Raw genomic sequence first — 99969 nt, 5'->3', positions numbered from 1 at the left:
AAGCTGCGATAAGCTACGGGGAGCTGCACACGAGCGTTATATCCGTAGATTTCCGAATGGGACAACCTGCTGTATTGAAGATGCAGCACCCGCAAGGGAGCCAACCCCGAGAACTGAAACATCTAAGTACCGGGAGGAAAAGAAAATAAGAATGATTCCCTGAGTAGTGGCGAGCGAAAAGGGAAGAGCCCAAACCGGGTCGGCGTGCCGATCCGGGGTTATAGGACCACATTTAGAAGTCGATATCAAACTGAATCATCTGGAAAGATGAGCCATAGCAGGTGATAGCCCTGTAAGTGCAAATTATCGAGGACGCGTGGTATCCTGAGTAATGCGGGACCGGAGGAATCCTGCATGAATTTGCCAGCACCATCTGGTAAGGCTAAATACTCCTCAGACACCGATAGTGAACCAGTACCGTAAGGGAAAGGTGAAAAGCACCCCGAACAGGGGAGTGAAATAGTACCTGAAACCGTGCGCCTACAAGCGGTCGGAGCTCTGCAATATGAGTGACGGCGTGCCTTTTGCATAATGAGCCTACGAGTTGCTCCTCACTGGCGAGGTTAAGTTCATATTTAACGGAGCCGCAGCGAAAGCGAGTCCAAACAGGGCGACTAGTCAGTGGGGGCAGACGCGAAACTTTGTGATCTATCCATGGGCAGGTTGAAGGTGTGGTAACACACACTGGAGGACCGAACCCGTTGACGTTGAAAAGTCTTGGGATGACCTGTGGATAGGGGTGAAAGGCCAATCAAACTGAGAGATAGCTCGTTCTCCCCGAAATGTTTTTAGGAACAGCGTTGCATTTAGAAGTTTATTAGAGGTAGAGCTACTGATTGGGCTAGGGGGCTTCACCGCCTACCAAACCCTGACAAACTCCGAATGCTAATAAATATCTGCAGCAGTGAGGCTTTGGGCGCTAAGGTCCAGGGCCGAGAGGGAAATAACCCAGATTAGCAACTAAGGTCCCTAATACGTAGTTAAGTTGATCAAACGAGGTGGGATTTCTATAACAGCCAGGATGTTGGCTTGGAAGCAGCCATTCATTTAAAGAGTGCGTAACAGCTCACTGGTCGAGAGATCCTGCACGGAAAATAATCGGGCATCAAACTACGAACCGAAGTTCTAAATTTCAGCTTGTCTGAAGTGGTAGGGGAGCATTCAAATCTGCACAGAAGGTGTATGGCGACGTATGCTGGAGCGATTTGAAAAGAAAATGTAGGCATAAGTAACGATAATTAAAGTGAAAAACTTTAACGCGAAAAGTCTAAGGTTTCCTGATCAACGTTAATCGGATCAGGGTTAGTCTGGTCCTTAGGAAAACCCGAAAGGGGCATCTGATGGAAAGAAGGTTAATATTCCTTCACCTGCTATGCATTAAAAGTGACGCAGGGACGTGGTTGTTGCGTACGGACGGAAGTGTACGCTGAGTGGAGTCTTCGGACGAAGCGAAACAATAAAATCCCTGCCAAGAAAAGCGAGCATAGCAGCCAGTACCGCAAACCGACACAGGTAGACGGGATGAGTATTCTAACGCGCTCGGGTGAGCCGTGGAGAAGGAACTAGGCAAATTGACGCTGTAACTTCGGGATAAAGCGTACCACAGCGATGTGGTCACAGTAAAATGGTTCAACCAACTGTTTAACAAAAACACAGGGCCCTGCAAAATCGTAAGATGACGTATAGAGCCTGAAACCTGCCCGGTGCTGGAAGGTTAAGGAAGGGTGTTCGGCGCAAGCCAAAGCTCCTGACTGAAGCCCCAGTAAACGGCGGCCGTAACTATAACGGTCCTAAGGTAGCGAAATTCCTTGTCGGGTAAGTTCCGACCTGCACGAATGGTCTAATGAGTTGAACACTGTCTCCTCCACGAGCCCGGTGAAATTGTAGTATCGGTGAAGATGCCGGTTACCCGCCACGGGACGGAAAGACCCCGTGAACCTTCACTACAACTTTGCATTGATTTTGAGCCACAAATGTGTAGGATAGTTGGGAGACTATGAAGCAGTGTCGCCAGGCATTGTGGAGTCAACGTTGAAATACCAACCTTTTGTTGCTTAGAACCTAACCCATAACTGGGGACATTGCATGGTGGGTAGTTTGACTGGGGTGGTCGCCTCCTAAAAAGTAACGGAGGCTCGCAAAGGTACCCTCAGTACGGTTGGTAATCGTACGCAGAGCGCATTAGTAAAAGGGTGCTTGACTGTGAGACAAACACGTCGAGCAGGAGCGAAAGCTGGCTAAAGTGATCCGGTGGTTCTGTATGGAAGGGCCATCGCTCAAAGGATAAAAGGTACTCCGGGGATAACAGGCTGATCTTACCCAAGAGCTCATATCGACGGTAAGGTTTGGCACCTCGATGTCGGTTCGTCACATCCTGGGGCTGGAGAAGGTCCCAAGGGTTCGGCTGTTCGCCGATTAAAGTGGCACGTGAACTGGGTTCAGAACGTCGCAAGACAGTTCGGTCCCTATCTGTGGTGGGCGCTAGTAAATTGAGTGGACATGACCTTAGTACGAGAGGACCGGGTCGTACGTACCGCTGGTGTATCTGTTGTGCCGCCAGGTGCAATGCAGAGTAGCTATGTACGGACAGGATAAACGCTGAAAGCATCTAAGCGTGAAACCTTCCACAAGATGAGTTTACTTTTAAGGGTCGTCGAAGACTACGACGTTGATAGGCTACAGGTGTAAAGTTGGTAACAGCAAAGCCGAGTAGTACTAATTGCCCGTAAGCTTTATTTTTTTTCTTGTAATGGTCGAAATTAGCTTCCCAATATGTAACTTATTACGCTGACAGTATGATAAGAGTTGTATGTGTCAGTAAAGTTCTTATGGTGGTTTTGCCGAGGGTGTTCACCTCTTCCCTTTCCGAACAGAGAAGTTAAGCCCCTCATGGCCGATGGTACTTGCATTTTGCTGGGAGAGTAGGTAGCTGCCATATTCATTGAGCCCGTTCAGTTTTACTGACCGGGCTTTTTTTATGCCCCCAACTCACAGCTCCTCATCCCCATCATCCACACCACCACTTCCCCCTCACCATGACCCCCAGGCATACCCCTCACCCCAACCTCACTCTCCCTCAAACACACACACATAAAAAAAGTCCGGCCTTTACAGCCAGACTTCCCAATATCAGAAAAACTTTATTCATTTTCCATCGTCATAATATCCCGGTCAAAAAGGTAAAGCCCACTCTTGTCGTCACCGATCAGTTCCAGTTTGTCATTGCATTCTCTTGCAAGCCTTTCTTCCTCCATCTGTTCCATCACATACCATTGCAGAAAGTTATGGGTGGCATAATCTTTCTCCGCAAGCGCAATTTCTACGAGGTTATTAATGCTTTCACTTACTTTCAGTTCATGTTCGTACAATTTTTCGAATGCCTGCTTCAGCGATACAAATGTAAGTACCGGTTGCTCCAGTGCTGGGATCACAGCAAAACCGCCTCGTTCATTGATAAAATGGATCAGTTTCAGCATATGACTCCGCTCTTCTTCACTATGCTTAAAGAAAAACTGCGTAACTCCTTTCAACCCAGGCTGAATTTCAGCCCAGCTGCCCATGGCCAGGTAAGCCTGGGACGATTGCGCTTCCATCAAGACTTGTCCGTTTAACGCTTCTTTCATTGTTTTTGACAGCATACTCATTCATTTTTTGATGTACTTATCGTAAAATAAGAAATATTACGCATTATGAAAGTTTATGCATTCATTTTTATTCCCATTGTAACGGATATAACGGCCGGCTGTACAATCGATTACGTAGCTTTGCGCAAATCCCCTTCATGTCTTTTGAGCATCAAGATATAACTGACTGTAATCGTTGCGCGAAAAGGTTCACTAATATCTTCTGCAATCCCGCGAATGATTCCATGCGGGAAATTGATGCTGAAAAGACCTGCACTTCCTATAAAAAAGGCGAATATATCTTCAAAGAAGGTGCACGCCCATTCGGCATCTATTGCGTTAACCACGGTAAAATAAAATTATCCAAGCAGGGCGACGACGGTAAAGAACAGATCATCAGACTGGTGAAACCAGGCGACCCGCTCGGATACCGCTCTCTGCTTAGCGGCGATCGGTATAATGCGTCTGCCATTGCACTTGAAAACAGTGGCGTCTGCTTTATTCCCAAGGACCTTTTCATGGGTATCCTGCAGAAAGACAGCTCTCTTACCCTGGAAATGCTCAAATTGCTTTCTGATGACCTGAAAAAAGCAGAACAGCAGATCACTCATCTCGCGCAGAAACCTGTCCGCGAAAGGGTGGCAGAGGCACTTTTATTCATCAAAGAAACGTATGGTTTTGAAGAAGATGGCCAAACCATCGCAGCTGCATTCAGCCGGGAAGACATTGCCAATATTGTAGGCACCGCTACCGAAACCACCATCAGACTGCTTTCCGAACTCAACCGGGAAGGATTGATCCAGCTCAACGGCAAGAAAATAGTGATCCTCGACCTTAAAAAGCTTGTCCGCGTAGCTGATATTTCAGATTGATCCTGTTACATGATAAAAATCATCTTTACTCCAATTACCTGTCATTTTTAATCCTGCGTTCCTGTGCCACATTTGCCAAAATACTGAATGGCAATGTCTGGACAAATTGAAACGGATCAGCTCAGGGAAATGCCGGCGATGCAGTTCACCGAAACAGTAATCAGCCGGGTTTATCCCGTTCTGTTCGGGCAGGTGAGCGGGATTGGAGAATATATGCAGCAGCTTTTCCCCGGCAATGATGAACGGATTTATCAGTCTTTGCTCAATAAAATCTATAGTGAACTCGACGATCAGTACCGTAAGGAAAAGCTGGTATTATTCCCTTTTATCCTGCAATTACAGGCCGAAAATAAGCTGGCCGAGAGCTGCAAACCTTTCAAGAGTGTAAAAACCCATTATACCAGCATGCTGGTACTGCTTACTGAAATCAGGGAAAATCTCCGGGCCGGTGATGTGATCCCAGTCACGGGTAGTATCCAGGAACTTGTGAATTTATTGCAGGTTTTTGAAAAAAACCTGGTAGCAGTGCACGTTACCAAAGACAAGTACCTGTTTGCGCCGTTCAGAAGTTGTAAGGGCTGTAAATCGTTATAAGATGAAATCATTTATAAGTGAAGCGGATAGCAAAACAACATATTGTGCGCATTGCGGTGATGTATGCGGAAGCGATAGCAGACAGGCCTATAACTTACAATTCTGCTGTGCAGGTTGTGAAACAGTATACTCGATCCTGAATCAGCATAACCTTACCCAGTATTATTGCCTGAACGATGCACCCGGTAATAAACTGAAAGACATACCCGATTCGGCTTTCAGTTATCTCGATGATGAAAAGACCATGCTGGCATTGCTTGCGTATAAAGACGAACAGAGAGCCCGCGTGGTATTACACCTTCCGCAGATCCACTGCAGTTCCTGCTTATGGTTACTGGAAAAACTCGACAGGCTGCATCCCGGTATACTTGCCTCACAGGTAAATTTCCTCGCAAAAGAGATCGCCGTCTCCTTCGATCATAAGCAGTTATCATTGCGTCAGGTAGCGGAATTACTGACGTCCATCGGTTATGAACCGCATATTTCCCTTTCCGATGCCGAGGCCGGCAAACGGAAAAAATACAACCGCAAAGTTGCCATGCAATTGGGTCTTACCGGTTTCTGCTTTGCGAATATCATGCTGATCAGCTTTCCCGAATACCTCGGATTATCTTATGAAACTGAACCTCATATCGCCGTATTTTTCAGGTATATCAACTTATTACTTTCTTTACCGGTTTTCTTCATCGGGGCACAATCCTTTTTCGTGAATGCCTGGCAGGGACTTAAACAGAAATTCCTGAATATCGATGCACCAATCGCACTGGCCATACTTGTTACTTTTACCAGGAGCCTTTACGAGATCATCGGGAATACCGGCGCCGGTTACCTGGACAGTATGAGTGGTATCGTTTTTTTCATGCTGATCGGCAGAACCCTTCAGCAAAGAACAGAATCTTCATTGCGTTTCAACAGGGATCACACCGCTTATTTCCCGATCTCGGTTACCGTACTGGATAATGGCGAACGCAAACCAAAAATGCTGAGCGCCCTGCGCAAAGACGATATTGTTCAGCTGCACCACAACGAGATCATCCCGGTGGATAGTATATTGAGCAAAGGAAAAACGGAGATCGACTACAGCTTTGTAACGGGTGAATCCACACCTGTTCCGGTTACGCCCGGCGGAATTGTTTATGCAGGCGGACGCATCAAAGGCAGCAATGCGGAAGTGATTGCACTGAAACCTTTTTCGCAAAGCAATTTTACACAGTTGTGGAATGATCCTGCATTTTCTTCAGACCATAAACAAACCACATCTTTTATAACACTGATCAGCCGTTATTTCTCACTGGTATTACTGATCATGGCATTTACTGCCGGTACTTACTGGTACCTGATCGATCCTGCAAAAGGCTGGCATGCGTTTACTTCTGTGCTCATCGTTGCCTGTCCCTGCTCCTTATTGCTGGCAGCTTCGTTTACTTACGGTTATACCATGGAACTCTTTTCCCGGAAAGGCCTCTTTGTAAAAAATACAAACACAATCGAGAACCTTGCACTTACCGATCATGTGGTGTTCGATAAAACGGGAACACTTACTGATGCTGATAATGTAACCATTGAATACCAGGGCCTGAATTTCAACAGGGAAGATCTGCAGGTATTTATTTCGCTGATGTCGCTTTCCGTACACCCTTTGTGCAAGGCACTGGTGAAGCAATATGAAGATGTGGAACTGATCCCCGTTGAACATTTCAAGGAAACAGAAGGTAAGGGTATGGAAGGCTGGATTAACGAAAAATATTATAAAGCCGGAAGTGCTTCATTCCTGAAAATATCACCGGTGAACCTTGAACCGGCCAGTGAAATTTTTATGTCGATCGACGGAATGATCCAGGGCAAGTTTGTGATCCGCAATAAAGTAAGATCTGATATACCTGCATTATTGAAATCGATGAACGGGTTCGGTATCAGCCTGCTGAGCGGCGATAATGAAAGTGCAAGGATGCAGATGCGCAAACTGTTCCCGCAGCATGCAGCCTTGTTGTTCCGTCAATCGCCGCAGGATAAACTGGATTACATACGTCGTCTGCAGCTGGAACAAAAAGCGAAAGTATTAATGATAGGCGACGGACTGAATGATTCCGGTGCATTAAAACAGGCGGATACGGGGATCACCGTTGCAGAAGATATATTTTCTTTCTCACCGGCCTGCGATGCAATTATGGACGTAAAAAAACTGGGCGGCCTGCATCATTTTATCCAGGTGGCAAAAGCTGCGAGGTGGATCGTAATAGGGCTTTTTATTTATTCGCTTTGTTATAACGCCGTAGGACTTTCTTTTGCCGTGAGTGCAAAATTGCAACCGGTCATCGCAGCTATTCTCATGCCGGCATCATCCATCAGCATTATCCTGATCGCTTACCTGGCAACACGCAGGGCAGGCATAAAATACTTCGGAACTGAGCGTATCGCGAAACATGATCAAAATCATATTTCTTCCTAATCGATCACATTTTTCACGCGGCCGGACAGAAATAATTTTGCCTTATTAAATCGATCGAAAGTGAAAGTGATCATACTCCTTCTCGGAATCAGTTTACTGGTAGCCGTTTTTTTTCTGGCGGCTTATCTCTGGAGCGTGCGGAGCGGACAATTTGAAGACGATTATTCACCGGCACACCGGATCTTTTTTGACGACGATAACCATCAATCTAAACCATAGCTTTTATGCAGGCAGAGAAGTTCTACTATGATAACAGGATCGTAAAACAGTTTGGTATCGCAACCCTGTTCTGGGGCATTGTCGGAATGCTGGTCGGGGTGATCATTGCATTCCAGCTCGCGTTTCCCGCGCTCAATTTCGGAATCCCGTACACTACGTTTGGCAGGCTCAGACCTGTTCATACCAATGCAGTCATTTTTGCTTTTGTAGGTAACGCTGTATTTGCAGGTGCTTATTATATCCTGCAAAGGGTATTGAAAACCCGTCTGTTCAATGATACGCTGAGCAAGATCCATTTGTGGGGCTGGCAGCTGATCATTGTGCTCGGTGCCGTATCGCTGCTTGCCGGTTACACTACCGGTAAGGAATACGCTGAACTGGAATGGCCGATCGATATCCTTATCACCCTCATCTGGGTTGTATTTGGAGTGAACATGTTCGGTACCATCCTGAAAAGAAGAGAGCGCCATCTGTATGTGGCCATCTGGTTCTTTATCGGTACCTGGGTAGCAGTAGCCTTACTTCACATTGTCAACTCTTTTGAACTGCCGGTAACACTCTTCAAAAGCTACAGTATCTATGCCGGTGTGCAGGATGCCCTTGTGCAATGGTGGTACGGACATAATGCAGTTGCCTTCTTTCTTACCACACCATTTCTCGGCCTTATGTATTACTTCGTGCCGAAAGCTGCAGATCGCCCCATCTATTCTTACCGCTGGAGTATCATCCACTTCTGGGCGCTGATCTTTATCTATATCTGGGCAGGACCTCACCACCTTTTATATACCGCTTTGCCCGAATGGGCACAGGCATTAGGTACCGTATTCAGTATCATGCTGATCCTGCCAAGCTGGGGCGGTATGCTGAATGGTCTGTTCACACTGCGTGGCGCATGGGATAAAGTACGCGAGGATCCTATTCTTAAAATGTTTGTGGTTGCACTCACCTGTTATGGTATGGCCACTTTTGAAGGACCGATGTTGTCGCTGAAATCAGTGAACGCGATTAGTCACTATACAGACTGGACCGTTGCCCACGTACACATTGGAGCGTTAGGATTCAACGGGTTCATGGTCTTCGGTATGTTGTATTACATGGTGCCACGAATGTGGAATACAACCTTGTATTCACGTAAAATGGCGAACATGCATTTCGTGATCGGTACCATTGGTATCCTGATCTATGCAATTCCATTGTACTGGGCAGGATTTGCGCAAAGTATCATGTGGAAGAAATTCACTGAAAGCGGTCAGCTGCAGTACCAGTTCCTGGAAACAGTAACACATGTGATCCCGATGTATGTGGCGCGCGGAATAGGCGGAACCCTTTACCTGGTTGGTGCAGTGCTTGCTGTGTATAATATTTCAAAAACCATGAAGCAGGGAGCATTCATCAACAATGAAGCTGCTGAAGCATTACCGCTTTCTGCACAGCCGATGCCTGTTGTGAAAATGCACTGGCATAGTGTGATCGAAAGAAGGCCTGTACGAATGCTGGTGATGAGCCTGATTGTAGTGGCTATCGGTGGTGCTGTGGAGATTATTCCCACTTTCCTTATCGAAAATAACGTACCTACGATCGAAGCCGTAAAACCATATACACCGCTCGAATTGCAGGGCCGCGATATTTATGTGCGCGAAGGTTGTTATACCTGCCACTCACAGATGATCAGACCTTTCCGGGATGAAGAAGCACGCTATGGCGAATATTCAAAGGCTGGCGAATTCGTTTATGATCACCCGTTCCAGTGGGGTAGTAAACGTACCGGACCGGATCTGCAGCGCGTAGGTGGTAAGTATCCGGACAGCTGGCATTACCGCCACATGAACGATCCGGAAGAGATCAGCCAGGGTAGTATCATGCCGGCGTATCCATGGTTGCTCACTGCAGATCTGAACACAAAAACAACTCCGGCTAAAATAAGAGCGATGCAACAGCTCGGCGTTCCTTATCCGAAAGGCTATGACAAAGTTGCCAATGAGGAATTACGCAAACAGGCTGAAGGGATCGCAGCAAATCTTGCAAAAGATAAAATCAAAGTAAGCAGCGAAAAAGAGATCATTGCAGTGATCGCTTACCTGCAGCGCCTCGGGGTTGATATTAAGCATTCACCTAAACCAAGCAGCAATGAAGTTCACTAATTACCTCAAACAGATTCAGGACGTAAGCATCTATCCGCTTATATCGCTCGTTCTTTTCATGACCGTATTTGTAATAGCCGTTGCCTACGTATTCAGTGCCGATAAGAAAAAAATGGAAGACAAGGCTGGTATCCCATTAAAATAAAAAAACAACCTATGTTGCTCAGACTGGTAAAAGATAAACGGAGATCATTTATGCTGGCAGGTTTGCTGCTTGCCTGCTCCGGTGCTATGGCACAAACCGCCGCACCCGCCACAGCCGTACCTGCTGCAGGTAACGGATATGAAGTAGCTCGTTATGTGATCGTGATCATCGCTTTTGTAATGGCCTGCGTCATCGCGGTGCTGGGAAGCGTTCTGAAAGTTGCAGCTGCCATGCACCTGGAACGTGTTAAAGAAGAAGAAAAGAAAAAAGCGGATCTGCTCAAACCTGCTGCCAGCATATTCGCATTACTGCTGACCTTAAAGCTTTCTGCGCAGGATGTGGCCGCAACAGCAGCGCCCGCAAAAGCATCTTACCTGCCATGGGACATTACTTTGTTTCTCTGGGTGCTTGGTATTGAGCTTGCTGTAATCCTGTTCCTCGTAAGATCATTACTGCAGTTCCTCCCTGCAAAAAAAGCAAAGACTGCCGAAGAGATCGAAGCACGCAAAAAGCTTCCCAGCTTTTTCCAGAAGATCAACAAGACCGTTCCGCTGGAACAGGAACATACACTGGACCTTCAGCACAACTACGACGGCATCAGGGAACTGGATAATAATATCCCCGGCTGGTGGAAGATCGCTTTTTACGGTACCATCGTTTTTGCCTTCGTGTACCTCTACCGCATGTTTGTGGCTGAATCCATGCCCACACAATTGCAGGAACTGGCCAGGTCTAACGAAGCTGCAGCTATTGAAATGCAGGCTTATCTCGCAAATGCTGCAAACAACGTGGATGAAAAAACAGTCACCATGCTCGATGCAGCAGGCATCGGCACCGGTCATGAAATATTTATCAAGAACTGCGCAGCCTGCCATGGCGATAAAGGCCAGGGTGGCGTAGGACCTAATCTTACAGATGAATACTGGCTGCATAAAGGAAGCCTGAAAGACGTATTCTACTCCATCAAATACGGCTGGCCGGAAAAAGGAATGAAGAGCTGGAAAGAAGACCTGTCGCCGGTACAGATAGCGCAGGTAGCGAGTTATATCAAATCGATCAAAGGTTCCAATCCGCCGGCAGCCAAAGAAAAACAAGGTGAACTTTTTGAAGAGCTGGCAGCAGATTCAGTGGTAGCAAAACAATAAAATGCAGAAAGAAGCAGGTTATAGTACCCCGGGTGACTTCAGGAACAAGATCACAACCGTAGACAAAAAAGGCAAACGGAGCTGGTTATATGTGTTGAAACCGGAAGGGCGTTTTTATAAAGTACGGACATGGGTATCGGTGATCTACCTGCTCCTTTTCTTTTCCCTCCCTTTTGTAAAAGTACATGGCTCCCCGTTCTTTCTTTTCAATATCACGGAAGCACGCTTTGTCTTTTTCGGCAAGGCTTTCCTCCCGCAGGACTTTATCCTCTTGGGAACAGGTATGCTGGTATTTCTCCTGTTCGTGATCGTTTTCACACTGGCATTCGGCCGTGTTTTCTGCGGCTGGGCCTGCCCGCAGACCATCTTCATGGAAATGGTATTCCGTAAGATCGAATACTGGATAGAAGGCAGTGCGACCAGGCAGCGTGTGGCTGATAAAAACAAATGGACCTCACGATTGATTGCAAGAAAAGCGCTCAAGCATGCTATTTTCTTTATCCTGTCTTTCATTATCGCCAACACGTTCCTGTCGTACATTATCGGTATGGATGAACTTCGCCGGATCATTACGGAACCTGTATCCGAACACCTCGTTGGGTTCATTGCGCTTTTGTTCTTTACCATTGTGTTTTACATCGTTTACGCATTTGTACGTGAGATCGTTTGTACGGTGATTTGTCCTTACGGAAGATTACAGGGCGTACTGACCGATAAAAATTCCATTGCGGTCAGTTACGACAGGGTAAGGGGCGAACCGCGCTCTAAACGCCGTTCCGAGGAAAATGCAGGTGATTGTATCGATTGCAGCCTTTGTGTTCACGTATGCCCTACAGGTATAGATATCCGCAACGGCGTACAGCTGGAATGTATCAACTGTACTGCCTGTATCGATGCGTGCGATAGTATGATGAAAAAGGTAGGGAAACCTACAGGTCTTGTCCGATATGCAAGTGAGAATAATATCATCGAAGGAAAGAAAATCGGGTTTACTTACCGTATGAAAGCTTATACGGCAGTGCTGGTTGTACTGATCGGTATACTTGTTACCCTTCTGGTAACCCGCTCAATGTTCGATGCTACTGTGCTGCGGGTGCCCGGACAGGTGCTGCAGGAACATCCGGACGGAACGGTGAGCAACCTGTACAGGATCCGCGTCGTAAACAAAAGCAATATGCCACAGCCATACCATATCAGGCTGAAACAAAACGGCGCCAGCATTCAATATGTAGGCAAAGCGCTCGACAGCCTGAAACCACTGCTCGAATCGGAGGAGACATTTTTTATCAGCATGCCCAAAAGCATGATCACTGCAAGAAAGCAAAAAATAGATATCGAACTGATGTCCGGTGAAGAACTGGTACAGACCAAACAGGTATCTTTTATAGGAGAATATTAATATGATCAGGAAACTTACACACGGAGGCAATGTTGTTTTGGCCGGTTTTGCGGCAATGATCCTTTTTATGGCCACGTTGGTATATATGTGTACCAGGCAGCGTATTGACATGTCTACCGACCGTTATTACGAACAGGAGCTTGCATTCCAGTCGCAGATCAATGCCGCGGCCAATACACAGCAATATGCTGCCCAGTTCAGCGTGCGTACAGAGCCGGGAGTGGTTATATTACAACTGCCAGCCAGCCTGAGTGGTGAAATTGAAAATGCAAATGCTGTTTTTTATTGTAAATCAGACAGTCGTTTGGATCAACAGGTATCTTTGCAGCCGAACGCGGGCGGTGAATACCGGATCAGTACGGAAAAATGGAGCGGCAAAGGCAAAGCGTTCGTAGCAAAAATAAAATTCAACAGCGGCGGTAAGTCTTTTTACCAGGAATTACCAGTCACTATTCAATGATGATCAAAACAGCAGGGTTAATGAAAACAGATATCAGGAACAGGAAAGATATTATGCTGCTGGTGAATTCGTTTTATGATAAGGTACGCATGGACGTAACCATCGGCAGGTTTTTCAATGAAGTGGTAAAGATCAACTGGGAAGAACATCTTCCTAAAATGTACAGTTTCTGGGAATCGGTATTATTCGGCACCGGTGGTTATAAGGGGAATGCGATCAGGAAACACCTGGAAGTGAACAGGCAATCCCCGCTCGAACTGAAACACTTTGAACAATGGCTGGTTCTTTTCAAGGCTACCGTAGATGAACATTTCGAAGGTGAGAAAGCCGCAGAGGTGAAACAAAGGGCCATAGCCATGTCGCAGCTCATGTTATTCAAGATCGGACAAAGTGCCGAGCCTACATTTATTGCATAATTATGTCAGCATTCTGGTTATCAGCATTTATCCTGGGTATTGCGGGGAGCCTGCATTGCATGGGAATGTGCGGCCCGCTGGTGATGGCCATGCCGTTCAAACAGGCTGGAAAATCCTCACTGCCGGTTTACCTGCTGTTTAAAACAATCGCTTACGGATGCCTGGGAATATTTGCAGGACTTTTCGGGCGCGGTTTTGCATTGCTTAACTGGCAGCAGGTGCTCTCCGTATTGGCTGGCATTTGTATCCTGATCATAGGCCTTCTTCCCGGTATCATGCGCCGCGTTCCTGTTTCTTCCGTTCTGCAGCAGCAATATGCCAAATGGTTTCTCCGCATGCAGCAGACCCGTAAACGCAGGTATTTTGCGGTTGCCGGCTTTTTGAACGGCTTGCTTCCCTGCGGACTCGTGTATGCTGCATTTGCAGGTGCATCCGTAACAACTTCAGCACTCGGCGGTTTTACTTATATGTTCCTGTTTGGCGCCGGTACCATTCCTGCACTACTGGCTGTGATATGGTTAAAAAAAGGCGTTTCATATAACGTCCGTAAACGAATCAGCCGTTTGTCTGTTGTTGTATCCGTTTGTATTGGTGTACTACTCATTATCCGCGGGCTGGATCTCGGTATACCTTATCTCAGCCCTTCTGCCAGTCACAATGAGATCAGTTGTCATTAATAAAACACATTCGTTATTTACTGGCCCGTGTTTTGAATGTTTCGTACATTTAAAAAGCATTGTCTGGCTGCTATGGATACACTCACACATATTGCCCTGGGAGCTTGCATAGGAGAAGCTTTCCTTGGAAAAAAGATCGGCCGTAAAGCGATGCTTTGGGGAGCATTGGCGCAGAGCGCTCCGGATATCGATTTTGTTGGTGCTTTCTGGCTGAACACAACCGAGAACCTGCTCGGTCACCGGGGCTTTACTCATTCCATTTTATTTGCTGCTGCGGCTGCTGTTTTACTGGCACTGATTGCCGATCGCGTACACAGGCCGCATGATATCCGTACCCGTACCTGGTTTCTTTTCTTTGGTGTGGAGGTATTTGGACATATTTTCATTGATGCTTTCAATAATTACGGCGTTGGCTGGTTCGAGCCATTCAGCCATCATCGTTTTTCGTTCAATGCGATCTATGTGGCTGACCCGTTCTTTTCCATCTGGCCGGGTATTGCCTGCATAGCACTGATCTTTCTGAGGCGAACCAGCCGTGCAAGAAATGCCTGGTGGAAGTTCGGGATCGGTCTTTGTTCTTTTTACCTGCTCTATTGTCTCTTCAACAAAATAAAGATCACACGGGAAGTGGATGAGATCGTTGCGAGGCAAGGTATTCCCCACCAGCGTTATTTTACAACTCCCGCACCTTTGCAGAATTGGTTATGGTATGTGGTAAGCGGGAACGACAGCGGCTATTATGTAGGCTACAGGTCTGTATTCGACAGTCGTAAACAAATGGATTTTCATTTCTTCCCCGCTAACCGCTACCTGCTCGAAACAGATAGTCTGCGTCATGATCCCGACCTGCAGAGACTGAAACGTTTTGCCCAGGAATTCTATACGGTGGAAAAATGGAGCGACACACTCGTATTCAACGACCTGCGTTTCGGACAGGAAGTAGGCTGGTTCGATCCCGCAGGTAAATTCGCATTTCATTATTACCTGAGCCTGCCCGGCGATAATACGCTTGTGGTACAACGTGGCCGCTTCGCAGGCTGGAACCGTGCTGCATTCAAAAGCATGGGGCAACGGATTACAGGCAACTGATTATTTATGATCAAAAGTAACAAGTCTGAACATCAGCCTTACAAGCTGGTAAGAGAGCCATAATACAAACTGACGCAGCGGGCTTCTTGCCTTTTCTACCTGTTCCCGTGTAATATGTTCACAATCTGCCTTAATGATCTCATCGATCATTCCTGACGCCCGTTTCGCAAGCATTTTATCCCTGATGTCAAGATTCAGTTCTATACTGCCGTAAGCGCTGAGGTCATTGATATTGTAAGATCCGACCGTAAGCCACTCCTTATCACAGATCGCCAGCTTGCCATGAAGGATATTCCGTGTGTATTCGTAAATGTCTACGTTATTGCGCAATAACCAGTCATACATGAACCGTTCTGCATTCTTGGATAACTTTACATCAGACATGCCGGCCATGATCACACGGACTTTTACCCCACGTTTTACCGCGCGTTCAATATATTTTTTCATTTTGGCACCCGGAATGAAATAACTGCAGAGGATGGTTATTTCATTTGAAGAAGTAGTGAAGATCTCGCCGTAAGTTTTGGATACCTGGTTTCTGTGCCGCAACCAGTCGTTACGGCTGATGCGTACGGCACTGTGACCAAATGAAGGATCATAAGCCGGAGGCGGAGACACCGGCCTGAAATTGCCGGGAAGCGGAGCGATGCCTTTCCATGTTCTGAGACAGATGCTGAACAGTTCCTGTGCTGCAGGTCCTTCCACATGCACGGCAAAATCGAGCCAGGCAGGTTTGCCGTTGATGTCATTGTATTTATTGCTCACATTCACACCGCCCACCAATGCACAGCTGTTGTCGATGGCAACCACCTTATGATGCAGGCGCCGGCCGAAATAAAATTCACGGCTTTTAAAGAAAGGCTGAAAGAACCTGAAATGTATACCTGCATCTTCCAGTTCCTGCAGGAAATCCTTTGGCAATGATTGTGATGCATAACCATCTACGAGCAGGAATACACATACTTTCCTGGCAGCGGCTTCTTTAAGTGCATCGGCAATGGCCCGGCCGGTTTCATCTGCGTCGAAAATATAAGTCTGGAAATGGATCGTATGTGATGCGCCGCTGATCATCCTGCGGAGCAGATCAAAATAATCCGCACCGCCGCGTATAAGTTTTGTTTTATTAGCTATGCTGAACTGCCGCGTTTTTTTTCGGCGGCTTCCCATGGTTCGGCGCATCTTCTGTAAAGGCATTAGTGATACGGATTTTTATAAAAAACCATACCACTAATGTAACTTTTTAAAAGATACGATCCTGCAATCAGCGTTTACTGTTCTTCACAAGTCTGCTCACACGGTACACAAAAAATGCACAGACAACAACAACAGCTGATACCACAAAGCCCAGTGTGTCGTAATGCTCCAGCGGACTTGATTTGGTCGGCTGGTATACGATCAGGCCAGCGCATACAGCTGCAATGCCTCCCGCCATCGACTGCAGTGATGAGTTGATGCTCATGAATGCGCCCCGATCCTGGAGTTCAGGGATACTGGTGGTAAGGGTAGTAGCCGGGATCATACGGCTCATAATACCCATGAACATGACCATATTGATCACAATGATCTCCCACAGCGGCACGGGTGTGAGATGGGTATAAAAGATGATCATCACAATGGCGATCACTGAACCGCCAGCGAACAACGCGAACTTGTCGATACGGTCACTTAGTTTTCCGATAACCGGCATGATCACGATCGAACTAAGTCCTGTAAGCATAAAGATCAGCGGCAGCTGATCCTGGTGGATCCGGATATTGTTGATGAGGAACGCACTGCCGAAAGGCATGAGCATAAAACCTCCCACACTCATTAATGCTGTGGCTGCAAAACCTGTCTGGTATCTTTTTTTAGATAGAGTATGCCATAAATGCAGCAGTGGGTTTTTATCCGATTGCAATGCCAGGTGTTGGGTTACGGGTTTCAGTTTTACCAGGATCGCAAGACCGATCAATGCCGCCAGTACTACGATCATCAGGAAGGAGCTATGCCAGCCCCAGCGGTTGGCAAAATAAAGCCCGATGGGAATACCAAGCACCTGGCTGGCCGCAAACGACATCTGTACAAAACCCATTACCCGACCGCGCTGGTGCACGCTGAACAGATCTGCAATGATCGCCAGCGAGATCGCACCGATCACACCGCCGAACAGCCCGGTTACGATACGTGCAAGCAGGAGCATGTGATAGTTCGCTGCCATGGCGCAGAAAAAAGTGCCTAAGATGAAGCCTGCATAGAAGAACAACAGCAGTTTTTTCCTGTCGAACTTGTCTGCAAAACCAGCCGCCAGTATCCCTGAAGCACCTGCACTGAACGCATAGCTGGATACCACAAGGCCGAAATTGGATGTACTCATATTGAGTGATTTCATCAGGATATCACCCAATGGCGATAATACCATGAAATCGAGGATAATGGTGAATTGTAATAAAGCAAGGACAGCTACCACAAATTTCTGGTAACCGGTAAACGGGGGTGGGGTTGTAGTTTGTTGTTCCATAAAAGGATTATAAAAGCTCAGCACACTGGAATCCGGCGCTGTTTACGAGATGAATAATATTGTCTGTACAAAGACTGTAAGAGATCACACGCAACACGCGGTCGATGTCTTTCATGTCAACTGTCCAGGATTCGATACCTTCCACTTCATGCAGGGTCCGGTGCAGCAGGATCCGGTCGAGTTCCGTCTGCACGTTCGTTTTGAAAATAAAGATATGTTCGGGATTAATGCTCATAGGTTAAGTTTTGGTATGCAGGTATGTTATTGTTTTTTCAAGGCACGTAATACCAGGTCGAAAGTCTGCCAAAGCATTTCTTCCGTCATGGCAAATTTCTTCCCGCCCACACTTTGTCCTTCATGATGAAAACGCAGCAGGGTATACAGCGGCCCGAATGCAACACACCAGTATACTTCCAGCGGCAGTTCATCGATCTCACCATTCTCGATGGCATTGGAAAGGAACTGGCTCATAACCGGACGAAGCTGGTCTGCAATATGCCGGAAGATCTTCTCCTGGAAATATTCCGTCGATTTCAACTGTTCCAGAAAATGGGCGCTGAGCGGATATTGGGTGATAAAACCGCTGCGATTCTTCCATTGCTGCCTTAATCCGGTTGCGAAATCCGATGCAGGATCAAAGCCCTCCAGCATCGTGGTGCACATGTGCTGCGCTTCTTCAAGCGCAATACTCAGGATCAGGTCGTCCTTGTCGCGATAGTAGATATAAAGTGTGGCAACTGAAACATTACAGGCTTTGGCCAGCTTGTTCATGCTGAAGCCATCAATGCCATACTGCACCAGGTGCTCCATGGCTTTCTGCTTTACCAGCTGCTCTTTTTCTGTATTGCGGGTTCGCATAGGCAAATATAAGTGAACGATCGCTTATTTATTGTTCAGGCTGGAATAAATTTTTCTCAAGGATAAAAAAGATCTATATGGAGATATATAAAACTGATCCGGGACCTAAGCAGGATGAAACCGCAGCCCCTGAAACGATCGACCGGCCCGAAAAAGAAGAAGGGGAGCGTCATGGTGAGCTCGATAGTGATATTGCTGAACATGAATTGCTGCCGGATACAGACCGCATCGAGGAGAAATGAACTGCTCAGAACAAACTGGTCTGGCTGTAAACCGGAACGGGAGCGGGTATCGGTTCATTGCTGTTGCGGACTTCAAATACCGCAGTTTCTTCAAAGCGTGAGGCAACGATCACTTCCGTATTTCCACGGTGTGCACGGAAAAGGTCGGCAACAATTTCCGGTGTATTATTGTTTTTGGAAAGGTGCGCCAGCAGCAGATGGCTCATATAGGCAGGCCTGTGCTGAAGGAACAGCTGTAATGCCTCATCATTGGAAAGATGCCCGTTTCCACCGCTGATCCTTTTTTTCAGGTGATATGGATAACCGCCGTTGAAGAGCATGTCCCTGTCGTAGTTGGCTTCCAGGAAAGCCGCATGGCAATTTTTGAAATAGCGGGTCACCTGCTCGCAGCAACGGCCTATATCCGTGAAAATACCGATGTTCACCGCATTGCCCGATACCATAAAACTATGCGGATCGCCGGCATCGTGGTATTTGGTAAACGCATGAATGGTCAGTGTGCCGATGGTGACCGGTTCTGCGGCCCGGAAGGAAACCGTTGTTTCGAGTTCCAGTCCGGAGTACTGTAATGTATGATCTGTAATATAAACCGGCAGTTTGAACTTTTTGGAGAGAACCCTTACACCTGCAATATGATCGCTGTGCTCATGCGAAATGAAGATGGCTTTCACGCGCGACATGGGCAATCCGAGCCGTTTCATTCTCTTCTCCGTTTCCCTGCAGGATATCCCGGCGTCGATCAGTACGGCTTCACTGTTATTACCGATATAATAACAATTGCCGTTGCTCCCGGAATTCAATGAGGCGATGAATAATGACATAAGCTGAACGGCAAAAATAACAGTTAGGACCCGCTTCACATATATTCTTCAGAATAGAATATATAAGGCTGTGTATTTCCGGGAATTTATCAATTAAGGCATCTGGTTCAGGCCATGGTTCATGGCATAGACGATCAGACCGGATTTACTTTTTACATTCAGTTTGCGGGCCAGTTTTTTACGGTAATCGTCTACGGTTCTCGGACTCAGGTACATTTTGGCTGCGATCTCCTGGTAGGAGAGTTCCTGGCATAACAACGCAAGGAAGAGTCTTTCCTTGTCGGTAAGGTTAACGGCTTTTTCTTCATGCGAAAGAATATTCTTTTTGATACCGCTGAAGATCTTGGCAGATAAGGCTTCCGGCAGGTAAACACCTTTGTCGATGATAGCATCGATCGCTTCCTTCATCTTTTCCGGGTCTACATTTTTGGTAATATAGCCATGTGCGCCTGCCTGGATCATTTTAAGAATGGTCGTTTCATCGCTGTACATGGACAATGCCATGATCTTGATCTGCGGAAAATGCGCACTGACCCATTGGGCCGTTTCAAGTCCGTTTTTGCCAGACATATTCACATCCAGTATCAGTACATCGGGGATCTTGTGATCTTTCAGGTGGCTGATCACTTCATTTCCATTATCCACATCAAACAGGGCTTCAAACCTGTCGTAGGTCAATAGTAATTTTAACAACCCTTTCCTTAACAAAATATGATCATCTGCTATGCCAATTGATATTTTCTTCTTCATCATAGATGTCTTAGTTGTCGTTTACGTCTCCGGTATAAATATACTTATCGTAGTCCCTATCTGCAAAACACTTTTAATACTGACCCTGCCGTTGAAGAGACTTGCTCTCGATTGTAAACTTCTGAGTCCGATCCCGTTAAATGCGGGCTGATGGGAGTTTTCAGTGTCAAAATTAAATCCTTTTCCGTTGTCGGAAATTTCAATATGGATACCATCGTCCATTTTAACAATACGTAATTCTACGTTCTTTGCCGAAGCATGTTTAATGATGTTGCTCATGATCTCCTGGAACATCCTGAACAGCAGCAGGTGTGTATTGGCAGACAGGATACCGGCATCGGCATATTCCAGGTTGTTTTCCACGGTGATGCTGAATATTTTTTTCTGCGCAAAAAGCTCCAGTTCATACTGCATGGCTGCAAAAGCTCCCATTTCCGTAATCCTTTCCGAATGCAATCCGCGGGAAAGCTGTGAAATATCTTCTATTGCCTTCTTTACCAGGTCTTTTGTGTCTTTCAGCAGATCCGCAGCAGGTGCTTCCATCGGCATATTCTGCAGCAGGGAAATATTTACATTGGCCAGCAGCATGATCTGGCCGATATTATCGTGGATCTCCTGGGAAATATTTTTAAGGATGTCTTCCTGTATTTCCAGTTGAGTGCGGAGCATTTCCTTTTCAAAACTGCTTTTCAGGTTCTGGATCTCTTTTTCCTGCAGCAGTTTTCTTTTCTGGTATAATAATAAAATGGTGATAATAAAGCCGATCAGTGAGATGGCAATAATAATATTGGCTAGGAACTGGGTGTAGATTTCCGGATACTGATTCGGCATATAAACGCAATAATGAACAAAATATATAACATTGAGTTCAGGAAACGCAACATGTGCAAAGAATTATTGATCACGGCGCGTGATAACACAGACATATAATTAATGATGCCAAGGATGGAAACGGAAGACGTGAAAAAGAAAATGATACCCGTGCTGATCCAGAATGATGGCTCCCGCAGGAGGTTCAGCCGCGCCGAACTTTTAAAAATGGAATAAAAGTACATGATACCGAGTGCCATCATCAGCAGGCTGCATAAGGTATAAGTGTAAGTATGAAAAACATTGTAACCCTGTATGAAAAAAATGTTCACAAGACATACTGCAGGGATGATGTACAATAATTTTCCCGTGATCCTGCGGCTGAACTGGCCCGGTGTGGCTGCATAAAAGAAATAGGTAAAAAAGACGAACTGTACGATGGAAAAAGCATTGAACAACGCTGCATTGTTCCCCTGCTGACGGGCCATCATCACACCCGCATATTCCGTAATAAAACCCAGCAGCAACATATAGGGAAGCAGTTTCAGGTAAGCGGGGTGCCTGTACCTGAACGTAGCAAGGAATCCAATGATAATGGCGGATACCAGGATCTGCCGGTCGATCGTCATTTCCATAAAAAACTCCCGCTACAATTTATAGCGGGAGTAAATATACATGTTCAGCTGATGGGATCAGAATACAATCATATTTTCTTTATTGTCGATCAGTGAAATGCCGATTGAACCCATTTCACCATCATCGCCGATGGTGCCGCAATAAGGCGGGCAAAGACTTCCGTAATTAAAGGCCAGGATCTCAGATCCTGTTTCGCCCTGGATATAAATGTCTTTGTTCGCAGGAATACCAGCCGCGGAGGTTTTTTGTTTTGTTGCAACCAGTACCACCGTCTGCCTGCCCTGGAAAACCGGATCACCCGCGAAATCTGCTGCGTAAACACCGTAGTACATTTTAATGCCGTCAGCACCATGTTCCCTGGCTTCCGCAATAAAGGCTTCCAGTTCTTCCAGTCCGTACCAGGTACTCAAAGCATCTTCTTTACCCAGTTTGTTGCTGTTGTGGATCCATCTTTCTTTTTTGTAATTCCTGATGAGTTCGTCTACGTGTTTTGTGTTAACTTTTTTACCGTGATTGATAACAGTTGTGGTTGTCATAAAGATAGCTTTTATGGGATGATTTAATCAGCCCAAGCTACTTGCGTGATCAGGAATAAAAACTTCGTAATAAATTGATTTATATGAAATTATGTTAAAAGAAAATACGTAATATAATATGGATCAAATCTATTGTTGTGAATATGATAGTAAAATACCGTTTTATTGCGCAATTAATACCGTTTTATTTACGCTAAACCCGTGGTGATTACGGATATGTTTTCCCGGTGTATAACGGTAGTTTTCTTCGTATATCCGTAAGATCTGCAATAATCTTACCTGAATCGATTGTCAGAAACTATAATTATTTAATAAATCCTACCAGTCTTTGCAGAGACGCCTCTTTGGGTTCGGTGCCAGGCGGAGCCCAGGCAATCAAAAATGATGCGCAGCACATTTTGATAGAAGCCAAAGAAGCGTTGGCGCAAAGACGAGGCCCAGCGGCCTGAGCGACCAGAAGTACTGAAGTGAGTGAAGTTCGAACACTCATGTGGCTGCTTAAAACTATCCGATAACCACATGTAATTATAGGATCAACTGCCATTGCAACAACCAGGATAACCCACTAAGCAGCAACCATACGAACCACCACCGGAGAGGCAGCCGGAGCGAGACAACTGTTTTATAGTGCAGCCCGGCAGTCACAATAACCGATAATCCGATAGCAACAATGAGCTGATGCAGACCGCTCACATGAACAGGCAGGAACGGTATGAGGTAATAACTCAGCAATAACACCGACGCCCAGAGTGAGGTTATGGACAGCTTACGAAGAAACGCAGGCCGCAGTTGTTGTGGCAGGAGCCTGGATGAAAACACCGCGGCAGCCCATTTCCCCAGTGCAATAATCCCGGAAAGCCACATCGCCTTGATATGATCATAAAGCCAGAAACGCCCGAGGATAAAAAACACAGTAATGGCAGCTGAGATGATAAAACAACAGCAGCTGAATAGTGTAGATTTATTTGCGTTCATTATCGGACCGGAATTTGAATTGGTCAAATATAGCCGGTGCCGCATCCGGCCATATACCCGGTTCTGGGTATGTTGTGCATGGATTGCCGATGCGGTTGAATATTTGGTTAAACCTGTTAATGGACCTCTCCGGGAATCAATAACGGGCTTCTGTGGATAAATACAGGAAAATCGCGCTTCCTTCAGCGATAGTTCTTAAGTTTACGCAAAATAGACCTGCATGAAAAAGCTGAACATATTATTGTTGATCCTGTTTTTATCCGGAAGCCTGAAACTGGTTGCACAGGATAAACCTGATTTCTGGGACGATGTCCAGGTGATCAAACAATACGATAAAATGTTCAGCCAGCCGAAGGGCGCAATCCTGTTTACCGGGAGTTCTTCCATCAGGCTCTGGTCCGACCTTGGTTCTATGTTCAGGAATTACACGGTGATCAACCGTGGTGTGGGCGGCGCTGTTACCAATGATATCGATCGTTATGTGGAAGATATCATCGTTCCTTACAAACCCCGCCAGATCGTGCTGTATATCGGCGAGAACGATGTACTCAAAGCGCCGAACGGAGATACCATTTTTCTTCGCTTCAAAAAATTATTCGAACATATCCGTTCCCGTCTGCCGGATGTACCGGTGGTATATATCGCTATCAAACCCAGTCCGTCACGTGTGCAGTACCTGCCCGTTGCCATCCGTGCCAATGAGCTTATCAGCGCTTACCTGAAGGAGCAGACACATACGGCTTTTGTGGATGTGTTCAAACCCATGCTGGATGCCAAAGGACAACCCCGGCCTGAGCTGTTCAAGTCTGATATGTTGCATATGAATACCGAAGGTTATAAGATCTGGCAGAAGCTTATACAACCTTTACTGATCAAAGAGAAATAAGATCAGTTCTTTAAACCCGCGATAATATTAATGGTAAGCGCCACCACGAAAGTATTGAGCAGGAAGGATAACAGCCCGTGTAGCAATACAACCCGCCTTACCAGTTTTGTCTGCACTTCCACATCAGATACCTGGAAAGTCATGCCGATCACAAAAGCGAAATAAGCAAAGTCAAGATAGTCAGGCTTGTCCTCTTCGGGGAAATTCAACGCCGGCGCCTGTTTTTTTTCAGCCGCATCCGGTTTGTTATAATACAGGTACCCGTAATGAATAGTGAAAATGGTGTGCACCATTGCCCACGAAAGCAGCATGCCGCCCACGGCTGAAAGAATGGTCAGTGTTTGTGATGTATTGCCCTGGTCGGAAACAATCAGCTCCAGTACCGTGAACAGGCTTCCGAAAGAGCCGAGCAATACCAGCGCAAACACAATCATGCGGCTGCCATCTTCTTCTTTGGCATGGGCCCTGATCATGGCCGGTGTGCGTGTAAAGATCACAATCCAGGTAGTAACGAGATACGAAAAAGCAAAAGCGCTCCAGGAAAAGATCAGCACAAGTCCCGCCTGGAAATCTCCCTTCCTGGTGAGCCAGCCTGCTATTCCCGCCAGGATCACAGAGATCAGGATGCGCTGAAGCGGATGCATCCTCAGAAAAATATTGCCCGGTTCCCGTTTACCTCCTCGCTGCATAACTGTAATTAGAACCAGAAATTACGCTTTTTTGAATAGCCGGGATTAAAATCCTGTTAGTCAGGCACAAATTATTTGGCGATCTGGATAAAGCTGGGTAATATTGGTCACCCAATAATTGGTTAACCAATTATTGGGTGACCAATTGCTAATTTATTGCCATATGGAAATTGTAAACGACGTTTTTGAGAACATTAAGGCTATTCAGATTGAAAGTCCTTCAGACAAGATCATCCGTCAGCTCAAACAACTGATCACTTCAGGCCAGCTGAAACCTGGCGACCGGCTTCCTTCCGAACGCCTGCTTTCCGAACGATTCGGCGTGGGCCGCAGTTATGTCCGCGAAGCGATCATGAAACTGGAATTCTACGGTCTGCTGAAAACATCTCCCCAGAGTGGTACTTACGTGGCAGGGTACGGTATCAAGATCCTCGACAGTATCATCAGCGATATCATCAAGATCAACAAAGACGATTTCGGTTCCCTGATCGAAGCGCGGTATTATATGGAAATGACTTCGGCCAGGCTCGCAGCGGAAAGAAGAAGTGAAGACGATATCCGCGAACTGAAAGCGGCTGTAAACGATTACAACGAAAAGATCGCGCAGGGTCAGGAAGGTGCGGAAGAGGACATGCTGTTCCATATCAAAATAGCGAAAGCTACAAAGAACACCGCGATAGAATCGATGGTGCTGATCCTTTCGCCGGACATCATCCGTTATAAGATCGAAACGGATGTCTGCAAGCGCGACCTTGAAACAATGGCGATGAAACAGCATGAAGATATCCTTGATGCCATCATCCGGCAGGATGTCAAAGCTGCGGAACTGGCCATGGCCACACACCTCGACAAAATACTCCGCGCCAGTAAACAACAATTCATGAACAATAAAGATGTGCTTGAGTTTTAATGCAGGCCATTAAAGATTGCTATAACGACTAATTCACCATAACTAAAGATTGCCCTTATGAAAATTGCCTTAACCCCCGGGAGAAGTCTCTTTCTTCTGCCCCTGCTGCTGTTTTCCTGTCTCGCAGGAATAGCCCAGCAGCCTAAACTGACTGTAGCCGGTAAAGTAATATCGGCAGAAACAAGCCTGCCATTATCAGGCGCCAGCATTACCATTAAAGAAACCGGCAAAGGCGGAACAACTGATTCGGCCGGTAATTTTTCCATCAAAGTGGATAAAGGTCAGTCGCTCGTGATCGGCTATATCGGCTTTGAGAGCAAAGAATACAAGATCAACGCAGACCAGCGCCTGTCGGTATCGCTTGTTACTGTAGCAGCCACTTCTGAAGACGTAGTTGTGGTGGGTTATGGTACGCAGCGTAAATCGCATCTGACCGGTGCGATCTCGAAGTACAAGAACGACAGGCTGGATGAAACACCTGTATCGCGGCTCGACCAGGCATTACAGGGTAAGATTGCCGGTGTGCAGGTGCAGAACACTTCTTCGGAAGCAGGCTCTGCGCCAAAGATCCGCGTTCGTGGTCTGAGTTCTATCAATGCAGGCGCAGATCCGCTGGTAGTGGTAGACGGACAACCTGTTCCCGACGGTCTTGCCTATGTGAACATGGCCGATGTGGAATCGGTGGAAGTGCTTAAAGACGCCGCATCTTCAGCGATCTATGGTTCACGTGGTGCGAGTGGTGTGATACTGGTAACAACAAAGAGCGGTAAAGCGGAAAAAACAAAATACAATTTTAAATTCTCATCGGGCGCCAAATCTGCGTATGAAAGATACCCGATGATGAGTGTTACGGAATATACCAAGATGCTGTTCGACGAAGCTGCGCTGAAAGCAACGGATCCAAGTATTACCGCTCCAACTGGTAACGCCATTGCAACAGCCGCCGAAAGAGCTGCTTACGTGATAGAGAATACACTGATGGGTGGTAAGCCGACCGACTGGCAATCGCAGGCTTTACGTACCGGCAAGGTGCAAAACATTCAGCTGAATGCATCTGGTGGTAAAAAAGAGATCCAGTACTTCATCTCCGGTGCTTACCAGAAAGATGAAGGAATGATGTATCACAGCGATTATGGCAAATACAGCATCCGTACAAGGGTCGATGCACAGTTAAGCAAACGTGTGAAACTTTCCATTAACCTGAACCCTTCTTATGCAAAAAGAGAAAGGCCTTCTGTGAACTATATCGATTTTGTGCGCTTTATGTCTTACCTGCCGGTATACCATACCGATGCAACAGCTGCATTTGCAAACCAGGTAACGCAATGGGCAAATATAAAGCCTGGTGATTTTGCACAGGCGCGTCACTTCAACGGGCGTGTATACAGCGGCCTGATGCCTGATGGCAGCAACTGGGTGAATACTGCTGCGTCCGATCCTTTTGCTACGGCGAACAATACACCTAAGTCCATCATGGAAACACGTACCATCACTTCCAATGAATACAGAGTGCAGGGTTCTGCTGATCTTACCGTGAATATCCTGCCGGGTCTCGATTTCAAATCAATGGCAAGTTCTTATGTGAATTATACCACCGGTCTTGATTTCGCCAAAAAGAACTCCAGCAACGATGGTGTGGTAAGTAAAGGCATATACAACAACCGCATGTACATAGATCTGCTCAGTGAAAATACGTTCACGTATAACAAGAAGATCAAAGAACATTCATTCAATGTGCTGGCTGGTTTTACAGCACAGAAGACCATGATCCGCGATGAGCAGATCACCGGTCTCGATTACCCCAGCGACAATATCACTACCCTGAATACTGCACTGCAGATCGATAAAGCCAATTCTTACAATACAAAGAACCAGATCGGGTTGTTGTCTTACCTGGGCCGTATCAGCTATAGTTATGCCAATAAATACCTGGTGTCTGCCAGCTACCGTTCAGACGGAAGCTCCTATTTTGCGCCGGGTAAGAAATGGGGCTCATTCCCTTCATTGTCGCTTGGCTGGGTTGCCTCCGAAGAAAAATTCCTGCAGGATGTTGAATGGATCAGCAGGCTGAAACTCCGCGGCAGCTACGGTGCTACAGGTAATAACAGGATTACGGATTTTGCATTCGTTGACCTGCTGTATGCTGCCAATTATCCTTTCGGTACCGGTACGGGAACTGTAACTTCCGGTCAGGCTCCTTCTACCACCATACTTTCCAATCCTGATGTTACCTGGGAAAGAACATTCCAGTACAACTTCGGTCTCGACCTTGCCCTTTTCCGTAACCGCATCAGTCTTTCAGTGGATATGTACCAGTCTAAAACTGACCGCCTGCTGCTGCAGCAATCCGCCATGGCTTTCACAGGTGTGCCGCTCAGCTGGAACAACATAGGAAGCCTGCAGAACAAGGGGCTTGAGATTGAAGTGACATCGAACAATATCACTACCAAAAATTTCAAATGGACCACCACAGCCAATATCGCATTCAATAAGAACAAAGTACTTGAACTGGGCAGCGAAGCTTACCTGCTGAACCAGGGCGAGCGTACCGAGCTTTATATGAACCGCGTAGGTGATCCGCTGATCCAGTATTATGGTTACAAAACAGACGGCGTATGGCTTTCACAGGCGCAGATCAATGACGCCAAGGCAAAAGGGCTGACCAGCAACCTCAGCAACTTGTTTGTGCCGGGCGGCCTGAAGCTGGTTGATCTGAACGGTGATAATGTGATCGATGATAAGGACCGCACCACATTAGGTTCGCCTTATCCTGACTTTACTTATGGTATCACCAACAATCTTAACTACAAATCTTTCGACCTGAGCTTTACCATTCAGGGCGTACAGGGCGGCAAGCTGGTGAACGGCGATCCGAACTATAATGAAACCAAGCGCTACAACAGGAATTATAACACCAACCGATGGCTGAGTCCTTTGTATCCGGGAGATGGCAAAACGCCTTATTCAACTGTTGGGTTCAACTGGATGCTAACCGATTATGTGATTGAAGATGCGTCTTATTATGCATTGCGTGAAGTGATCATTGGTTATACATTGCCGAAATCTGTTGCGAAAGCAGCTCATCTCAGCTCGCTCCGTGTTTATTTCTCGGCGCAGAACCTGTTCTTCCAGTCGGCGAAGAATTACAGGGGTATCAATCCTGAAGCAAGGTTCAATACCGGTCCTTATGCGACACCACTTGTAGACGGCTACCAGCGCGGAAGCTTCCCGATGCCGAGAACAGTGCTGTTCGGACTTGATATCAACTTCTAATCCTCAAATGAAAAGACAATGAAACGTTATCATCAATATATCATCCTTCTTTTTTGCATAGCGATGACCGCATGCAATAAAGTGATAGATCTTTATCCGCAGTCGAACCTCAACACCGGAACCTACTATTCCAACCTGGAAGAAGTGCGTGCTGCACTTACCGGTTGTTATAACGGACTGCAGAAACCGATGGCTTCCGAATGGCAGTTTACCGAACTGCGCAGCGATAATACCAAGCAGGGAGTGCCCGGCAGTACGGCTTCAACCAACCGGGATCTGAGTGATCTTGACATGTTTGTACCCAGCACGTCGCATGCGGCTATTTATACTTACTGGCTGGCTACATACAACAATATCCATAATGTGAATCTGGTACTGCAGAAGTTAGGTGTGAGCTATGATGCGGCGGCAGGAACGATCAACTTCAATGCGATCAATATACCGATCGCAGATGGCGACAGGAAAAAACTTGCGGCAGAAGCGTTGTTCATCCGCGGATATCATTACTTCAATCTGGTTCGCTTGTTCGGCGGAGTGTTCCTGGTAACAGACCCGATCTCTCCGGCCGAAGCAAAGACAATGAACCGTGCATCTGTAGCGGATATATATAAGCTGATAGAAGCGGATATGAAAGCCGCAGCAGCCAATGGTATCAATACCAAATTTACTTTGATGGCGGCAGGCGATATCGGCAAGGCCAACAGCTGGGCTGCAAAAGGGTTGCTTGCAAAAGTTTATCTGACGATGAACCGTAAGTCAGATGCCATTCCATTGCTGCAGGATGTGATGACCAACAGTGGTTATTCACTGCAGGGAACTTATGCCAATGTATTTTCGGTTTCCAATGAAATGAACTCAGAGATCATCTTTGCAGTGCGTTATAAGGCTGGCGGTATAGGGCTGGGCTCACCATTTGCCAATGCATTTGCACCGCTGAGCAGTGGTTCGGCTGTAGTGAACGGAGATGGAAAAGGCCTGAATTATCCGACTGCTGAAATCGATACTGCATTTATCAGCACGGATGCACGCAGGGCTGTCAGCATCGGAGTATATGGCAGTGGCACAGCAGCAAAACTATATGTGAAGAAATATGTATCAACTGTTGCGGTGGCTGACGATGCGGAGAACGACTGGCCGGTATTGCGTTTTGCCGATATCCTGCTGATGCTTGCAGAAGCACAGGGTTTTGTGCCGAACAGTATATCGCTGATCAACCAGGTGCGGGCAAGATCATTACCCGTGGTTAATCCGGGGCCTGGTAACATTGCAGATTTTGAACAATTATTAGCGAACGAACGCAGACTGGAATTTGCATTCGAAAACCAGCGCTGGTTTGATCTTGTCCGTTTCAACACCACGCTTACCACCATCAAAGCGGAGCAGCGGATGAAAGATCACTTCGCGAACGAATACAATGCCCATTACAAGCTTTACACAGCACCTGCGCTTACACTTGCCGAGCTGCAGGGAGCCGTGGTGGCGAATAAGCTGATCCTGCCGATCCCGCAAAGAGAGATCGACAACAATACACAATTGAAAATTGCACAAAACCCTGGCTACTGATCTTTTGAATAAATGATTATGCGTAAACTGATTTTACATATTTGTTTGTTCCTGGTAATCTCGGCCGAAGCGCAGCCTGTCCGTAATCAGGCTGAGCTCGACAATGCGATCAGGAAAGCAACACCTGGGAGCAGGATCGTAATGGCCAAAGGTGAATGGAACAATACAGTGATTCTGTTTGAAGCAAAAGGTACCCCCGGATCCCCGATTGTGATAGAGGCCGAAGAGGCCGGTGCCGTAAAGCTCACCGGCAACTCTTCGCTTCGTTTTGCAGGAGATCACCTGGAAGTTCGCGGACTGCGTTTCACGAACGGTTTTACGCAGGCCGGTCCTGTTGTGGAATTCAGGAAAAACGATCAGTTGCTGGCAAATGATTGCAGGATCACGAATTGCGTGATTGAGGATTTCAGCAAGCCGGACCGGTTTACGAGCGACAGCTGGATCGTATTCTGGGGCAAGCGAAACCGGATGGATCACTGTACGATCGGCGACAAACTGAACATCGGCACCACACTCATTGTAGAGCTGAACGATGAGCGAAGCCAGCGTAATTTTCACCGGATCGACAGTAATCATTTTTACCGCAGATCAGTGCTTGGCTCGAATGGCGGTGAAGAGATCAGGGTAGGGGTATCGCGCTATTCGCTGACTCCCTCGAATACGATCATCGAACATAATTATTTCGAGAAAGTGAATGGCGAGGTAGAGATCATCTCGATCAAAAGCTGCTATAACACGGTATCCATGAACACGTTCTTCGAATGTGAAGGCGGACTGGTACTCAGGCATGGCGATCATAACGTGGTAACCGGCAACCTGTTCCTGGGTAACGGAAAACCTTTTACAGGTGGTATCCGTGTGATCAATCCGGATCAGACCGTGACCCATAACCTGGTGCTGAATGCCGCCGGTGTCAGGTTCCGATCTGCATTGGGGGTACTGAACGGCGTGCCCAATTCACAGATCAACCGTTATTTCCAGGTGAAAAACTCAACGATCAGCCGTAACAGTTTTATTGATTGTGCAGCGATCGTATTCGGCGCCGGTAAGGATAATGAAAGAACTGCTGCGCCGGAAAACGTGCTGTTCAGCGGTAATTATATCTCCGTGAAGAAAGGACCACTGTATGAAGATCTGAATAATGACGGCGGGATGATCATTAAAAATAACGGCACCGATGCTGTTACAGCCCCGAAAGGATTCGCAAAGATAAAAACCCGGCAGGTTGAATGGAATGGTATGCAATTGACATATCCTGCCGATACCAGCGTGGGGGCCGACCTGGCAAAAGTGGGTTATGTGGATAAAAGAAAAGTGGGCGCTGCTTATTTCAGAACGGAAGCAGCGGCTGAACCTGCGGGCAAAACGATCACAGTGAAACCAGAACAAAGCAAGCAATTGCCGGCTATTGTTGCCGGAGCAGGCGTTAATGATGTGATCCTGCTTACCGGTGGCGGCCGTTATGAAATGGATGCATCGCTCAAAGTAGATAAGAAGATCACGATCAGGGCTGATACGCGGACCGAGCTCGTACATGTAGGAGAAAAGTCACTCCCCGCGTTTATTATTATTGAGAATGGTGGCAGTCTTACGGTTTCCGGCATCTCATTCAACAGCGCCTGGCAGAGCTTTGGCGATGCACAGTCTGCGATTGTGCCTGCTGCTAAGAATATGAACAGACATTACCAGCTGGTAGTGAAGGATTGTGAATTCTATAATTTCAACGAAAGCAGTTACGCGAGTTTTAAAGCCGCAAAGGGGACATTCGCCGACAGCCTTGTTTTCGAAAATTGCCTGTTCCGCAATATGAGCGGTGCGGCAATTGATCTTTCTGCCGAAAGGGACGATAAGGGAATCTATAATGCAGAGAACGTAATTATACGTAATTGTATTTTTACGGATATGCTTGCCGGTGCTATCAATATTTACAGGGGCGGGAATGATGAAAGCACTACCGGCCCGTTTGTAACGATAGATCACTGTATTTTTAATAACGTTGAAAACCGTGAGCAGGGCTGCGTGGTCAAACTTCTGGGTGTGCAATATGCAAGGATCACCAACAGCATATTCAACCATAGCGGACAGGGTGGCCGGAGTATCTGGTTTGAAGAGATGGGCTGGGATGATATCAAAGTTGACCATTGCAATTTTTATGAAGCCGGCAGGGTACAAAGCTTCTATGGCCGCCTGATGGGGAAGAATAACAGTAAGCTCAATCCTATGTTCGTGAAGAATGATGAAAAGTTACAACTCCCTGCAGGCTCACAATTAAAGAATAAAGCTTCCGATGGCGGTGCGGTCGGTATTAAATAAATAAGATGAAAAAGATCGTTTTTTTAATCATGGGCGGGCTTTGTTCCGTAATCGCATTCGCGCAGCATCCATCGCTGATGCTGACCAGGAAAGGCGTATCGGAGATCCGTGCAGGGATTGATAAATACCCGTTGCTCGCTTCCTCATTCCGTGAAGTGAAAGCGGATGCGGATAAGGCGCTGTTAAACCCTATAGTGGTTCCTGTTCCGGCCGATGGCGGCGGTGGTGTTACACACGAGCAGCATAAGAAGAATTACCAGTATGTGCTGGCATGCGGAACTGCATACCAGATCACGGGTGAAAAAAAGTATGCAGATTATGTAAAAGACATGCTGCTTAAATATGCAGCAGAATATAAGCGTTGGCCGCGCCACCCTAAACGCAGGCAGGAGCCGGGCGGCAAGATCTTCTGGCAGAACCTGAACGATGCTGTCTGGGGCGTATATATGATCCAGGGTTATGATTGTGTGTACGATGCGCTGAGTGCAGCAGACCGTAACAAAATAGAAACCGATCTTTTTGCAGAGATGGTCAATGAGATGAGCGTAGTAAACTCGAAAGTGTTTAACCTTATCCATAATCACGCTACCTGGAATGTTGCTGCGGTAGGCATGGCGGGCTATGTCTGCGGCCGCAAAGAATGGGTGGATCTCGCATTGCGCGGAACTGCCAAAGATGGCAAGACAGGCTTTCTCGCTCAATTGGATCAGCTGTTCTCCCCTGATGGTTATTATACGGAAGGGCCTTATTACCAGCGTTATGCTATTCTCCCCTTCATGGTATTCGCAAAAGCGATCCGCCAGTACCAGCCTGAACTCAATATCTATGATTACAGGAACGGCGTGTTGAAAAAAGCGGTCAATACAAGTTTGCAATGTACTTATACCAATAAGGCATTCTTTCCTTTGAACGATGCAATGAAGGATAAAACCTATGAAAGTGAAGAGCTGGTCTATGCAGTTGATATTGCTTACAGTGATTTCGGATCAGGAAATGAATTGCTGGATATAGCCCGTCAACAGAACAGGGTGATCGTTAGTGATGCGGGATTGAAGGTGGCCAAAGCTGTTGCTGCTGATCTTGCTACTCCTTTTGTGTACACACCGATGTGGATCAGCGACGGCAGCAATGGTAAGGAAGGTGGTATCGGCATCCTGCGCAGCGGTTCCAATAAAGACCAGACCTGTGTTGTAATGAAAGCTGCATCACAGGGAATGGGCCACGGTCATTTCGATCGGTTGAACGTTCTCTTCTATGATAATAATACAGAAGTGCTGAATGATTACGGTGCTGTCCGCTTCCTCAATGTGGAAACAAAAAACGGTGGCGGTTATACAAAAGAGAATGATGCCTGGGGGAAAGCTACAGTGGCGCATAATACACTGGTAGTGGACAGGCAAAACCAGTTTGGCGGTAAAATGGACGAAGCCTCTAAATTCAGCCCGCAGCTCGTTTATTTCAATGCCGGTAAAACCCTGCAGGTGGTAAGCGCTGTTGAAGAGCATGCCTATAAAGGCGTAAAATTGCTGCGCACTGCCGTTCTTTTTAAACCAGATGGTGCTGCGGGAGCGCTGCTGCTGGATATATTCAAGGCAACATCCTCAGACAAACACCGCTATGATCTGCCTTTCTGGTATACCGGACATATCACCAATATCAATTTCGCATACAGGGCAAATGCCACGCAGTTATTACCACTTGGTGATAAAGATGGTTACCAGCATATCTGGCTCAACGCGGAAGGAAAGCCGGGCATTGCAAACGGGGCAGTCACTTTCCTGAATAACAACAAATTCTATACAACCACGTTTTTGTCGGACACTTCACTGAAAGTTAATTTCATTACCTGTGGCGCGAATGACCCTGAATTCAACCTCCGTAGCGAAAAAGCATATATGCTTTCTGCGGAAGCAACCGATCGCAGTTTTGTAAGTATCACAGAGCCGCATGGTAAAACCAATCCTGTGGCAGAATTTACAACAGGATTTATGCCGGCGGCCAGGAATATCCGCATGTTGACTGATACGCCGGACAGCACTGTTTTTTCTTTCGAATACAATAAGCGTCTTTACACTGTAACGATCCGCTATAACAGTAAGGATGAATTTATCACGATCAAATAAATCAATATGATACGCAGTAATGAATTCCTGTTTGAAAATGAAATGCCATGGGAGGACCTGGGTAACGGCATCCACCGCCAGGTATTCGGTTATGATGAAACACTGATGCTGGTAAAGGCAAAGTTTGATGCAGGCGCTGTAGGTGTATTACACCAGCATATGCACAGCCAGGTGACTTATGTTGACAGTGGCGTTTTTGAAATGACTATCGGTGATGAAAAAAAGATTATCCGTAAAGGGGATGGTTATTATGTTCCCCCGCATGTAATGCATGGCTGCGTTTGCCTGGAAGCGGGTATGCTGATCGATGCATTCAGTCCGCACAGGGAAGATTTCTTAAAATGATCAAACAGACCTTATGAAACAGATAACAACAATCTTATTACTTCTCGCCTGCATCAGCCTGTCGGCCCAGCAGGATACAGTGATCAAAAAAGTGGAATATCCCGCAGGCTATGAAGCCCGAATCGATGTGATTTATTCGCGGGTAAATGGCTGGGAAGGACGTGAGGATATTTACTTCAATCCCAAAGCGTCCAAACCTACGCCTGTTGTATTCAATATACATGGTGGAGGCTGGAACCATGGCACCAAAGAATCTCAAACCGGTTTTGCATCTTTTTTCAAACAGGGTTATGCCGTTGTGAACGTAGAGTACCGCCTTGTTCAGGTTGCTCCCGCACCGGCTGCGGTAGAAGATGTGCGTGCTGCATTGCTGTATGTGGTGAAACATGCAAAGGAACTGAATATCGATCCGCATAAGATTGTGATGATGGGCGGCAGTGCCGGTGGCCATCTCGCTTTAATGGGCGGCCTTTTGCAGAAAGATCATCGCTTCGATGGCGAGTACAAAAATGTGAACGATTTCACGATCGCTGCGATCGTGGATAAATACGGGCTTGCGGATTTTGCTTTTCCGGGAATCGAAAAATATAAATCCGAAATGAACTGGCTCGGTGATTATACCAAAGATCCGGCTAAAGTACAGTCTGTTTCGCCTGTGTATTATGTGAAGAAGAGCAGTCCGCCCACTATTATCATACATGGTGATGCTGATCCGAGAATTCCTTATGAACAATCTGTAGCGCTTCATAAAAAATACCTGGAAGCAGGTGCGCCGGTTAAATTCATTACGGTAGAAGGAGGGCTGCACGGTAATTTCCCGCAGGAGAAAAATCGTGAAGTGAATAATGCGATCATGGCTTTTCTTAAAAGTTATGGATTGTGATCCTGGATATTAATTGTTGCAGCTACAAAAGAAAACGTCCGGCTTATGAAAGTAAAAGGGTTACGATGGTGGGTACTTGGGCTTGTGGTGCTGATCACCATTATCAATTATCTCGACAGGGGCACGCTGAACTACATGTGGGTGGCCAATCTCAAGGTTAAGTATGCGTTGGTGCAGGAACAGGAACCGATGCCCGCATTGCCTTATGCTTACTATGATGCATTTACGGCGCGCTATACATTGCATCATGCCGACAGCAGCATTCAGCAGGTGTCTGAAAAATCAGTTATGGTTCTGCCGGATGGCGATATACAGTATGTGAAGAAAGGTGGTATTGCTTACGGTCTGGGACTTGTAAATGAAAATGATCCGCAGGAAGTAACAGATGATAAACTGAAAAAACTGTATTCGTACATCTACATGTTTTTCATGGTAGCGTATGGTATCAGTCAGCTGGTATCCGGTAAGATCTATGACCAGATCGGAACGCGCAAGGGATTTATCATGTCGGCCCTGGTATGGGGTACGGCGGATATGCTTACTTCACTGGCAAGAGGTGTGGCATCGCTTAGTTTTTTCAGGGTACTGCTTGGTTTGGGAGAAGCGGGGCCATGGCCAGGCACTGTAAAGTCGAATGCAGAATGGTTCCCGGTAAAAGAACGGGCATTTGCGCAGGGTTTATTCGGTGCAGGCGGGTCTGTAGGTAATATTCTTGCACCGGTGATCATTTCCATGCTGTTCATCGCGTTCGGATGGCAGAAAACATTTGTGATCGTAGGTTCACTCGGTATTATCTGGATCATTCCATGGCTGATCATTAACAAAAGTAAACCGGCAGATCACCCGTGGATCACTGAAGAAGAAAAAGAGTATATTCTTTCCGGGCAGCCGGATACCGTGGCGGTACACGATAAAGCCCGGAGCTGGGGTGCACTGCTCCGCGACCGGAAAAGTTACGGCGTGATACTTGGTCGATTTTTCCTTGACCCGATCTGGTGGATGTTTGTGGCGTGGCTGCCTATTTATCTGAGCAGCCGTTTCAAGCTCGATATCAAGCAGGTTGCCTTCTCCGCGTGGGTACCCTATGTGGGTGCAGCGATCGGGGCTATTGCTGGTGGCTGGTTTTCCGGGTATCTGATCCGTAAAGGAAAGCCGGTGCATACAGCAAGGCGTACAGCGATTCTTACCGGGGCAGCTATTACACTGCCTGCCATGATCGCGGCTGCTTTTGCCGGAACGGCATTGGTGGCAGTTGTGATCATGTCGTTTATCCTGGGAGGTTTCCAGTTTGCGATCGTGAATATCCAGACGCTGCCAAGCGATTACCATTCAGGTAAAACGATCGGCTCACTGGCCGGTCTGGGTGGCGCTGCTGCAGTACTCGGAACGATACTGACTATGTTCCTGGTGCCCTATATTACCAGCAATAATAACTGGATTTTATTTTTTGTGATGGGGGCATTGCTGGTGCCGTTATCTATCGCATCTGTATTTATCTTTCGCGAAAGAAAACAAAACTGATAATCATTCTTAAATACATACACATGAAACTAAACGGAAAAGTAGCAGTGGTAACCGGCGGCTCAAGGGATATCGGAAGAGCAGTATCGGTTAAGCTGGCTGCAGAGGGCGCAAAAGTAGTGATCAACTATCTGAACAATGAAGCGCAGGCTAACGAAACACTGGCAGAGATCAGGCAGGCCGGTGGAGAGGCTGTTATTGTAAAAGCTGATGTTACGAAAACAACAGAAGTGGCAGTACTGATAGCGGAAGCGCAGAAGGCTTTCGGACAGGATATTCATATCCTCGTAAATGTAACGGGCGGCCTGGTAGCCAGGAAACTGCTCGCAGATATGGATGCAGATTTCTGGGATCATGTGATGGCGCTGAATGTGCGTTCTGCATTTCTTGCAACACAACAGGTAGCGCCTTATATGCCGGCGGGTGGTGCAATTATTAATTTTTCTTCACAGGCTGGCCGCGATGGCGGTGGTTTCGGTGCTTCTGCTTATGCAACGTCGAAAGCCGCTGTTGCCACTTTTACAAAAGCGATGGCAAAAGAACTCGGCCCTAAAGGTATCCGTGTGAATGCTGTGGATCCGGGTATGATTGCCACTTCATTCCACGATACATTTACCAAACCTGAGATCCGCGTGAACGTGGCCAATGCAACACCATTGCGCAGGGAAGGCAAGGCGTCGGAAGTGGCAGACCTGGTTGCTTACCTCGCTTCAGATGAGAGCAGTTTTATTACCGGTACCAATATCGATATCAACGGCGGTACCTGGTTCTCATAAATATAAGGCCGGTTAAAAGACAGATATTCATGAAACGGTATATGCTCATATGTTTCATCCTGTTCTCTGCATGGATATATGCTGGTGCACAGGATAGCAGCGTAAAGAAAACAGTTTTTTTGCCTGCAGATTATACTGCCAGTCTTGATGTAGTATATAAAAAAGCGGACAACTGGGATGGCCGCATGGATATCTATCTTCCGCCGGCTTCCGGCAAAACAGCACCATTGCTGATCAATATTCACGGCGGCGCATGGCGTAAAGGGCGTAAAGAAGACCAGTCAGGATTTGATACCTATTTTAAACTGGGGTTCGCCGTGGCCAATATCAGTTACAGACTAAGCCCGGAAGCAAAAGCTCCCGCTGCTGTGGAAGATGCCCGCTGCGCGCTGATGTATATGGTAAAACACGCTGCAGCGATGAATATAGATGTGAACAGGATCGTATTTGCAGGTAGTTCTGCAGGTGCCCATCTTGCTTTACTGGCGGGACTTACGGCTGATAATCACATTTTTGATAAAGGTTGTGAAGTGGCAGGCCCATTCAGGATCGCAGCGGTAATTGCGCAGTCAACGCCCGCTATTCTTTATGATTCATTGCCTGATGGCCGGCTGAAAGTTCTTCCGGATGATGCTATTTATGAATGGCTGGGAGAGAACAGAAATAACGCAGCATTCGCGAAAATGCTTTCGCCTGTAACGTATGTGGCAAAAAATAACCCGCCTGTTTTCCTTACACATGGCGATGCAGACCCGCGTGTTCCTTACGGACAATCGGTATTGCTGGATAAATTGTTTACAGGTGCCGGTGTTCCTCATACTTTTATTACCGTTCCCGGCGGATTGCACGGTGGCTATCCGAAAGAGAAACAGCAGGAGATTAAGGCTGCTATTACGGATTTTCTGCAAAAGCAGGTGCTGAAATAGATCGGCCGAGTTGCTATGTCCCTGCCCGTTGTATACGCAGGTTTGAAAAGTATCCATCTGAATTGTCGCCTACCCATAATCCTATTTTTCCGGATCTGCGGTTACTGAATTGTTTTACCTGCAGGCTGGGTGTACTGCTGCCGTTCACAAATACTTTTACATCCGGATAACGGATTTCTATTCTTACATGAAACCAACCTGATGCTTCCGGTGGCGGGATAACAGCTTTTTCAAATTGTCCGTTAAGTGAGTCGCGGAGTAGCTTCCAGGTATATATAGGGTGCGAGATATATTGTACGGCATGGATCCTTCTGATGCTGTCCGCTGCACGGAAATTGAAAGGCCTGAAATAAACAGCATCATAATGCTGGTCATCCTTTCCGTGAAAAGCAATACCGGTGAAACTTCGCTGCAGCATGTCTCTTCCTTTGATATCTACTTCGATAATGCCATCGGAAAAGGATTCCCCGGTGAGCCAGGCAATCCCGTCAAGCGGCGCTTCTGAGAAACGGATGCCTGTTTGCCCGCCTTCACTGAAAGAACTCACCGTTCTGTTGAATACTTCCAGTTTTTGCTGCCCCGCCAGTGCTGCCAGATCATAGGTTCTGAACTGCTGACCTTTTACAGTTAAAGTGAACAATGCCGGCAAGAGGAATACAAAGAATGTTCGCATTTCTTTTTCAGGAAAGTTACTGTTCTCGCAGTCTGATATCAAAGTAACTATATCACCGGTGCCTGGAAAGGAACAGCTGTATTCTGTGCGGATGAAGGGTAATCAGTTGCCCGATACTATCCGCTTCCATGCATCATATTGGTCCAGTACTCTCTGAGGCTCGTAAGTATACCAGCCATAACCATCCCTTCTTTCCCTGTCTACTTCGGCAAGGGAATAGACCAGTTTACTGTCGCGGTTGCAGAAAACCGGTCTGTGTGTTTTCAGTTCATAATAGCGTGTCCAGATCAGCGGAGCACCCGGACTGTTCACTACAATGCGATCATGTCTTGATACTGTAAAAGGTGTTACAAGTTCTGGCGCATCGATTGTTTTTATCCTGGTGTCTTTGATGGCAGATGCCCTGAACCAGGTTACGGCATTCTCAATAGCGGTTTTTACTGCAAACGAAGGTCTCCTGATCTTCATCAGCAGCAGTACAATGCCTGCGCTTTCATTGTTGCAGATGGCTGGCGGTTCAAATTTCCTTGCCCATTCAGGTTGCAGGGTAATTTCATTATGCTGCTGGCACCAGCCGGTTGGCTGGCCAGCGTCGTTGATCTGTGTTTTCAGGATACAACTGACCCCTTTGTTGAAGGCTGTAACCAGCTCCTTTCTTTTGACCGGGTCAATGAATGCATACTGCGGGGCATCGTCTGTAATATCTTTCAGCACTTCCATAATCCCAATGTACGCATCATCGTTAAACGTAATAAAACGGCTGTAATTCTGTTCAAGCGGATAATATTGTGGCCAGCCGCCGTTCTTGTATTGTGCGGTAAGGATATAGTCTAGCCCTTTCAGTGCTGCAATTTTGTATATTTCCTTATGTGTAAGGGTGTATGCCTGCGCGAGGTAAGCGATCTGTGTGTACGTGCTGCCGTTATCGAAAGTAGTATGCAGTTCGTTCCGTGCTTTTATAACACTGTCTTGCTGCGCTGCGGAAAGTATAGCCTGCATATCATAGTTCTTGGGCCAGCCGCCATTGCTTTTCTGGAAAAGGACAATATTGTCTGCAATTGCGTTGATATTGTCTGCACGATAAACCGGCCTGCCTGGCAGCGGATTGATCATATTCGATTTATCGCGGATATCATACCAGTGATGTGCCGCATCCCTGAATCCGCTTGTGTCTATCGGTGCATGCTGCTGGGCATAACCTGTAAGGCCCCAACAAAAGCCAGGCAAAAAAACGGTCAATGAACGAAAAATCATATATTGGAAGCAGTGCTGCATGTTGAAGATTTGATGTATTAAATATACAAATCAGAGCCATCCGCAGATTGGATTCGCCAGACAGCACCGGGTTTAATTGTATTTATATTATCAGTTGTAATTTTATGGCCATGGATATAAGGCAATGGCTGCTGCAAAAAACAGGGTGGGTGATTTGCTTGATGGCCATTGTTTCATGTGGCCACTCCGGGTCACGCAGTTCTGAAGCAAGTCCTTTTTTTCAGTCAGCAGTCGCTCATGCCGATTCACTGGCACTGGATAATAAAACCGGTCAGGCACTTCGTTATATCGATTCATTTTATCATTCCAATGACAGAAAAGCAGCCATAGCCGATCATTATCTGAAATATGTTACCCGGATCCGCTGGTTCAAGGATAAAAATGATTTCGTAAGTGCCGGAATAAATGCCGATAGCGCTCTGAAGCTGCTGCTGCCTTATGCAGATGACGATGCATACAATCTTCTTTGCGCAGAAGCATATCTTGTAAAAGGGGATATGTTGTATTACCAGGGATTGTTCAGCAATGCATATCCTTATTATTTCCAGGGCAGCCGTATTGCAAAAAGCAGGACTGATTCCTGCTATTATAATCATTATATGGCCCGCTTTGATCTCCGGTTGGCCATGATCAGTTACCGGATGGAAGATTATACCACGGCTATCTCTTATTACAACCAGGCAAGGACACATCTCTCAGTCTGCACAACCGGGTTCGATTACCTGTATGAATACCAGGGTGCACTCAGTAATACAGGACTCAGTTACAAACGCGCAGGAGATCCGGACAGTGCGCTTCTTTATTATAAACGTTGTATAGATTTCCTGCGCGATAATCTACCCGCATATCCGGCCCACAAGACTTTTATTGAAAAGGCTACGGGTGTTGTCTATGGCAATATGGGTGATGTATATATGCAGCTTGGTCAACTTCAGCTGGCAGACAGCATGTATCGAACGAGTATTGAAATCAACTCACGGCCGGGCAATTATAACCAGGATGCACTGATGACAAGAGTGAAACTTGCAAGGCTTTATCTGTTGCAGCAGAAGAATACAAAGGCTGGCGAATTGCTGCAGCTGATCGGAAATGAAAATCAGCTGGCTGGTAACGAGAGCAAACTGTTGTTCCTGCAAACCGTTGCGGATTATCGTACTGCTATCGGCGACGGACAATACATCGCACAGAACTGGAAATATTTCAACACGATCAGGGATTCTATTGAACAGGAAAAGAAACGCTTCCTAAATGCCAATGTGAACAATGTTTTCAGACTGCTGCAGCAGGAATATGAAATAGGAGCACTCCGTAAGCAGGATAAGCTGAAAAGTATTTTGCTTGCGGCAGCCATTGTAACGCTGGCACTTGCAGCCGCGCTGATCATCCTGGTGATCAGGAACAGTCGTGCCGCCATCAGGCATGCAAGGGAAGTGGAACAATACAATAAAGAGCAACGATTTGCCTTACTGGCGCTGGAACAAAGCAATCGCGAAAATGCAAGACTTGCCAAAGTGCTGGCCCATGACCTGAAAAACCCGATCCATGCCATTTCCTCCATTTCAACGCTTATGCTGCGCGACAGTAACAGATCGAAAGAAGATATTACTCTTTTCGGACTGATCAGAACTTCCGTGAACAATCTCCTCGCCGTGATCGATGATATACTCATTGCCAGGAATCAGAATGGCAGTATCGTTTTGCAGAAAGAACCCGCTGATCTTACAGAACTGCTGCAGCAAAGCGTGAAGCTGCTGCAATTCAAGGCGCGGGAAAAGCACCAGCAGGTGATGCTTGAAACACATGGGCCGTTGTTCGTAAGTATAGATAGTGATAAGATCTGGCGGGTGCTGAATAATCTGCTGGTCAATGCAATTAAATTCAGTCCGGAGCGGACTTCGATACATATAACGATGTTACAGGATCAGGAAAATGTAGTGATCAGCGTAAAAGACCAGGGTATCGGTATCCCCGAAGCATATGCCGGTAAATTATTTGAACTGAATCCCGATACGCAGCGGAAGGGCACGGCGGGCGAGGAGACTTTCGGTCTTGGGCTTTATATATCTAAAATGATCATGGAGGCGCATGAGGGAAAAATCTGGTTTACACCTAATCCTGAAGGTGGCTCCATATTCCATATCGCATTTCCTCTTGCTGCCGGAATTAACGACGCGTCAGATTGAAAACTGTAGTATTTAATTTCCCCTTTTTGTCTTTTTCTTCCAGTGTGATATCAAGTTTATCTGTAGCTGAACGAACATAGCTTAATCTGAGTGAACCATCCGCAGCGGCAAACACAGCTTTGTTCTGCACAAGCTGTACCAGCGGGAAAGATTGCGGGTGCTCCTTGTCCTCCCAGCCAATACTTCCGGGGTTGAAATGCCGCAGTTTCATTACCGGTATTTTTCCTGTCTGCTCTATGATCATGAATTCATAAAAAACAGCTTTGCCGTCTTTCACGCATCTGAATGTGGAAGTCATGCAATCGCCCATCGGCGCACTCCAGTACTCTTCCATGTCGCCCCATTCGTGTTTCTGGAACCAGTTGCCGGTCATGAAAGAAAGGTCTTTCAGTGAAGCTGTCAGTTCCTGTGCATTGCTTTTTAATGCAGATACGAGCACTACAAGAAGAATGGTTTTGAATTTCATATTGGTAAATATACTGGTTTGTTCAACGGAATTAAAGACTCAGTGTTGATCGTACGATCTGAACAACATTCGCATAACTGTTTGCAAGACATTTTTCCAGTCCGGTTCTTTCTATCCAGCGGATCTCAGTGATGTCTTCTTCAAGCTGCGGAACAAGCTGCTGTTGACCGGGTGCATGCATTTTATACCAGAAAGTTTCCTTGGTCACATCCTGTTGCAGGTAAGTATCAAAATAATCATGGTAAGTTGTTCCTGCTGCAGATTCTATGTGAACTTCCTGCAGGCCTGTTTCTTCCATTACTTCTCTTACTGCACAGGCTTCGATTGTTTCACCTGTATCGAGCTTACCTTTCGGGAGATCCCATTTCCCCCGGCGGAAGATCATCAGCAGTGCGCCGTCATCGTTCAGTACCAGCCCGCCAGCTGCGGTGATTTTTGTTGTTTGCATCTGTCAAAGATAGCGAATGCGAAGGGTGATAATGCTGCTGATATGCAAGCAGATATATAAACGCCTGGCTATTTCTGCTCACTGACGGAAATAGCCAGGCGTTCGAATGCGTACAAGTATATGGTTGCGCTTATGTGTTAGCTCCCATACATAGTATCATCATTAAAGCCGGCGGGGTTGAACAAGGTCTCAAGTTTTATATCCATCATATTAAACTCTGGTTTGATCCAGGCTTCTTTAACAATTTCCGGCTCGTTGTTTACAAGAATTTCCATAAAGGGTTATTTTGAATACAAAATACGAATATGCGGGCTGATAATAAATCAATGAAGCTTTTTTTTTAAAAAAAAACAAGGGCATTCCCTGGCAACGCATCATATTCATATAAAGATTTCAATATAATATACTTATCACCATTTGCGAGAAAAAATGCGATATAGTATTTGAAGATGCACACCAATACGGTTCTTTTAAAGTTGGCATGGCTTTACTTTCTGCTGCTATTTTTTCATGAAATCCAGCAATCTGTCAGCAGGAGAATCCCAGTTCACGCAAATGAGCCAGCGTGCGTACAGCCTGCACGCTGTGTATGGTCATTAAGCTTGGGATTTTGTTGGTTGCTCCCGGTCCGTAAGGCCGTAATTGCTGTAGTGCTGAGATCAGTCCTTGCCTGGAGAAAAAACGATCGAATATAAAATCGTATTTTGAATTACTGAGTTCCGTAACCATATCCGCAGAATGACTAAGCGCCCGCCGGACAGCATCAGGACCGTAGGGTAATTTGTTTTTACGCCAGCGGATCTCAGGAGGTACAAAATCTTCTATCACTGCACGGACCAATCCCCGTCTTTGTCCGCCAATGGTATAAAGATGTACAGGTGCATCTGACAGGAATTCGAGCAGATCCTTATCGTACAATGGATCGCAGGACGAAATCCCATGCATGGAATTCCTGTTGGTAAACATAGTGATTATCCGCCCCACTTTACCGTTATTAATGAGCCCGGCATTGTTCATATCTGTTTGCTTTTGTCTGCGGACCGCATCTATACGGGACAGGTATGGTTCCAGGAATGCAGGTTGTAAATGGTTGCCGGCAGCTGGTTGCCGTTTGGGGCGTAAGCGTTGCCAGGCGGTTGTGTGACTCAGATAGTCATGCCTGAGCACACTGAGAACGCTTGAATTGTCATAGGCAGCCAGGGATTTTGCTATGCGGAAAGCGCTGGCAAATGCGCCTCTGTTTACCAGCAAGTAAATGCCGGATGCGTGCGTTGTAACGCCACCGTCGCCCCCAATACCCGTGAACAATGTGCGGACGTCGTTTTCCTTTGCGGCATTGAGAATAGCCTGTTCCATATAAAAATACCCGTTGGGGATATTTTCCTCTGCTGCGAATGCTTTCTCTACCGGATCGAAGGGTCCTGTATTGTCTGCATTCACATATGTTTGTATGATGTTTGGGAACATCCTGTTCAGGGAATCGATATAATAACGTTCGTCCCGTTCGATGCCTTGGTAATTGACCGGTAAAGCCGATGAAAAAGCATATAAAGGTTTATTCTTTTTCGCAAGAACAGTGGCCATAATGCCTGCAACCGTTCCCGAATCCAGTCCTCCGCTCAGACTAATGCCCGTGTTGCCAAATACATTGATCCTTTTTTCCACAGACCTTATCAGCAGTTCGCGGAATTGCTCAAGCCACTGAGCATCATTTTTAAACTGGTACTTTCCACCTGCAGCAAGCTGCCAGTAAGTATGTACCGAATAAATTCCGTCCCGGAATTGCAGTGTTTTGCCACCGCAAAGCGCTCTGATCCCTTTTACATAAGTATGCTCCTGGTTGCCAAGGCGGAACAGGTGGTTGAACAGGTGTTCTTCATCAAAATCCCGTTGCCCGTTCATGGCAGCCACAATTCCTTTGATCTGGCTGCAGAACAGGAAACGGCCTGGTTCAGTGGTATAGAAAAAAGGCCGGAATCCGACCGGGTCGGTGGCTGCGAAAAGCTCGCGGCTTTCTTTGTTGAGAATAGCAAATGCGAATTCGCCGTCGAGATGATGAACACATGCCGTGCCCCATCTAAGATAAGCCCTGAGGATCAGTTCAGGATCGGAATGCTGTGATGTCCGGTCCGTTTCAGGACAGAGTTGTTTTACCAGTGTATCCCTGTTGTCGAGACGGCAATCGGCTACGATCACAAGATCGCCGGATTCAAAAGGCTGCTTTTCATTTTCCTGTTGCGCGTACAGGGCCATTTTACAGAAGCCAAGACTGCCAGGCGAGCCGTGCCAGTAACCTTCGCCATCCATTACGCAGTGTGCAAGGCTGGCGCGCATTTTTTTGATTGCTTCGGTTTCAGACTGATCAGCCTGTTCATGTAAAATGCCATAAATCGCGCTCATGGAACAATATTAATCTGCTTTGCCGAATATCCGGGGCTGCCGATGAATAATATTTGTCAGTAACCTGTTCATGCGCAGAAGCTATTTACCATATACATCCAGCAATTGCTTCAGGTCGGCCAGCGTATTGATCTCGCCCGGCGTTTTATCTTTCCGCCACCTGCTGATCCGCGGAAACCGCAGTGCAACGCCGCTCTTGTGCCGGTTCGATGCTGCTATCCCTTCAAATGCGATCTCGAAGACCAGCTCTGGTTTTACTGTTCGGACAGGCCCGAATTTCTCCAGCGAGTTTCTTTTTACGAATGCATCTACCTGTGCAAATTCTTTATCTGTTAAACCTGAATAAGCTTTTGTAAACGTAACAAGCTTATCGCCATCCTGCACTGCAAAAGTGTAGTCGGTGTATAAATTACTTCGCCTGCCATGTCCTTTTTGTGCATAGACCATAACGGCATCAATCGTGAGGGCATCCATCTTCCATTTCCACCAGTCGCCGATCTTTCTTCCCACCTGGTAGGCAGATTGGATACGTTTCAGCATGAGACCTTCTGCGCCCAATTCGCGGGAACGTTCACGTATAGCAGCCAGTGCTTCCCAGGTTTTGAATGAGATGACGGGAGAAATAAAAACAGGAATAGCTCTACCCGATGCCGACAAATCGTTCACGATCTGTTCCAGCAGTTTTCTCCTGGTTTCCAGCGGCTGATCGCGGATGTCAACGCCATCGTATTCGAGCAGGTCGTAGGCGTAAAAAACAACCGGTGCTTCCTGTAATTGTTTTTTTGAAACATTTTTCCGGCCTATCCTGGTTTGTAAAACGGAGAAAGGTAAAGGCGTATCGCCGCGGCCCGGCAGGATCTCGCCATCCAGTACTGTTCCGTCGGGGAGCAGGTTTTCAAGCACCTGGTATTCCGGGAATTTATCCGTCATCAGTTCTTCACCCCGGCTCCACACAAACAACTGCCGGTTTCGTTTGATGATCTGTCCGCGTATGCCATCCCATTTCCATTCTGCCTGCCATTCCTGAGGATCGCCGAGTGCTGCGGGTTCTTTGTCAAGGGCATAAGCCAGGTAAAAAGGGTATGGCTTTGAATGATCCGCAGCAGCGCCTTCATTATTCAGCAACTCGGAAAATTTTGTTGTTCCCGGATCCCAGTTGCCGCTGATGCGGTGAGCGATCACCGGTGCATCCATCTGAACGGTTTTGGATAGTGCATTCACCATTACTTTCTGCGATACACCAATACGGAAACCGCCTGTAATGAGTTTGTTGAATACAAAGCGTTCCTCCCGGTTCAGGTGCCGCCATGTATCGGTAATGAACTGTTTCTTTTCCGGCTCCTCTGCCTTGCTTAACCGGATCAGCGCATCAATATACCAGGAAAGACTTTTTTGCTGTCCCTGTATATCCGGCTCAGGCAGCAGCAAGGCAATGGTCTCGCCCAGATCGCCAACGGTATGGTAACATTCCTCAAACAGCCATACCGGAAGTCCGGTGATCTCCGCGCACCAGTTTTGCAGCAGGGTGGAATTCACTACTCTTTTCGGTCGTCTTCCGCTGAAAATAGCGATCACCCATACTTTGTCTTCATCAGCAGCATGCGTAAAGTAATAAGATAACGCATCCGTTTTCTCATTGGTGCCGGTAGACGTGCCCAGTACCTGTACCAGGCTGGCAAAACCGGTAAAGCCGTTTGTTGTAAGCGATATTTCAGTGCTGCTGCTCATGTTGTTTCAGGTGCTTGTTCGGAAATAATACCGTTCTCTTCTTTCAGCTCGGTTATTTCTTCATCATTACCATATTCTGTCTTTACTTCGGCCGCTTCAAGTCCCTGCTCGTTCAGGTAACGGCTGAGTGCCGATTGGAAACCATGTGTTACAAATACCTTTTGTGCGCCTGTGGCATTGATGGCCTGCAACAATCCCGGCCAGTCGGCATGATCACTTAATGCAAAGCCTGCATCAACATTACTTCTCCTGGCATGACCGCGAACCTGCATCCACCCGCTGCATACGCCAACTGCATAAGGCGTGAACTTTTTCATCCACGGGCTTTCCGCCGCGCCCGGCGGAGCGATCACAACACTGCCTTTCAGCTGTTCCCTGGGTGTTTCGGGTGTTACACGCCTGATATCCGGTAACGGGATCCCGGCCTGTTGTAAAGTTTCGTGTACATTATATACGGCACCATGCGCATAAATATTTCCTGTTACAGCACTCACCGCTTCCAGTATGCGCTGGGCTTTGCCTAGACTGTAGGCAATCAGTACACTTGTTTTCTGATGTGATTGATTGTTCCGGATCCAGTTGCTGATGTCATCATAAATGACCTGCTGTGGCTTCCAGGTATAGATGGGCAGACCAAATGTTGATTCGGTAATGAATGTATGGCAGCGTACAGGTTCAAATGCGCCGCTCAGTCCATCGTGCTCTGTTTTATAATCGCCGCTGAAAACCCATACCTCACCATTGTGTTCTAGTCTTACCTGCGAGGAGCCGATAATATGCCCGGCGGGGTGCAGGGAAAGGCGTACACCGTTGATGAAAACAGGTTCGTTCCAGCCAACGGACTGATAGTGATTATTGCCCAGTCTTAACTGCAGCAAAGGCAGGGTCAGGTGGTGGCACAGGTAACTGGCAGAACCTGCGCGGGCATGATCACTATGCGCATGTGTGATTACCGCCCGTTCAACGGGTTGCCAGGGATCGATGTAAAAGTTACCTGCGGGGCAATAAAGTCCTTTGTCTGTAAAACGGATCAAATCGGTATTTTAATTGAAATGACCAGCAAAAAGAGCGCCAGCCCTGTTATGCCATTATTGAACAAACGTTATACCGTCCATGTTCGTGCAGGAAGGGGAATCATGTCAATGACCGGAAGAGTCGGGCCCGCTGCCGATAATCAGCAATAAATGCTGGTTGTACATTTCTTCCATACAGGCCATTGTTTCCGTTTCGCACTGTTCAGGGGTTACATCAAATCTTTCCAGCAGTCCGGAGATAATTTCTTCAGCTTTTACCGGCGATCCGAGCATGTCCCATATACAGGCGGCTACATAGTTAAGGCCAATATAATTGCCGGTATCCGTATCCATCATGGCCATATCTTTCCCGATACGGCTGGTCAAATACTTATTGTTCCTGGTGATGATTGTATTTTTGGTGATTGCAGCCGGCATTGTTTTTTATATTAGCACCGTTCAAATATAGATAACAACGAGGCAATGCATGAATATCTGAGTATATTTTTCATGCTGAATGACAAATAATTTTTTTGTGAAGACCCATCATCGGAAAATGCCTGCAGATTATATCCGCTTTGGAGAAGCATGGTTTTTGCTGCTCGTGGCGAGGTGTATGCTGGTGGTTCTTCCTTTCCGCAGGCTGGCACCTTTGCTGGGCAGGGATATTACCGCAGAAAGTATCCCGCTTATGCAAAACGGCCGGCAGGCGATGGCTGCGGAGATCAGCACCGCTATCAGGCGCGGGTGCAGGCATGCGCCTTTCCGCACCATGTGTTTCGAAAAAGCCATTGCGGCCAAACTGATGCTTCGTTTACGCCGTATGCCGTCCGTATTATTCCTGGGTGTAAGTTTTGAAAAAGGCGGTGTGAAAACGATGAAGGCACATGCCTGGCTGCAATATGGAGACAGCATTGTTACGGGAGGGGATGAAATGCAGCAGTATCACCCGGTTGGTATATTTTATAGTTAAATCAAATTTCAGGCAAGATGAGCAGCGCGTCATATCAGTGTTTTTTAAGGATGTTGGTTCTGGTATGTTTTTTTTAGTTGCGCTGTTATAATCTTAATCATATGACACCAAGAGATGGCGCCTGCGTGAGTCTTTGGCAGGACAGTGTTACGCCTTTCCGGCCCGTTAATCAGCCGGATCGTAACCTGATATACGATGTGGCTATCGCAGGCGGCGGGATCACAGGACTTACTACAGCCTTGCTGTTGCAGCAGTCCGGCAAATCCTGCATCCTGCTCGAAGCCGAAACATTGGGATTCGGAACCTCTGGTGGCACTACTGCACATATCAATACCTTCCTGGATACTCCTTATTCCACTATTCATAAAAACTTTGGAGAAGATAATGCGCAGCTTGTTGCAAATGCAGCCAAAGAAGCGATTGAGCTGATCAGCAGGAATATCCGGGATCATCATATTGAATGCGGGTTTGAGTATAAACCTGCTTATGTATTTGCTGAGACGGAGGAAGAAGAGAAAGAACTTCGGAAAATACACGAGGCTACGATCGGCGCAGGAGTAGACATGGAAGCCGTTACGGAAATCCCCGTCCCGTTCGGTTTCAAAAGCGCTTTCCGCATAAACGGACAGGCCCAGTTCCATCCACTGGATTATCTGCTTGCATTGGCAAAAGCCTTCGAAGACGCCGGTGGCATTATCATACAGCATTGCAGGGTACTCGATGTACAGAATGATACGCCCCTTGATATAGAGACAGATGCCGGGAATTACAAGGCGGTTGCCATTGTTTTTGCAACACATATTCCCGTAGGAATAAACCTGTTGCACCTTCGTTGTATACCTTACCGGAGTTATGCCATGGCTGTAACCCTGGAGAATGACGCTGCCTATCCTGAAGCATTGGTATATGACTCTCAGGATCCCTATCATTATTACCGGACGCAACTGGTAGATGGAAAAAAGTATATGATCGCAGGGGGCTATGACCATCGGACTGCCGAAGAAGAAAATACTGAAAACCGTTTTCGTCAGCTCGAAGCCTATCTCCGGACGCATTTTGCAGTTGAAGAAGTTCATTACCGCTGGTCCTCCCAGTATTTCGAACCGGCAGACGGGTTGCCTTATATCGGCCACCTGCCCGGTCACCCGGGAAATATTTACGTGGCCACCGGTTTCGGCGGTAACGGAATGACATACAGTGCTGTTGCTGCCCTGTTATTGAAAAGTATGATCCTGGGCGAAACAAGTCCTTATCAATCGCTTTTCAATCCCAACCGGATCAAACCTGTTGCGGGCTTCCTCAATTTCATCAAACATAACGCAGATGTTGCCGTACACCTGGCAGGTTCATTATGGTCGGCTACCAGGATCGCTACATTGTCAGAACTGGCTCCGGGCGAAGGAAAAGTAGTAAAATATGACGATCATAAGATTGCGTTGTATAAAGATGAAGCCGGCGTACTGCATGCCGTTCATGCAGCCTGTACGCATATGAAATGCAGCGTTACCTGGAATACTGCGGAGCGATCCTGGGATTGTCCCTGTCATGGTGCACGTTTTTCCGCGGCTGGAAAAGTGCTGACAGGTCCTGCCAATATACCGCTTGAGCCTATTCAATTGAACCCTTAAATATGCTATTATGAGTTTTGACCAGTATCATGAACCACCGGAAGAACTTTCAGCCGAAGTGCGGACTTTTGCACGCATGATCACTTCACTTACAGAAGAAGCGGAAGCGATCGGCTGGTATGAGCAACGCATTTCTGTTGAGAAAGACAAAGAGGCGAAAAAGATCATGGAGCAGACCCAGCAGGAAGAATTCATTCACTTTGCAATGGATCTTGAATTTCTCCTCCGGAAAAAAGACAAATGGAGAACGATCATGAAAAATGTATTGTTCAAGCCAGGTGATATTGTTGAGAACGGAGAGAAAGCGGAACAGGCAGTAGAGGAATAGGGATTGAGGATTTTATTCCACTTCAAACACTTATTCAGCCGGATGAACAATATCATCTCTGAGGTATAAACTGCCGGTGGTATAATTATTTACTTTTTACGGATATGGGACTAACTCAATACCGAAAAAAGCGTTCATTCAGCAAAACTCCTGAGCCAACAGGTGGTAAAAGCACCAAGAATTCCCTGCTATTCGTTATCCAGAAGCACGCAGCAACCCGGTTGCATTATGATTTCCGTCTGGAGATGGACGGTGTACTGAAAAGCTGGGCTGTTCCGAAAGGTCCTTCACTGAACCCGCGGGATAAACGCCTGGCCATGATGGTAGAAGATCATCCTTACGACTATCGTGATTTTGAGGGTATTATTCCCAAAGGACAATATGGCGGCGGAACCGTGATCGTTTGGGACACAGGAACATTTGAACCCCTTGATCCATCCGGTGATAAGCAGAAAGATGAAAAGAATCTGCTTAAACAGTTAAAAGCAGGCTCATTGAAATTCAGATTGAACGGTTCAAAAGTAAAAGGTGAGTTTGCCCTCGTTAAACTGAAGAATGCAGATGAAGATAACGCCTGGCTGCTGATCAAGCATAACGACCGGTATGCGAGGCAAACAGATATTACGTTGAAGGACAAATCCGTCATCAGTAAGAAAACGCTTGAACAGATCGCTGCAAATCCGCCACGGGTATATGGCCGTAAAACCATTGAGCCGGGAACCACGGAGAAAGATCAGCCTGTTTCAACGAAAAGAGTAGGAGCGAAACCGGCGGCAAAGAAAACGGTTGCAAAAAAAACGCTGCCTGATCCTGCGCAAAACCCTTTACTGAAGGAACTGAAAAAAATGCCATTCCCTAAAACGGTTTCCCCCATGCTTGCATCTCTCGCAGGCAAAGCATTCGATGCTGAAGGCTGGTTATACGAGATAAAATGGGATGGATACCGTGCGCTTGCTTTACTTAATAAAGGCAATGTTCAACTTGTCTCAAGGAATAATAAATCCTTCAACGAAAAGTTTTATCCGGTATATGATGCTGTCAGTAGCTGGAATATCAATGCTGTTGTGGACGGCGAGATCTGTGTTTTGAATAACAAGGGAATTGCGCATTTCGGCTCTTTGCAGAACTGGCGGAGCGAAGCTGACGGCGAACTGGTCTATTATGTTTTCGATATCTTATGGTTGTCGGGCAAGAGTACCATGGAACTGCCGCTGGAGCAGCGCAAGCAGATACTGAAGGATCTGATTCCTGATAATTCAGTAATACGATACAGCGAAAGCTTCGACACATCTGCTGCCGAATTTTTAAATGCCGCATCAAAAATGGGCATGGAAGGGATCATGGCCAAACGGAAAGAAAGTATTTATATGCCCGGCGAGCGAACCAGGGATTGGCTGAAGATCAAGGCTAATAAACGCCATGAAGTTGTAATAGGAGGATTTACCAATAATGAAGATTCGCCCAAGCCCTTCAGTTCTTTACTGGTGGGTGTTTACGCGAAAGGGAAGCTGGTTTATACCGGTAAGATCGGTACGGGCTTCAACCAGCAGACACAAAAAGATATGCTGAAACAGTTCAGGCCGCTTGTAACAAAGACCTGCCCCTTCACAGAAATCCCTGATGTGAACAAACCCTCCCGTTTCAGGCATAACCCGCCGCATGCCACTGCTACCTGGCTGAAGCCGCAACTGGTATGTGAGGTCAGTTATACGGAAATTACTGATGATGGCGTAATGCGTCATCCTTCTTTCGAGGGTATGCGGACTGATAAAGCCGCAAAATCCGTGAAGGCGGAAGTAGCGGTTGAAGTGGAAACCACACTCACTGCAAAAGAGAAAAAGGCAACCCGGAGATTGATCAGGCCTGTAACCAAAGAAAGAAAAACCTTATTGAATCCCACCGAAAAAACACAGGTTAAAACAGTGAAAGGTCATGAATTGACTTTTACCAACCTCAACAAAATATACTGGCCGGATGTAAAGGTTACCAAACGCGAGATGCTGAATTATTATTACCAGGTAGCACCTTATATTATGCCCTATCTTATCAACCGTCCGCAATCACTCAATCGTTATCCGAATGGGATCAGCGGACACAGTTTTTATCAGAAAGACATAACGGGTAAAGCGCCTGAATGGGTAAAGCAGATGCCTTACCGTACCAGTACAGGTGAAGACAAGAATTTCCTGGTACCACAGGACGAATCGGATCTGCTGTATATGGCAAATCTGGGTGCTATCGAAATGAATCCGTGGAACAGCACGGTTGATAATCCCGATAACCCCGACTGGTGTATGATCGACCTTGATCCGGATAAAGGAAACAGTTTTGAACAGGTGATCACTACTGCGCAGACTGTAAAAGAAGTATTGGATGAGCTTGGTGTAACAGCTTACCCGAAAACATCAGGCTCTACAGGTATTCACATTTACATCCCTTTAGGCGCAAAATATGATTACGATCAGAGCCAGCTTTTCGGAAGGATCATTGCAACGAATGTTCACCGGCGGTTGCCCGGGTTTACCAGTATCGAACGGCTTACAGCCAACAGGAAGGGAAAGGTCTATGTGGATTTTCTCCAGAACCGCCCCAAAGCCACGCTTGCTGCGCCTTATTCGCTCCGGCCTAAGCCCGGTGCCACTGTGTCTATGCCATTGCATTGGGAGGAAGTAAGGAAAGGATTGAAGATGAAAGATTTTACAATTAAAAATGCAGTTGACCGGATCAGGAGTGAAGGTGATCTGTTCAGGCCCGTGCTTGGCAAAGGTGTGAACCTGCAAAAACTGGTGAACCAACTGAGTGAAATGGAGGCGTGATAAAATATTCTATTAATTCTAAATATAACATTATGTCAGACAACAAGCAAAATACAGGCAAACAGGATGATATCCGCGTGGATCTGAACGATCCGTCTGAAGTGGAATACCTGCACCGGCAGTATCCCCACAAAACACATGAGCAGATCAGACAGGCAGTTAAAGAATTCGGCCCGCTGAGAAAAGATATTGAAAAAGCTTTAAAAGCGGGCTGAACGGGGAATGAAATACTTTCCGCAGAAAAGTGGTTTTAAATAAGGAATTGCTGAAAAAGGATCGGTTAAAAAGTTTTCCGGGTTGTTTAATTATTAGTATGTTTGTCTGCACCTGACGAACGGCATATCTATATTCTTAACTCTGAGGGTATATTCACATCCAACTAGCGCATTCCTTATTTTTTTAAACCATCGTTCATGAAAACCGATATCAGCAAACTACTGCAAAAAAATCACAAACAGATACTTGAAGACTGGATGACCAATCAATTGGCGGATGCATCCCTGCGCGAAGACCTGATGAGCAATGAAGAACTTGGCGAGCAGTCGCAGGAATTGCTTTCGGCGCTGCTGAAAAGTATAAATGACAAGAACCTCAATGATGTTCAGTCTGAAGAATTTGAAAATGTGTACGAGATCTTATCCGGAATTTCGATGTCAAGGGCGAGGCAGGGGTATACGCCCAGGGAAACGGGCATGTTTGTGCTCAGCCTGAAGCAGGCTATTATCGGGACACTTACCAAAATGCTTAAAAACGATCCCCAGGCACTGGTAGATGCCAGTTTCAAAATGAATAACCTGCTGGATAGTCTGAGCATTATGACTTTCGAGACCTTTATTAAAAGCAGGGAAGAAGTGATCCTGCGCCAGACGGATGAGATATCTGAGATTTCAACACCGGTTATACGTGTGTGGGATGGAATAGTTGCTCTCCCCATTATCGGAACATTGGACAGCTCGCGTACACAGGTAGTGATGGAAGCGCTTTTACAGGAGATCGTTGAAAGTGGCAGCACCATCGCGATCCTCGATATTTCCGGTGTTCCTGCAGTTGATTCGCTGGTTGCGCAGCACCTGATTAAAACGGTGGCGGCAACGCGTTTGATGGGCGCGGAATGTATTATCAGTGGCATACGCCCGGAAATTGCACAGACCGTGGTGCACCTGGGAATCGATCTTTCCAACATCGTTACCAAGGCATCTCTTGCCAGTGCATTGCGTCATGCATTCGGTATTCTGCAGCTTGAAGTACAAAAAAAACAAAAAGATAAAACCGTGAGGTAAATATGGACAGGATCCCAATTTTACGGATGGGTCAATACCTGCTTGTAACCATCCAGATAGATCTTTACGACAGGCTGGCCACCAATCTGGAAAGCGACCTGGTACAGGCTGTTAGCAAAACGGGCGCCCGCGGTGTGTTGATCGATATTTCCGCATTGTCTATCGTAGACTCGTTCATGGGCCGTATTCTCAATAATATCGGTAGTATGTCTAAGATCATGGACGCCGAAACAGTAGTGGTAGGTATGCAGCCGGCCGTAGCTATCACGCTCATAGAACTGGGACTTGAGCTGAAAGGTGTGCATACTGCGCTGAATGTAGAGAAGGGAATGGAGTTGCTTGCAGCAAAAATTAATTCAGCGTACGAAGACCCTGACGAAGATGAAGCTGGTACTGAATAAAGATAAAATGCAGATCATCAGGGAGCAGGACGTAGTTCCGTTCCGGAACCGCGTTAAGGAATATGCGACCAAGATCGGTATGGGTATCGTTAATCAGACCAAGCTCATTACAGCCGCCAGTGAACTGGTGCGTAATATGCTCAAATACGGAGGCGGCGGCGAAGCGCTGATAGAAGTGATCAGTCAGGGGCGCGACAACGGCATCCGGCTTACTTTTACAGATAAAGGTCCTGGTATTACAGATATACCTCTTGCCATGAAAGACGGTTACACCACGGGTAAAAGCCTCGGGGTTGGATTGCCCGGCGCCCGCAGGCTGGTGAATGAATTTGATATCAAAAGCACTCCCGGATCGGGTACTACAGTGTGCATCATTAAATGGAAAAATGGTTAGCCGTATTCATACCCAGTACCGGGCCAGCGACCGCAGCTATCTCGCACTGCTGAAAAAAGAAATTCATGCCCTGGCAACATCTGCCGGTTTTTCTGCAGCGAAAACAGGACGCATAGATATTGTAGTGGCGGAAATGGTCAGCAATCTTGTTAAACATGCACAGGACGGGCATATACTGGTAAGGCTGGTAGAATTTGCAGGCATGCAGGGCATTGAATTGATCACTATTGACAGAGGTCCGGGAATGTCTGATGTTAGCCGTATGATGACCGACGGGATGTCTACAAAAAATACACTCGGGCACGGGTTTGGCGCCATGAAACGCATGGCTGATGTATTCCAGGTGTATTCCCAGCGGGGCTGGGGTACGATCGTACTTACGCGATTATTTGAAGCAGATTTCCCTTCGTTGAAAAAACTGCCGGATACAGAGATCCAGAACATGGTTCTTCCAAAACCGGGAGAAACAGCCTGTGGCGATGGCGCATTTACACTGGAATCCGCACAGTTTCTCAAAGTATTCCTGGGCGACGGACTGGGGCATGGCCCGGAGGCCGAGCTGGCAGTTCTAGCTGCAGGCAAAGCTTTCCGTGAGACCAGGGAGAACGACCCGGTATCGATCATTCGTGAGATGAATACAGCTGTAAAAAAAACAAGAGGCCTTGTAGGAGCGGTGGCCGTGCTGAATAAAAAAGAACGGAAATGGCGTATCTGCGGAGTGGGCAATATATCTGTAAAAATACTGGGCGAGTCGTTCAACAAAACATACACCTCTTATAACGGAATTATTGGTCTCAACCTTCCGAATACACTCAATGCACAGGAAGCGCTGGCGGAAAGAGGCCAGCAGCTGATCCTTTGCAGCGATGGACTTAAAAGCCGTTGGGAACTCGTGAAACATCCCGGTATCGGCCGGTTCGATCCGGTGATCACCGCTGCCGCACTGATGATGGATTATTCACGTAATACGGACGATCTTTCGGTATTGATTTGTAAATTAAACAGGTAAACCCGGGCTTATGCAGGAACTGACGCAGATATCGCTTGAAAATGAAATGGACCTGATCCTTGCCCACCGTCGTTCTATGCGGCTGGCGGAACTCGTAGGCCTGAGTGTGCCCGCTCAAACCACTTTTGCTACAGCGGTTTCCGAATTGTCGAGAGGGGTGATAGAAGACAATGCAAAAGGGATGATCGTTTTAGGTGTTACATCAGACAAGCAGGGCCATTATGCCGTTGTGCGGCTTCACCACCGCCCGTCCGGTAAGCAATTTCGTAACAACGGTCTCGATCAGGCCCGGAAACTGGTGAGCAATGTTGTTGTAAGTACAAAAGATGCAGAAGCCGTCATAGAACTGTTCTATTATTTCCAGCCTGTCAGCCGCATCGATGTCCGCCGCATCGATGAGTGGCGCGGGCTGTTTCGCAATGAACCTCCCATGTCGGCTTACGAGGAACTCAAGGGTAATCATGAAAAGCTGCGTGACCTGTCGGAACGTCTGCAACGGAGCGAATCACAATACCAAACGCTGGCAGGAACCTTACCGATGATTATTTTCTCGCTTGACTCAGGCGGGAAATTCAGTTATGCCAACCAGTGGCTTGAGACTTTGACTGGCATGACTACAGAGCAATTGAATAATAATGGCTGGGCTTCGGTTGTACACGAGGAAGACCTCGCCGATTTCAGAAACCTTATTTCAGGCGGAGCGGGTACTGTTACAGATAGGAAGATCCAGGTACGCCTGGGCAAATATAAAAGCAACGACTATTTCTGGCACCAGGTATCGCTGACCCCGGTTTATAATGAACGGCAGGAACTGCAGCACTGGATCGGCTACATGGTAGATATTCACAACCAGAAAGTATACGAGGAAACACTGCGCAAGAATATCGAACTGCGCGAATCCCATGAGGCGATGGAGCGTACACAGCAGATCATGGAAGAATATATCGACCGGCTGAGTATTTCCAACCAGGAGCTGCAGCAGTTTGCTTATGTGGCATCCCATGATCTGCAGGAGCCCACCCGGAAAATATTATTTTATACAGACAAAGTCCTTTCCAGGCATGCGCATACCCTTAATGCCGAAGTTGCATCTTATGTGGGAAATATCCAGTCAGCTTCCTATCGTATGCGTGACCTGATCCACGACCTGCTGCTGTATGCACAACTGAACAGCACACCATCTGCATTCGAGGAACTTGCACTTACGGATATAATGCATGAAGCCGTTGGCGACCTGGAAGCTGCGATCCAGACATCCGGCGCCCGTATCTCGGTGAGTGCTTTGCCTGTTATCCGGGGCGACAAAAACATGTTGCGGCGGTTGCTTATTAATATTATTTCCAATGCAATCAAATACGCCAAGCCCGAGGTTGCACCGCAGATAGATATTACTGCGTTTACAGGCAATGGAATGGTTTCGCTTTCTTTTAAAGACAATGGTATCGGTTTTGAGCAGCAATATGCGGACAAGATATTCCTGTTGTTCCAGCGCCTGCACTCCAGAGACCTTTATTCCGGTACCGGTGTAGGTCTGGCTATCTGTAAACGGATCGCCGAAGCGCACGGAGGAACGATATCGGCAGTGTCGGAACCAGATCTGGGTAGTGTGTTTACCGTTACATTTGCTCAAACCATTGCGGCGGATGAATGAAAATTATACCATACTGATTGTAGACGATGATGCTGAGGATCGTGGGTTTATGCTGGAGGCTATGAAAGAACTGGGCGCCGCCGATCTGATCGGTTTTGCAGAAGATGGTGAAAAAGCATTGACAATACTACAGCGGCGGGCTAAACAGGGCAATCTGCCAAAGCTTGTTGTAATGGATTTGAATATGCCTAAACTTAATGGCACGCAAACGATAGAACTGCTGAAACAGGATGTTGAACTTGCGCAAATACCGGTTATGATCCTGTCCACTTCCATCAACCGTTTCGAGCAGGAAAAAGCGTTGTCCCTCGGCGTACACAGTTACCTGATCAAGCCGTTTACTTTCCTGGAAGCTATTGAGACCGCACGGGGATTCATCGGGTTTGTTTCATAACAGCATTGCTTTACGCCCGGTAGCTATCGGTATTTAAAAAAGTATTCAGTAAGAATTACTAGGAATTAAACGTATAAGCATCAGCACCCGGAGATACTACATCAAATAATGTATCCGTTTTTACATCCAGCACTGTCAGTTCCGGTTTGTTCCATTCTTCTTTGGCAGTTTGAAATTCGCTGATTAACGGATTGTTCATATTGAATAACAGTTGGTTGGTGTTAAATATAATGCAAGATAATTAACAGGGAAAATAAATGCGACTGTTTTTTGAGAACAGAGCCATTTAAAATGAAAATCCCTGTTCTTCCAGATGTGCCAATACCTGTGCCGACAGCGTTGCCTGCAAAGTTCTGATGCTCTGAACGCTTGTAGCACTTCTGAACCCTGCAAAAGGTTCCAGTAACTGAAGGCCGTTCAATACGCTTTCCCGTGAAAAAAAACGTTCAAAGATAAAATCATAACGTGAAGAGGAGAGTTCAGCGGCCATAATACCGGCTTTATTACGTGCCCGCCTGATCATATCCGGCCCGTAAGGCAGTTTATCTCTTCGCCACCGGATCTCGGGTGGAACAATTCCTTCGATGGCTGCACGGATAAAACCCCGTCTCTGGCCATGAGCTGTGTACAGGTGCACAGGTGCATCGGTCATGAATTCCAGCAGGTCCCTGTCGAAAAAAGGATCACATGTGGTTATGCCATACCAGGCATTCCTGTTTGCAAGTGCTCCTGTTATGCGCCCGAATTTGCCGCTATTGGTATTTTTAATCAGGTTTTCATTCGGATGCCTTTCCGGCCTGTCAGTGAGTCTTGGCAGATATTCCTTTAAAAAAGCAGGTTTAAAATGTGAACTGACTGCAGGGTGTTGCGGTTTACGTACAAATGATCTGGCTGTATTCCACAGAGGTGTACGGCTCAGGTATTCGTGTTTGATCGTATTGAATAAACTGATGTTGTCATAAACAGATAAAGATTTGACTATGCGCAGCGCCGCAGGGAAGGCACCTTTACTGATGAGCGGGTAAACTCCGCACTTTGGTGCGCTCACAGCGCTGTCGCCGCCCAGGCCTGTGAAGAAAGTACGGACCCCATTTTCTTTCGCCGCAGTGAGGAGGGCCTGTTCCAGGTAGAAATAAGCATTGGGGATATTTTCATCAGCAGCAAAAGCATTCCCCGCCGGATCGAATGGCCCGGTATCGCCTGCATCTACAAAAGTGGATATGATGTTGGGATACATCCTGGTCATTTCGCCGATATAATACCGTTCATCGCTTTCAATACCCTGGTAACCGGCAGGGAGCACAGAAGTGAATGTATACAAGGGTTTGTTTTTCGCAGCCAGCGCCTGCGCCAGAATACCTGCAATGGTGCCGGAGTCAAGCCCCCCGCTCAGGCTGATGCCTGTGTTACCTGCATCACTGATCCTTTTTTCTACGGATCTGATCAGCAGGGTCCGTAACTGTGTTATCCATTCATCGTCTTTGCTGAACCTGTATTTGTTCCGGGCTGTGAGTTGCCAGTAAGTCTGCACGGTACAGATTCCCTGGCTGAATAAAAGTGTTTTGCCACCGCAGAGCGCCCGGATTTCTTTTACATAAGTATGTTCCTGCTTTCCTCTCAGGAAATGACTGTTGATAAGATGTTCCTCATCAAAAACCGGCTGCTGCATTACAGCAAGCACCCCCTTGATCTCACTGCAGAAAACAAAACGATCGGTTCCGGTAAAATAAAAAAAAGGCCTGTGCCCGACCGGATCAGTAGCGGCGAAAAGTTCGCGTGTCTCTTTATCAAGGATAACGAATGCGAATTCGCCATCCAGGTATTCAGGACATCTCTTTCCCCACTTACGATAGGCCAGTAATATTATTGCTGCATCAGTGAATTGTAAATTCTCCTTTACGCCGGTTCCCAGTTGTTTAATGAGCGTTTCCCGGTTATCGAGCCGGCAGTCAGCAACGATCACAAGGTTTCCGGATTCGAACGGTAGTTGTTTGGCTTCCTGCTCCCGGTACAGGTTCAGTCTGCAGAAGCCGAGCCCGGCCCCGGGATCATGCCAGCTGCCTTCGCCATCGGTTATGCGATGTATAAGACGGGCGCGTATTTGCTGCAGCTGATCCGCAATCGCCGGATATTCATATTTATGCAGGATACCATAAACAGCGCTCATGGAACAATATTAATGTAAATAATGAAGAACCCGGTTTCAGGCTCTTACAAACCATGTGGAAGGTATTCTACAGCTACCTGATCTGGCCGCTGTTTTTTAACAGCTGAAACATGACAACCGAAAATTTAATTGGATTAGGTGCCGGGATCATTACCGGTTTTTCAATGGTACCGCAATTGATAAAAGTGCTGCGCGAAAAGAAAAGAGGTAACCTGTCGCCTTTGACCATTGCTATATTACTACTCGGGCTGGTACTTTGGATCTGGTATGGTTTTCTGAAAAAGGATCTGCCCATCCTCATTACCAATGGTTTTTCGGCACTCGTCAATCTTGCTTTACTGATCAGCTGCTTTGTATGGAAGAACAGGTAGCGGATGAAAAATTTCTACACATCTTTCTGAAATAGTTTAAGGTTGCTGGCACAACTATTTGTTTGAATGCCTAAAGCGATATCATGTCAACAACTCAATCTTATACACTTATTACCGGGGCTACCAGCGGCATTGGCTATGAACTGGCTAAACTATTTGCAGCAGACGGCAATAACCTGGTGATCGTGGCACGTCATATAGAAGATCTGCAGCGTGTGGCTGATGAACTGAAAGCGGCATATAATATTGATGTGATCGTTTCAGCGCGTGATCTGTTCCTGCCTTCGGCACCGTTTGAATTACATATGGAATTGCGGGAAAAAGGTATCGTTGTTGATACATTGGTCAATGATGCAGGTCAGGGGCAATTCGGTGAATTTTCGGAAGCAGATATACATCGGCTGCTGGACATTATTCAGCTGAATATTTCCAGCCTGGTTGTACTTACAAAACTTTACCTCAACGATATGCTGGAGCGGGGTAGTGGTAAGATACTAAACCTTTCTTCCATTGCCAGCCGGTACCCTGGCCCATTCCATGCTGTTTATCATGCAACGAAAGCATTTGTACAATCTTTTACAGAAGCGATCAGGGATGAGAATAAAGATAAAGGAGTTATTATTACTGCATTACTCCCGGGAACCACTGCAACAGATTTTTTCAATAAAGCCAATATGAATGATTCCAAAGCCGTACAGGAAGGAAAAATGGCTGATCCTGCAACTGTTGCGAAAGACGGATATGAGGCACTGGAAGCAGGCGATGATATGGTGATCTCCGGCTTTAAAAACAAATTCAACCTGGCAATGGGTAAACTAATGTCGGACGAAACCAAAGCCGCTCAAATGCATAAAATGCAGGAGCCCGCAGATACTGAAAACCATTAATTAATCATCTAAAAACTAATCTTATGCTTAAATGGTCATTTGCCTTTTTCGTTATTGCACTTATTGCCGCTCTCTTCGGATTTACCGGCATTGCCAGTGGCGCCGCTTCCATTGCAAAGACGCTGTTCTTTATCTTTATTGTGATCTGGCTCGTGCTGCTGATCCTGGGCGCAACATTATTTAAAAAATAGATTCTTCGGGTAAATAACCCGGAAATAAAAAAGCGATCGTAGTTTTTTACGAGCGCTTTTTTATGCGGAGGACCACAAGTATTTGGAAGAAATTTCGATTCTCTGAGCCGGCTCCAATTCATTGCTTCCGGTAACTCAGGCCGCTGACCTTGTCTTTCTTCTCTCGCTGATGTCTCCCGAAGGGGACTCAGCGCAGCGAACTTGTGACTTCTAAAGTTGCTGATAAGTATGGAAGATCGACTCAAACAGATAATTCATCTGAAAGAGCAACTTTGCCACGGTTTTTCCGTATGATCCTCGAATAAAGTGAGATCTCTTTATCGAACAGGAAACGGAAAAATAATTTGGTCCATGAGGTATGATATGCCAGTGTATCATAAAATGCAGGTGCTTCTGACCTTATTTTTGGTAACTTGTTCCAGGGCACGGAAGGGAAGTCGTGATGTTCATTATGAAACCCTACGTTGAAAGAGATCGAATTGAACGCGCCGTAATAACTGTAGGTTTCCTGCTCGCCGTGCGTAAGATAATGTTCCTGTATCCAGCGTGCGCCCAGCGGATGCAATCCTACCGAAAAGAAAAAACTCAGCACCAGGAAAGCAAATCCTTTAACGCCGAACAGGCAGATAGCCGTAACAAATACGGCCTGCACCGCAAAGTTCAGAACCACCCAGCCGTCGAAAGGTTTGATCTCTTTTAATCGAGACAAACGGAACAACTGGAAAAAAGGATAAAATAATAACCAGATCACCTTACCAATAAAATAATTATTGATCAGTTTCGCTTCCCAGTGATTGGGCAGATCGCCATCAAGGTCATGCACACCCTGGAAGGAGTGGTGCTTGATATGATACCGTTCGAAAGAAACAGAACTTGGGAAGATCAACGGCATATTGGCAAAAATGCCGGCGAGCCGGTTTGCGTTCCTGCTTTTGAAAATAAGCCTGTGTGCACATTCGTGGATCATGACAAACAGCGAATGATCGGCAAACGCACCTATAAAATAAGCTGCGGCAATAATCAGCCACCATGAACTTTCTGCCAATAGCCAGGTCAGCAGCAGCTGGATCAGCACGAGCGCTGCAATAGCAAAAATAGTAGTTGGATTTTTACCGATCAGTTTACGGATATGCGGATGCTCACGTAAAATAGCTTTTGTTCTGATGCGGTGTGGTTCGGATGTTTCGGAATAAACGAATTCTTTTTTAGAAGGCATGAATTCAAGATAAGCTTATTTCAACCATATAGCGGTTAAAAAGAGATTAAAACAGTAAAAATGAATACCGAATAATTTTACAACTAGTCCAGTGTTTAAACATCGGCAACTGATTAATTATAACAATTGCTTAAACGGGGAATAGATTCCCCGTTTAAGCAATTGAATCTTGAATGTTCTTTAATATTTTATTTCTACCCTTGTTGTGTTTGTTTTGCTGTAAGCCTTGCCTTTACACACATTGCATGTGTTTTTGACAGTATAAACGCCGATGGTTGTATATTTTGGTGTGAAGACCAGTGCGCCATTGCTGTAATTAGGAAGGTTGTAGTTAACGCTGGCTGTAGAACCAAAAGATACCTGTGCACTTTTGGTGGTGCTCGAACCACCGGTTCCATTGCATGCTGAACAGAAAGATTCCGAAAAGCTTTCCTCAAGTGTATAATCACGTACTATATAATAGAAACCGTTTTTTTCGATCGCATAGCCTGGTGCCATACCTGCCTCTGTTGCAAGTGCAAATTTCCCGCCCGATACAAGTACATTGTCGCCTGCCTGTATGGCTGCTTTCGGCATCATGCTGCCTTTCAGCGTTCCGGAAGCAGTAGTTATTTGTGTCCGGCTGATATCGCCCGGATAAAAGGTGATCAGCCTCATGTAGGCTTTAGGTCTTTTATTAAGTATGCTATTGTAAATGCCGATTTTGGCTGATTCTTTTTTCCTGTACTCCTGCATAGACTTGCTGAACATGGTTGGCTCAAACAGCGAGGCAGTAGGGCGGAACTGAACGCCGCGGAAGCGAACACTGTCATAATAGGCCGCCGTTCCGTCTTTTTTAAATGCAACAGGATATGAGGTGCCTGAAAAAGTTTCAAATGAGATCCCCCGGAACCATTCTAACCCATTGGTATAACCCTTAGACCTTGCATATTCTGCCGGGGCCTGTGCAAAACTCAGTTCAGCATTCCACTCTTTTTCATTCCTGTTACCTGTAAATTCAGCGGCAACCGGTATGGCATTTGTACCGCTATCAACCTTCCAGCCATAACCAACCGGCTGCCCGCTGACCCAGGGAGCATAATAGTTTACAGGTTTTTTTTCATAGGATACTACCCACTCTTCGGTGCGTTTTCTTTTGTTTACCACCAGTTTAAATACCGGGTGCATTTCAATCCGTGTTACGGGTGTCAGTACAGACGAGTCTGGCAATAACGCAGCCAGTAAGGATCTGGGTGAGATCTGCTCGCCATTTTTCCAGAACCCGGGATCGCGGAACCCGTCTTTATATACAACGGTTCCCGGTCCGTAAGGAAGGCCATTGAGTGTGAAACCATAATAGGTTGAAAAAATATTGACGTTGAGCGTGTCGAAAACAGCCTTATTGATATCCGGCAGCAATTGTTTGATCACTGAAGTCCCTTCTGCCGGGATCTTCCAGTTTCCTTCCAGTACGTCTGCATGAAAGCCGAGATCGGAGAACTGCTTTACTTCCACGCCTGCCATCAGCAGGCCAGCCTGCAGACTGGTACGGTAAGCATTCTTGTTATATACCGAAAAACCGGTTGGTTTTCCATAATGAAATTGTCCTTCGCAGAAACTGCCCGGAACAGTAGAATTATCACTGGCATTCAGCGCTACATACATCGTTCCATAACCGTGGGGGACCAGTTTCAGCGGATTGCCCGGATCGAATGAAACGTCTCCGCTATAAAAAATAGTAGGCTTGAAATGATCATCGTAACCATAAACAACCAGGCCGTTTACCGGCTTGCCTTTTATAAACTCACCCCTGAATGCATAATGATAGAGGTCATGGTTCTCAAAAGTTCCTGTTCCATGCGGCATTCCTTCTTTCCATTCGCCTGCATATTTTATCATTCCGTTATAGCCAACAATAAAAGTGCCTATGCCATCCGGAAGGCCATTTTTCAGCTGGCCGGTGTAACGGTAATTTTGCGGCTTGCCTGTAAACGGGAAATGCAGGTATTCCCCATACACGGAATCCAGTCCTGATGCAGATTTATGTATTGGTTTATTGTAGAGATAATTGTAGAAATTGAAATGTACGGATTGCGCACTGGATGATAGCGCAACAGCTGAACATACCAGTATCAAAATCCCGGTTATTTTTTTTCTGAACATGCTCGAAATATTTGTCAGTAAAAATCATTCAGTCCCGAACCGGCAGTGAATCATGTTTGCCGGCTCAGGATTATTGTATACTATTTACGTATCGGCGGTAATTCATAACGTGTGTCATACATACCACCCGCCAATGAGTATTCTTTTTCTTTACCGGTCTTGTCTACGTAGGTCTTCTTTCCGTCTTTTGTTACTGCTGCCTGCCCGTCGTAAAATGGATAGGCGCTGGTATATATGAAGGGAATAACAACTTTTCCTGCGGCATTCATATAACCGTATTTGCCATCTTTATACAGGTTGATCAATCCTTCTGTATATTCAGCTGTTTCATTGCCGTATTGCTTTTCGTCCACACTGATCTTATTCTCATAAATACATGGGATCACTTCTTTGCCTCTTTTATCCAGCAAACCTGCAGTGCCGAAACGGTTGAATGGATCCGTTTTCAGTTCTGCAACGGCAGTGAAATAGGAAGTGGTATCGCCATAGCCGGAAATACGCAGGTATTTCATATCTGTAAGCAGTTTTCCGGTTTTGTCGGCCAGGCCATAACGGGCTTTTATTTTTTCCCTGAAGTCGGCTGTACTCATGCCTGCCTGCTCATTGCCAAGGATGATTGCGTTCTTGAAAACGCTGATCCTCCCATGAACGGGCTGAAGGATGAACTTCGCATTTTTATCCATCAGTCCGTACAATGTTGCGCCGGCCACTTTAGGATTCGCTACGCCAACAACATAAAATCCTTCCGGGTAAGTTACAATACTTGTGTAAACCGGCTCTGCCACCCATTTGCCTGTTTTATCGATTATGCCATATTTCTTTCCGAGCGAATCTGCAGAAGCAAGCAGACCGTTGTTCAGGCCATAATAGTTATTCCTGGCAAGGGGGATCTTTCCGAAGGGTACCAGTTCCTGGCCTGTAACAGTAATGATGCCCGCCTTGCCATTCAGCTCCGCATACAGGATACCATTCTCAGGTTTACTCAGGTGTCCGTAAATAAAAGGAAGCAGGGTTTTCCCGTTTTTGTCGATCATGCCTTTTAATCTTCCCAGCGATACAATCGCATAGCCATTATTAAAGTAAGCAGCATGATCGAATACAAAAGGCGTAAGCCTGTTCAGTTGTTCGTCTACCAGGGCATACGAAGTGTCATGAACGGCCATAAAAGAACGTCCTTCTGCAAACTCCGATATGTACTTGTAAAGCGGGTCAAGCAGGCGGTAACCATCTTTATCGGTAAGTCCTACTTTAGCAGACATGTCACTCTCAAACAAATCCCAGTCATCATCTTCATCGTCAGCCGGAACAGTTGCAGCGGATGTTTTTTTACCGGTAGCGTCGTAATAATAACTCTGCATTTTTCCTTTGGGTGAGGCAACCGGTTTCGCAGCAACCGGCCCTGCAAATGCAGAGGTCTTGTTAACGATCTTTCCTGGCAATACAGCGTCATTGTTCCATTGTTTTGCCTCAAAATCGTCGAACAGGATCTGTTGCCTGTGGTAAACAATAAACCCTGTTCTGGCGCCCAGCGGTACATTCTTCAGTGTGGCTGTATCTACAATATTCTCGTTCAGGTAAAAAGTGTAATAATCGCCGGTTACATCGATGCGGAGTACATTGGGGCTTCCTGAACCTGTTCTAACAAACTGGCTTTTTTTCCAGCCTTTGGAAACCGGTATCGTAATGGTGCCTGAAGTAACGATTACGCGGTAATAACCATTACCCGATACGGCGAATTCGATACCGTTACCGGCACCGATTCCTCCGTTAACAAAAATTCCATAACCCCTGTCTGTTGACCCGGAGAACCAGGTAGCGCTGGCACTTACGGAGTAGGGCAGGCTCCTGTTTACCCATAAATTCCGCATGCTTTTATAACCACCGACGGACTTATTAGTAAGGATATATTTTCCCCCGGTTACTTCATATTCCACGGAATCTGTTTTGTTAATGGCCCAGCCAAAACGGTTATCCGTAAAATCATCTTTAAGGATAGTAGTGGACAACATTTGGGCAGAGCTGGAAAAAAAGAATAATGTGAGCAGTGCAGCAGTTAAATATCGGTTCATTACAAAATTTTGGGTGAAAAATCACATAAACCCATGGCGCGTGCAATACTCCATTCGGATAGTCTGTAACATTTCATTTGCAGCTCGCAGATATTCTTTATTTTGATAAGGCTTATGAAATGCTTTCTGCTGCTTTTTATGTTGTACCTGTGTGCCGGTGCGGCTACCGGTCAGTCCGTACACTGGCCTGCCCGTTATTTCAATGCCGGTAATGGCCTGCCGCAGAACACTGTGTACGATATGGTGCAGGATGATGAAGGCTGGTTGTGGATCAGCACCGATAACGGTGTATGCCTTTACGATGGTTACCAGTTCCGGCATGCAGAACAGCTGAAAGGGGGAGCAGCACTGGAGCGCGGCGCTGCTTTTTTTCTGAAGGAAGGCCCGGTTCTGTGGATTTTTCAGAAAAATAATATTGCGAAATATGATCTGCGTCAAAAAAATATTTCAGTATATACAGCTCCTTCAACAGGCTTTACGCTGATGTATCCTGTTTTTTCAGACAGCTCCAGGATATTGTACCGGTCTGGCCATATTTATGCATTTGATAAAAAAACAGGACTCACTAAGCCCGCTACCGAAAAGGAGCCCGCTTTCCGGAAGATCTGGACAATCGATTACCCGAAACTCAAAACCAATGATTATTATGCGCTGCACCATGACGACAGTCTGGGCGGACTTTATCTTGCAAGGCTGGATACATCAAGCCTTCGTATCAATGATATAAGAACGCTTCCGGACGGTATCCGGGATTTCTGCAAACTCGGACGGGCGTTTCTGTTCATCGACACTAAAGGTGTCATTTATCTGGCTGAAGACCAGGATGCACCACTTCGACGCGTTGCAAATTCAGATATACTTGCCGACCGCTATCATTCTCTGGTAAGTGTGCAGCTGGATGATCATACCTATGTTATAGGGATCGGAACGGATGTTTTTCATGTGCAGACGGGAAACGGGTTTTCAATACGCCGCGTCACACAAACCGATGGCAGTTCGCTGGTACAGAAAGGTAAATTGCTTTGCCTGCTCAAAGACAGAACCGGTAATGTATGGATCGGTACCAATGCAGAAGGCCTTGTACAGATCCCAACGCCTGGCAACAGTTTTATGCTATACCGGTCTGCACAACCCGAAAAGAATTTTATCCGCACCATTCATACAGATGCTTTTACGGGAGATATATGGGCAGGATTGTATTTCGACAATGTCGTGGTGTTCGACAGGTATGGCATGCAGAAAAAAGAACTGACCGAACGTATGGGCAGAATGCTGGGAAAACATGGCGTTATTAATTACATACATCAATTGAGCCGGTACGAATTACTGGTATTTGCGGATCTGCAGAAAACCTTTTATGTGAACCTGGAAAAAGGAACCGCCAGGCTTTGTGAAGTAGTCAGGAACGGAATTTCAGATACGGCTTATTTCAGGATGATCAAAAGTCTCTCTTTTGTAACGCCTTTGGGCAATAACCGCTTCTGGCAATTGTTCGATATGGCACTGCACAGGATCAGCTACCGTAACAATAAGATCTATATCGATTTTGTAGTGGATCTCCCTTTAGGAGCCAGCGCCCTGTATGCGGAAAATAATAACAGTTTCTGGATAGGTGTTACCGGCAAGGCGATACAGGTAGACAGTACCGGACAAACGCGCGACAGCCTGTTGACAGAGCGGGGATTGAAAGTAACTGCCATTACACGTGATAAAGCAGGGCAGCTATGGATCGGTACCAATTACGGACTTTTTGTTTTCAATAAAGGCAAGCTTGTGCAAACATTTACCCGGAAGAATAACTTGCCCGATAATTGTTTTTATGCACTGGCGGCAGACAGCACCGGCCATGTCTGGGGCAGTACAAACCGTGGCCTCATCCAGTTCGATATATACACAATGCGTTTCGCCGGTTTTTCAGAGAAAGATGGTTTGCAGGGCAGCGAATTCAATACCGGTGCGATGTATAATGCAGCCGATGGAAGAATATTCTTTGGTGGTATATCGGGGCTCAACGCTTTTTATCCATCTATGTCAGACACTACACAGCGCCAGCTGAAAGTATACTTCACCGGAATGATGGCGGGCGATAGCGTGCTTTTCAGTCCGTTCGATATTTTGCCCGGGAAGATCAAACTGCCGGCAGGAACCAACAGCCTTTCGGTATCTTTTTCGGTATTCAACTTTTTTACACCCGGCGCTAATGAATACGAGTATCGACTGGGAAACGAAAAAGAATGGCTTTCTGCAACCGGCAGGAATGACCTGCAGTTGGTTCTCACTCCCGGGGAATATAACCTGCAGGTACGGATAAAGGGCAGGCCGGATTCAATGACATCGGTACTCATTTACCTGCAGCCCCCTTTTTACAGGTCCTGGTTATTTGTGATCGCATGCGCAGTGCTTGTTGTTTTTATTGCCGGGTTAATCATTTACCTGTATACGCGCGCGCAGTACCGGAAAAAGATTGCAGCGCTAGCCCTGCGTGAAAAAGTGCAGCAGGAAAAAGAACGCATTTCCCGTGAGCTGCACGATGATCTCGGTGTAAAAGCGAACCTGCTTTCTTACAATGCATCCTTGCTGATCGATCATGCTGGTACAACAGATAAAAGCATCGGCATGCGAATCAAAGATGCAGCAGATGATATGCTGCTGGCATTACGTGATACCATGTGGACACTCAAGCAGGAACAGATCAGTACCACGGAAGTATGGCTCAGGTTTAAGAATTTTATCAGTAAAATGCAGCGCAGCTACCAGCAGATCAGTTTTACAGTAGAAAATGAGTCAATCACAGAGACCTTACTCGCATACAATGACGCACTTAACCTGATCCGGATACTCCAGGAAACGACGAATAATGCAATCCGGCATAGTAATACCACTGTGATTCATTTTTCCGCTTCGTCAGAATCCGGATATACAACTTTTACAGTACGGGACGAAGGCCGTGGTTTTGCAGAAACAGCAACAGGCTTGGGGGATGGCCTTGCGAATATGCGTTACAGGGCAGGGCAGTCGGGCTTTCTGCTGGAAGTGCAGTCGGAAAAGAGCACCGGTACTACTATAACGGTTCGCGTATAGTTATCCGTTTGGAGTATAATCCGCAATGCGGGAATAGTTATCTTAGTGCTGTTGATGTTACTAAATTCATAACATGCCGATATCCGTAGCCATAGTAGACGATAAACCTTCCAACAGGCAGATCCTTAAAGACAAGCTTCTCCGCCATGGTCACTTCAGTATTGTAATGGCGGCCAGCGACGGAAAAGATTTTCTGCTTCAGATGCAGGGACTGCCGGAAGCCGCGCTGCCCGATGTAGTGCTGATGGATCTGGAAATGCCCAATATGGACGGCGTAGCGGCTATTGCTTCGGGTTCTTCTTTATACCCGGCCTGCAAATTTGTGGTACTCACGATTTTTGACGATGAAGATAAAATATTCAAAGCCATCAAAGCCGGAGCCAGCGGCTACCTGCTGAAAGATGAAAGCGCTGCCAATATAGCTGATGTGCTCTGGCAGATGTATGAAAGTGGTGTAGGGCCGGTTTCGCCAGGAATTGCTTTTAAAATTTTACAGCTGGTGCAGAAGAATCCAGACATTTCTTTCGGAAAACAAAAGCCGGAAACCGTTCCGGACTTTTTCCAGTTAAGCCAGCGTGAAAAAGAAATACTTCAGTTACTGGCCAAAGGCCTGGGCTACAAAGAGATCGGCGAACAGCTGCATATAAGTGTTAATACAGCGAAGAAACACGTGATCAATGTTTACCAGAAACTGCATGTCAACAGCCGCGCGCAGGCACTGAGACTTGTGTATGAGAAAGGAATGCTGTAAACCTAATTTTTCTTATCGGTGAATTTCAGGTAAGTAAGTTCAAACCTGTTGTTCTTTACCGTGCCCTGTATTTCTGCTTTGCGGATCTTATTGCAAAAACCTGTTTCCTTATCGTGCGCATCTCCGAAGGAATCTACATCTGCGCCATCTACCCAGTAACTTTTGCCATTTACGCGAACAGCGAGATGACATCCTTCGCCTTTCATTTTAAACTGGCATTCCCCGCAGGAAACTTCTGCAATCCGGACTTTTTTAGCCGGGTCAATTTTTGAAAAATTTGCTTTTTTATCCTGTGCAGATCCGCATACAGATATGAGTACGAGTGAAAGAATTGCTATAAGGTGTTTCATTGTATTTTATTTTCTTACAAAATACATACTATTTGGTATCGGAAGCATACGAATCCCGATTTCGGATTTTAAAGCGATTCCTTGTTGTGTTTAATCAGTTTAACAAGAACCGGCCCTTGCCCGCCGGCATAGTCCAGCGCAGAACAGAAACGTGCACTGCGTATGGATTCTTTTATTTCCGCGATATGAGGATCGTTGTATGGTAAGGTTGCTTTTCCGCCTGTGATCAGTTGTATCAGATGCTGATCAGTTAAGGGATGTCTTTCAAAAAAGGGTGTTTGATCTTCAGTTGTATCCGGCAATATTTCCGGTGCCGGTATATTTCGTGCAAGCCAGCGGGTTTGCATATATTGGCGTACCCTTTCTTCCATCCGGGAGAATGCATGGTTTAATGATCTTGTGCCATCTGAACAATGCGTTTCGATTACGAGGTATAGACTGTCTTTTTTCAGCAGGTAACCGTTGATCACCAGTTCATGCAGCTGCACACGATCATTCAGGATGCCGGCAATCAGTAGTTCATATTCGTGGTCCGTCAGCTGCGTTTTCCAGTTCCCTGCTTTGAGTAATACGCCAACCCTCATCAGGTTTGGATCTGGATCTTTGGACGAATAATCAGTAATGCTTTTGTTGCCCATCGGAAATACGAATTACGCTTGTTGATTTAATTGAACTGCCTGCGCAGCAGCCGTAAACGCTGCCTGAAAAGATGTTAGGCCCGTCTGCGCTTTATTCAATTTTATGCTGGCTGCATTTAACTCAAGCGTAGCTTTGCCTGCCGCGATAGCAGTCTGCTCGCACGCAAGATTTGCATTGTTATAAGCCTGCTGGTATAATTGCTGTAACGACATATCATTCTTGTTTTTACCAGCGGTCAGCTGTAAAGACTTTATCTGTGCTTTGACGGATGTTGCGGCAGTTAAAGATGACTGATGGCCTGAAATTGCAGTTACGGCAGTTTTCATAGCCGCCAGCATTGATGCAACCGCATTGTTGGCATTATTTCCCGCCTGGCCGGTCAGGTTGATCAGTTCGTCCGAGATCAAAGGGTTCAATGCCTTTTTCCGGATGATAAGGTTTGCCATTTTATTGAGGAGTTCTGCTGCGCAGATAAGTTTGCCGGTGGTGTTTTTGAGTTCATGTGCAAATGCAAGACTTTTTGTGGTGGTGGTTTCCATTTCATGGTAGACCTCGTCTGCGCTTTTCTCAAGGTTTTTTATTTCCTGTGTCAGTTCATTCACCAGATTGAGGTTAGCATATGCCCTGGTACGCCCGGCCTCTGCTGCTTCAAGAAAAGATCGCGTAAGCTGCATTTTTTCAGAGAGACTGCTAACAACCACCTTTTTCTTTTCAACATTGTGTTGTTCTTTGTTTACTTTTTGCGCCAGTGTATTAAGCAATGCTATTTTGCTTTCGGAAATGCCATATTCTTGAGAAGATAGTTTCATTATTTGCTGGTTGATTGATTCCATTGTTATAATTGGCTTATTTCGATGAATAAATGATGGCTTTTACATCCTGATAGCCAGACCAGTTGTTGGTAACACCGGAAACGCCATCAGTACCGGGCCACACAGACAGGATCACCGGCAGGTAACTGTTGCCATTGATCAGCCTGTTACCCGAAATATCTGTCGTGTTATTATCTATCTTAACATTCCATTGCGTTTTGGTAGTTGCTTTTTTTGTGCCGTTTTTTTTAATGATAGCTGTTGTTTTATTTGCAACCAGGTAACTATCGGCAGTTGCTTCCAGGGCAATGTCTATGTTGCAGACAAAATCCGGCTCTGACTCTCCGCTGTTGCCAGAGTACATGGGGTGGGGTAAAAATATACACCGGTATTGAACGGAATCCGCATACGGGAAGTTTTCTTCCACTTCAAAATGCAGCAGCATAGGGTTATCGGTATCCTGTATAATGCTCTGTGCATTCACCGCAGGCAACGGGCTGCCAAATTGAAAAGATGCCGAAGGAGCCGAGAGGAAGTCGTCAAAATCGTTCCGTCTTTTCTTGTAGGCCTCTGTATAAGATCCATATACAAGTACGGCGTATTTCCACCCTGCAACTACAGGATCTCCGTCTGTATCCCGGAGTTGATTACATGAAAGAGTACATGAATGCATGGTGCTGCCATTGTGAAATGGCTGGCCGGTATTTTCCTCCCATTGGTTCTGCACTGCATTTTCTGCATGAGATATATCAACCAGGTACTTCTTTTCGTCTTTTACTACTAGTACATGGTAAGCGTTTACAGGATTTTGCAGATCTGTTGTGGAAAACGGACTTTTCAACGGGGTGAAACTAACCGTACATTTATCCAGGGATATATTGCTGACCCTTAACGAAAGGTTCAGTAAGTCATTTGTAAATTCATGTGACTGCCTGGCGGCGTCAAGAACTGCCTGGCTGTTTTCAAAATTAGCCTGGGCTGCTTTTGCTCCGGCGTTCAACCATGTCAGCCGGTCGGTTTGGTCTTTCTGTAACTGCATGGCATATGAAAAATCATCGTTGGCCGATTCTTGTATTTTGGTCATGCAGCCATGCACCCTGCCGGCATTTTCTGCCAGCACAATGGGAACCGCGGCGATCTGCGCCAGTATTTCCATGGAATGCTGAGCGCCGGTTTCTGCCATCAATGCCGTTTCATTGAGCAATGTTCTTAACTCGGCCGCCTGGTTATACATTTCACTATCCATGTCAGCTGCCTGAATAATTGAAAAAATACTGTTTATATCACTTGCTAAAGTTATGATTGCAGTTGTTGCGGTCTGAACCTCAACTGCTATGGCAGCGGCAACATTTGCCGATTGTTTTATGCACAGACTGGCATGGCCGGCCGACTCTGCAACAGCATTGCTGGCGTTGGTGCTAATTGCCGTCTGCTCTCTTACCCGTTTTTTTTCCGACAGGCCTTCCTGTGTTTGGGCTAGTTGCAGAGCAATAGCAACAGCGGCTTCCCGGGCATGATAAAGGGTTAACATGGCTGCATCATTGGCAGCTTTGGCAGTATCGTCTTCCAACTGCGCCTTTTCTATGCAGGAAATGATTGTGTTGCGGAAGTTTTGGGTATAGTTGCTCATAAGTGTCAGGGAATTAGAACAGTAACGGCTCTGCCGGAATATCTGATCGTGGGGGGAGATGATAAACATAATAACTGCAGCTCAAACTACAAAATCAAAAGGCGATTGTTTAACAACCGCCTTTGATTTTTATATCGTGGTAAAAGATGTCTGATCAGGGCATTGCAGTAGCTGTCATCTGCCCGCGGATCTCTCCGCCGGTATTGGCGGCTGTTCCCATGGAGTAATACCAGTTGCCGTTCCTGAGCTGTGTAGCCTGGTCGGAGGTCAGGGTCATGCTTCCGGTAGTAGTGCCGGTACCCGTCCAGCCCGTTCCCATGGTCCAGGCAGGACTTACTGCAGTACCTGCCGACCCGGAGGCGCCGTTATAAAATCCGCCGGAAGTAGGGGCGCCGGAAAGGCCATTCCAGCTGGTGGTATAGTTCATCTGACCTGTACAGCATACAGGTAGATGAAGAAATACGTGTAAATGATGATGAGCAGGATAATAAAATACAGGTCTCCGAACGATATATCATTCCGCAGGTGTGGCAATCGGATGCCAGTGGAAAGAAATCTTATATGGGCACTTATGCACACGCCATTTACGATCAGCTGCCCAACCCCGCAACATCCTATAAGAACGGCCCTCTGGCGCTTAGTTATCCGCAGTCTATTCACCAGGTAATAGAATTACATATGCCCGGGAAATGGACATTCCCCAATGATTCCTATGAGATCAGCAACGAATCTTACCGGTTTACATTTAAAGTGATCGAGCGGGATAGTGTAATCCTCTTGGATTATACGTTTAAAACAATAAAAGATTGTATCGATGAAACTGCCATGACAAGGTATAAAGAGGATTATACTAAAATTATCAGCCTCCTGGAATACACTTTGCCAGAAAGCGGTACAAGCCTCACGTCAGGAGAGGGTTCTGTTAACTGGATCGCTGTTATACTGGGTTTAGTAATCGCGATAGGATTGTTCCTGCTTTTCAGGAAATACAATGCCAGTTCTGATGAGACCAGGTGGTTCCAGCCGGGCATTAAACTTGGGGGATGGGTAATCGTATTAGGTATTACCATTTTGCTTCAGCCCATTGTCAATTTATATAGTTTGTTCAGTGATAATTACTTCAGCCTTTCCGGATGGGAATATCTGGGCAGCATAGGTGGTGGAAGACTGCAAGGGATTTTATTAATGGAAGAGGCTGGAATGCTGATCATAATTGGTATGACCTGCGCTTTATGTTACTGGTTTATGAAACGCCGGGATATTTTTCCCAGGATGTTTATCATATATGCGGTCGCAAAATTTTCCATTGTTCTGCTACTCTCGTTTTGCTACGCAGGGACGTCTTCTTTACCGGATGGTGTTCAAACAACTAATTTTAAAGCATTATACCAATCTTTCTTCTACGGACTTATCTGGATTACTTATCTGAAAAGATCCGAACGTGTGAAGCAGACTTTTACGTATCCTTATATACCTCATAAAGAGGCGGACAATGAGGGTGAAAGCGAAGTCGAAAGTGAAGATGTGACGCTTCAGGATCCGGATAAAACTGAGTAATAACCTGTTTTGCGGCAATCGCCGGCGGAAAGTCCAAAGCGCTTACATTTACAGTGGCCCGTAGTTTGTGGTCATTCTGAGATATGTTATGTCTGTTATGTTTATCTACATACTATTAAGCCTCGTTGCCTGGTTTCTTGCAGCCATTTACTTGGTCATTAATAACAGACGGATCGCATTGTTGAAAGATCAGCCCGTATTGCTTAACAAAGAACATCCCGTTGCACTGATCATTGCAGTCAGGAATGAGGAGGCAGATCTGCGCGAGGCACTGGAGAGTGTTTGCCGGCTTCGTTATGAACCACTGAGGATCATTGTTGTCAACGACAGATCAACCGATAACACGCCGGTCATACTTCAGCAGATGGCCGGAATTTTTCCGCAGATCAATATCGTAACCATCACAGCATTGCCGCCGAAATGGCTCGGTAAAACCCACGCGCTTTACCAGGGCGCACTTCACACAGATGAAGAGTGGATTCTTTTTACAGATGCCGATGTACATTTCCATCCGGATGCGCTGAACAAAGCCATGCATTATGCAACTTCCCGCAACCTGGATCATCTGACCATATTGCCGGAAATAAACTCAAGGTCCTCAGCACTCAACAGTGCAATGGTCACTTTCCGTACAATGCTCGAATTGAAACTTCGCCCCTGGAAAGCAAGATCACCCCGGTCATCTGCTTCGGTAGGTGTAGGCGCATTCAACCTGTTGCGGCGGACTGCCTATGAAAAGATCGGTACGCATGAACGGATCAGGTTAAAGCCGGATGATGACCTGCAACTGGCTAAAATGATCAAGGAGAACGGATTGAGGCAGGATGTGTTGTATGGTAACGGCCAGGTGCAGCTGGAATGGTATACCAGTATCCGGCAGTTTGTGCAGGGGCTTATGAAAAATATGTATCCTGCGCTGGGTTACAGGTTGTCACAATCTATTTTAGCTATATCCGGTACTTTTTTTGTGTTTGTATTGCCTGTGCCATTGGGTTTGTTGTCGGGAAATAATCTTATGATACTGATGGCTTTACTGATCCTTGTCATTCAGCTTGTATTCAGCCGGATCCGGGATCATAAAATGAAGTGGTGGTATGGACTTACGTTCCCGCTGGCCGGGGCATTAATGATGTATGTGGTTGCAAAAGCGACCATACTTACCCTTAAGCAAAATGGAATTTACTGGCGCGATCATTTTTATTCGCTGGAGGAATTGCGCGAAGAAAAATAAAATGGGGAAGGTAATTCTGTATTAAGGTGTATTGAAGTATCCGGATACTGTTCATTGATTTGCCCGGTCAGGCTTAGTATATTTATATTATGAAAATAACCCATCATATTGCACAACACCTGCTGGATGTTTATACAGGCGGGAACTTGGACAGAAGTAAATGTGGCCGGCGTACTGGCAGATGTATCCTATAACGAAGCTGCCGTGGTTACCGTGGCTACACCTAATTCGATCGCCTCGATCGTCCGTCACCTGCTATTCTGGAACAGGGTAATGATACAAAGAATAGAAGGTGTTCAGCCCGAAATCCCTGCTGCGAATGGTTTTGATGTTCCGCCGGTTCAAAGTGATGCGGATTGGAAAGCCCTCATTAAAAATATGCTGGCTTCTGCCGCCGAACTGGCACTGGCGATTAAAAATACAGATGATACAAAACTCGAAATGCCGATCATAGCAGGGTTTACTACTACCTATAAAAACCTGCAGGGAACAGTGGAGCATATTCATTACCACCTTGGCGAGATCATGATCTTAAAGAAGCTGATCAGGAATAAAAGCTGACAGGCACAGAGCTCCAGGAGCAGGGAGATCGATCTGCTTTGAATTTGTACAGAGGGGCGGGTGAAGCAGAAATGACAACACCTGTAAAAGCGTATAACTACGCCGTAGTGGGTAAAGATTGCCTCATTTATTTTGGGTCGCAGTGCTACGGTTTTTGCAGTGCAGGAGCAAACGTTTTTTATGAACCTGCACCCAGCCCGGCTTGGTTTGATAATTCTGATCCTCAGTTGTAATAATAACAGTCAACATCCACCTGCCGGCGACAGCCAGGTTACAGCCGTATCCAATGAAGTTGTGGATACACTCCCACAGCCTTTTGCTACCAAATCGGTTCGTAACTACAGTAAGGTAATTGGCTGGCCTGGAGGTAAAACACCTGTAGCACCCACAGGATTTAAAGTGGAGGCTTATGCGACCGGCCTCGTTAATCCGAGAAACATCTACGTGGCAGATAACGGAGATGTGTTCGTGGCGCAGGCGAACACCGAGGTAAAAGGCATCAAAAAGGTAGGTGCAACGATCATCGGTGCGACTAAATCGCAACGAATGGGAACCAGCGCGAACAGTATTATCCTGTTCCGCGATGAGAACAAAGACGGTATTCCGGATCGGCAAAGCATTTTCCTGGCAGGGTTGAACCAGCCTTTCGGCATGCTTATCCTCAATAATTATTTTTATGTTGCCAATACGGATGCGCTGTGGCGCTATCCCTATAAACCTGGCGATACTGTACTTACTTCCAAAGGCGAAAAGATACTGGATCTGCCGGCGGGTGGTTACAATAACCATTGGACCCGTAACCTGCTCGCCAACAAGAGCAAAACCAGGATCTATATTTCGGTGGGATCGGGCAGTAACATCGCTGAACATGGTATGGCAAATGAGACAAGACGCGCCAACATTATCGAGATCAATCCTGATGGCAGCGGTGAAAAGATCTACGCCTCCGGACTTCGCAATCCTGTTGGCATGGACTGGGCGCCCGGTACCGGCGTACTGTGGACCGCTGTCAATGAGCGCGATGAGCTGGGTGACGAACTCGTACCTGATTATGCGACCGGCGTGAAAGAAGGAGGCTTTTACGGCTGGCCTTATTCTTATTTCGGGCAGCATCCGGATCCTCGCATGGAAAAAGATCCAAGGCCCGACATGGTCGGCAAAGCCATCGTGCCCGATATTCCGCTGGGATCCCATACAGCTTCACTGGGCCTGGCATTCTACACTGGTAACACTTTTCCGGCACGTTACCGCGGCGGTATGTTCATTGGTCAGCATGGTTCCTGGAACCGCTCAGAGCTATCGGGTTATAAGGTTGTTTTCATTCCTTTTTCAAACGGTAAGCCTGCGGGCAAGCCCGAAGATTTCCTTACCGGCTTTATTGCGAATGCCGGCAAACAGGAAGTATATGGCCGACCGGTGAGTCTCGCGGTGCTGAAAGACGGATCAATGCTGCTGGCAGATGATGCAGGGAATACATTGTGGCGGATCGTAGGGAGATAAATTATAAGCTGGCTTTTCCCTTCAGCATAAACTGATTCTTTGTTTTTGTTAGCCTGTTTATAAAAACTTGTACGCAGGGCTGATCCGCGGGAATTAAAGAGTTATAATAGCGTTCAACTTTCAGTGCTATTCGGCAGTCTCTGTGGTTGTTGTAGCCGAAGACGCAGACGTTGCAGCAACAGGGGCTGGGTCGGGTTTCCATTTTTTGTCATCGTTCATCCACGTAGCTACTTCCGTTTTGCTTTTTTTAGGTAAGTCAACCTTACTGGAAAATATACTGTTCATCACAAATGCAAGATCTTCTGCGATAGTGTTATACTCAGCCTTCCTGTAACTTCCAAAGTCAGAGAGTATTGCGCGTGGCGATTCATCACCATCAATATTGGTGATCAGTATATTATCGGATTTCATGTCACCCGGATGGTAGCCTGCTGATTTTACAATATCCAAAGCTGCTTTTATTTCCTTTGCATATTTCTTCATTTTTGCATCAAAGGCTGCATTGTATTTTCCGATCCTGTCTACCTGCTCCTCACTCATTGCTCCCAGTTTCTCATACCTCATTATAATCACATATTTTTTTACCTCATCCTCATTGTCTGGATCTGTAACCGTTATTGCTTCATATGTATCCGGCGTTATAGAGTTTCTATACTCTTCAGAGGCATCCTTGTTCTTTTTCTCGATCTCGTCTCTTGCATAAACTTCCAGGGGAACATTACCTTTCATTACGATTGCAGAACTGACTATTTTGACAGCTACATTTTTGTCTATTGGAATATCGCCTTCCTCATCATTCTGGTATCTTTCAAAAGTTTCATCGTTGAGGGTACCCTTATGTACGACGCCAGCCGCACTTGCTTTCCCGATCCTGCCACCCAATTCCAACAGGTTGCCCAATGCTGTGTCATACTCATCTTCTGTAACTGATGTCAGTCTTGTCAACTGAAAAACCTTCGTATTACTCCGTGTGCTACCGGTACTCAGTTGATTTCCCTGCACTACCTGACTAATTGATTCTTGATGTTGCTTATTGAAGTTCCAGCCTTCAATCGCAAATCGTTTTAACTGCATTGCTTTTGCGCCCATTACATCCGCTTCTTTTTCCAGGCCGTCATCATCGTTGATGTTTACCTGTTCTTTCATCTGGATGGTTGGTTTGACCCGTCCCTGTTTCTGCTGTACCACATGCCATGCTTCGTGAGGCAGGTGTTTTTCCTGGCCGGGCGCAACATGAATATCGGTTCCCTGAGCATAGGCATGCGCCTTCAGTTGTGCGGGTTTATCTGAATTGAAATATACCCTGACATCGTCCATCGCAAATCCCGATTGTTCTTCGATTCCGTCTTTCAATTGATCTGGCAGACCAGTTTGGTTCGGGGGCTTTACCGATGGTTTAAATTGGGATTGTGAATCTGTAGAATTTGAAGAAGGAGAAGCTGAATGCTTGAAGCGTTGAGTAATTGGCCTGGTTCCAGAAGATGCTGCAGGCCGATCGTTGCCGCTGTTAACCTGTGCGGCTTTGTCGCTTTGTGCCAGATCAGTGTTCGCTTCAAGTTCATCCGATCTTTTTTCCTGCAGTACTGGCATGGCGGGAAGGGAAACAGAAGCCTTTCCCGAAGTATGATCAGCCGTATCTCGAATAACTGGTGCTGATTGCCTGATATCAGTAGGTTGGTAACTCAATTTGGTATCTTATTGGAAAACGATGATGATGCTTTACGAGAATTGACAGTTAGTTCAGCTGATCGCCAGTATTCCTGATGCAACAACATCAAACTTTTATCGAACTCAATTGTAGCGTAGTCGTATGCTTTATAGAGTTCTGCTAAGTAGCTGTCCTTTTCTTCCTCACCATGCGGGGTGTTATTTTAATAGTAAGACCTGATAAGGATTATGCTATGATTGTGCAAGGGGAGACTAAATTTATCAATTCAACTTGAAAATCAGAAGGATTTTAAGACTTTTTATTATATATTTTATAAAAAATCTACCTGAAGGCTTTGCAGATAAAATATTATAACGCTGTTTATCTCTTTTGCAGCCTGGTTAATGAATGAGGGTATTTGAATTGCTCCTTTCATCGCCGGTTTAACAATATCCTGAATATTCATTCTGAAAAAACAGAAGTATCCTTGAAAAAATCTGAAAGGTTCGTTATCAGCCCTCCGGTGGTAAAAGTTACATCAGTCATTACATGATTCGCGTAAGCATTCTTTCCTTTGATGGTACCAAACGACTGTGAAACAAAAATACAACGAGTATCGCTCAATGGCATGATCTCAAGTACAGTCCAGCGCAGGGCTTCATAACGTTTAAACATACATCTGAAAAGTGCCTGTATACGGCTTTTGCCGGAAATGATCTGCGAAGGGGGAATCCATAATGTTGCATCGTCTGTGAACCAGTTGCTTACTGTTACAGCATTGAGCGTGTGCATGTCATTCATAAACGCGTGAATCCTTTTGTCCATATACAACTTACGATTGAATGGTTGCATTTGGATTGAGGTAAAAGCAAAGTTTCTTATTATAAATAATTGTTTTAACAGGGTTTTGCAGATGTCCGGACTATGTTACTGCGCGTTCTGTAACGATTGATCCTGGCTTCAAATCATTACCTTATTCAAGCCATTTACGTTTATGTGAAAAGCATCGCTCTTTGAAGACCCATGGCGAGGGTGGAGCCGCTTTGTTGTTCCGGGCGGTAGCTACAGCGCATCCATATTGTTGAAATAGATGGTCCGGGATTCATCAAAGGCCAGTGAGCACTTTTCCTGCCTTTTTGTTGACCGATCTTGATCAGGTATTTCGATTTCAGGTTCCGAGTTCAGGAGGGAAGAAGTAGTCGTATCCTGCCTGCATCAGTTCGGCCACATGCGGCAGTGTGCAGATCTATGTACGTTTCTTGTTTTTTCCTGGAATGATTTGAATATTCATTTTTTGACTTGCTCCTGAAGTCTGTGTCGGGATGTGGGGGCAGGAGTGGCGGAAACAAGTGGTGAAGTTGGGTAAATGGACACAAAAAAGCCCGTAAATCAATGATTTACAGGCTTAGTGCGGAAGAGGAGATTCGAACTCCCACGCCCGGTAAAAGGCGCTACCACCTCAAAGTAGTGCGTCTACCAATTTCGCCACCTCCGCATTTCTGAGGACTGCAAAAGTAATAGAAAATATGAATCAAAAAATTCCTTTTTGCGCTTGCAGGAATATTTTTTTTAATGCTGGTATGAAGCAGCTTACATCCTTTCCGGAACACGGATCCCCAATACGTGCATAGCTGTTTTGATCACCTGGGCCGTGAGAGCCGCTAATTGTAACCTGAATTGCTTTTTGGCTTCGCTTTCTGCATTGGCAATAGAATGTTCTGCATAAAATGAACTGAAGGTCTTGGACACGTTGAATACGTAAATAGCCACTTTTGACGGGTCGTGCTCACGTGCTGCTTCTTCCAGTATTGCCGGGAACTGTTCCAGCTCAATAGCCAGTGTACGTTCCAGCGGCAGCAGCGGGAGATTGGCCGTTCCTGCCAGATCCGTGATCTGCTCCTGTTTGCGCAGGATGCTTTTGATCCTGGCGTGGGTATATTGTATGAACGGCCCGGTAAAACCATTGAATTCGATGCTTTCCTCCGGGTTGAAGATCATTTTCTTTTTAGGATCCACTCGAAGCAGGAAAAATTTCAGTGCCCCGATACCGATGATCTCGTAAAGCTCCTGTAATTCGGTTTCCGTGAAATCTTTTACTTTACCCAGCTCTTCAGTTTTCTGCCTTGCAATAGCGATCATGTCTGCTACCAGGTCGTCTGCATCTACAACCGTGCCTTCCCTGCTTTTCATTTTACCGGAAGGTAATTCCACCATGCCGTAGCTCAGGTGAAAAATACCATCTGCTGAAGGAAGCCCTAATTTCTGGCAGATCAGCTTCAGTACTTTGAAGTGATAGTTCTGCTCGTCACCCACTACGTAAATGCTTTGGGCGGCGTTGAACTCTTTCTGTTTTTGTTCGGCAAGGCCGATATCCTGGGTAATATATACAGAAGTGCCATCCTTGCGGCGTACGATCTTTTCGTCGAGCCCGTCGGCAGTCAGGTCGATCCATACACTGCCGTCTTCTTTCTGAAAGAATACATGTTTGGCCAGTCCTTCTTCTACCAGGTCTTTACCCAGCAGATAGGTATTGCTTTCATAATATACCTTGTCGAAATCGCTGCCGATCTTTTGATAGGTTTCGTCAAATCCCGCATATACCCAGCTGTTCATGCGCTGCCAGAGACTGATCACGGTTTCGTCTCCTTTTTCCCATTGCAGCAACATGTGCTGCGCTTCTTTCATAACAGGGGTGGCATTCCTGGCCAGTTCACGGATCTCTTCATAAGCTTTAATGGCCGCTTCTTTTTTAGGTCCGTCTTTTTCAGTGGTATATACCTTCTGCAGTGCGGTCAGCTTGGGAAGATCTTTCGCTTCGAAGGAAGAAAAATCGCCTGCAACTGCTGCATCTATGATCGGCTCGGCCTGGGCTTTAAGTTCATTCTCGAATTTGACATAATAGTCGCCGACAAAATGGTCGCCTTTGATCCCTGTCGATTCAGGTGTGGCGCCATTGGCATAACGCTGCCAGGCGATCATGCTTTTACAGATATGAATGCCGCGATCGTTCACGATACAGGTTTTTACGATCTCATGCCCGGTATGTTTCAGGATCTCTGCAATGCTCCAGCCCAGGAAATTATTCCGCAGGTGTCCGAGGTGCAGCGGTTTATTGGTATTGGGAGAGGAGTATTCCACCATGACCTTTTCCTGTCCTTCTTCCGCGAAACCGAATTTGGGATTCTGGTACTGGCCGCTTACAAAAGCGGAACAGAAATCGTCTGATAATACCAGGTTCAGGAAGCCTTTGATCACGTTGTAACCTGAAAAAAGATGGGGCTGTTCCTTTACCAGGAAACTGCCGAGTTCTTCGCCCAGCGCATCCGGCGATTTTTTCAGTTGTTTTACAAAAGCGAAGAGTACAATGGTGTAATCGCCTTCAAATTCTGTTTTGGTAGCGTTCACCAATACCGTTTCAGGTGCCAAGTTAACGCCGTAAAGCTGTTCAATGGCTTTTGCTGTAGCCGCTTTTATCTGTAAAACAACACTCATGATTCTTAACAATTTGGGGTTGCAAAAGTAGTCAATTAAGCCCTACCTTCGCCGGCGTTAATGCGAAAGTTACACGAACATACCCGTAAACTGATCCTCCGGGGGGTAGATCTGTTCTACCCGCTCGTGAAAAGGTTCATGCCTTTGCAGACCTTTCGTTATGCAGCCTGCGGAAGCTTCAACACCAGCCTCGATATTATTTTATTCTTTATTTCCTATAATTATATTCTTGATAAGCAGCCGGTTCACGTGGGTTTCCTGACCATCGGGCCACATATTGCCGCTTTCCTGATCGGGTTTACTATTACTTTTCCCATCGGTTTTTACCTCAGCCGCTATGTCGTTTTCCAGGCTACTTCCGTAGCCAAAAGAGAGCAGCTCGGTAAATATTTTATGGTAGTACTTGGTTGCCTCTTCCTCAATTATGCTTTCCTGAAGCTGTTTGTGGATGTGCTGGGCTGGTATCCAACACCTTCCAAATTGCTGACAACCGTTTTTGTGGTAGCGTTCAGTTATGTTTCGCAGAAGCATTTTACATTCAAGATCGTTCAGAACTGAACTTTTGGAAAGTTCTAAAACTTTCCAAAAGTTGGCTTAACACAGAAAGCCTGCCCCATGCCGGATTGTGGTCTGCTATATACCTCCGGCGTTCAGTTATGTTTCGCAGAAGCACTTTATATTTAAGATCGTTCAGAACTGAACTTTTGGAAAGTTCTAAAACTTTCCAAAAGTTAGCGTGATACAAAACGTCTGCCCCGTACCGGATTGTGGTCTGCCATATACATCCGTATACGCACCGCCTTCGTAAAGCAGGCATATTTCACCGGCCTGTTTATCCGCAATGATTTTAAATAGCAGGATACTGCTTATTGAATCAGCACGATTCATCTGCTCATAACCTTCGGTTTTCCGTACCTGCCATTTGCCGGGCGGACTACATAACTCCAGACGGAGATTACCTGAACTGTCTGCAGGTAATTGCCTGATGTATGGATAACTGTGATCGTAGGGACCCCATTGTGTAAAAACCAGCGGTTCCGAAGCTTTTGCAGCAGGCATTGTTAATATGGTATCAGGAATCTGTTTCAGCCTGGCATCCTTCTGGTAATCGAGTTCAAGGAGGTCGTCGTCTCTTTCAATATCGAGATCGGTTACACGGCCGGTAGTATCGTAAGCAATTTCATAATTGTCTTTCCGGTTGCCGCTTAATGCAATGGAGTCCGATTCCTGCACATGGAAAACCATATAATTATTGATGAAACGATTTGCTGCAACCCAGAAATTCATGCTCCTGGTGCTGTCCGGCTCTGCAATTGAAGAGCGGATATTGATACCAATGCTGTCGCCATCGAAACGGTTGAGTGCTATATTGATGTTCCTGCAGTTTTCGGTAAGGATGCCGGTTTTGTTGGCTGCAAGATCATTGTCTGTTATGTCATTGAACTGGCAATGCCGGAGCAAAATGCCGTTTTCAGCATGGCTGATCCTGTTTTTCATGATCACCGCATTCTTTGCCTGAATGATACTGAAACCATTTGCGGTTGCCCCGGATACATCATTCCCGTACAGGAAGTTATCGCTGCTGAAATGCTCCGGCCACGGTTCTCCTGGTCTGATTGCGATCCCGTTATTGCAGAAAGTGGCTGAGTTGTATGCAATAACATTATTACCGGATTCGCCCTCAAGCAGAATTCCTGTTCCTTCACCTGTGCCTGGCAGTGCAATATTCCTGTCGGCACGGTTATAACTCACGCGGTTCCCGGAACTGTTCACCAGCCGTATACCTGTTCCATTGTTAAATGCAATCGTATTATCCCTGATAATGCCATTGTTGCTCTTATATAAGATCAGTCCATCCTGTCCGTTGGTCAACCGGTTTCCCGTAAAACGGATCTCTGAACAGCCTGAAAAAAGCACAACAGGATTTGTTTTTATCATTTCGGCATAGGGTGGCGGAACGTCTGTCTGACCTGCCAACGGACGCCTGTTGTATCCCAACCTGCAATTGATAACGGAAACCTGGTTTGCATTTTCTGCCATCAACGCAGTCCGGTAGCCTGTAACTGTTGCATTGCGTATGGTAATATTAGCAGAACCCGCTGCGATCCGGATGGCTATTCCTTCGTATTGCTGGGGTGCCATCCCATCGTCAGTTGATCCTGTAAGTACAGCTTCATTGAAATCGACGGTAATATTATTACCGCGGATGAGGATGACGCTTTGCGCACCGGTTTCTTTTATTCTGTAAACGTCGCGGGCGATCACCACCGATTCCGTGATCACCATGCCTGCTCTTAATCTTATTTCAGGCGCCGCATGAAGCCCTGCGCCGGAAATAAAAAACAGTATAATAAATAGATAATGTCTCAATAGTTGACCGGTGAAACCTTTTCCGCTTAAAACTGCAGCTTCACACTGCCGAATATACCAAAATCATTAGTGTTGGATTTAAATATAGATGGCGGAAAGCCCGGTGGTATATTCCGGAGCGGTGCAAACCGCCATACCAAATCGATCCGCAATACCTTGAAAATGTTTTCCAGGCCTGTACCTGCTTCGGTATAGAACCCGCCGCGCAGCGAACGCATACGGTATTCGTAATAATAATCTGTGATATTCAGGCGGCGGTTGGCATCGGAAAGATTGCCCCATACCGTTTTCACATTCCAGAACTGGCGCATGTTCGATTTACGCATAAATGGCAGGAGGTTCAGTAACTTTTTTTCAATATTATGTTCGAAATTAATCCCCACGTAACGGTCGCTCACATATTCAAAACGGTTCATCAGGTTAAATGCCTGCCTGTTGTAATAATAGATCTCATTACCCGGATGCGTTTCCAGTAACATAAACGGCAATGGCTCATTGGTAAATACCTTGCCGCCATATAACATATAGTTGATCTTACCCCAGCCCGGAATACGTGTGCTCTGGGTAATATTGGCTGACACCCTTTTATATTCATAATTGGAAGCAAACAGGTTCCGCACTCCCATTGCCAGCCTTGCTTCAAATACAGGCTGGTGGCTTTTCAGTTTCATCTCTTTCCGGTGCCTGCTGATGGTACGTTCTCCCGGCGCATAACGGAGGCGAACTCCCAGTTCGGAACTTACAATGTTTTCCTGCATCGGGTGGCTTAGCAACAACTTCTTTTCGGGTAAGGGTGTATGCGTTTCATAATTCGTACGGCTGAAAAACGGCTGCACCGAAAGTTTATTCTTCCATTCCTTGTTAACAGAGAATTTTACTTCTTCCACTCCGAGGAATTTCTGGCGGGTGTTGGGCCGGCGGATCAGCTGGCTGAACATGTTGTCAGTAGTAATGTCTTCATCGTTATAACGTGTGCGTCCATTGTCGAGATCGTTAGTATAAGAACCATAAAGGGTTAGTCCCTGCTGTTTCGGCAGCTTATACGTTACATCGAAGCGCCCCTTGAGTCTCGCATCCTTGAAGCCATAAGCAAGATAACCATGCAGGCGCAGGTACTTGCTGAATTCGGCTGTGGTACCCAGGTCGAAGCGGAGCCTGAAGCGTTCCAGCTGGTTGGCGCTGACCCATTTGTACCAGGGGCCGATCTCTATCGGTCCGAATTTTTTATGTCCGTCCAGTATAAAAGTAATGGCATTGGTATATTTGATGAAGGCAGGGATGGTTTTGATCGTGTCCATCATTTTGTACACTTTCATTTCGTTTACGCTGAGTTTCTCATGGCGTTGCTCATTCCAGTAATCACTGCCTTTTTGTCTTGCATCTTCCAGCACCAGCACTTCCTCTTTCTGCGAGTTGAGCGCGAGTTTCTGTGTAATGGCCGGGTCATTGATCCGTACGTTGCGGTATGTACTTGTTTTACGACCAATAAACGACACTTTTTCCTTGCCCAACGGAGAAATATCAACCACCAATTTATCCTTTGCGAACATCCAGACACTATCCGGCGTAAGTGTAAATTCCTGTACCACGCTCAGCCTGTTCACGAAATTGATGTTGGCCGTAGCCGAAATGTTCAGGTTGATACGATAAATGCCCCAGTTGCCGCCATGGATCCAGCAGTCGCCACTGAAAGTGTTCTCGCCTTCTCTTTTCGGGGTGAAGAATAAGTGCAGGTAACGCTGGCCGCCGATGTATTGCGTATCGGCTCCCTTATAATTATAATACCTGTCGCCGACACTGCTCAGCGGACTGATAAATTCTTTGCCGAAAGCGTTGGTATAATCCTCGTACACATTTGTTTTCTGGTTGATACCGCCGAGGAACTGAAGGAGGCTTTCATTTTTCAGGCCATCCGTTTTGGCAGCTTTGATCTCTTCACGGGCTTTATAGGGGTTGGTGCTGTAATAGTAATCGGAGAGGGCTTCCGTCATGTAAACGGGCAGGAAGGGCTTTTTTTCGGAAACGCTGTCAATATTGTCGAGTATGAATGCAAAGGGCTTCAGCAGTTTTTTGTCGAAGTACTGCTGGTTCACGTTGTTGATGTCAAGCTCCAGCTTATTATATAGTTCGTATGCATAATTGTCATGCCTGTATGGGTTATTGCGGGCTTTATTTGCCACAATTGCTTTCCACCAGCGCAATCCTTTGTTGAATTTCGATTTAACCTCCACCGAATGCCCAAGGTTCACCTGCTGCAGTACGAGGGTAATGGCAGCGGTGTCTTTATAGGTATTCCGGAAAGGACGCTGCAGTTCGGTAAAACCTACATAGCTTACCACAAGGGTATCTTCCGGGTGATGGCTCAGCTTCAGCGAGAAATTACCTGCACTGTCGGTTACGCCGCCCGAACCGGCTTTTTTCCAGAAAATACTGGCAAAGGGAACGGGTTCTTTGGTAAAATTGTTGATGACCCTGCCATGAATATTGCCGCGTTGCTGGGCTCCGGCCAGTAAAGGGAGCAATAGTAAAAGACACAGGTAAGGTACTACAAAGGGGTTACGGTCAGTTTTCTTCACAAACAAATACGCTCAGGGGGTTAAATAATATTGGCTAACCAGGTATCGGAACTCTCTCTTTTATGGCATGCACCTCAAACCTCACTCTGGAACTGTTTGCAGGAGATAAGACAAATTAGGTAAATAATCTGGAATAAACTGAAATTCTGCCAAAACTAATTTCCACAGATAGCTGACAAATTTTCATTTCACTGACAGGTGGCATAATGATTGACTATAGAAATCTGATTATTCATCGAAATTCAATCAGATATGGGCAAAATAATAGGAATTGACCTTGGTACAACAAACAGTTGCGTGGCCGTTATGGAAGGAAACGAGCCGGTAGTTATCGCCAATGACGAAGGGCGCCGGACTACGCCTTCAGTGGTGGCCTTCCTGAAAAATGGCGAACGTAAAGTGGGAGACCCCGCCAAACGTCAGGCCATTACCAACCCGCAGAACACCATCATGAGCGTAAAGCGCTTTATGGGCCGCAGGTACGACGAAGTGACTGAAGAAATCAGTCACTGGAGTTATAAAGTAGCAAAAGGCGACAATAATACCGTTCGCGTTGCAATAGACGATCGTTTGTACACGCCGCAGGAGATCTCTGCCATGATCCTGCAGAAAATGAAAAAAACGGCAGAAGACTACCTCGGCCAGGAAGTGACCGAAGCAGTGATCACTGTTCCCGCATACTTTAACGACGCCCAGCGCCAGGCAACCAAAGAAGCCGGTGAAATTGCAGGGCTGAATGTAAGACGTATCGTGAACGAACCTACAGCAGCAGCACTCGCTTACGGCCTCGATAAAAAACATGCAGACCAGAAGATCGCAGTATTCGACCTTGGTGGTGGTACTTTCGATATCTCTATCCTGGAACTGGGTGATGGCGTTTTTGAAGTAAAATCAACCAATGGTGATACACACCTGGGTGGTGATGACTTCGATAAGGTGATCATGGACTGGCTGGCTGAAGAATTCAAAAACCAGGAAGCGATAGACCTGCGCAAAGATCCGATGGCGCTGCAAAGGCTGAAAGAAGCATCAGAAAAAGCAAAGATCGAGCTGAGCTCTTCTTCAGAAACAGAGATCAACCTGCCTTATATCACAGCTGTGGACGGCGTTCCCAAGCACCTGGTGCTGAAGCTGAGCCGTGCACGTTTTGAGCAACTCGCAGACGACCTGTTTGCCAGGTGCCTGAAACCATGTGAAGCTGCACTGAAAGACGCAGGTTATGATAAGTCACAGATCGACGAAGTGATCCTGGTAGGTGGTTCTACACGTATCCCTAAAGTACAGGAGATCGTAGAGAAATTCTTTGGTAAAAAACCCAACAGGGGCGTAAACCCGGATGAAGTAGTAGCACTTGGTGCAGCTATCCAGGGTGCGGTACTGACCGGTGAAGTAAAAGACGTACTCCTGCTCGATGTAACCCCGCTGAGCCTGGGTATCGAGACCATGGGCAGCGTGATGACCGTGATGATCCCTGCGAACACCACTATCCCGACCAAGAAAACAGAAATATATTCTACCGCGAGCGATAACCAGCCGGGTGTACAGATCCATGTACTCCAGGGCGAGCGTCCGCTGGCAAACCAGAACAAGAGCCTCGGTATTTTCAACCTGGATGGCATTCCGCCGGCACCAAGAGGTGTTCCGCAGATCGAAGTAACATTCGATATCGATGCCAATGGTCTGCTGCATGTAAGCGCGAAAGACAAAGGCACAGGTAAAGAACAGAAGATCCGTATTGAAGCCGGCAGCGGTCTGAGCAAGGAAGAGATCGAGAAGATGAAAGCAGAAGCGAAAGCAAATGAATCATCAGACAAGGAAGCCCGTGAAAAGATCGAGAAACTCAACCAGGCCGACAGCCTGATCTTCCAGACCGAGAAGCAGTTCAAAGAGTTCGGCGATAAGATCCCTGCTGATAAAAAAGCACCGATCGAAGCGGCTCTGGAAAAACTGAAAGAAGCGCATAAGAACCAGGATATTGCTGCAGTAGATGCTGCTATGGCTGAAATGAATACCGCATGGACAGCCGCCAGCGAAGACATCTACAAAGCACAGGCGGCGGCCGGCGGACAAGCCGAAGGTGGTCAGGCCAACCCTGGAGGCGGACAGGCAGGAAGCGATACTGTGGAAGATGCACAGTTCGAAGAAGTGAAATAAAAGCTGTCGTTTTTTGATAATTTTCAGGCTCCCATTGCATAATGGGAGCTTTTTTTTGCCTTTTCCTGACGCGGGGCGCGTTAAACTGCCGCTGATTTCTACCGAAAAGTCATTGTTCTAACATTTATTCTGAGAATGCTTTTTTTTACTGACGAACTTTGTACCTTACCTGTTCTACCCGACGGAATGCCGGATAGGCCTAAACTGTCATCACATGCAAAACACAAGAATCGGATGGGTTGGATTGGGCCGGATGGGAACACCAATGTCGCAGCGGCTCATAAAAGCAGGCTGTCCTGTTACCGTATATAACCGCAATAAGGAAAAAGAACAGGAACTGATCAATGCGGGTGCAGCGTCGGCAGCATCACCAATGCAGCTTATGCAACGGGCAGATGTAATCATACTGATGGTTTCAGATGATGCAGCAACAAGAAATATTTTTACTGCAGATGATGGCTTACTGGCCGCGGCTGTTACGGGCAAGATCATCATTAATATGAGTACGGTATCGCCGGATGTGAGCAGGGAAATGTCGGCCTTGTGTGATGCGCAGCAAAACTGTTATATAGATGCGCCGGTATCGGGCAGTGTGAAGCAGGCCGAAGAAAGCCAGCTGGTGATTATGGCAGGCGGTGAAGAAACAGCATTCCTGCAGGCAAAACTGGTGCTGGAGAAAATGGGAAAGCTGGTCATGTATATGGGTGAAGTGGGATCTGGCAATACCACCAAGCTGGCCATGAATACATTGCTTGCATTGCAGGCACAGGGGCTGGCGGAAGCAGCTGTGTTCGCACAGAAGCATGGCATTGCACTTGCCGATCTTTTTACCCTCATCAATAACAGCGCAATGGGCAGCATTTTCCTGAAGATCAAAGGCGATGCCATTGCAGCTAAAAATTACCAGCCCGCATTTGCTCTCAAGCATATTGTAAAGGATCTGCAGCTTGCCCGGAATGCCGGTCTGCAAACCCCTTTGGCAGAAACAGCACTGAAAACCTTTTCGGGAGCTGAATCCGCGGCAGGAGAATCAGATATTATAGCCATCGCAAAAGAGCTGGGCCTGAATTAAGCAAGTGGCAACTCTTTAAGCCAATCATTAAGTTGAATATGCAAAGCGGCATGCCTGACATTATTTTCCGGTAAATTGGCTCATGCGCTTGCTTTGTTTCTTTTTATCGATCCTCATTTATTTGCCTGTGAGCCGGGCGGCTGAAAAGCTTAGGATTACCTGTATAGGTGCAAGTATTACCGCCGGCGCAAGAACTGCTGATCCTTCCAGTGATGCTTTCCCCGCGCAGCTTCAGCAAAAGCTGGGGCACCAATACATCATCTCAAATTATGGAGTAAGCGGAACAACGATGCTTAAGAAAGGTGACAAACCTTACCAGCTTACCACCGCTTTTGAATCGGCACTGAAAAGCGAACCGGATATTGTACTTATCGACCTGGGCGGTAACGATAGTAAAGCTGTCAACAGACCTTTTCTCTCAGAACTGGAATCAGATTCGCGGGAAATGATCAGTCGTTTTGCAGCGCTTCCATCACATCCCCGCATCATCCTGTTATTGCCGGTTGTTTCTTTCAGAACAGACACTTCCGGGATCTGGGATCCTGTTATTGTAAAAGCAATAATACCCCGTTTGCAGCAGGCCGCCTGGAAAGAAAGAACAGAAGTGATCGATATGCACCAGCTGCTGGTGAACAGGCCTGAATTGTTTGCAGACGGCATTCATCCCGGGACAGAAGGATCACACATCATGGCGGAAAGATTGTATGATGTGATTGTGCAGAAAACAGCGCCGGGTTTTGATCTGTTCAGAAAAATAGATACCGGTAAAAAGATCAGTTCCTTTTACGGGTATGACTGCGCCGAATTTACCATAGATGGCCGCAATTGTAAAGTGGTTAAACCGAAGCAGGCTGCCCCGGGAAAACCCTGGATCTGGCGGGCGCGGTTCTGGGGACATGAACCGCAAACCGACATAGCACTGCTCGAACGCGGTTATCATGTGGTCTACTGCGATGTGATCGAACTCTTCGGTAATAGCGAAGCGATCGGTTACTGGAACCGCTTTTATGCTTTGTTACAAAAAGCCGGACTGGCAAAAAAAGCAGTAATGGAAGGCATGAGCCGAGGTGCCGTCTATGCACTCAACTGGGCAGCCGAAAATCCGGGTAAGGTTGCAGCTGTATATATCGATAATCCCGTACTGGATCTGAAATCATGGCCGGCAGGTAAGGGTAAGTTCAAAGCCTGGCCTAAAGAATATGCTTTATTCAGGACAGATTATAACCTGCAGACAGAAGAGGAGGTTGATCATTTTCATGGAAGTCCGATCGATAAGATCCGGCAGCTGGTAAAAGGGAAATTCCCGATCCTGATCCTTTGCGCGGATGCAGATGAGGCTGTTGCCCCGGAGGAAAATACTTTACCTTTTGCGGAAAAAATGAAAGCAGCCGGTGCAGATGTTACTGTATTGCATAAACCGGGTTTCAAACATCATCCGCACAGCCTCCCCAACCCAGAACCAATTGTAAATTTTATACTGAACCATAACAGGCATTAAGACATCGTCACAAACAGAACTGATATGAAAAGAACAAAAAACTGCCGGCTCGCTTTCCTGTTTTTATTGTTGCCGTCCTTGATGGTTTCCGCGCAAACATCCATCCGTATTACGAACAGTACTGCAGATAAAAGACTGGAAGAGCTGGCCGAATTGCCTTATTCAACTTTTATTGCAGCTTATCCTGCAATAGCCAAGCAATCTTTCAGACTGGTAACGGAAAGCGGGAAGGAAATTCCTTATCAGCTCGAATACAACGGGCAGACCGAACCACGGAGTATTCTTATTCCGGTAACGCTGGCTGCAAATGCAAGCCTGCGCATCTACGTCAAAGCCGGTAAGCCAGCGCCTGTTAAACCACGCAGTTTTGCACGTTATGTGCCTGAACGGTATGATGATTTTGCCTGGGAAAACGATAAGGTAGCGTTCAGGGTATACGGTAAAGCACTTGAAGGACGTAAAGATAACGCCTATGGAATGGATGTATGGTCTAAACGTACCAGTGAACTGATCATCGATAAATGGTATAAAAGCGGCGATTACCACAAAGACCACGGAGAAGGAATGGATTATTACAGCGTAGGTTTTACGCTTGGTGCCGGCGATATAGCACCTTATGTGAACGATTCCATTTATTTCACACATAATTACAGTAACTGGGAACTGCTCGACAACGGTCCGCTGCGCAGCAGTTTCAGGTTAACTTATCCTGCCCGTAATGTAGCGGGTACAATGGTTACAGTTACCAAGATCATCCGGATCGATGCAGGTTCACAGCTGAGCAGGGTAGAAGCGTTTTTCAGATTTGAGGGGAAAGATTCTTTGCCATTGGCAGTAGGCATTGTAAAACGCGGCCCCGGCGGTGCTTCCCTGTTGCAGGAGGATAAGGGAATTATGGGTTACTGGGAGCCAGAGAGCCCGTTGAATGGCGTAACCGGTATCGGAACAATATTTACTTCGCAGGTGAAAAGTATGAACCTGCTGAAACCGCATCTGCTTACATTAACTGCGAAACAGGCAAGCGGTGAGCCTTTTATTTATTATACAGGTGCGGCATGGAACAGGGCAGGACTGATCAGGAGCGATAACGACTGGTTTGCGTATCTCCGCCAATACGCCGGTCAGCTGAAGCAGCCACTGCGTGTGGAGATCAGGTAAAACTAACGGTTGAAAGTTTTGTGGGCAGATAACTGTTTCGTTGAATAAAACCGGAAACAGTTTGTGAATAGTTGAAATAAAATGACTATTTTTTCCTCCCAATAAAAAACTTCTAACAGTCAACCGTATGAGTCAACAAACAAAATGGGGCCAGTTTGGCACATTGATCACCGTGTTCTTCTTCTGGGGGTTCGTTGCAGCAAGTAATGATATCCTCATTCCCGTATTTAAAAAAGCATTTGATCTTTCCCAGGCACAGAGCCAGCTGGTGTCGGTTGCTTTTTATGTGGCATACACTGTGGGATCACTTATTTATGTAGGTATTTCCAAACTAACCGGTACCGATCTGCTCAACAGGATCGGGTATAAGAACGGAATTGCACTGGGGCTTGTGATCTCGGCAATTGGTACTTTATTATTCTATCCTGCTGCCAATACCGCTTCATTCCCTTTAATGATCAGCGGGCTTTTTGTGGTAGGTCTCGGGTTCTCGTTGCAGCAGATCGCGGCCAACCCGCTTGCCGTAGTGATCGGCGATCCGAAAACCGGTTCGCAGAGACTGAGCATGGCCGGCGGGGTCAATAATTTCGGAACAACCATCGGACCATTGCTGGTGAGCTTTGCGATCTTCGGTAGTGTAACCAGTTCTTCTTCAGAAGCAAGTATCGAGAGTGTAAAAACACCCTATCTTATACTGGGAGCTGCGTTCCTGCTGGTAGCAGCGTTCTTTAAATTTTCATCCATCCCTGATAAGATAGACCTGGAACAGGTGGCAGCTGAAGAAGCAGAAAGCCAGCTTAAGGTAGCGCATAAAAAATCTGCCATCCAGTATCCGCAACTGTGGATGGGAATGATCGGCATATTTGTATATGTGGGTGTTGAAGTAGCTACCGCGAGCAACCTGCCGGAATACATGAAACAGCATATGGATATTTCCACCGATAAGATCGCTCCTTATATTTCTTTATACTGGGCGAGCCTGATGATCGGTCGCTGGACTGCTTCTGTAGGTGCATTCGGCGTTAGCAAGAGCAAGCAGAAAGTCCTCAGCTTCATCATGCCTTATATCGCTTTTGCGGTTTTCCTGATCGTAAATACCATCGCACAGCATGATATTACTTCTTTCTTTGTATATGGATTTGTAATTATCGCAATGATCATCGGCGACCTGCTCAGTAAAGGGAATCCGGCAAGAATGCTGTTGATTTTCTCGGCAATGGGTATTGCTGCTCTCGTGATCGGCATGCTTACAACAGGTGCTACCAGTGTATTCGCGTTTATCAGCGTGGGTCTGTTCTGCAGTACTTTATGGCCTTGTATCTTTACGCTTGCTGTTGCTGGTCTTGGCAAACATACCAACCAGGGAAGCAGTCTTCTGATCATGATGATCATGGGCGGCGGCCTGATCAGCTGGTTGCAGGGTGCTGTGGCGGAAGATAATATCCTGGGCATCCAGTACAGCTATATCGTAGGTGTGCTGTGTTTTGCTTACCTCGCGTTCTACGCAGTTTATGCAAAGAAGAGCCTGAAAAAACAAGGCATCGATTATGATGTAAAAGCATCAGGAGGTGGCCACTAGGCATATTCCTCATAAGATAAAACGGGCGCTGATTCATATCGGCGCCCGTTTTTATTGAAGTATACATTAAATGATCTTAGTAATACCAGATGCCTTCGCAGAAACAAGATGGGTTCGCGCGGAGAAAGTAAAATCGTTACGATCAACTGACAATCAAAAGACCATACCAGTCTTTGCAGAGGCGTCTCTTTGGGTTCGGTACCGAGCGCAAGCGTAGGTAATCGAAATGATGCGAAGCTCATTTCGATAGAGGCCAAAGCAGCGCTGGCGCAAAGACGAGGCCCAGCGGCCTGAGCGATACAGATGCCGGCACCCGCGTGGAGGTTGGAATTTATAAGCAACTTTAGAAATGGTGGCTGCGTGCTGCGCTGAGTCCCCTTCGGGAGACGTCAGCGGAGGCAGCGTAAGATCAGCACGATTAATCATTCACCAAAAGATCCAAACCAGTCTTTGCAGAGATGCCTCTTTGGAATCGGTACCGAGCGAAGCTCATTTCGATAGAGGCCAAAGCAGCGCTGGCGCAAAGACGAGGCCCAGCGGCCTGAGCGATACAGATGGCTGCACCCGCGTGGAGGTTGGAATCTATAAGCAACTTTAGAAATGGTGGCTGCGTGCTGCGCTGAGTCCCCTTCGGGAGACATCAGC

General features: G+C 46.5%; 87 protein-coding genes, 1 tRNA gene, 2 rRNA genes and 1 pseudogene. 53 read left to right on the top strand and 38 right to left on the bottom strand.

Features of this window, described 5'->3' with window-relative positions:
- Positions 1 to 2740, top strand: a 23S ribosomal RNA gene (locus tag B5D42_RS11115); the annotation flags it as partial.
- A gap of 87 nt (positions 2741 to 2827) precedes the next feature.
- Positions 2828 to 2938, top strand: a 5S ribosomal RNA gene (rrf, locus tag B5D42_RS11110).
- A gap of 202 nt (positions 2939 to 3140) precedes the next feature.
- On the opposite strand, the gene B5D42_RS11105 is transcribed toward rrf, so the two are convergent.
- On the bottom strand, positions 3141 to 3638 hold the full coding sequence (locus B5D42_RS11105) for a ferritin (RefSeq protein WP_078831572.1): 498 nt from the start codon (positions 3636 to 3638) through the stop codon (positions 3141 to 3143).
- A 230-nt stretch (positions 3639 to 3868) separates the two neighbouring features.
- Between B5D42_RS11105 and B5D42_RS11100 the strand changes: the two genes are divergently transcribed.
- The 12 genes from B5D42_RS11100 to B5D42_RS11045 all read left to right on the top strand — a co-directional run bounded on the left by B5D42_RS11100 (position 3869) and on the right by B5D42_RS11045 (position 15229).
- Positions 3869 to 4495 (top strand): Crp/Fnr family transcriptional regulator, encoded by a 627-nt coding sequence (locus tag B5D42_RS11100; RefSeq protein WP_245825653.1) that lies wholly within the window; start codon positions 3869 to 3871, stop codon positions 4493 to 4495.
- A 93-nt stretch (positions 4496 to 4588) separates the two neighbouring features.
- The gene (locus B5D42_RS11095; protein WP_078831570.1) at positions 4589 to 5089 is read left to right on the top strand and encodes a hypothetical protein; all 501 of its coding nucleotides are present in this window, start codon (positions 4589 to 4591) and stop codon (positions 5087 to 5089) included.
- Position 5090: 1 nt separating this feature from the next.
- The gene (locus B5D42_RS11090) at positions 5091 to 7538 is read left to right on the top strand and encodes a heavy metal translocating P-type ATPase (RefSeq protein ID WP_078831569.1); all 2448 of its coding nucleotides are present in this window, start codon (positions 5091 to 5093) and stop codon (positions 7536 to 7538) included.
- Positions 7539 to 7598: 60 nt separating this feature from the next.
- The gene (ccoS, locus tag B5D42_RS11085; RefSeq protein ID WP_078831568.1) at positions 7599 to 7757 is read left to right on the top strand and encodes a cbb3-type cytochrome oxidase assembly protein CcoS; all 159 of its coding nucleotides are present in this window, start codon (positions 7599 to 7601) and stop codon (positions 7755 to 7757) included.
- 5 nt (positions 7758 to 7762) lie between these two features.
- Positions 7763 to 9898: a cytochrome-c oxidase, cbb3-type subunit I gene (gene ccoN / locus B5D42_RS11080; RefSeq protein ID WP_078831567.1), complete on the top strand. Its 2136-nt coding sequence runs from the start codon at positions 7763 to 7765 to the stop codon at positions 9896 to 9898.
- Positions 9885 to 10043 (top strand): CcoQ/FixQ family Cbb3-type cytochrome c oxidase assembly chaperone, encoded by a 159-nt coding sequence (locus tag B5D42_RS11075; RefSeq protein WP_139367115.1) that lies wholly within the window; start codon positions 9885 to 9887, stop codon positions 10041 to 10043. The genes ccoN and B5D42_RS11075 overlap by 14 nt, the downstream gene beginning before the upstream one ends.
- Before the next feature lie 11 nt (positions 10044 to 10054).
- Positions 10055 to 11188, top strand: coding sequence for a cbb3-type cytochrome c oxidase N-terminal domain-containing protein (locus B5D42_RS11070; RefSeq protein WP_139367114.1), 1134 nt, complete (start codon positions 10055 to 10057; stop codon positions 11186 to 11188).
- Position 11189: 1 nt separating this feature from the next.
- The gene (gene ccoG / locus B5D42_RS11065; protein WP_078831566.1) at positions 11190 to 12587 is read left to right on the top strand and encodes a cytochrome c oxidase accessory protein CcoG; all 1398 of its coding nucleotides are present in this window, start codon (positions 11190 to 11192) and stop codon (positions 12585 to 12587) included.
- A 1-nt stretch (position 12588) separates the two neighbouring features.
- The gene (locus B5D42_RS11060; RefSeq protein WP_078831565.1) at positions 12589 to 13047 is read left to right on the top strand and encodes a FixH family protein; all 459 of its coding nucleotides are present in this window, start codon (positions 12589 to 12591) and stop codon (positions 13045 to 13047) included.
- A gap of 20 nt (positions 13048 to 13067) precedes the next feature.
- Positions 13068 to 13463, top strand: coding sequence for a group III truncated hemoglobin (locus B5D42_RS11055; RefSeq protein WP_078831584.1), 396 nt, complete (start codon positions 13068 to 13070; stop codon positions 13461 to 13463).
- 2 nt (positions 13464 to 13465) lie between these two features.
- Positions 13466 to 14140, top strand: a complete 675-nt coding sequence (locus B5D42_RS11050) for a sulfite exporter TauE/SafE family protein (protein ID WP_078831564.1) — start codon at positions 13466 to 13468, stop codon at positions 14138 to 14140.
- 72 nt (positions 14141 to 14212) lie between these two features.
- Positions 14213 to 15229 carry a metal-dependent hydrolase gene (locus B5D42_RS11045; protein WP_078831563.1) on the top strand — a complete coding sequence of 339 codons (1017 nt, stop codon included), beginning with the start codon at positions 14213 to 14215 and terminating at the stop codon, positions 15227 to 15229.
- On the opposite strand, the gene B5D42_RS11040 is transcribed toward B5D42_RS11045, so the two are convergent.
- The 4 genes from B5D42_RS11040 to B5D42_RS11025 form a co-directional block, all read right to left on the bottom strand.
- Positions 15230 to 16423: a phospholipase D-like domain-containing protein gene (locus B5D42_RS11040; RefSeq protein ID WP_078831562.1), complete on the bottom strand. Its 1194-nt coding sequence runs from the start codon at positions 16421 to 16423 to the stop codon at positions 15230 to 15232. It lies immediately after the preceding gene.
- Positions 16424 to 16490: 67 nt separating this feature from the next.
- On the bottom strand, positions 16491 to 17726 hold the full coding sequence (locus tag B5D42_RS11035; RefSeq protein ID WP_078831561.1) for an MFS transporter: 1236 nt from the start codon (positions 17724 to 17726) through the stop codon (positions 16491 to 16493).
- A gap of 7 nt (positions 17727 to 17733) precedes the next feature.
- Positions 17734 to 17961, bottom strand: coding sequence for a hypothetical protein (locus tag B5D42_RS11030; RefSeq protein ID WP_078831560.1), 228 nt, complete (start codon positions 17959 to 17961; stop codon positions 17734 to 17736).
- A gap of 26 nt (positions 17962 to 17987) precedes the next feature.
- Entirely contained in the window at positions 17988 to 18584 is a 597-nt protein-coding gene (locus tag B5D42_RS11025; RefSeq protein WP_078831559.1) for a TetR/AcrR family transcriptional regulator, read from the bottom strand.
- 77 nt (positions 18585 to 18661) lie between these two features.
- On the opposite strand from B5D42_RS11025, the gene B5D42_RS17880 reads away from it, so the two are divergent.
- Positions 18662 to 18826: a hypothetical protein gene (locus B5D42_RS17880; protein ID WP_176112982.1), complete on the top strand. Its 165-nt coding sequence runs from the start codon at positions 18662 to 18664 to the stop codon at positions 18824 to 18826.
- A 5-nt stretch (positions 18827 to 18831) separates the two neighbouring features.
- On the opposite strand, the gene B5D42_RS11020 is transcribed toward B5D42_RS17880, so the two are convergent.
- The 6 genes from B5D42_RS11020 to B5D42_RS10995 form a co-directional block, all read right to left on the bottom strand.
- On the bottom strand, positions 18832 to 19647 hold the full coding sequence (locus B5D42_RS11020) for an MBL fold metallo-hydrolase (RefSeq protein WP_078831558.1): 816 nt from the start codon (positions 19645 to 19647) through the stop codon (positions 18832 to 18834).
- Between the two features lie 93 nt (positions 19648 to 19740).
- Complete coding sequence (locus tag B5D42_RS11015) at positions 19741 to 20400, bottom strand: response regulator transcription factor (protein WP_078831557.1); 660 nt, start codon at positions 20398 to 20400, stop codon at positions 19741 to 19743.
- Between the two features lie 18 nt (positions 20401 to 20418).
- Positions 20419 to 21228 carry a sensor histidine kinase gene (locus tag B5D42_RS11010; RefSeq protein ID WP_078831556.1) on the bottom strand — a complete coding sequence of 270 codons (810 nt, stop codon included), beginning with the start codon at positions 21226 to 21228 and terminating at the stop codon, positions 20419 to 20421.
- The gene (locus B5D42_RS11005; protein ID WP_139367113.1) at positions 21189 to 21842 is read right to left on the bottom strand and encodes a hypothetical protein; all 654 of its coding nucleotides are present in this window, start codon (positions 21840 to 21842) and stop codon (positions 21189 to 21191) included. The genes B5D42_RS11010 and B5D42_RS11005 overlap by 40 nt, the downstream gene beginning before the upstream one ends.
- A 57-nt stretch (positions 21843 to 21899) precedes the next feature.
- Positions 21900 to 22379 (bottom strand): hypothetical protein, encoded by a 480-nt coding sequence (locus B5D42_RS11000; protein ID WP_078831554.1) that lies wholly within the window; start codon positions 22377 to 22379, stop codon positions 21900 to 21902.
- A gap of 525 nt (positions 22380 to 22904) precedes the next feature.
- Complete coding sequence (locus B5D42_RS10995; protein ID WP_078831553.1) at positions 22905 to 23354, bottom strand: hypothetical protein; 450 nt, start codon at positions 23352 to 23354, stop codon at positions 22905 to 22907.
- A gap of 220 nt (positions 23355 to 23574) precedes the next feature.
- On the opposite strand from B5D42_RS10995, the gene B5D42_RS10990 reads away from it, so the two are divergent.
- Complete coding sequence (locus tag B5D42_RS10990) at positions 23575 to 24240, top strand: GDSL-type esterase/lipase family protein (RefSeq protein WP_078831552.1); 666 nt, start codon at positions 23575 to 23577, stop codon at positions 24238 to 24240.
- Between the two features lie 2 nt (positions 24241 to 24242).
- Here B5D42_RS10990 and B5D42_RS10985 read toward each other — a convergent pair whose 3' ends face one another.
- Positions 24243 to 24929 carry a DUF1345 domain-containing protein gene (locus B5D42_RS10985; RefSeq protein WP_139367112.1) on the bottom strand — a complete coding sequence of 229 codons (687 nt, stop codon included), beginning with the start codon at positions 24927 to 24929 and terminating at the stop codon, positions 24243 to 24245.
- 163 nt (positions 24930 to 25092) lie between these two features.
- Here B5D42_RS10985 and B5D42_RS10980 point away from each other — a divergent pair, with 163 nt between their 5' ends.
- The 10 genes from B5D42_RS10980 to B5D42_RS10935 all read left to right on the top strand — a co-directional run bounded on the left by B5D42_RS10980 (position 25093) and on the right by B5D42_RS10935 (position 39562).
- The gene (locus tag B5D42_RS10980; RefSeq protein WP_078831551.1) at positions 25093 to 25839 is read left to right on the top strand and encodes a FadR/GntR family transcriptional regulator; all 747 of its coding nucleotides are present in this window, start codon (positions 25093 to 25095) and stop codon (positions 25837 to 25839) included.
- A gap of 57 nt (positions 25840 to 25896) precedes the next feature.
- Positions 25897 to 29112: a SusC/RagA family TonB-linked outer membrane protein gene (locus tag B5D42_RS10975; protein ID WP_078831550.1), complete on the top strand. Its 3216-nt coding sequence runs from the start codon at positions 25897 to 25899 to the stop codon at positions 29110 to 29112.
- An 18-nt stretch (positions 29113 to 29130) separates the two neighbouring features.
- Complete coding sequence (locus B5D42_RS10970) at positions 29131 to 30675, top strand: RagB/SusD family nutrient uptake outer membrane protein (protein WP_078831549.1); 1545 nt, start codon at positions 29131 to 29133, stop codon at positions 30673 to 30675.
- Between the two features lie 18 nt (positions 30676 to 30693).
- Positions 30694 to 32988, top strand: a complete 2295-nt coding sequence (locus B5D42_RS10965; RefSeq protein WP_245825652.1) for a chondroitinase-B domain-containing protein — start codon at positions 30694 to 30696, stop codon at positions 32986 to 32988.
- Between the two features lie 5 nt (positions 32989 to 32993).
- On the top strand, positions 32994 to 35111 hold the full coding sequence (locus tag B5D42_RS10960; RefSeq protein WP_078831547.1) for a heparinase II/III domain-containing protein: 2118 nt from the start codon (positions 32994 to 32996) through the stop codon (positions 35109 to 35111).
- A gap of 6 nt (positions 35112 to 35117) precedes the next feature.
- On the top strand, positions 35118 to 35456 hold the full coding sequence (locus B5D42_RS10955) for a cupin domain-containing protein (RefSeq protein ID WP_078831546.1): 339 nt from the start codon (positions 35118 to 35120) through the stop codon (positions 35454 to 35456).
- 13 nt (positions 35457 to 35469) lie between these two features.
- Positions 35470 to 36339 carry an alpha/beta hydrolase gene (locus B5D42_RS10950; RefSeq protein WP_078831545.1) on the top strand — a complete coding sequence of 290 codons (870 nt, stop codon included), beginning with the start codon at positions 35470 to 35472 and terminating at the stop codon, positions 36337 to 36339.
- Between the two features lie 45 nt (positions 36340 to 36384).
- On the top strand, positions 36385 to 37860 hold the full coding sequence (locus B5D42_RS10945; RefSeq protein ID WP_078831544.1) for an MFS transporter: 1476 nt from the start codon (positions 36385 to 36387) through the stop codon (positions 37858 to 37860).
- A 23-nt stretch (positions 37861 to 37883) separates the two neighbouring features.
- A complete protein-coding gene (locus B5D42_RS10940; RefSeq protein ID WP_078831543.1) occupies positions 37884 to 38636 on the top strand; it encodes an SDR family NAD(P)-dependent oxidoreductase in 753 nt (250 codons plus the stop codon).
- A 119-nt stretch (positions 38637 to 38755) separates the two neighbouring features.
- On the top strand, positions 38756 to 39562 hold the full coding sequence (locus B5D42_RS10935; protein ID WP_245825650.1) for an alpha/beta hydrolase: 807 nt from the start codon (positions 38756 to 38758) through the stop codon (positions 39560 to 39562).
- Positions 39563 to 39575: 13 nt separating this feature from the next.
- Here B5D42_RS10935 and B5D42_RS10930 read toward each other — a convergent pair whose 3' ends face one another.
- Both B5D42_RS10930 and pelA read right to left on the bottom strand, forming a co-directional pair.
- On the bottom strand, positions 39576 to 40235 hold the full coding sequence (locus B5D42_RS10930) for a 3-keto-alpha-glucoside-1,2-lyase-like domain-containing protein (protein ID WP_139367111.1): 660 nt from the start codon (positions 40233 to 40235) through the stop codon (positions 39576 to 39578).
- A gap of 102 nt (positions 40236 to 40337) precedes the next feature.
- Positions 40338 to 41462 (bottom strand): pectate lyase, encoded by a 1125-nt coding sequence (gene pelA, locus B5D42_RS10925; RefSeq protein WP_245825648.1) that lies wholly within the window; start codon positions 41460 to 41462, stop codon positions 40338 to 40340.
- Positions 41463 to 41620: 158 nt separating this feature from the next.
- Between pelA and B5D42_RS10920 the strand changes: the two genes are divergently transcribed.
- Positions 41621 to 43693 (top strand): tetratricopeptide repeat-containing sensor histidine kinase, encoded by a 2073-nt coding sequence (locus B5D42_RS10920; RefSeq protein WP_176112981.1) that lies wholly within the window; start codon positions 41621 to 41623, stop codon positions 43691 to 43693.
- Here B5D42_RS10920 and B5D42_RS10915 read toward each other — a convergent pair.
- The 7 genes from B5D42_RS10915 to B5D42_RS10890 all read right to left on the bottom strand — a co-directional run bounded on the left by B5D42_RS10915 (position 43674) and on the right by B5D42_RS10890 (position 50186).
- The gene (locus B5D42_RS10915) at positions 43674 to 44159 is read right to left on the bottom strand and encodes a DUF6265 family protein (RefSeq protein WP_078831538.1); all 486 of its coding nucleotides are present in this window, start codon (positions 44157 to 44159) and stop codon (positions 43674 to 43676) included. The genes B5D42_RS10920 and B5D42_RS10915 overlap by 20 nt on opposite strands.
- A gap of 31 nt (positions 44160 to 44190) precedes the next feature.
- Complete coding sequence (locus tag B5D42_RS10910) at positions 44191 to 44607, bottom strand: NUDIX hydrolase (RefSeq protein ID WP_078831537.1); 417 nt, start codon at positions 44605 to 44607, stop codon at positions 44191 to 44193.
- Positions 44608 to 44744: 137 nt separating this feature from the next.
- Complete coding sequence (locus B5D42_RS17875) at positions 44745 to 44882, bottom strand: hypothetical protein (RefSeq protein ID WP_176112980.1); 138 nt, start codon at positions 44880 to 44882, stop codon at positions 44745 to 44747.
- Positions 44883 to 45135: 253 nt separating this feature from the next.
- Positions 45136 to 47007, bottom strand: coding sequence for an asparagine synthetase B family protein (locus tag B5D42_RS10905; RefSeq protein ID WP_078831536.1), 1872 nt, complete (start codon positions 47005 to 47007; stop codon positions 45136 to 45138).
- A gap of 81 nt (positions 47008 to 47088) precedes the next feature.
- Positions 47089 to 48735 carry an ATP-dependent DNA ligase gene (locus B5D42_RS10900; RefSeq protein ID WP_078831535.1) on the bottom strand — a complete coding sequence of 549 codons (1647 nt, stop codon included), beginning with the start codon at positions 48733 to 48735 and terminating at the stop codon, positions 47089 to 47091.
- Positions 48732 to 49769 carry a ligase-associated DNA damage response exonuclease gene (locus B5D42_RS10895; protein WP_078831534.1) on the bottom strand — a complete coding sequence of 346 codons (1038 nt, stop codon included), beginning with the start codon at positions 49767 to 49769 and terminating at the stop codon, positions 48732 to 48734. The genes B5D42_RS10900 and B5D42_RS10895 overlap by 4 nt, the downstream gene beginning before the upstream one ends.
- Positions 49770 to 49874: 105 nt before the next feature.
- Positions 49875 to 50186, bottom strand: a complete 312-nt coding sequence (locus B5D42_RS10890; RefSeq protein WP_078831533.1) for a PqqD family protein — start codon at positions 50184 to 50186, stop codon at positions 49875 to 49877.
- A gap of 97 nt (positions 50187 to 50283) precedes the next feature.
- On the opposite strand from B5D42_RS10890, the gene B5D42_RS10885 reads away from it, so the two are divergent.
- The 11 genes from B5D42_RS10885 to B5D42_RS10835 all read left to right on the top strand — a co-directional run bounded on the left by B5D42_RS10885 (position 50284) and on the right by B5D42_RS10835 (position 60622).
- Entirely contained in the window at positions 50284 to 50721 is a 438-nt protein-coding gene (locus B5D42_RS10885; RefSeq protein WP_176112979.1) for a lasso peptide biosynthesis B2 protein, read from the top strand.
- Between the two features lie 101 nt (positions 50722 to 50822).
- Positions 50823 to 52349, top strand: coding sequence for an FAD-dependent oxidoreductase (locus B5D42_RS10880; protein ID WP_078831531.1), 1527 nt, complete (start codon positions 50823 to 50825; stop codon positions 52347 to 52349).
- Between the two features lie 10 nt (positions 52350 to 52359).
- Positions 52360 to 52677, top strand: a complete 318-nt coding sequence (locus tag B5D42_RS10875; protein ID WP_078831530.1) for a ferritin family protein — start codon at positions 52360 to 52362, stop codon at positions 52675 to 52677.
- Between the two features lie 104 nt (positions 52678 to 52781).
- Complete coding sequence (gene ligD / locus B5D42_RS10870; protein ID WP_078831529.1) at positions 52782 to 55493, top strand: DNA ligase D; 2712 nt, start codon at positions 52782 to 52784, stop codon at positions 55491 to 55493.
- Between the two features lie 32 nt (positions 55494 to 55525).
- The gene (locus B5D42_RS10865; protein ID WP_078831528.1) at positions 55526 to 55708 is read left to right on the top strand and encodes a DUF3606 domain-containing protein; all 183 of its coding nucleotides are present in this window, start codon (positions 55526 to 55528) and stop codon (positions 55706 to 55708) included.
- A 198-nt stretch (positions 55709 to 55906) separates the two neighbouring features.
- Complete coding sequence (locus B5D42_RS10860; protein ID WP_078831527.1) at positions 55907 to 56773, top strand: STAS domain-containing protein; 867 nt, start codon at positions 55907 to 55909, stop codon at positions 56771 to 56773.
- Positions 56774 to 56775: 2 nt separating this feature from the next.
- Positions 56776 to 57174: an STAS domain-containing protein gene (locus tag B5D42_RS10855; protein ID WP_078831526.1), complete on the top strand. Its 399-nt coding sequence runs from the start codon at positions 56776 to 56778 to the stop codon at positions 57172 to 57174.
- Positions 57155 to 57568, top strand: coding sequence for an anti-sigma regulatory factor (locus B5D42_RS10850; protein WP_176112978.1), 414 nt, complete (start codon positions 57155 to 57157; stop codon positions 57566 to 57568). Before B5D42_RS10855 ends, B5D42_RS10850 begins: the two co-directional genes overlap by 20 nt.
- Positions 57561 to 58577, top strand: coding sequence for an ATP-binding protein (locus B5D42_RS10845; protein WP_078831525.1), 1017 nt, complete (start codon positions 57561 to 57563; stop codon positions 58575 to 58577). The genes B5D42_RS10850 and B5D42_RS10845 overlap by 8 nt, the downstream gene beginning before the upstream one ends.
- A gap of 10 nt (positions 58578 to 58587) precedes the next feature.
- Positions 58588 to 60228, top strand: coding sequence for a sensor histidine kinase (locus tag B5D42_RS10840; protein WP_078831524.1), 1641 nt, complete (start codon positions 58588 to 58590; stop codon positions 60226 to 60228).
- Positions 60221 to 60622 (top strand): response regulator, encoded by a 402-nt coding sequence (locus B5D42_RS10835; RefSeq protein ID WP_078831523.1) that lies wholly within the window; start codon positions 60221 to 60223, stop codon positions 60620 to 60622. The genes B5D42_RS10840 and B5D42_RS10835 overlap by 8 nt, the downstream gene beginning before the upstream one ends.
- A gap of 58 nt (positions 60623 to 60680) precedes the next feature.
- Here the strand turns inward: B5D42_RS10835 and B5D42_RS17870 are convergent, their stop codons facing one another.
- Together B5D42_RS17870 and B5D42_RS10830 are read right to left on the bottom strand one after the other, a co-directional pair.
- On the bottom strand, positions 60681 to 60821 hold the full coding sequence (locus tag B5D42_RS17870; protein ID WP_176112977.1) for a hypothetical protein: 141 nt from the start codon (positions 60819 to 60821) through the stop codon (positions 60681 to 60683).
- An 87-nt stretch (positions 60822 to 60908) separates the two neighbouring features.
- Positions 60909 to 62789 carry an asparagine synthase-related protein gene (locus B5D42_RS10830; RefSeq protein ID WP_078831522.1) on the bottom strand — a complete coding sequence of 627 codons (1881 nt, stop codon included), beginning with the start codon at positions 62787 to 62789 and terminating at the stop codon, positions 60909 to 60911.
- Between the two features lie 110 nt (positions 62790 to 62899).
- Between B5D42_RS10830 and B5D42_RS10825 the strand changes: the two genes are divergently transcribed.
- From B5D42_RS10825 to B5D42_RS10815, 3 genes are all read left to right on the top strand, one after another.
- Complete coding sequence (locus B5D42_RS10825; RefSeq protein ID WP_078831521.1) at positions 62900 to 63160, top strand: SemiSWEET family sugar transporter; 261 nt, start codon at positions 62900 to 62902, stop codon at positions 63158 to 63160.
- 83 nt (positions 63161 to 63243) lie between these two features.
- Positions 63244 to 64047 carry an SDR family NAD(P)-dependent oxidoreductase gene (locus B5D42_RS10820; protein WP_078831520.1) on the top strand — a complete coding sequence of 268 codons (804 nt, stop codon included), beginning with the start codon at positions 63244 to 63246 and terminating at the stop codon, positions 64045 to 64047.
- A gap of 23 nt (positions 64048 to 64070) precedes the next feature.
- Positions 64071 to 64238 carry a DUF1328 domain-containing protein gene (locus tag B5D42_RS10815; RefSeq protein WP_078831519.1) on the top strand — a complete coding sequence of 56 codons (168 nt, stop codon included), beginning with the start codon at positions 64071 to 64073 and terminating at the stop codon, positions 64236 to 64238.
- 241 nt (positions 64239 to 64479) lie between these two features.
- Here B5D42_RS10815 and B5D42_RS10810 read toward each other — a convergent pair whose 3' ends face one another.
- From B5D42_RS10810 to B5D42_RS10800, 3 genes are all read right to left on the bottom strand, one after another.
- The gene (locus B5D42_RS10810; RefSeq protein WP_078831518.1) at positions 64480 to 65454 is read right to left on the bottom strand and encodes a fatty acid desaturase; all 975 of its coding nucleotides are present in this window, start codon (positions 65452 to 65454) and stop codon (positions 64480 to 64482) included.
- 180 nt (positions 65455 to 65634) lie between these two features.
- Positions 65635 to 67596, bottom strand: a complete 1962-nt coding sequence (locus B5D42_RS10805) for an MORN repeat-containing protein (protein WP_078831517.1) — start codon at positions 67594 to 67596, stop codon at positions 65635 to 65637.
- A gap of 80 nt (positions 67597 to 67676) precedes the next feature.
- Positions 67677 to 69665 (bottom strand): WG repeat-containing protein, encoded by a 1989-nt coding sequence (locus B5D42_RS10800; protein ID WP_078831516.1) that lies wholly within the window; start codon positions 69663 to 69665, stop codon positions 67677 to 67679.
- Positions 69666 to 69779: 114 nt separating this feature from the next.
- Between B5D42_RS10800 and B5D42_RS10795 the strand changes: the two genes are divergently transcribed.
- Both B5D42_RS10795 and B5D42_RS10790 read left to right on the top strand, forming a co-directional pair.
- Positions 69780 to 72746 (top strand): sensor histidine kinase, encoded by a 2967-nt coding sequence (locus B5D42_RS10795; RefSeq protein WP_078831515.1) that lies wholly within the window; start codon positions 69780 to 69782, stop codon positions 72744 to 72746.
- 73 nt (positions 72747 to 72819) lie between these two features.
- A complete protein-coding gene (locus B5D42_RS10790; RefSeq protein ID WP_078831514.1) occupies positions 72820 to 73497 on the top strand; it encodes a response regulator transcription factor in 678 nt (225 codons plus the stop codon).
- A gap of 2 nt (positions 73498 to 73499) precedes the next feature.
- On the opposite strand, the gene B5D42_RS10785 is transcribed toward B5D42_RS10790, so the two are convergent.
- The 5 genes from B5D42_RS10785 to B5D42_RS10765 form a co-directional block, all read right to left on the bottom strand.
- Positions 73500 to 73847 (bottom strand): DUF6370 family protein, encoded by a 348-nt coding sequence (locus B5D42_RS10785; RefSeq protein ID WP_078831513.1) that lies wholly within the window; start codon positions 73845 to 73847, stop codon positions 73500 to 73502.
- A 68-nt stretch (positions 73848 to 73915) separates the two neighbouring features.
- The gene (locus B5D42_RS10780; protein ID WP_078831512.1) at positions 73916 to 74485 is read right to left on the bottom strand and encodes a hypothetical protein; all 570 of its coding nucleotides are present in this window, start codon (positions 74483 to 74485) and stop codon (positions 73916 to 73918) included.
- 12 nt (positions 74486 to 74497) lie between these two features.
- Positions 74498 to 75295: a hypothetical protein gene (locus tag B5D42_RS10775; RefSeq protein WP_139367110.1), complete on the bottom strand. Its 798-nt coding sequence runs from the start codon at positions 75293 to 75295 to the stop codon at positions 74498 to 74500.
- A 37-nt stretch (positions 75296 to 75332) separates the two neighbouring features.
- A complete protein-coding gene (locus tag B5D42_RS10770) occupies positions 75333 to 76928 on the bottom strand; it encodes a hypothetical protein (protein ID WP_139367109.1) in 1596 nt (531 codons plus the stop codon).
- Positions 76929 to 77082: 154 nt separating this feature from the next.
- Positions 77083 to 77355, bottom strand: a complete 273-nt coding sequence (locus B5D42_RS10765) for a CHRD domain-containing protein (RefSeq protein ID WP_078831509.1) — start codon at positions 77353 to 77355, stop codon at positions 77083 to 77085.
- A gap of 251 nt (positions 77356 to 77606) precedes the next feature.
- Here B5D42_RS10765 and B5D42_RS10760 point away from each other — a divergent pair, with 251 nt between their 5' ends.
- The 4 genes from B5D42_RS10760 to B5D42_RS10745 all read left to right on the top strand — a co-directional run bounded on the left by B5D42_RS10760 (position 77607) and on the right by B5D42_RS10745 (position 81777).
- Complete coding sequence (locus B5D42_RS10760) at positions 77607 to 78485, top strand: DUF2569 domain-containing protein (RefSeq protein WP_176112976.1); 879 nt, start codon at positions 77607 to 77609, stop codon at positions 78483 to 78485.
- Positions 78486 to 78573: 88 nt separating this feature from the next.
- Positions 78574 to 79716, top strand: a complete 1143-nt coding sequence (locus tag B5D42_RS10755) for a glycosyltransferase family 2 protein (protein WP_078831507.1) — start codon at positions 78574 to 78576, stop codon at positions 79714 to 79716.
- A 126-nt stretch (positions 79717 to 79842) separates the two neighbouring features.
- Positions 79843 to 80277, top strand: coding sequence for a DinB family protein (locus B5D42_RS10750; RefSeq protein ID WP_078831506.1), 435 nt, complete (start codon positions 79843 to 79845; stop codon positions 80275 to 80277).
- A 180-nt stretch (positions 80278 to 80457) separates the two neighbouring features.
- Positions 80458 to 81777: a PQQ-dependent sugar dehydrogenase gene (locus tag B5D42_RS10745; protein WP_078831505.1), complete on the top strand. Its 1320-nt coding sequence runs from the start codon at positions 80458 to 80460 to the stop codon at positions 81775 to 81777.
- 126 nt (positions 81778 to 81903) lie between these two features.
- On the opposite strand, the gene B5D42_RS10740 is transcribed toward B5D42_RS10745, so the two are convergent.
- From B5D42_RS10740 to argS, 5 genes and pseudogenes are all read right to left on the bottom strand, one after another.
- The gene (locus B5D42_RS10740; protein WP_245825655.1) at positions 81904 to 82923 is read right to left on the bottom strand and encodes a protein kinase family protein; all 1020 of its coding nucleotides are present in this window, start codon (positions 82921 to 82923) and stop codon (positions 81904 to 81906) included.
- Positions 82924 to 82956: 33 nt separating this feature from the next.
- Positions 82957 to 83367 (bottom strand): annotated as a pseudogene (locus B5D42_RS18225) (eCIS core domain-containing protein); the annotation flags it as partial.
- A 520-nt stretch (positions 83368 to 83887) separates the two neighbouring features.
- Positions 83888 to 84250, bottom strand: a complete 363-nt coding sequence (locus tag B5D42_RS10735) for a nuclear transport factor 2 family protein (RefSeq protein WP_078831503.1) — start codon at positions 84248 to 84250, stop codon at positions 83888 to 83890.
- 584 nt (positions 84251 to 84834) lie between these two features.
- Positions 84835 to 84920, bottom strand: a tRNA-Leu gene (locus B5D42_RS10730).
- 95 nt (positions 84921 to 85015) lie between these two features.
- A complete protein-coding gene (gene argS, locus B5D42_RS10725) occupies positions 85016 to 86917 on the bottom strand; it encodes an arginine--tRNA ligase (RefSeq protein ID WP_078831502.1) in 1902 nt (633 codons plus the stop codon).
- Positions 86918 to 86977: 60 nt separating this feature from the next.
- Between argS and B5D42_RS10720 the strand changes: the two genes are divergently transcribed.
- Entirely contained in the window at positions 86978 to 87475 is a 498-nt protein-coding gene (locus tag B5D42_RS10720) for a GtrA family protein (RefSeq protein ID WP_078831501.1), read from the top strand.
- A 156-nt stretch (positions 87476 to 87631) separates the two neighbouring features.
- Here the strand turns inward: B5D42_RS10720 and B5D42_RS10715 are convergent, their stop codons facing one another.
- A complete protein-coding gene (locus B5D42_RS10715; protein ID WP_078831500.1) occupies positions 87632 to 89203 on the bottom strand; it encodes a right-handed parallel beta-helix repeat-containing protein in 1572 nt (523 codons plus the stop codon).
- Between the two features lie 110 nt (positions 89204 to 89313).
- Entirely contained in the window at positions 89314 to 91863 is a 2550-nt protein-coding gene (locus B5D42_RS10710) for a DUF5686 and carboxypeptidase-like regulatory domain-containing protein (protein ID WP_176112975.1), read from the bottom strand.
- A 252-nt stretch (positions 91864 to 92115) separates the two neighbouring features.
- Here B5D42_RS10710 and dnaK point away from each other — a divergent pair, with 252 nt between their 5' ends.
- The 5 genes from dnaK (at position 92116) to B5D42_RS10685 (ending at position 99324) form a co-directional block, all read left to right on the top strand.
- Complete coding sequence (dnaK, locus tag B5D42_RS10705; RefSeq protein ID WP_078831498.1) at positions 92116 to 94017, top strand: molecular chaperone DnaK; 1902 nt, start codon at positions 92116 to 92118, stop codon at positions 94015 to 94017.
- 214 nt (positions 94018 to 94231) lie between these two features.
- Positions 94232 to 95089, top strand: a complete 858-nt coding sequence (locus B5D42_RS10700) for an NAD(P)-dependent oxidoreductase (RefSeq protein ID WP_078831497.1) — start codon at positions 94232 to 94234, stop codon at positions 95087 to 95089.
- An 82-nt stretch (positions 95090 to 95171) separates the two neighbouring features.
- Positions 95172 to 96587 carry a GDSL-type esterase/lipase family protein gene (locus B5D42_RS10695; RefSeq protein WP_078831496.1) on the top strand — a complete coding sequence of 472 codons (1416 nt, stop codon included), beginning with the start codon at positions 95172 to 95174 and terminating at the stop codon, positions 96585 to 96587.
- Between the two features lie 24 nt (positions 96588 to 96611).
- Complete coding sequence (locus tag B5D42_RS10690) at positions 96612 to 97745, top strand: BT3233 family polysaccharide utilization protein (RefSeq protein ID WP_078831495.1); 1134 nt, start codon at positions 96612 to 96614, stop codon at positions 97743 to 97745.
- 127 nt (positions 97746 to 97872) lie between these two features.
- Complete coding sequence (locus B5D42_RS10685; RefSeq protein ID WP_078831494.1) at positions 97873 to 99324, top strand: MFS transporter; 1452 nt, start codon at positions 97873 to 97875, stop codon at positions 99322 to 99324.
- Positions 99325 to 99969: the final 645 nt, after the last annotated feature.

Origin of the sequence: Sediminibacterium ginsengisoli, assembly GCF_900167075.1 — a bacterium.
GTDB classification, from domain to species: Bacteria; Bacteroidota; Bacteroidia; order Chitinophagales; family Chitinophagaceae; genus Sediminibacterium; species Sediminibacterium ginsengisoli.
This window is presented reverse-complemented; position numbering and strand designations above follow the sequence as displayed.

Excerpts from the sequence above, each read along its gene's own strand:
- B5D42_RS11105 (WP_078831572.1), bottom strand. The coding sequence starts at position 3,638 with ATGCTGTCAAAAACAATGAAAGAAGCGTTAAACGGACAAGTCTTGATG.
- B5D42_RS11100 (WP_245825653.1), top strand. The coding sequence starts at position 3,869 with ATGCGGGAAATTGATGCTGAAAAGACCTGCACTTCCTATAAAAAAGGC.
- B5D42_RS11095 (WP_078831570.1), top strand. The coding sequence starts at position 4,589 with ATGTCTGGACAAATTGAAACGGATCAGCTCAGGGAAATGCCGGCGATG.
- B5D42_RS11090 (WP_078831569.1), top strand. The coding sequence starts at position 5,091 with ATGAAATCATTTATAAGTGAAGCGGATAGCAAAACAACATATTGTGCG.
- ccoN (WP_078831567.1), top strand. The coding sequence starts at position 7,763 with ATGCAGGCAGAGAAGTTCTACTATGATAACAGGATCGTAAAACAGTTT.
- B5D42_RS11075 (WP_139367115.1), top strand. The coding sequence starts at position 9,885 with ATGAAGTTCACTAATTACCTCAAACAGATTCAGGACGTAAGCATCTAT.
- B5D42_RS11070 (WP_139367114.1), top strand. The coding sequence starts at position 10,055 with ATGTTGCTCAGACTGGTAAAAGATAAACGGAGATCATTTATGCTGGCA.
- ccoG (WP_078831566.1), top strand. The coding sequence starts at position 11,190 with ATGCAGAAAGAAGCAGGTTATAGTACCCCGGGTGACTTCAGGAACAAG.
- B5D42_RS11060 (WP_078831565.1), top strand. The coding sequence starts at position 12,589 with ATGATCAGGAAACTTACACACGGAGGCAATGTTGTTTTGGCCGGTTTT.
- B5D42_RS11055 (WP_078831584.1), top strand. The coding sequence starts at position 13,068 with ATGAAAACAGATATCAGGAACAGGAAAGATATTATGCTGCTGGTGAAT.
- B5D42_RS11050 (WP_078831564.1), top strand. The coding sequence starts at position 13,466 with ATGTCAGCATTCTGGTTATCAGCATTTATCCTGGGTATTGCGGGGAGC.
- B5D42_RS11045 (WP_078831563.1), top strand. The coding sequence starts at position 14,213 with ATGGATACACTCACACATATTGCCCTGGGAGCTTGCATAGGAGAAGCT.
- B5D42_RS11040 (WP_078831562.1), bottom strand. The coding sequence starts at position 16,423 with ATGCCTTTACAGAAGATGCGCCGAACCATGGGAAGCCGCCGAAAAAAA.
- B5D42_RS11035 (WP_078831561.1), bottom strand. The coding sequence starts at position 17,726 with ATGGAACAACAAACTACAACCCCACCCCCGTTTACCGGTTACCAGAAA.
- B5D42_RS11030 (WP_078831560.1), bottom strand. The coding sequence starts at position 17,961 with ATGAGCATTAATCCCGAACATATCTTTATTTTCAAAACGAACGTGCAG.
- B5D42_RS11025 (WP_078831559.1), bottom strand. The coding sequence starts at position 18,584 with ATGCGAACCCGCAATACAGAAAAAGAGCAGCTGGTAAAGCAGAAAGCC.
- B5D42_RS17880 (WP_176112982.1), top strand. The coding sequence starts at position 18,662 with ATGGAGATATATAAAACTGATCCGGGACCTAAGCAGGATGAAACCGCA.
- B5D42_RS11020 (WP_078831558.1), bottom strand. The coding sequence starts at position 19,647 with ATGTCATTATTCATCGCCTCATTGAATTCCGGGAGCAACGGCAATTGT.
- B5D42_RS11015 (WP_078831557.1), bottom strand. The coding sequence starts at position 20,400 with ATGATGAAGAAGAAAATATCAATTGGCATAGCAGATGATCATATTTTG.
- B5D42_RS11010 (WP_078831556.1), bottom strand. The coding sequence starts at position 21,228 with ATGCCGAATCAGTATCCGGAAATCTACACCCAGTTCCTAGCCAATATT.
- B5D42_RS11005 (WP_139367113.1), bottom strand. The coding sequence starts at position 21,842 with ATGGAAATGACGATCGACCGGCAGATCCTGGTATCCGCCATTATCATT.
- B5D42_RS11000 (WP_078831554.1), bottom strand. The coding sequence starts at position 22,379 with ATGACAACCACAACTGTTATCAATCACGGTAAAAAAGTTAACACAAAA.
- B5D42_RS10995 (WP_078831553.1), bottom strand. The coding sequence starts at position 23,354 with ATGAACGCAAATAAATCTACACTATTCAGCTGCTGTTGTTTTATCATC.
- B5D42_RS10990 (WP_078831552.1), top strand. The coding sequence starts at position 23,575 with ATGAAAAAGCTGAACATATTATTGTTGATCCTGTTTTTATCCGGAAGC.
- B5D42_RS10985 (WP_139367112.1), bottom strand. The coding sequence starts at position 24,929 with ATGCAGCGAGGAGGTAAACGGGAACCGGGCAATATTTTTCTGAGGATG.
- B5D42_RS10980 (WP_078831551.1), top strand. The coding sequence starts at position 25,093 with ATGGAAATTGTAAACGACGTTTTTGAGAACATTAAGGCTATTCAGATT.
- B5D42_RS10975 (WP_078831550.1), top strand. The coding sequence starts at position 25,897 with ATGAAAATTGCCTTAACCCCCGGGAGAAGTCTCTTTCTTCTGCCCCTG.
- B5D42_RS10970 (WP_078831549.1), top strand. The coding sequence starts at position 29,131 with ATGAAACGTTATCATCAATATATCATCCTTCTTTTTTGCATAGCGATG.
- B5D42_RS10965 (WP_245825652.1), top strand. The coding sequence starts at position 30,694 with ATGCGTAAACTGATTTTACATATTTGTTTGTTCCTGGTAATCTCGGCC.
- B5D42_RS10960 (WP_078831547.1), top strand. The coding sequence starts at position 32,994 with ATGAAAAAGATCGTTTTTTTAATCATGGGCGGGCTTTGTTCCGTAATC.
- B5D42_RS10955 (WP_078831546.1), top strand. The coding sequence starts at position 35,118 with ATGATACGCAGTAATGAATTCCTGTTTGAAAATGAAATGCCATGGGAG.
- B5D42_RS10950 (WP_078831545.1), top strand. The coding sequence starts at position 35,470 with ATGAAACAGATAACAACAATCTTATTACTTCTCGCCTGCATCAGCCTG.
- B5D42_RS10945 (WP_078831544.1), top strand. The coding sequence starts at position 36,385 with ATGAAAGTAAAAGGGTTACGATGGTGGGTACTTGGGCTTGTGGTGCTG.
- B5D42_RS10940 (WP_078831543.1), top strand. The coding sequence starts at position 37,884 with ATGAAACTAAACGGAAAAGTAGCAGTGGTAACCGGCGGCTCAAGGGAT.
- B5D42_RS10930 (WP_139367111.1), bottom strand. The coding sequence starts at position 40,235 with ATGCGAACATTCTTTGTATTCCTCTTGCCGGCATTGTTCACTTTAACT.
- B5D42_RS10920 (WP_176112981.1), top strand. The coding sequence starts at position 41,621 with ATGGATATAAGGCAATGGCTGCTGCAAAAAACAGGGTGGGTGATTTGC.
- B5D42_RS10915 (WP_078831538.1), bottom strand. The coding sequence starts at position 44,159 with ATGAAATTCAAAACCATTCTTCTTGTAGTGCTCGTATCTGCATTAAAA.
- B5D42_RS10910 (WP_078831537.1), bottom strand. The coding sequence starts at position 44,607 with ATGCAAACAACAAAAATCACCGCAGCTGGCGGGCTGGTACTGAACGAT.
- B5D42_RS17875 (WP_176112980.1), bottom strand. The coding sequence starts at position 44,882 with ATGGAAATTCTTGTAAACAACGAGCCGGAAATTGTTAAAGAAGCCTGG.
- B5D42_RS10905 (WP_078831536.1), bottom strand. The coding sequence starts at position 47,007 with ATGAGCGCGATTTATGGCATTTTACATGAACAGGCTGATCAGTCTGAA.
- B5D42_RS10900 (WP_078831535.1), bottom strand. The coding sequence starts at position 48,735 with ATGAGCAGCAGCACTGAAATATCGCTTACAACAAACGGCTTTACCGGT.
- B5D42_RS10890 (WP_078831533.1), bottom strand. The coding sequence starts at position 50,186 with ATGCCGGCTGCAATCACCAAAAATACAATCATCACCAGGAACAATAAG.
- B5D42_RS10880 (WP_078831531.1), top strand. The coding sequence starts at position 50,823 with ATGACACCAAGAGATGGCGCCTGCGTGAGTCTTTGGCAGGACAGTGTT.
- B5D42_RS10875 (WP_078831530.1), top strand. The coding sequence starts at position 52,360 with ATGAGTTTTGACCAGTATCATGAACCACCGGAAGAACTTTCAGCCGAA.
- ligD (WP_078831529.1), top strand. The coding sequence starts at position 52,782 with ATGGGACTAACTCAATACCGAAAAAAGCGTTCATTCAGCAAAACTCCT.
- B5D42_RS10865 (WP_078831528.1), top strand. The coding sequence starts at position 55,526 with ATGTCAGACAACAAGCAAAATACAGGCAAACAGGATGATATCCGCGTG.
- B5D42_RS10860 (WP_078831527.1), top strand. The coding sequence starts at position 55,907 with ATGAAAACCGATATCAGCAAACTACTGCAAAAAAATCACAAACAGATA.
- B5D42_RS10855 (WP_078831526.1), top strand. The coding sequence starts at position 56,776 with ATGGACAGGATCCCAATTTTACGGATGGGTCAATACCTGCTTGTAACC.
- B5D42_RS10850 (WP_176112978.1), top strand. The coding sequence starts at position 57,155 with ATGAAGCTGGTACTGAATAAAGATAAAATGCAGATCATCAGGGAGCAG.
- B5D42_RS10845 (WP_078831525.1), top strand. The coding sequence starts at position 57,561 with ATGGTTAGCCGTATTCATACCCAGTACCGGGCCAGCGACCGCAGCTAT.
- B5D42_RS10840 (WP_078831524.1), top strand. The coding sequence starts at position 58,588 with ATGCAGGAACTGACGCAGATATCGCTTGAAAATGAAATGGACCTGATC.
- B5D42_RS10835 (WP_078831523.1), top strand. The coding sequence starts at position 60,221 with ATGAATGAAAATTATACCATACTGATTGTAGACGATGATGCTGAGGAT.
- B5D42_RS17870 (WP_176112977.1), bottom strand. The coding sequence starts at position 60,821 with ATGAACAATCCGTTAATCAGCGAATTTCAAACTGCCAAAGAAGAATGG.
- B5D42_RS10830 (WP_078831522.1), bottom strand. The coding sequence starts at position 62,789 with ATGAGCGCTGTTTATGGTATCCTGCATAAATATGAATATCCGGCGATT.
- B5D42_RS10825 (WP_078831521.1), top strand. The coding sequence starts at position 62,900 with ATGACAACCGAAAATTTAATTGGATTAGGTGCCGGGATCATTACCGGT.
- B5D42_RS10820 (WP_078831520.1), top strand. The coding sequence starts at position 63,244 with ATGTCAACAACTCAATCTTATACACTTATTACCGGGGCTACCAGCGGC.
- B5D42_RS10815 (WP_078831519.1), top strand. The coding sequence starts at position 64,071 with ATGCTTAAATGGTCATTTGCCTTTTTCGTTATTGCACTTATTGCCGCT.
- B5D42_RS10810 (WP_078831518.1), bottom strand. The coding sequence starts at position 65,454 with ATGCCTTCTAAAAAAGAATTCGTTTATTCCGAAACATCCGAACCACAC.
- B5D42_RS10805 (WP_078831517.1), bottom strand. The coding sequence starts at position 67,596 with ATGTTCAGAAAAAAAATAACCGGGATTTTGATACTGGTATGTTCAGCT.
- B5D42_RS10800 (WP_078831516.1), bottom strand. The coding sequence starts at position 69,665 with ATGAACCGATATTTAACTGCTGCACTGCTCACATTATTCTTTTTTTCC.
- B5D42_RS10795 (WP_078831515.1), top strand. The coding sequence starts at position 69,780 with ATGAAATGCTTTCTGCTGCTTTTTATGTTGTACCTGTGTGCCGGTGCG.
- B5D42_RS10790 (WP_078831514.1), top strand. The coding sequence starts at position 72,820 with ATGCCGATATCCGTAGCCATAGTAGACGATAAACCTTCCAACAGGCAG.
- B5D42_RS10785 (WP_078831513.1), bottom strand. The coding sequence starts at position 73,847 with ATGAAACACCTTATAGCAATTCTTTCACTCGTACTCATATCTGTATGC.
- B5D42_RS10780 (WP_078831512.1), bottom strand. The coding sequence starts at position 74,485 with ATGGGCAACAAAAGCATTACTGATTATTCGTCCAAAGATCCAGATCCA.
- B5D42_RS10775 (WP_139367110.1), bottom strand. The coding sequence starts at position 75,295 with ATGAAACTATCTTCTCAAGAATATGGCATTTCCGAAAGCAAAATAGCA.
- B5D42_RS10770 (WP_139367109.1), bottom strand. The coding sequence starts at position 76,928 with ATGAGCAACTATACCCAAAACTTCCGCAACACAATCATTTCCTGCATA.
- B5D42_RS10765 (WP_078831509.1), bottom strand. The coding sequence starts at position 77,355 with ATGAACTATACCACCAGCTGGAATGGCCTTTCCGGCGCCCCTACTTCC.
- B5D42_RS10760 (WP_176112976.1), top strand. The coding sequence starts at position 77,607 with ATGCCCGGGAAATGGACATTCCCCAATGATTCCTATGAGATCAGCAAC.
- B5D42_RS10755 (WP_078831507.1), top strand. The coding sequence starts at position 78,574 with ATGTCTGTTATGTTTATCTACATACTATTAAGCCTCGTTGCCTGGTTT.
- B5D42_RS10750 (WP_078831506.1), top strand. The coding sequence starts at position 79,843 with ATGTTTATACAGGCGGGAACTTGGACAGAAGTAAATGTGGCCGGCGTA.
- B5D42_RS10745 (WP_078831505.1), top strand. The coding sequence starts at position 80,458 with ATGAACCTGCACCCAGCCCGGCTTGGTTTGATAATTCTGATCCTCAGT.
- B5D42_RS10740 (WP_245825655.1), bottom strand. The coding sequence starts at position 82,923 with ATGAAAGAACAGGTAAACATCAACGATGATGACGGCCTGGAAAAAGAA.
- B5D42_RS10735 (WP_078831503.1), bottom strand. The coding sequence starts at position 84,250 with ATGGACAAAAGGATTCACGCGTTTATGAATGACATGCACACGCTCAAT.
- argS (WP_078831502.1), bottom strand. The coding sequence starts at position 86,917 with ATGAGTGTTGTTTTACAGATAAAAGCGGCTACAGCAAAAGCCATTGAA.
- B5D42_RS10720 (WP_078831501.1), top strand. The coding sequence starts at position 86,978 with ATGCGAAAGTTACACGAACATACCCGTAAACTGATCCTCCGGGGGGTA.
- B5D42_RS10715 (WP_078831500.1), bottom strand. The coding sequence starts at position 89,203 with ATGGTGATCACGGAATCGGTGGTGATCGCCCGCGACGTTTACAGAATA.
- dnaK (WP_078831498.1), top strand. The coding sequence starts at position 92,116 with ATGGGCAAAATAATAGGAATTGACCTTGGTACAACAAACAGTTGCGTG.
- B5D42_RS10700 (WP_078831497.1), top strand. The coding sequence starts at position 94,232 with ATGCAAAACACAAGAATCGGATGGGTTGGATTGGGCCGGATGGGAACA.
- B5D42_RS10695 (WP_078831496.1), top strand. The coding sequence starts at position 95,172 with ATGCGCTTGCTTTGTTTCTTTTTATCGATCCTCATTTATTTGCCTGTG.
- B5D42_RS10690 (WP_078831495.1), top strand. The coding sequence starts at position 96,612 with ATGAAAAGAACAAAAAACTGCCGGCTCGCTTTCCTGTTTTTATTGTTG.
- B5D42_RS10685 (WP_078831494.1), top strand. The coding sequence starts at position 97,873 with ATGAGTCAACAAACAAAATGGGGCCAGTTTGGCACATTGATCACCGTG.